This is a genomic window from Hydrogenovibrio sp. 3SP14C1 (assembly GCF_029625905.1).
Taxonomy (GTDB): domain Bacteria; phylum Pseudomonadota; class Gammaproteobacteria; order Thiomicrospirales; family Thiomicrospiraceae; genus Hydrogenovibrio.
The window spans coordinates 55,080-170,422 of the sequence record NZ_JARTLM010000002.1; the positions used below are offsets into that span (position 1 = coordinate 55,080).

Consider the following 115,343-nt stretch of genomic DNA (forward strand, 5'->3'; position numbering starts at 1 on the left):
TTGATCAGACTGTGCTGGCGAATGAGCAAGTAATTGATGGCAAAGGCTGGCGTTCAGGTGTGCCGGTTGAACGTAAAGAAATCGCACAGTGGTTCTTGCGTATTACCGATTATGCTGAAGAGTTATTGAAAGATTTAGATCAGCTTCAGGGCTGGCCGGAACAAGTTAAAACCATGCAGAAAAACTGGATTGGTAAATCAACCGGTTTGGAAATTGAATTCCCAATCGCTTCAGGGTTGGACGAATCAAATGGCAATCTAAAAGTCTACACCACCCGTCCGGATACCTTGATGGGAGTGACTTATGTGGCAGTGGCGGCTGATCATCCTTGGGCGCGGAAAGCATCGCTCAATAATGAACCTTTGGAACGTTTCATTGAAGAGTGTTCTCATATTTCCACCGCTGAAGCGGATATGGAAACCATGGAGAAAAAAGGGGTCGATACCGGTATTCGAGTCAAACATCCCATTACCGGTGACGAAGTGCCAGTATGGGCGGCTAACTTTGTCTTGATGGGTTATGGAACCGGTGCGGTGATGTCAGTTCCCGCGCATGACCAGCGCGATTATGAGTTTGCCAAGGCGTATGATTTGCCGATTAAAGCAGTGATTGCACCGAAAGCAGATGAAGAAGCGGATATTTCCAAAGCAGCCTTTACTGAAAAAGGCGTGTTGGTCAACTCTGGACAATTCGATGGCCTGAAGTCAAAGCAAGCCTTGCATGAAATGGCCAAAGTTTTAGGGGAATTAGGCTTAGGAGAAAAGCAGACTAATTACAGATTGCGTGATTGGGGGATTTCTCGTCAGCGTTATTGGGGATGCCCAATTCCGGTGATTTATTGCCCAGCCTGTGGTGCGCTTCCGGTGCCGGAAAAAGATTTACCGGTGCGTTTGCCGGAAGATGTCGTGCCGGATGGGGCTGGTTCTCCTTTAGCGAAGCTGGACAGTTTCAAAAAATGTGAGTGTCCTCAATGTGGTGGTCCCGCTAACCGTGAAACGGATACGTTTGATACCTTCTTTGAATCGTCTTGGTACCATGCGCGTTATACCTCGCGCCATGAAAACAATGCGATGTTGGATAAGAAAGCGGCAGATCACTGGTTGCCAGTGGATCAATATATCGGCGGAATTGAGCACGCCATTCTTCATCTATTGTACGCACGTTTTTTCCATAAACTGATGCGTGATGAAGGGTTGGTATCCTCAGATGAACCGTTTAAAAACTTACTTACGCAAGGTATGGTGCTGGCAGGAAGCTGGTTTACACAAGATGAAAAAGGTAAGCAAACTTGGTACTCGCCTTTGGATGTGGAACCGATCACGGATGATAAAGGGACCATTGTTAAAGGTCAGCTGAAATCAGACGGCACGGAAGTACAGTATGGTGGCATTATTAAAATGTCTAAATCAAAAAATAACGGGATTGATCCGCAGACGTTGATTGACCAGTACGGCGCAGATACTCTGCGTTTGTATATTATGTTTGCCTCACCGCCGGAGCAAACCTTGGAATGGTCAGATTCGGCGGTAGAAGGGTCGCACCGCTTCTTAAACCGTGTTTGGCGCCAAGTGCAAGGACACGTCGCAGCTGGCGTAGTCTCAGCCTGTACGTCGAATGAGGGTTTGACCAAAGAACAAAAAGCACTTCGTTTGAAATTACACACCACGTTACAGAAAGTGACCGATGATATGGGACGTCGAATGCATTTCAATACTGCCATTGCGGCGACCATGGAATTGTTGAATGACATTTCGCGCTTTAAGGATGAGTCAGAGGCGGGTCGTGCGGTGATGCAGGAAGCATTGGAAATGCTGGTTTTGATGTTGTCACCCATGACTCCACATGCATCGCAGGCACTTTGGGAAGCGTTAGGAAACGATGGTTTGGTGTTGAATGTCGCTTGGCCGAAAGTGGACGAAGCTGCGCTTGTTAAAGATGAAATTGAAATCATGGTGCAGGTTAATGGTAAATTACGTGGCAAAATTGAAGTGGCGGCTGAAGCGGATAAAGAGACCATTTTAGCGGCGGCAAAAGCTAACGAGCAGGCCGCTAAGTTTATCGATGGTAAAGAAATTGTTAAAGAGATTGTGGTCCCTGGGCGTTTGGTTAATATCGTCGTGAAAGGGTAATCAATTCGGTTTAAGAGAGGAATAGGATGATTCAGCGTTTAATCATGACTCAATTTAGCCAGGCCTGGCTTGTCAGAATTCGGGTGTTTGCGATTTTGGGCTTGGTTTTAACGTTGACCGCATGTGGATTTCACTTAAAAGGGGTTGGTAAAAATGCTGTGGCCACATTTAAGTCGATTGAACTGGTCAATACCGATGGGGTTCGCGCGGATGTTTTACGTTCGTTAGAGCAACAGCTTAAAGCGTCTAATGTCAAAATTGTTAACAATATGGCGGAGGCGGAAATTGTGCTGTCATTTCAACCGACGGGGTATACCGTGTCTCGAACCAGTATCAGTGGCCAAGGGGATGCGTCATCTGAATTAATTAAAATGATGCAGCCGATTCGGGTTGAAGAAGTCGCCACAGAAAAAGAGCTCTTGAAAACGGTTGTACAAGTTTATCGAGATCGGCGTATTGATAATGCGGCGGCGTTAGCGTCTAACCGTGAACTGCGTTCAATTCAGCAACAAATGGCCAATGATATTGCCGTGCAAATTATTGACCGAATCAATCGTTCTCAACTTAATTAGGGTGGCTAGGTAACTTTTTATGATTATGGCGCCGGCTTTTTTAAAGCAGTTACAAAACCCTAATTTTGAAATTAAACCTATCACTTTGATTTATGGTGAAGAACCATTGTATGTGCGTCGTGCCTTAGATGGACTGCGTGAGTTGCTTAAGTCACAAGAGTATTTTCAGCGTGACCGGTATGAAGTGGATGCAAGCTTCAAGTGGGCTGACCTGAAAATGGAAACCCAGGCGGGGACCTTGTTTGCGGATCGTCGTATTATTGAATTGGATATGCCGAAAGGCACGCCGGGTAAGGAAGGAGGGGCCTTTATTCAAGAATGGGCCAATGCCCTGCATGATTTACCTCCTGAAATTTGCTTGGTGGTAACTTGTGAAAAGCTTGATGGACGACAACTGAAATCCAAATGGGTACAGGCGATTGAAGCGCACGGCTGGGTGGTACAATCCAAACCGATTGAAGGCGTTGGACTGCTTAAGTGGTGCCAGAACCGTGCACAAGAAGCCGGACTCAGCTTGGATGAAGAAGCAGCGGGTTTGTTATCTGAAAGGGTGGAAGGGAATTTATTGGCGGCGGACCAAGAAATGGAAAAGCTGGCGTTGCTTTTTCCAGCAGGCACGGCGTTAACCGCACAGAATATTATTGATAATGTCGCGGACCAAGCGCATTACCAGTTGTTTGCGTTAAGTACGGCGATGTTGTTGGGTCGAACGCAATATGCGTTACAGATTTTACACCGATTGCAACAGGAAGGACTTGAAGCGCCGATTGTGCTTTGGCTGCTTTCCAAAGAATTACGACAATTGATTTCAATCGCCCAAAAACAACAGACATTGTCTTTGCCCCAAGTTTATAAACAATTACGTATTTGGTCTTCCAAGCAAGGTGAGTTTAGCGCAGCTTTGCAACGTCATGACTTGGCTTATTGGCAAAGTTTATTGAATGTCGCGCTACAGGTTGATTTAACGATTAAAGGGCTTCGGAAAGGCGATGAATGGTTAAGTCTTTCAGAACTGGTTTTCAAAATTTCGCAATAATTTTTAAAGAACAAGCACCTTAATAAAGGTAAATGATAGAGAGTGGAGTGGATATGACGGAACAACAATTGGATGTTAAAGCCTATATGCAGAAACTGGGACAGCAAGCCAGAGAAGCTTCCCGTCAATTGATGGTGGCGACCACTCAGCAGAAGAATACCGCTTTGTTGAATATTGCAACCGCATTGGAAGATCAGTCTGAGATTTTAAAAGCTGAAAATGCTAAAGATTTAGAGCAAGGTAAAGCGAATGGATTGGATGCGGCGATGCTGGATCGTTTGGCCTTGACTGATAAAGTGATTCACGGAATGGCGACAGGGTTGCGACAAATTGCTGCTTTGAATGATCCTATTGGTGAAATTTCTGACATGAATTATCTGCCTTCTGGTATCCAAGTCGGCAAAATGCGTGTGCCTTTAGGGGTGGTAGGGATTATTTATGAATCACGCCCGAATGTGACGATTGATGCAGCGGCATTATGTTTGAAATCTGGAAATGCGGCCTTGTTGCGTGGTGGGTCTGAAGCGGCTTATTCAAATCGTGCCTTAGCCAAGTGTATCCAATCAGCTTTGAAAGAATCCGGGCTTTTGCCTACAGCGGTGCAAGTAGTGGAAACGACAGATAGAGCGGCAGTGGGTGAAATGATTGCCATGCCGAAATATGTCGATGTCATTATTCCTCGGGGGGGGAAAGGCCTGATCGAACGAATCAGTGAAGGCGCAAAGGTGCCGGTGATTAAACATTTGGACGGTATTTGTCATGTCTATATTGATGATGATGCCGATGCGGATAAAGCGACGCGCGTTGCCTTTAATGCCAAAACCCATCGCTATGGCGTGTGTAATGCGATGGAAACGTTGCTGATTGCAGATTCGCGTGCCTGTGAAATTCTACCAGGCCTGGTAGAAATGTATGAAGCCAAAGGGGTGGAGTTACGCGGCTGTGAACGAACACGCGCCATCAGTGATATGAAGTCGGCCACGGAAGAAGATTGGGCGACGGAATATTTAGCGCCGATTCTGTCCATCAAAGTAGTGGAGGATGTGGATGAAGCGATTGAGCATATTACACAGTATAGCTCAGGGCATACCGAATCGATTATTACTGAGAACTTAACAACTTCTCGTCAGTTTTTGGCTCGTGTAGACTCCAGTTCAGTGATGGTGAATGCTTCAACCCGTTTTGCTGATGGGTTTGAGTATGGTTTGGGCGCTGAAATTGGTATCAGTACGGATAAGTTTCACGCCAGAGGGCCAGTTGGTTTGGAAGGGCTGACGTCTCAAAAATATATTGTGCTCGGGGATGGCTCCATTAGAGAGTAACTCTGTTGGTGAGAAAGCTGATGTTAAGCTTTTACTGCCGTCAGTAACACTTCCTTTGCCTGGCAGATTGCGTGGAAAATTTCGGCTTTTCCACCCTTGTCTGGGTGATGAATTTGAGAGAGTTTTCGATATTGTGTCTGAACTTTTTTGGGGGTGATGTCGGCTTCAATCTCTAGTGTCTGCTTGGCCTTTTCAACCTCTTGTTCACTATAAAATAAAGTGTCTTTGTGACCAAGACTTTCCCAAAACCCATCAATTAAATCAATCACGTCTTGTTCTTGTGTGTGAATAAACGTTTCATAATCAAGGTAGTATGTTTTAACCCCGTCAATTTCAGATATTTTTTGCGCCGTGTCTTCTTTAAGAGTTGAGTCTAAATAGATATCCAGCGTATGAATGTTTAAGGCACCTTTCTTCTCTGTGTGCCATTTGTCTTGCAGTCGATATAGCAGGTGAAACAGTAAAAAGTGCGCCCGGAAAAGCTCTAAAGGTTCCAGAGACGGGGTGAATTGATCAAAGCCTAAGGAAACTAATCGTTTCATTAGATCATATTCTTTAATCGGTTCGCCGTTTGAAAGCAGCTGGTAAACAGCTTCTTCAAATAAGGGCGGGATTTGAGGAATTGTCATATGAATATTTGACATAGTTGCTATAATAACAAAAAAACCTAAAGAGAGTCTTTTTTGCAAATCAAACGTTTAATCGGCATCAATGGCGGTACTTTTGACCCCATTCATTTTGGGCACTTACGCCCTGCCTTGGAAGTGGTTCATGCGCTTCACTTGGATGAAATGCGTTTTATTCCAGCCTATCAACCGGTTCACCGAGCTTCTCCGACTGTTTCGGCACAGCAACGATGTGAAATGGTTCAATTGGCCATTCAAAATCAACCGCATTTTAAACTGGATACCATTGAATTGGATTTAGGGGGCGCGTCTTATACCGTCAATACCTTGGAAGCCCTTAAGCAATCTGAACCGGATGCAACCCTAGTGTTGATGATGGGAACAGATGCGTTTGCTAAATTTAACCAATGGCATGACTGGCAAGGTATTTTGAATCTTGCGAATATTGTGGTGATACATCGCCCGGGTGAGCCTGTTCCAAGAGAAGGTGAAGTCGGTAAAATTTTTGTGGATCACTGGGTGCCGACTTTAACGGAAGAGTTTGGTCAGATTGTCGATTTGCCAGTGACGCAATTAGATTTAAGTGCCACGGCGTTACGATCTTATTTAAAAAATGGCGATCCGGTTGATTATTTAATGCCGGAAAGTGTCGCCCGCTATATATATGAACATCAGCTTTACCAATAGAAGAGAGTGATTGAATACATGATGGATAATCAACAAGTAGAAGCGTTAATCGTCAGTACGTTAGAAGATAGTAAAGCACGAGATATTCAAGTTTTGGATGTATCAAAGCTGTCTTCTTTTACCGATAAGATGGTGGTTGCAACCGGTACCTCAACTACGCATGTGCGTTCTACCGGTAATGCGGTGGCGCAGGCGTTTAAAGAAGCAGGTGAACCGCCAATGGGAGTGGAAGCAGGGCCCGAACCTGACTGGGTTTTGGTTGATCTTGGAAATGCCATTGTTCATGTGATGACAGAGTCAGCTCGCGCGCACTATCAGCTGGAAAAATTATGGAACATTAAGCCAGGTGAAGGCGAGGATATCAGTTCAGCGAATGGCTGATATTCGCCGACATTTATTAGGCCTTTAAACTTGTGAATATACACTTTATTGTCGTTGGGCAAAAGATGCCTGTCTGGGTTCAAACGGGCTATGCCGAATATGTGAAACGCTTGCCCAAAGCGTGTACCTTAAAGCTGGTAGAGCTCCCTATGGCAACGCGGGGTAAGTCTGGATCCGTTGCACAATATAAAACAGAAGAAGCGAAACGTATCCTAGCTGCAGTGCCGAAAGGTGCCAAACTGATCGTATTAGATGAAAAAGGTCAGGAGCCGAGTACGGTTCAATTTTCTCAAAAACTGGATGACTGGTTGGCTTCCGGGCAGGATGTCGCGTTGGTAGTCGGTGGGCCAGACGGATTAGATGCCAGTTTGATTCAACAAGCAGAATGGAAATGGGGGCTTTCTAAACTTACCTTGCCTCATCCGTTGGTCAGGGTTCTAGTGGCTGAACAAATCTACCGCGCCTGGTCTGTATTGCAAAACCATCCTTATCATCGAGAATAAATCTACGATTCTTTTTTCGAATCTTTTTTCCTAAACTAGTTTTTTTACGTATTCATGGGTACAATGGATTTGCCTTTAAAGTCAAAGTGTTATCAAGATATGCTTTGATGGAAGCGCTTTTAAATCATGAAAAGAGGTGACTTATGGATTTAGCAGGTTTAATCACATTTTTAATTATTGGTGCTTTAGCCGGTTGGCTTGCAGGTTTATTAATGAAAGGCCGAGGATTTGGGTTACTCGGTAATATTGTCGTTGGGGTTGTTGGTGCATTTATCGGTGGGTTTGTGTTTGGGTTGATCGGTATTGTCACGACGAGTATTTTAGGTACGATTGTCAGTGCGACAGTCGGCGCAGCAATTCTCTTGTTCTTAGTCGGAGTGCTTAAAAGAGCTTAAAAAGTATGGATTGCATCTTTTAATACGCTTTAATGAAAAACCACTAGGCCTGGTGGTTTTTTTATGTTGATATTCGTGACCGGAGCCCATTTTTAGGATAGGATGATTTTGAAAATACTCCCGGTTAACAGGTGAATTAAATGGCAGAGTCAAAAGAAAATAAAAAAACGGTCTCTTTAGTGTTGGGCAGTGGTGGTGCAAGAGGCTGGGCTCATATAGGCGTGATTCGCTGGCTGGAAGAAAATAATTATGAGATTCGTTCCGTGACAGGATGCTCTATCGGTGCTTTGGTCGGTGGTGTTTATGCCGCTGGAAAATTAGATGAGTTTGAAGAGTGGGTCTGCTCTATCCGAAAGGTCGACATTGTGACCTTATTAGATTTATCCTGGGAGCGCAGTGGCCTTGTTAAAGGCGATAAGATTATAAAATCTCTAGTCGACTTGGTGGGCAACCAAATGATAGAAGATTTACCGATCACTTATACTGCCGTTGCTTCTGACATTGTGCGCCAACGAGAAATTTGGCTGCAGTCCGGTCGACTGTTTGATGCTATTCGAGCATCGATTTCATTGCCTTTGTTTTTTACGCCTTTTAATTATCATGGTGTTGATTTGATTGATGGTGGTGTTTTGAACCCTGTGCCGATTGCCCCCGCTTTTAGTGATAAAACCGATATGATTTTGGCGGTTAGTTTAAGTGGTGAGCCAGAAGGAATGAATAAAATCGAAAAAATCGAATCTCATTCAGATGATGAAAAACTAGAGGCAGAGTCTCAGAAAACATCAGAAGTTACGGAAGTTGCAACAACCTTTTATGAAAAACTGAGTGGCTTTTTCAGCAAGTTTCGGGAACATGGTGATTCAGAACCTGTTCGTCATTGGAGTGTTTATGAAATTGCAGACTTGGCATTTGATTCAATGCAAAGCACGATTGCACGCCAAAAATTGGCGGCTTACCCACCTGATAAAGTGATTGAAATTGCCAATGATGCTTGTGGTTCACTTGAGTTTGATCGGGCGACAGAAATGATTGAACTCGGTTATCAATTTGCGGAAAAAACAATGAAGAAGCAAGAGTCCTCTTGATTCTATCGAATGGTGGGTTTATATAAAAATGGAACAGCTGTGAATAATTTTGAACTGTATGTCAGACGTTTTTTAGGTGTCTTTTTGCTCTTTTTAGGCGTGATGATTTTTCCAAAGTTAGTTTTTTCCGCACAAAAATATGATTCGGACTGTGTTCAAAAAGCACTGGAAGTGCAGCCACCTGAAACAACATTGGAACAAATTAGAGAACAGTGTCTTGAATCTTCTGTTCAAGAAGACGATTCAGAAGGTGCAGAAGATAAAGCCGCTCTTTCTTCACGGCTTGAAGCTGAAAAGCGCAATAAGTATCGTCCGTTTTCCATTCAACCATACCGACCAAATTATGTTTTGTTTGGGTCTTATAACTTTTCTGAAACCAATGAGAAGCCTTTTAGAGGCGTCGGCTTAATAGGCGACGAATCTTTTGAACCTTATGAAGTGAAGTTTCAGATTAGCCTAAAAGTACCTATCGCCGACGAGTTGTTGGGATGGGGAGATCATTTGTTTGTTGGCTATACCAATCGTTCATTTTGGCAAGCTTATAATTCTAAAATTTCAAAGCCTTTTCGTGAAACCAACCATGAACCTGAAGTGTGGATGAGCTTTGACAACAAATGGACCATTGCAGGATGGCGTAACCGGCTGATTGATTTGGGGCTTGTACATCAATCGAATGGGCGTTCGGGAACCCTATCTCGCTCTTGGGATAGAGCTTATTTGCGGATGGTTTTTGAAAAAGAGAATTCGGCTATTATGATAAAGCCTTGGTGGCGTTTTCCTGAACCGTCAGGTCAAGATGATAACCCTCATATAACGCATTATATGGGGAATGCTGAGTTTCGCTTTGTTACTAAACAAAATCGGCATCAATTCAGTGTGATGGCGCGGAATAATTTTGATGAGAATGATAATAAGGGGGCTTTAGAATTAGGATATAGCTTCCCCATTCATCGTAACTTGAATGCCTATGTACAATGGTTTTATGGTTATGGTGAGAGTCTCATTGATTATGACTATAAAAATAATACGGTAAGTATCGGTGTCAAACTAGGTAATTGGTTGTAGAATAAAGTAAAAAAACAACATAATGGGTTTTGTCAGGCGATAAAAGCTTTGTCAAAGTTGCACTCTCTAGTTAATGTTTAAAAAGGAATTTGTGTGCCCTTTTGGTTTGAAAAACATGAAATGCGGCGTTTTCGACGCGTCGACATCCCTGTAAAAATTTATATTAAGCCTCATGAAGCGATTAAAGATCAGCAGATCTTTGCGTATGGGATTGATTATTTTCCGCCCACCAAAAGAAAAAAGATTAAAGAAGCCCAGCAAGAAATGCACCACTGGGTGGGCTTGATTCAGGAACAAAAAGACATTCTGCAGCCTTTTTTTGAAGAATTTGAAACCTACATAGAATTCTTTAAAGACTGGGTTCAAGCTCTTTCAGAAGGGCGCTCTCCCAGAGCCAGTAAGCAAGACTGGCTAACTTTTCATGCTTATGGAAAAGGGGTGCAAAAAATTCAGACATTAAAAGTTTCTGCACCCAAAACCTTTCAATATTTTGACCATTTAAATCAGAAGCTGATGGCGCATTTTCAACATGTGGCAAAGTGTGCCGAACAATCGTCACCCTCTCAATTTGTACAGCCTGAACCGGTTGCAAAACATTTTGCAGTTGATGATATGAAAAAACGTTTTGAATCTTCCACGGTTTCTAAAGCCCCATTAATTCAAGCGCTGTGTAGTCTCTATTTATATATGTCTTACACATTTGATGCCTATGAAGAATTGATAGAAGATTTATGTTTGGAGCATTCGTCCTCTTCTTTCAGGGAGGACGCCGAGGTGAATTTAAGCGCAGGTGGATTGTCTATAAAGTTAGATAAGCGCTATAAGCCCAATATGCGTTGCAATATAGGCCTTTATTTTGCAGGCAGTAAACGGCTGCTCAAATTTAGGTCTACTCTTGTCAGAGCCTTTTCGGTTCCTGAGTTTCAAGCGGAGTGTAATGCATTTAATTTTGATTTTCCTAACGGTCATGATCAGCACCTTATTCAAATGGAAATTGAGCGATATGAAATTGAAAGCAGTATGAAGGTTTCTTTGTGAAGTGGCGATGGAAGAAGGAAAATAAATGGTAGTTAATAGTGTAGAACCAACATTTATGAATAGCTTGCCTTTCTCCTTGAGGCCTGTAGCAATTGATCTTTATAATATGCATTTGCTAAGAGAGGTATTGGAGATTCGACAAGGGAAAGTGCCTTCAGTGTTGGCTCAAAAATACAATATGCATCATGAGCAATGGTTTGAAGTAAGCAATATCGTCGTATTGACCAAGTTGTCTCAATTTACGATTTCAAAAGAATTGAAGTTGGATTATATTGAGCATTTACAAGATGTCTTGCGTGCAGTGCTGGATATGAAGGGTGCTACATATAAAGAAGTTCACCAAGCGATTCAGTTTTATGAGGCCAGTGTCTTGGCTGATTGGTATGAAAGATTGCAAAAGCTTCATGAGCGTCAAGGGGCTTAAAAAGGGTTTTAGCTGTTGATAAAGGTTGATAAAAAACGATTTTTATCAACCTTATAAATAATTTGTTCGCTTATTAAGCATAAAGCAATATAAATGTTTGACAACGCGGTAGCTTTTGTAGATAATTCCGCAATCCTTTCAAACATTTAGATACTTTAGAAAGATTTAGCCCTTTCTTAATGAGTATCGATTGTCGATGCGTATCGATGTAAACGATTGAAAAAAATAAATTTTTTGGAGTTATAAAGAATGGCAAATTCAGTACAAGCAACGAAAAGAGCTCGTCAGGCCGAGAAGCATCGTCAACATAATGCAGGTATGCGCGCTGCAATGCGTACAACAGTTAAGAAAGTTCTTTCAGCTGTTGAAGCAGGTGATAAAGAAGCGGCAACAGCTGCATTTCGTGTTGCGCAATCAAGTTTAGACAATATGGCTCGTAAAGGTCTTATTGCTAAAAATAAAGCGGCTCGTAATAAAAGCCGTATAAACGCACGTATTAAAGCAATGGCTTAATACCAAGCGCTTATTATAAAAAAGCCGGGTTTATCCCGGTTTTTTTGTGTCTAAAAACAGGTGAAATACGATTGGCGAATTGAATATTAAAAAAATTCGAGTTGAGCCTGCTTCATCGTTACAATAGTGATACTTCATAACATTAAAGACTCTAACGTTGAAACGTATTATTAAAGCGACTGCCACGGTAGGTAGCATGACCATGATTTCAAGGCTACTTGGCTTTGTTCGAGATATGGTGATTGCACGCTATTTTGGTGCCTCTACCGGAGCAGATGCTTTTTTCGTCGCGTTTAAAATCCCCAATTTTTTCCGCCGACTCTTTGCAGAAGGCGCTTTTTCACAAGCCTTTGTTCCCGTTTTATCTGATGTTAAAGAGAAACGTGGGCAGGCTGCTGTTAAGCATTTAATCAATGCAATTTTGTTCCGATTGGGGGGTATTCTATTAGCCCTGACCGCTTTTGGTGTCTTTGGTTCCAGTCTTTGGATGCTGGTTTTTGCGCCCGGTTTTGTGGATGACCCAGAGAAGTTTCAATTGGCCTCTGATATGTTGTCCATTACCTTTCCCTATCTATTACTCATCTCTTTAGTTGCCTTTTCTTCGGCGATTATGAATACCTATAATCAATTTGCAGTGCCTGCATTTACGCCTGTATTTTTGAATCTGGTATTGATTACGTTTGCGATTTGGGTGTCACCTTTATTAGATGTTCCGGTTATGGCGCTGGCTTGGGGGGTTTTAGTGGCAGGGGTTGTTCAGCTCTTGTTTCATTTACCTTTTTTAAAGCGTCTTGGGCTGTTACCCGTACCTTCGCCAAAAACAGATGAAGGGGTCTCGGAAGTTAAACGTTTAATGTTACCCGCATTGTTTGGGGTGTCCGTGGCGCAAATCAATTTGTTGATTGATACGATTTTGGCGTCTTTTCTGATTACCGGGTCGGTATCTTGGTTATATTATTCAGACCGCTTAATGGAATTTCCATTGGGTGTCTTTGGCGTGGCGCTGGCAACCGTTGTTCTGCCTGGGCTTTCTAAAAAAGCAGCGACTGAAAACTGGGAAGGGTTCCGACAAGATATTGATACGGCATTGCGTTTGGTGTTGGTTATTGGTGTCCCCGCAACCATCGGTTTATTGTTGTTAGCCCAGCCGTTGATTATTACATTATTTCACTATGGTGCTTTTACCGAAAATGACGTGAAAATGTCTGGTATGAGTTTGATGGCCTATTCTTTTGGGTTGTTGGGCTTTATTCTGGTAAAAATTCTTGCCCCAGCATTTTACGCGCGTAAAAATATGAAAACCCCAGTTAAAATTGCGGTGGTTGCGCTGGTGACAAATACGGTTATGAATTTAGCCTTGATTGGGCCCTTTGCCCATGTTGGGCTTGCTGCAGCAACCAGTATTTCAGCGTTTGTGAATGCGGGCTTACTCTACTGGTTTTTAAGAAAACAGGGTGCCTTTATGCCTTTACCTGGGTGGGGAAAGCTTTGGGTGCAAGTATTGTTTGCCAATACCATATTGGTTGCTTTGATTTTAGCGATTTCCCCCGATGTATCTGATTGGCTGGCGTTTGATGCCAGACATCGTTTGGGGTGGTTGTTTGCAATTGTATTCGGTACTATCTTGGTTTATGGTTTTGTGTTGATCGCCACCGGATTACGACCTAAGCGTTTATTGAAAAAAGATATTTAAAAAATGGCCAGGCCTGGTCATTTTTTGTTTGATTTTTAGTCATTTGTTAAAGATTAACAAGGTCTTATCTGTCGCAATACGCTATAATTTAGGGCTTACTAAAAAAATAATTCTGAACTAATGCACTTAATTCGTGGCTTACAAAATCTGGACACTGTCAAGACAGAACTGCAAGCCGGTTGTGTGTTGACGATCGGTAATTTCGATGGGATTCATTTGGGGCACCGAGCCATTTTGGATCAAGTGACTGCTTTGGCAAAGGTGAAGAAGTTACCCTCTGTGGTGATGATTTTTGAACCCTTGCCGATTGAGTACTTTGCCCCGCATTCTGCGCCGGTGCGTTTGATGAATTTAAGAGAAAAGCTCAGTGCTTTTAAAGCGACGGATATTGATTATGTATTGGTCTGTCGTTTTAATGAAACATTTGCAAACCTCTCACCAGTACAATTTGTGGAGTCCATTCTAAAAGATGGTCTGAATGTGAAGCATTTGGTGGTGGGCGATGATTTTCGCTTTGGTAAACAACGTCAAGGCGATTTTGATTTTTTAGCTGAACAAGGTCGCTGTCAGGGGTTTGAAGTAACTGATGTTGCAACCTTCGAAGTGACCGAGGGGCGTGTCAGTAGTACGAGAGTCCGTCAAGCGTTATCCCGACATGATTTGGAGATGGCCGAGCAATTACTGGGTGAGCCTTTTCATTTTCATGGGCGCGTAATCCATGGTCAAAAGTTAGGGCGCAAGATTGGTTTTCGAACTTTGAATTTAAATCCCAAACGAATTCAAATGCCTTTGGAAGGTGTTTATGCTGTTAAGGTTTCTGGTTTGCATGAACAGGACTGGCCAGGTGTTGCCAATATTGGTGTTCGTCCCACCGTAGCGGGGACGCGCCCTTCTATCGAAGTGCATTTATTTGACTGGGATAAAGATGTTTATGGCGCTCATATTAGCGTTAGAATAGAGAACTATATTCGTGCCGAAAAGAAATTTGAAAATTTAGCGGCATTAACCGAACAAATTAAGCAAGATGTTAAACAAGCAAGACAGTTTCATGGACTGACTCAAGTCGAATCAGTTCGCAAAATTTAAAATCCCCTTAACCTTTTAAACGAAAAGTTATAGACATGACAAAAGATTATAAGCCGACATTAAACCTTCCTGAAACAGACTTTCCTATGAGAGGAAACTTGCCGAATCGTGAACCGAAACAGGTTCAAGATTGGACGAGCGCTTCTTTATATGAAGCGGTCAGAAATGCAAAGGCTGGACGTCCTAAATTTATTTTACATGACGGTCCTCCATATGCGAACGGTAATATTCATATCGGTCATGCGGTGAATAAAGTGTTGAAGGATATGATTGTCAAATCAAAAGGTCTGAATGGTTTTGATGCACCGTTTGTTCCTGGTTGGGATTGTCATGGATTACCCATTGAACTGAATGTTGAAAAGAAAAAAGGGAAAGTGGGACAAAAAATTGGTGCGACCGAATTCCGTCAAGCTTGCCGTGACTATGCACAAAAACAAGTGGATGGACAGATGGCTGACTTCCAACGCTTAGGGGTGATGGCGGATTGGGATAATCCTTATTTGACCAAAGACTTTAAATTTGAAGCGAATGAAATTCGTGCGCTGGCAAAAATTGTTGAAAACGGTCATTTAGTGAAAGGGACCAAGCCGGTTTACTGGAGTATCGGCGGGCATTCGGCGTTGGCGGAAGCAGAAGTGGAATATGAAGATAAGCGCTCTCACGCGATTGATGTGCGTTTTAACGTGTTGGATGAAGAAGCCTTTTTTAAGCGGTGCCATCATGTAGAAGACCACACCGGAGAGGGGCCTTTATCCGTTGTCATCTGGACGACAACGCCTTGGACGTTGCCGGCTAACCAAGCGGTATCGATTAACCCGGAACTGGAATATGCCGTGGTGCAGGTCACAGGTGAAAAGGGACCGGAACGTTTGTTTATTGCGGAAGCTTTACTCAAAGATGCAATGGACAAGTGGGGATTCGAGCAGTATCGCGTGATTGCTTATGGTCGTGGAGATCAGTTTGATCTGATTCGCTTGCAACATCCATTTTATGATCGAATTGTGCCATTGATTCTAGGCGATCATGTGACGACTGATGCCGGAACGGGGTGTGTTCATACCGCACCTGGCCACGGTCAAGAAGACTATGCAGTGGGTCTGAAATATGATTTAGAGGTGGATTGCCCTGTTGATGGTCGAGGCTATTATGTCGCCGGCACGCCATTGTTTGAAGGTGAAAACGTTCTGAAAGCGGATGACCATGTGATTGAAGTATTACAACAGCATAATGCTTTGGTGCATCATGAAGCGATTGTGCACAGCTATCCACATTGCTGGCGCACTAAAACGCCATTGATTTTTCGTGCCACGCCGCAATGGTTTATCAGTATGACAGAAGGTCACTTGCGTGACGATGCCTTAAAAGCCATTAAGAAAGTAGATTGGGTGCCAGAATGGGGGCAAGCTCGAATTGAAGGCATGGTTGATGGTCGTCCTGACTGGTGTATTTCTCGCCAACGTTTCTGGGGGGTGCCGATTCCAATCTTTGTGCACAAGGCGACTGGCACGATGCATCCGAATACCATCGAATTGATGGAAAAGGTGGCTCAATTGGTTGAAAAGCATTCCATTGATGCCTGGTATGATTTGGATCCGACAACCTTGTTGGGGAATGACGCTGACGATTATGAACAAGTTACCGATATCCTGGATGTTTGGTTTGATTCCGGGATTTCTCACTTTACCGTGTTGGATGAACGTGAAGAGCTCTCAACGCCAGCTGATTTATATTTAGAAGGGTCTGACCAGCACCGTGGTTGGTTCCAATCCTCTTTATTAACCGCTCTGGCAACCAATGGTGAAGCGCCTTATAAGCAGGTACTTACGCATGGCTTTACGGTCGATAAAGACGGCAAGAAGATGTCCAAATCCAAAGGAAATGTGGTTGCACCGCAAGATATCGCTAATAAGTATGGTGCAGACATTTTACGTTTGTGGATTGCGGCGGCGGATTATCGTTATGAAATGACGGTTTCGGATGAGATTATTAGTCGTACTGCAGATGCCTATCGTCGTATTCGAAACACGTCTCGTTTCTTATTGGCGAATATGAATGGCTTTGATCCGCTGAAAGACCAAGTACCGTATGACAAGATGCTGCCTTTAGATCAATGGGTGGTCGGGCAGGCCTCAAGCATTCAAAAAGAAATTATTGCAGCGTATGAAAGTTATAACTTCCATGCCATTTATCAAGCGGTCACCCATTTCTGTTCGATTGAGTTGGGATCTTTCTATCTAGATGTCATCAAAGATCGTCAATATACGGCAAAAGCGGATGGCTTGCCGCGTCGTTCAGCGCAAACGGCTCTGTATCATATTGCAGAAGCGTTGACACGTTGGATCGCGCCTATCTTAAGTTTTTCGGCGGAAGAACTGTGGAAAGCCTTGCCTGGTGAGCATTCTGCAACCGTGTTTACAGAAGAATGGTATCAAGGTTTAACAGAGCTGGATGAAACACAACCCATGAACTCGACCTATTGGGCGAGAATGATGGATGTGCGTTCTGCTGTAGCCAAGCAGCTTGAAAAACTACGAAACGAAGGGGCTGTTAAAGGGTCTTTAACAGCTAAAGTGTCACTGTATGCAGAGGAAGATTTGTACCAACAAATCGACTTGCTAGCAGACGAACTTCGTTTTGTGTTGATTACTTCTTATGCCACTGTGAAGCCGTTGTCTGAAAAATCAGAGACGGCAGTTGAGTCTGATGTGGAAGGTTTGTGGATTGATGCAGGAGCGGCAGATCAACCTAAGTGCGGTCGTTGTTGGCATCACCGTGAAGATGTTGGATCGCATTCGGAAGATGATGCGCTTTGTCAGCGTTGTATTGACAATATTTACGGTGAAGGGGAGTCGCGCCAGTTTGCATAAATAGCCAGGCCTGGCTATTTTTAAACAGGGTTTGATTATGAATAAGTTTTCTTCTTCCGCACTAGCAACCAGCTGGTTGGCGATGGTGCTCATTGTCTTGGACCAGTTAAGCAAGTATTGGGCGAATACTGCTCTTTCACTGGGAGAACCAGTCGCTATTTTGCCGCACTTGAATTTTACTTTGGTCTATAACTATGGCGCAGCTTTCAGCTTTTTGTCTGATGTTGGCGGGTGGCAACGCTGGTTTTTTACGGCGTTAGCACTGAGTGTGAGCGCCGCTCTGATCATTTGGTTGGCTAAGCTCCCTAAGCGCTGGACGTTGGAAGTCATCGCGATTAACTTGGTGTTGAGTGGCGCGATCGGTAATGTGATTGATCGTGTCATAGAAGGTAAAGTCACCGATTTTGTCGATTTTTATATTGGAAGCTGGCATTATGCCACTTTCAATGTGGCCGACATGGGGATCTCCGTTGGCGCTGTGTTGCTCATTATCTCAGAATTTTGGTTGAAGCCAAAACGTCAAAACAAGGCTGAAACAACCGAGGAATCGGTTTGAGTTCCATTGCTAAGTCGCAAGTTGTCATTGCTGAAGATTGGATAGGGCTTTTAACGGCTTATTGTTTAAACCAATCTGGACAGTCCTGTACCCTGTTTTGGGTTCCCAATCTTAAAAAAAGGCCTGAAACACTTTTGCTGGAAGGGCTGAAGCCTTGGCAAGACTTAGCCACACCAGAAGCGAAGCAGGTTCAGGGGCTTGAGTTTTTACTTTCACAATTGGATGTGGTCACTGAAAAAAAAGGGTTATTGAGTTTGGATATTGCCAGTGCTGCTGAATTGGAAGCAGCAGAGCAATGGGTACTGTCTGACAGAACGCAAGAATCTGACCTACAAGTCATGGATGAGAAAGTCTGGGTTAATATTGAGCCCCGTTTAATGTCCGGGGCAAAGTCAGCTATTTGGCGACCCGATGCCGCAGAAGTTTCATGCGAGGCTTTCGAGCAAAGTATGCTGGATTTGTTATCGCAGCAAGGCGTTGATATATGTCTTTTAGAAAATCCTCCAACAGCGATTCAAGAAAATCAGCGCATCAGTTTGTTAAGGTCTTCTTGCGGTAAAGAATGGCTTGTCGAATCAATGGTGTTAACTTCGGTTCAACTCGTTCAATGTGTACTGCCAGAATCCCACCCTATACAAACAACAGAAACTTTAGTGAGCTTTTTTAGAGTGCACCCTGGTTTTTTAAGACATCTTGTTCAGGTGAACGGACTTTTATTGATGCCTCAAAAAAATGGTTCTTTATCTGTCAGAAGAAAACAATCATCAGAATTAGAGGTTGAGGTGATAGAAGAAGAAAACCAGCTATGGGATGCTCTGCAAGATGTCTATCCAGAAATGGCGATGTTTGAACCATTAGAGAGTGTGCGTTTACCTGAAAACAATGTTATCGAACACTCCTCATTATTTAGCAATCTCTCATTTGTATCGGCAGGCTATGAGGTTGGGATGTTGCAAGCCTTTCATCAAATCATGCGGTTTGCGCAGCAATTCGAAAAGCAGGATTAATCTTTACAGGCGGCAACCTTCTCTGGCTCTGGTTTGAGAGGGAGAGCCAAGGTGGTTGGTTTATGAATTTTTTCTAAATGATTCGCAAGCTTCGTCAGCCGGCTTTGCAATTTCCAAAATAGATAAGCCGGGTATTCACAAACGTAATCTTTTGGTAACTTCATCATCTAACGTTCCTCTGGTAGAGGTAAAGTGAAACATTAATTCAATCATATCAACTATTTGATAGGATTGATCATACGCTGACGGTAGTCACTTGTAAAGCTTGTTTATGCGTTGTCACTTTTGATTCTGACGCAGAATTTTAAGCATTCTAAACGATGGGTAACCATCCGCTGGTAACCCTTTTTTTACTTGGTATTCTCGAATAGCGGCGCGCGTTTTATTGCCTGCAATTCCATCTAATTTTCCAACCTTGATACCGGCCATGGATAAACGCTCTTGCATTTCGATCATTTGTTGGCGGGTCAGGGATTTGTCATCGTTAGGGGCTTTTTTGCTCAAAGGTGCGCGTCCAATAATGCGGTCAGCTAAATGACCAACGGCAAGAGCGTAACTATCAGAACGATTCCATCGTTTAATGACTTCAAAGTTATGAAACACTAAAAATACCGGTCCTCGGTAGTCGTAAGGTAAGATCAGTTTGGCTTGCATATCTTCTACCGGCAGTTCACGTCCATCCGCCAATTGAAGTCCCATGTCTTTCCACTCTTGTAACGAGCGTTCAGTTTTTCCATCCGCCAAAGCTAAATCAAACCCTTTAGGTAAGGTGACTTCTCGTCCCCAATTTTCTTCTTTTTGCCATCCCAGCGTGTTTAAGAAATTACCCATGGAGTAAAAAACATCATCTAAGCTGTTCCATAAATCACGTTTGCCAGAATTATCGGCATCGACTGCATATTTGAGATAGTTGCTCGGCATAAATTGGCATTGTCCCATTGCACCCGCCCAGGATCCTTTCATTTGGTTAGGGTCGATATGTCCTTGTTGGATGATCTTTAAAGCTGCGATCAACTCATTTTGAAAAAAGTCAGAACGGCGCGGGTCATAGCTCAGAGTTGCCAAGGATTCAATAATAGGGGTGTTGCCTGTGTAGCCCCCAAAGTTGGTTTCCATTCCCCAGAACGCGATTAAAAACCGCCCTGGAACGCCGTATTTTTGGGTCACCTCTCTAAGTTGTGGCCGATATTTTTCATAAAGCTCTTGGCCAGTTTGGATTCGCCAGTCGGTCACGGCTCGATCGAAATACTGCCAAAAAGTTCGGGTAAACTCGGGTTGGCGACGGTCAAGCTCGAGAACACGTTGGTTTAAGTGAACATCTTTGAATGCTTTTTTTAGTGTGGTTTTTGAAATCCCTTTTTCGTGAGCCGTTTTTTTAAATTGTACAAGCCAGGCTTGAAAGTCTGCTTCTGATTGAGCTGGCGGCGTATAGGCATAAGCTTGTGGCCCCTGCAGTATGATAAAAACGGCCACAAAAAGGCTGTAAAAAAGTCGATAAAATTTTGGCGTCATAATAGTGATGTTCAAATGTGCTTATATTTATTTTTACTTAGGTCAATGCAGTCTGAGTTGTTTTACTTATAAGCGCAAGCTGAAACTTTGACTAAACCCTGACATTAAATCAAGCAATTACCTAAGCGTTTGATTTAGGTGAGCCATTTTACTAAAGTGTTGAGTCAGAATGCAGTAAAATAACGTTTTTAAAGATAGGTAATTTCAATGTGTCGTTTTTTTGCAACTGCGCCTAAAGGGTTAAATGAATTGCTTCGTGAGGAGCTCATGTCTTTTGGTGCTGAGAATATCAAAACCCAGCCGACAGGCGCCACTTTTGATGGTTCGTTAGAAGTCGGTTATCGCAGTTGCTTGTGGTCTCGATTGGCTAATCGGGTTTATTTGGTGGTACTGGAAACAGAACTCCCAAATCAAGAATCATTAAGTTCGGTTGTACAGTCGATAGATTGGTCCCAGCATTTGGATAAAGATGGAACGTTTGCGGTGTCTTTTTCGGGACAAGGGCTGGGCATTACGCACAGTCATTATGGTGCTTTGAAAATTAAAGATGGCATTGTAGATTATTATCGAGATCACTACCAAGTACGACCGTCTGTTGATACTGAGGTACCGGATATTCGAGTGCATGGCCATTTGAATCGTAATCAGTTGACGTTAAGTTTGGATTTGTCTGGTTATAGTTTGCATCAACGAGGGTATCGTGAAGGGATTCAGGTCGAAGCGCCGTTGAAAGAAAATGTCGCGGCAGCCATTCTGATGCGTGCTAACTGGCCAGAAATTGCCAAGCAAGGTGGGGCTTTTTATGACCCGATGTGTGGGTCGGGAACTTTTTTGGTGGAAGCGGCACTCATGGCATCGGATACGGCACCTGGGTTGGCAAAGTCCGGTGAAATGTTATTGAATTATTGGTTGGGTCACAATGATGCGTTGTGGCAAAAACTGGTTGAAGAAGCTGAACAACGAGAGCAAGCGGGTTTAAAAGACTTACCGAATATTTATGGGTCCGACATCTCTCATAAGTCATTGGATGTGGCGCGAAACAGTATCCAAGCGGCTGGTTATGATGATGTCATTGAAATCAAACAAATGGCGGTGGAGCAAGGTCGAAAATGGGGCGATTGGCAACCAGGCCTAATTGTTTGTAACCCACCTTATGGCGAACGTCTCGGTGAAGAAGAGACCGTTAAACAAATTTATTTAAAACTCGGTGAATATTTAAAAGCGGAGTTTGTTCACTGGAAAGCGGCTGTATTGACTTGTCATACCGAATTGGGCATGTTTTTAGGAATTAAAGCCAAACGTTCGCATGACTTTTTTAATGGCGCGATGTCATGTCGTTTGTTTCGCTTTGAGATTGAAGAAGAGTGGTTTAGACAGCCTGCTTTACAGCCGAAACAAGATTTAGCAGAACAAGTGTTGCAGCTGCAACCAGATTTGGCTGAAACCGATAATGCGAAGATGGTTTCAAATCGTATTCGAAAGAATATGAAAGGCTTGAAATCCTGGGTGAAGCAAAATGAGATTTCAGCTTATCGTGTCTATGATGCGGATATTCCGGAGTATGCTTTAGCCATTGATCTCTACGATACCTTGGAATCCGGGTTATGGGTCGTGGTGGCCGAATATGCACCGCCGAAAACAGTCAATCCAACCAAAGCCAAGCGCCGTTTGTATGAAGCCATGTCAGTGTTGCCTTCTGTGTTTAATGTCTCGCCTGAAAGAATCATCTTTAAAGTGCGCAGCCAGCAAAAAGGTCAGGATCAATACGAGCGTTTAGACGAGCAAAAAGCTTTCTTTACCATTGTGGAAAATCAAACCCGTTTACGGGTGAACTTTACGGATTACTTGGATACCGGTATCTTTTTAGATCATCGCCAAGTGAGGCAAGAAGTGGCTAAATTAGCAGCTGGTAAACGACTGTTGAATTTGTTCTGTTATACCGCAACGGCCACGGCGGAAGCAGTGAAAGCCGGTTGTAAAAGCAGTTTAAGTCTGGATATGTCAAAAACCTATTTGTACTGGGCGAAACACAATTTTATGTGTAATGACATTAATGAAAAACAGCATGTTTTACAGCAAGAAAATGTCCTGGAGTGGTTAGAGACGGCTACCCAAAACCCGAAAGACTTGTTTGATGTGATTTTTCTGGACCCACCTTCCTTTTCGACATCAAAGCGAATGGATGGCACCTTAGATATCCAGCGTGATCATGTTGATTTAATTCAAAAAACAATGAAGCTTTTGTCAAAAAATGGCAAACTAATCTTCTCAACAAACTTAAGAAAATTTAAATTAGATACGGCAATCTTTGAATCAGAGTATCAAATAGAGAATATCACTCAAAGAACCATGCCAAAAGATTATGCTCGAAATATGAAAATTCACCAGGCCTGGCTGTTTTCTCGTCAGTAGCCATAAAAAGAATTGCCCCTCGGTTGCACTAGGGCTCTGAACAAAAATGATAGGCGGCGAAATATGATTCATATCAGTACGATAAAAGAAATGGTCAGAATCAGCCCTCTCGATAAGTTGGAGGTCGAGAAGCATTATTCTTACTTGTTGGAACAACAACCTCAGTTTGAAAAAAGTATCGCTCAATGGATTGAGGCGTATCAGCTGAAAACCTTGACACCAGAATTACTTTTGGCGAATGATTATTATCAAAGCCTGATCCACGGGGTTTACCAGAACAGTTTTTATAATATCCAATATCACCAAGCTTTGTTCTGGTTAAAGAGCGGACTGACACAAAATCAAATTCTCTTGTTGTTGGCGCATATGCGAATGCAGTTTATTGTCTATGCCGAAGGGCTGGAAAGTGATGCTTTGGCCAGCAGTCTGTGTCATGTTTTGGATGTCGGGCAATCCATTGTCGCGACCATTTTTGCCGTGGCTGAATCCATTGAGCGCATGAAAGCAAGATCCAGCCAGGAAATTCGACGACTCAAAAACTCTTATCGATTAGTAGCATTTGATTTACCGAAAGATGTCTTGCAAGCTTATATTGACCATCAAACCTGGAAGATCTCAGCGTTCGAACTTTCATTAGGGTATGAAACCAATGTTGAAGGGTTTGAAAAGAGCCACTTAAAGTGTTGTTTAGCCCAATGGTTGGACAAGGGTGGATTGGAACTGATTCCAAAATCAAAACATCGTAATTTTTTAAATGCCCATGAACAGGTTCATCGCTTAGGCACAATGGCCATTGAAGAATCTAAACATAACCGACCAGAAAATATTGTTGAGTTATTGTTTGAAATGGAAATGGCCTCTGAAGATGTGATGGAAGTGTTGCTTAACTTGATCGAACAAGAATTTGTCGCAGCCGCGAATGCCGATTCGCTCACCGGTTTCCCAAACCGCCGTGCGTTTGATCTGGAGTTTGATAAGGCTCTGGCATTTGCGAAGCGACATGATTTTTGGCTGGACTTGGTAATCGTTGATGTCGATTTTTTCAAGGCAGTTAATGATGAGCATGGCCATGTGGTTGGGGATGCGGTCTTAAAGCGAGTCGCCGAAATTTTAGATGATGTCGCACGAACTGAAGACATGCTTTTTCGCTGGGGCGGTGAAGAGTTCGTGATTATTACGCTGGATAAGGATTCTGAAGGTTCGGAGATGTTGGCGGAAAGAATTCGTAAAGCGGTTGAAGAGGAAAAGTTTTTTGCCGGAACCGATCAAGAAATGCGTTTGACGGTGAGTTGTGGAGCCTTGAGTTATTGGGCGGGCTTAAGCTTATCGGAAGAAGAGGTTTTTGAACTGGCGGATAAGCAACTGTATTCGGCGAAACAAAATGGTCGTAATCAAGTCTCTCACCAAGTTTATGACGTGGTTCCGATTCAACAAACCTAATTTAGACATTAAATGACTGTGAAAGATTGATTTATATTAAGTCTGCTTGCAGTCATTCTCTGGTTTCGTTTTTTTTTTGATAGAATTCTTTGGCTTTGAAAATGAAGGCAGGCTTTGTCATAAATGAAGGTGCCTGTCGATTAAATGATAAAAGAGATGCTCTATGGAACAATCTATTCGATTTGATGAAGACTTGATTAAACGCTATAACCAATCAGGCCCTAGATATACGTCTTATCCCACAGCAGTGCAGTTTGATGAAGCATTTGGACTGACAGCTTATCAAGCGGCTGCAGAGCGTAGTAATGCATCAGATCGAAATCTCTCGTTGTATTTCCACATTCCTTTTTGCGATACGGTGTGTTTTTTCTGTGCTTGTAACAAAGTATGGACGCGTGATCGAAGCAAAACCACGCCTTATTTAGCCCGTCTGTATCAAGAGATTGAAATGCAAGCTAAGCTGTTTGACCCGAGCCGGAAAGTGGATCAGTTGCATTGGGGAGGAGGTACACCGACATTTATCAATATGGATGAAATGCGCGAATTAATGGCTGTGACACGCAAGCACTTTAATTTACATGATGACGACTCGGGTGAATACTCAATTGAAATCGATCCACGAGAAGCGAACAAAGAGTCTGTTAAATTGCTGCGAGAACTTGGTTTTAATCGTATGAGCTTAGGGGTGCAAGATTTCGACCCTAAAGTACAAAAAGCCGTGAATCGAATTCAAACGGAAGCGCAAACGTTTGAAGTCTTGGAAGGGGCTCGTGAAGCTGGATTTATGTCTGTAAATGTCGACTTGATTTATGGGTTGCCGCATCAAACTGAATCAGGCTTTATGGCGACCTTGGACAAAGTGTTGGAAGTGGCGCCAGATCGTTTTTCGATCTTTAACTATGCACATATGCCGAGCATGTTTCCGACACAGAAGAAAATGAAAGAAGCGGATATGCCTTCACCAGACGAGAAACTGGCCATTTTGCATGCGACCACCAATCGATTGTTGGAAGCCGGCTATGTTTATATTGGCATGGATCATTTTGCCAAACCGGATGATGAGCTTGCCATTGCACAACGTAATGAAACGCTTTACCGTAACTTTCAAGGCTACTCGACTCACGCTGAATGTGACTTGATTGGCATGGGCGCAACATCCATTTCATTGATTAACAATACTTATGCGCAGAATTATAAGAGTTTGAATGACTATTATCAGGCGATTGATGCCGGACACTTAGCCGTGTTCAGAGGGGTAGAGTTGACTGAGGATGATGAGTTGCGTCGTGATGTCATTACCCGTTTAATCAGTCATTTTCATTTAAATTTTGCTAAGGTAGAAGCCCAATGGGGCATTGTGTTTAACGAATATTTTGAACAGGAAATGAAAAGTTTAACGCCGATGGTTGAAGACGGGTTGATTGAATTGTCTGATTCGGATTTATATGTCACGGCTGCAGGACGGTTACTGATTCGAAACATTTGTATGGCATTTGATGCCTACTTAAAGCAAGGCACGCAAAATCGCTTTTCAAAAGTGATTTAAGTCGACTGGTATTTTAAGGCAAGGATTAAAATTGGCCAGGCCTGGTCAATTCTAGACGTTACTCTGTCGGAGGCAGTAGCTGCCCAATTTCATGCATTAATTTAGGTAATGCACCTGCTTGTTTTTTAAAGCAAGCATAAGCGTCTTCTGCCTTTTGCATTCGCCACTCTGGCGACTCGGCGAGTTGAATAAGTTGTTGTGCCAGTTCGTTTTCATCTTTGGAAATTAAAATCGCATCATCCTGCTTGAATGAATCATATAAGGCTTGTAAGTTTTTATGATATTGCCCAGACAAGACAGGCTTTTTGAGTGCGGCGGGTTCTAAAATATTATGTCCGCCAAAAGGCACTAAACTTCCTCCGATAAAAGCCGCATCACTGGCAGCAAACCATTTCATCAGTTCCCCAATCGTGTCAGCCAAGTAGACTTGCGTGTCTGCTTGAATAAGGTCGTCCTTTGATCGGCTGACAAATGGAATGTTTTTTTCCGACAGCAATTGAGCGACTTCGATAAAACGATCAGTATGACGGGGGACGAGAATTAATAAAGCATTAGGTTGATGCTGCAGCAATTGTTGATGTGCTTGTAGCATTAGAGCTTCTTCTTTTTCATGCGTACTCGCCGCTACCCAGATGAATTTGTTTTCCAGCCCATATGTTTGACGCCATTGTTGCATTTCAGTCGTTAAGTTTGTCGGGACATCAATGTCGAACTTTAAGTTGCCAAGTTGTTTGACTCGAGCCGGGTGCGCGCCCAATGCCTGCATATGTTCAGTATCTAATGCAAACTGACTGGCAATTAAACGGGTTTGATTTAATGCATTGGCAATCAACTTTCCGCCCCATTTTTGGTAGGCGTAAAAGGATTTTTCTTTGATGCGAGCATTGGCGAGGATTAAAGGAATTTGTTGATCCCAGCAGGCCTGGTATAGATTTGGCCAGATTTCAGTTTCGACCATAATCACCAGGCGTGGTTGTAGTTTTTTCAAAAAACGTTGGACGGCGCTGGGGTAATCATAAGGAATCATCTGGTGTTGAATGGGAACGGGGGCAAATCGTAATGCTTGTTGAGCACCTTGTGTGGACCCATTGGTGACAGTGATGGGTAAATCGGGATACGCCTTTTTCAGTTCCGTTAGCAGAGGGAAGATAGAGCGTGTCTCCCCCACTGAAACCGCATGCACCCAAATCCCACCTTGTTGGAACGGTTGGCGGCTCCATCCGAATCGTGCTGCAAAACAATGTGGAATGGGAGCGTAATCGGAATCCTTTTTAGCTTGTTTTTTAGCTCGATGGCACCGCTTCCAGCCGGAATAGGCAATTGCTGGAAAGGCTAAGATAAGCAAGAAGCGGTAGAGCCACAAAGACATGAATACGCTCCAGGAGTGATTAACTGTTTAAGTCGTAAATTTGAATGACACCAACCACTTGGTTTTCATCGGATACCAGTAAAGAGGTAATTTTTTGCTGAGTCATCATCTCTTCTGCATCCGATAAGCGTGCTTCGGCATTAATCATTTTAGGATGGGTTCCCATAATGTCACCAGCCGTTTTTTGCATGAAGCTAGCGGGATCCTCTTCCATCTGGCGGCGCAGATCTCCATCGGTGATAATGCCTTCCCCCTGGTTGACAATGCAGAGTCCCAAACGACCATCCGTCATCGTGTGTATGACATCTTTCATGGACGCGGTTTTCTCTACGAAAGGCAGGCTTTCTGATTTCATTTCATGTTTAACGCGTGTCAAAAGCTTACGACCTAGGCTTCCGCCAGGATGGAATCGAGCAAAATCCTGTGGTTGAAAGTCGCGCTTTTCCATCAGAGCCACAGCCAGAGCATCGCCCATGACAAGTGTGGCGGTAGTAGAAGACGTCGGAGCCAGTTGATGTGGACAGGCTTCACGAGGGACAGCAATATTTAGGTGGAAGTCTGAGTTTTTAGCCAGGGTGGACTCAGTGCGTCCTGTCATAGAGATGATCGTATTGCCATTGTCTTTTAAAAAAGGAATCAGTTTAATGACTTCTTCCGTTTCGCCAGAGTTGGATAACGCAATAAAGACATCTTTTGGTGAGACCATGCCCAGATCCCCGTGGAACGCTTCACCAGGGTGCATAAAGAAACAAGGTGTGCCTGTGCTGGCGAGCGTAGCCATGATTTTTTTACCAATGAGTCCAGACTTACCCATGCCGCATATAACGACACGACCTTCAGTCGCTAAAATGGCATCAACACTTTGTGAAAAATTGTCATCAAGCAATGTTTTAAGGTGGTTAACGGCTTCTGCTTCAATGTCGAAAACGCGTTTGGCAATAGCTAAAGTATCCATAATATGTCTGTAAACTTCTCGTTGTTGTCAGTGGAATGAAAGCCTTTAAAATTTGAGGCCTAAATGTAAATTGTGGAAATCAGTACCCGGGTTCGGTAATTCAATATTGGCATTTGAAATATGCAGATAACGATAGCCGATTTCAAAACGGTCTGTCTGGATGCCAAGCCCTAGGATGCTCCCAAATTGAAATTGGGTTGATTTAAATTCATTTTCGATGGTTACATCGGATAAATATTGTGGGCCACCACCGAGTTCTAAAAAGGGTTTTATATGACCGGTTTTCCAAGTGTAATTGAATACGGGCGTCAGGCCAACTATGTAGCCATTTTTATTTTGAGGGTGATCTTTTGAAGAATACCACCGGTTAATGTTGACTTCCCAGCGTCCCGAAATTTTAAAACGATTATTTTCAAACAAAGCTTCATGCCAGTCAGCACCCAGTGCAATACGTTGATTGTGTGTGGTGTTATCCGCTCCAATATCAAGACTTAAGGTTAATCGCTCTGTATTCAAGGGGTCAAGTGAACAGGGACCTTTCCCTTCAATGCAGGCATACCCTAAAGAACCGATTGCACCCAAAATTGTTAGGTTCATCATCATGTCGTTTGAGGTGTCGGCTGCGCGCAGGTTTGAGGTCGATAAAACGAAGAGTGTAAAGATGAAAAGAAATGGCTGGTTGAGCCTTTTTAAAATGAACATTAAATGAGAATCCTGTTAGACTTATAACTTAGTTTTTATCATAATAAAATTTATCAATATTTTAATCTAATCAACCCATGAATATGCACGATTTTTCCAAAACCAAAATTTTAGTCGTCGGTGACGTCATGCTGGATCAGTATTGGTCCGGTCGAGCAGGACGGATTTCACCAGAGGCGCCAGTACCAGTTGTTAAAGTGGCAGATGAAAATGTCCGCGCAGGGGGCGCTGCCAACGTGGCGCTTAATATAGCCGATTTAGGGGCAGACGTGAGCTTGCTGGGCGTGATTGGTCAAGATAGTTTTGGTCAGCAGCTCAATCAAGTGCTGGAACAAGCCGGGGTTTCCTCTGACTGGGTTTATTCTGACTCAGGTACGATTTGTAAGTTACGAGTATTGAGTCATCACCAGCAACTCATTCGTATGGATTTTGAAAATGCCGTCCCTAAGCTTTCTGCGAAAAGTTTGGCGAAATTGGTTGCTGAAAAAGTAGCAGAATACGATGTGCTGGTTATTTCCGATTATGCCAAAGGCGCTCTACAGTATGTTGAGGAAATGATTAAAGCGGCGAAGTCACAAAATGTTCCCGTTTTAATCGACCCAAAAGGTAATGACTTTTCTCGTTATGCTGGGGCGACGCTGATTAAACCGAATCAAGGCGAGTTTGAACTGATTGTTGGGGCTTGCGAGGATCAAGATGATTTGATTGAGAAGGCAAAGCAATTAATTCAGGATATTGATATCGATGCGCTTTTGGTTACCCGAAGTGAGCATGGTATGGCATTGATCGAAAAAGATTCGGGGCCGACCATTTTAAAATCACGTGCGCAGGAAGTGTTTGATGTTACTGGTGCCGGTGATACAGTCATTGCTACGTTGGCGACAGCTTATGGTAGTGGATTGACTTTGCCTAAATCGGTTAAATTAGCGAATGAAGCTGCCAGTATCGTGGTGCGAAAAGTAGGCACTTCAACGGTTTCGAAAGTTGAATTGGAGGAGCAGGTCAATGCTTCTATGCGCCATCAAGGCTATGCCTCTATGAGCGAGGATGAAGTGCATTCTCTGATTCAAATTGCCCAGTCTAAAGGGGAGAAAGTGGTTTTCACCAACGGGTGTTTTGATTTGCTTCATAGCGGTCATGTTCGCTATTTGAATGAAGCCTCACGTCAGGGAGATCGTTTAGTCGTTGCCGTTAATTCGGATGAATCTGTTAAAGCTTTAAAAGGGGATAGTCGTCCGATTGTTGGATTAGAAGGGCGTATGGAATTATTGTCTGCTTTAAGTTGTGTTGATTGGGTTGTGCCGTTTAGTGAAGAGACTCCCGAGCGTTTGATTTGCCATTTAGAGCCAGATGTTTTGGTTAAAGGGGGCGATTATAAACCGGATGAAATTGCAGGCGCACAATGTGTCTGGGATAAAGGAGGAGAAGTTGCTGTGCTTTCTTTTTGGGAAGGTTACTCAACAACCCGTATGGTTGACAAGATTCAAGAAGCTGAGATGAGAGAGGGTGTGGTACAGTGAATTTAGACCATGCCTTACAAGAACATAATCGTGCAATTCAGTCTGTCATGGAATCTTCACAAAAGCTGTCAGAGCTCGTTGCTAGAATGGTTGAAAGTCTTAATGCCGGAGGAAAAGTTCTTTGGATGGGGAACGGCGGTAGTGCGGCAGATGCGCAACATATGGCCGCTGAGTTGATGGTACGTTATGTCAAGAATCGTAAGCCATTGGCGTCAATCGCTTTGACAACCGATAGCTCTATTCTAACTGCTCATAGTAATGACTATGAGTTTGAAACGGTTTTCGCTCGACAAGTAGAAGGGTTAGCTCAAACAGGCGATATTGTCATAGGTCTATCGACTTCCGGTTCAAGCGCTAATGTGATTAAAGCGATGAAGCAAGCTAATCAACAAGGTTGTATTACGGTGTCGATGACAGGAAAGTCCGATTCGATACTGTCAGAAATCAGTGATTTTTGTTTTCAAGTTGACTCGTTAGAGACCGCTCGGATTCAAGAAGCGCATAGTTTTATTAGTCATCTTCTCTGTGAAGGGTTAGACGACTTTTTTGGGTAGGAAGCTCTGATCGTGCAATAAAGAGTTTCCTTTAGTAAGCAATGCTTAAGGGTGCTCAATGTCATTTATCTTAGCTGGCGATGTCGGTGCTACCAAAGTACTTTTACAGGCCTTTCATCAAGGTGAATCCCGGCTGTTTGCAGAAAAACGTTATCTAAGTGCAGATTTTTTTTCACTGACGCTTCTTGTTCAACATTTTCAAAATGAATTTAACCTACCTTCTTTTGCCACCGCTTGTTTTGGTGTGCCTGGTCCAGTTGTTGGACGGCAAGTTCAATTAACTAATCTTCCCTGGATGATACGAGCCGATGAGTTGGAGCAAACATGCCAAATTGGGCGTGTTGAAATTATTAATGACTTTTATGCAGCAGCACTCGGCGTCGATGAACTGACAGACTCTGATTTAATTTGTTTACAAACCGGTGAGTATGACCACTCAGGAAACCGGCTTGTGGTGGGTGCGGGATCAGGGTTAGGCGTGGCGCCAGTCAAAAACTGTCAAAACGAGTTCATTCCACAACCTTCCGAAGGTGGGCATATGGATTTTGCTCCGTTGAATGAACATCAGGTCAAGATTTTATCGTGGCTACATCAGAAATGGTCGCATGTTTCTTACGAAAGACTTTTATCGGGGGAAGGCTTAGAAACACTGTATTTCTTCTATAACATTCAATCGCATGGACATGGTAAAAAAACGATTACTGCGGTACAAATTTATCAAGAGGCCATGAATGGTGAAAAAATCGCCTGTCAAACACTTGATACCTTTGTGCAGGTTTATGGTGCTTTTATCGGAAATGCCGCCCTTATCTGGGAAGCGAAAGCCGGTATTTTTATTGCTGGCGGCATTGCACCTAAAATAAAAGATTGGATATTAAAACCTTTGTTTATGGAGGCCTTTTTGAGTAAAGGACGCATGCGCAAAGTGGTTGAAAAGTTACCTATTTATTTAGTTATGAATGAACGCGTTGGGTTACTCGGCGCGATGCAGTACGCTCATAAGATCAAAGTGGATCAATAATCAATAAAGTCACATCGAAAATAAAGTGCGCTTAGGTGCCTGCTTGAATCTTTAAGTTACCCTTTTTAGGGTAGGGAGGATTGATGAAGTATTATTGCGAGACCAAGTCTGCGACAGACTTGACCCGAAAAACATTGGCATTAGTGTTAGCAGGGGGGGAGGGTAGCCGTCTAAAAGACTTAACCAAATGGCGTGCTAAACCGGCAGTTCCTTTTGGTGGGAAATATCGTATTATTGATTTTGTCCTGTCTAATTGTGTGAATTCTGGGATTCGAAAAATAGGTGTGTTGACGCAGTATAAGTCGCATTCTTTGATTCGTCATGTTCAGCGAGCTTGGTCTTTTATGCGTTACGAAGTTGGTGAGTTTGTTGAATTGCTCCCGGCGCAACAACGCGTCGATAAAGGGTGGTACAAAGGGACCGCTGATGCGCTTTATCAAAACCTTGACATCATGCGGCGCCATACCCCCGATTACGTTCTCGTTTTAGGCGGGGATCATATCTATTCGATGGATTACAGCAAAATGCTATACGAACATGCTGAGTCGGGTGCGGATGTCACCATTGGGTGTATTGAAGTGCCTCGGATGGAAGCCACTGGGTTTGGTGTCATGTCAGTAGATGAGTGTTTGAAAATAACTAAGTTCACTGAAAAACCTGCCAACCCTGATGCGATGCCCCTGAAGCCAGAAAAAGCACTCGCTTCCATGGGCATTTATGTTTTTTCAACAGAGTTTCTATTTCAAAAGCTAATTGAGGATGCCGATAATCCTGACTCCTCTCGTGATTTTGGCAAAGACATTATTCCTTCTATTATTGAAGATTGGCAAGTACGAGCTTTTCCTTTTGAAGATGAATCAGGCCTACCTGTTTATTGGCGTGATGTGGGGACGATTGAATCTTATTGGAAAGCCAGTTTAGATTTGTGTTCCATCACGCCGGATTTAAATTTGTATGATGAAGACTGGCCTATGTGGACTTATCAAGCGCAAATGCCGCCCGCCAAATTTATTTTTGATGATGAAGGCCGACGTGGAGAAGCGATTGATTCTTTAGTCGCAGGCGGCTGTATTATTTCTGGGGCTCGAATAAAGCGTTCAGTGATTTCCAGTGGCAGTCATGTCCATAGTTTTTGTTTGATTAAAGACTCTGTTCTCTTACCAAGAGTAAAGGTTGAACGCCACTGTCGAATTCAAAATGCGGTCATTGATAAAGGCTGCGTGATTCCTGAAGGAACGGTTATTGGGGAAGACTTAGAAACAGATAAGAAACGGTTTTATGTTGAAGAAGCTTCCGGTATCGTTTTAGTAACCCCTGATATGCTCGGTCAACGACTACATGTCACTCGCTAATTGGTTTTTAGAATGTAGTTTGTTTCACATTAAATGGTTAAAAGTGGTTTATGGAACAGAAAAAAATTAAATTAGTCTTATGCTGGCATATGCACCAGCCGCATTATCGTGATGGATTAAATGGCGAATATCGGCTGCCTTGGGTGTATTTACATGCGATTAAAGATTATACCGATATGGCAGCGCATCTAGAAAATCATCCTAGTGCGAAAGTTGTGGTTAACTTTGCGCCAATATTACTAGAACAGCTAGACGATTACGCTCGACAAATTCGGTCCTGGTTACAGTCGGGCACGCATATTCAAGATGCCTTGTTGAATTTATTATCGGGTGAAACACCTATTACGTCTGATTTGGAAGCACGCCTTGAAATTGTTCAAGCTTGTCAAAAGGCATTTGCTCCGACCATGATTGATACTTTGCCGCCGTTTAAAAAGTTGTTGAGTATGGCTCAATGTAACGAGTTGACAAAGTTAGAAGATGCGACTTGTTTAGCGTACTTTAATGAACAGTTTTTTATTGATCTATTGATGTGGTATCACCTCGCCTGGATGGGAGAGAGTCTGAGAAAGGAAGATGCCCGAGTTCGAAAATTATTGGAAGTGGGGTATCATTCAGGTCATTTTACCAAAGACAACCGTCAGTTGATGCTGGAGGTGATTGCCGATACGATTGAAAACACTATTCCGCGTTATCGACTCTTGATGGAAAAAGGGCAGATTGAAGTTTCTATGACGCCTTATGGTCATCCCATTGTGCCGTTACTGATAGATTTTAACAGTATGAAAGACGCACAGCCGCATTCTCCAATGCCAGCATCTGAGTGTTATCCTGAGGGCTATGAACGAGCAAAATGGCATATCGAGCATGGAATGGACGTTTTTGAAAGTTACTTTGGCACAAAGCCGAAAGGCATCTGGTTGTCTGAAGGCGCCATTAGCAGTGCCGCAATTGGTTTACTCGATCATTATGAGATTCAATGGACGGCTTCGGGAGAAGGCGTTTGGCGTCATTCATGTGAGGCATCTCAATTAGATCACCATGATATTGCGTCGAAACGAGCCTTATATCAACCCTTACAACATGCCTCTCAGGAGTGTGCGATATTTTTTAGAGATGATGGCTTGTCAGATTTAATTGGTTTTCAGTACAAAGATTGGAACCCTCAAGACGCGGCGAATAATTTTACGCATCATCTAGAAAATATTGCCAACTCTTTGGGAGATCAAGTTGAAGATTATGTGGTTTCAGTCATTTTGGACGGGGAGAATGCTTGGGAATATTATCCTGAGAATGGGTATGACTTTTTATCTGAGCTCTACCATACTTTGATTCAGCATCCACGAGTTGAAATGACTACTTTTTCTGAGACACTGGAGAATGGAATTAAACCTAGACACTTACCTGTCTTAAAAGCGGGAAGCTGGGTTTATGGGTCTTTTTCAACTTGGATAGGCGAGCCGGATAAAAATGCTGGGTGGGATTTATTGGTCGATGCCAAACTCACTTATGACAAAGTGATCGCGTCCGGTAAATTGTCTCAAGAGCAGGTGGTATTGGTGACCGAACAGCTTGCTATTTGTGAAGGGTCTGATTGGTTCTGGTGGTTTGGAGATTACAACCCCTCTGGCAGTGTAAAAGACTTTGATCATCTGTACCGACGACACCTTGAAAAGCTCTTTTTATTATTAGGTGAGAAACCACCTGAACAACTTTCTATCCCACTATCTTATGGTGGAGGAGAAATGGAAAATGCAGGCACAATGAGACGCAATTAAGTCAAAATTTTTAGTCAGAACGGCTTAAAAAGGAATGATTATGTCAGACAAAAAAGCGGGTGTTTTACTGCATCCTTCTTCATTGCCTTCGGGGAAGTTAGATGAGCAGGCCTGGCGGTTTTTGGATTGGATGGTACAAGCCAATTTATCCATTTGGCAGATGTTGCCTTTGACTCATCCTGTTCAAGGGCTATCGCCTTACCAAAGTGTTTCTGCGTTTGCTATGAACCCGGCTTTGTTGCCTGGCAATTGGTTAGAAATGATGAATGAAGCTGATTTTCATGCATTTGAACAGGACCCGCCACACTGGTTAAACGACTATGTTCTTTTTATGTCTTTGCGTCAGCACTTTAAGATGACCTCATGGGAAACTTGGCCAGAGGCATATCGTTACCGAGATTTTGACGCTTTGAGCGTATTTTCAGAAACCCATGCGGACGAAATTCAATTTTTAAAAAAACAACAGTTTGTACTCAATCAAATTTGGCAGTCTTTGAAAGATTCAGCACATGAAAAGGGCATTAGTCTGTTTGGAGATATGCCGATTTTTGTCGCTTATGACAGCGTTGATGTGTGGGCAAATCCGCATTTATTTAAACTCGATGAAAATTTAAACCCGACGGTTGTAACGGGGGTTCCTCCCGATTATTTCTCTGAAACGGGGCAACGATGGGGCAACCCACATTATGATTGGCAAGAAATGCAAAAAGATGGGTTTCAGTGGTGGCATCATCGAATTCAATCTGACTTATCGCTTTTTGATTTGATTAGAATTGACCATTTTAGAGGCTTGGAATCGAGCTGGGAAATAGCGGTAGAGGAGCCAACAGCTGTGAATGGCCAATGGGTTAAGGTGCCTGGAGAATTATTCCTAGATTCCTTGCAACAAGCCTTTCCGAAGCTTCCTTTAGTTGCTGAAGACTTAGGTATTATCACCCCTGAGGTGACGGCTTTAAAAGATCGTTACCATTTACCCGGGATGTCGGTGCTTCAATTTGGGTTTAATGGCTTGCCCGATAACCCACATGCTCTGTCGGAGCAAGTTGAAAACTCGGTGGTGTATACCGGAACGCATGACAACGATACTAGTTTGGGCTGGTGGGAGTCATTAGAAGATAATGAGTATAAAGATTGGGTTTTATCACAATTACCTCATCCTGAAGAGCCGATGCCATGGCCATTGATTGAAGCGGCTTTCCAGTCGGTCGCTAACTTGGCAATGGTGCCAATGCAAGATTTTTTGAGTTTAGGAAATCTCGATAGAATGAATACCCCCGGGACAGTTGAAAATAATTGGACCTGGCAGTTCAAGTGGGATCAGGTTACGCCGGAAATCACTGAAAAAATAGCAGGCCTGGTCAAAAATTCTGGGCGAGAGATTACGCAAGAGAGTGCCGTTTTATGACAAATCAGACCATGACAGATGAAGCCGTTCGAAGACTTGCAGAAGGAACCCATCACGATCCTTTTCAAATTTTAGGATGCCATGCCGTTGGAAAAAAATGGGAGATTCGTGTCTGGTTTCCGACTGCCGAATCAGTAACCGTCGAAGACTTATATTCATTGGAACGTGTAAAAAACACGGCTTTATTTATCGTTTGCCTGACTGAGAAGCAGAAAAAAGCACTTCCCTTGCATTATAAAGTGAACTGGGTTGAAGCAAATGGATCTGAACATACAGTGGTGTCACCTTATACCTTTTTGCCTCAACTAGGGGAGTTGGATTTACATCTTTACGCTGAAGGGCGGCATTGGCATCTCTATGATATTTTGGGTGCTAAAACAACAAAAATTGATAGCATTTCGGGGGTTCAGTTTTCGGTTTGGGCGCCGGCGGCCAGCCGAGTTTCCGTGGTGGGTGATTTTAACGGATGGAATGGTCTGCGCCATCCAATGCGAACCAATGGACAGTCCGGCGTTTGGGAACTTTTTATTCCAGGATTGATGGTGGGAGATATTTATAAGTTTGAAGTTCGGAATCACCAAACCGGTCACGTGTTCGTCAAAACCGATCCTTATGCAAAAGCAATGGAAGTCAGACCGCAAACAGGTTCGATTGTGTATGAATCGACGTTTAAGTGGCAAGATCGTGATTGGCTAACCTCTCTGGCACATTTTGACTGGCAGAAATCGCCAATTAATATTTACGAAGTCCATTTAGGATCTTGGCAACGAGATCATGAAGGTTCTTTTTTGAATTATAAAGAAATTGCTCATCGTCTTGTTGAGTATGTGAAGTGGATGGGATATACCCATATCGAGCTGCTGCCGATTTCAGAACATCCTTTAGATGAATCCTGGGGATATCAAACGACAGGGTACTTTGCCCCCACCAGTCGGTTTGGGTCCCCCGATGAGTTTCGATATTTTGTGAACTATTGTCATGAAAATGATATCGGTGTTTTCCTGGACTGGGTTCCTGCTCACTTTCCAAAAGATGAGTTTGCTTTGGCGCGGTTTGATGGTACGGCACTTTATGAGCATGAAGACCCTCGTAGAGGAGAGCATCAAGATTGGGGCACGTACATTTTTAATTATGGCCGCAATGAAGTGCGAAATTTTTTAATCGCCAATGCGTTATTTTGGTTAAAAGAATTCCATATTGATGGGCTTCGCGTGGATGCAGTGGCTTCAATGTTGTATCTTGATTATTCGCGTAAGAATGGTGATTGGCTGCCGAATCAATATGGCGGGCGAGAAAATCTTGAAGCGATTGAGTTTTTAAAAACTCTTAATGCCGAAGTGCATACACAATGTCCAGGCGTATTGATGATGGCTGAAGAGTCAACTTCTTGGCCCATGGTTTCTCAACCCACCTGGAAGGGGGGGTTAGGGTTTTCTATGAAATGGAATATGGGCTGGATGAATGACACGCTCGACTTTTTTCAGCAAGATCCCATTTATCGACCATACCATCATAATCAACTGACTTTTAGTCAAATGTACGCGTATTCAGAAAATTTTATTTTGCCTTTATCGCATGATGAAGTGGTGCACATGAAGCATGCATTGGTCAGTAAGATGCCTGGAGATACCTGGCAAAAAATGGCAAACATGCGTTTGTTGATAGGGTATCAAACCTTAAACCCCGGTAAGAAATTACTCTTTATGGGGGGCGAGTTTGCACAGTGGCAAGAGTGGAGTGATGGCCGAGGGTTGGACTGGTATCTTTGTGAGCAACCGGCTAATCGCGGGGTACAGATATTAGTGCGGGATCTGAATGTGCTATACCAAACCTCGCCCGCCTTATATGCCCATGATTTTGATGAAGAAGGGTTTGAATGGATTGACTGTCATGATTATGAGCAATCGGTGCTGAGTTTTATCAGAGTCTCAGAAAAAGAGTCTTTGATCTGCGTCTTTAACTTTACACCGGTACCTCGTTATGATTATCGAATAGGGTTGCCAGAAAAAGGGATTTATGAAGAAGTGATTAATTCAGATTCGGAGCTTTATGGTGGCAGTAACCTGGGAAATGCGGGGCAATTAATCACAGACGATCAGGCGTGGATGAATCGACCTTGCTCAACCAGGTTAGTTTTACCGCCGCTTGCCGTGGTTGTTTTAAGAAAAAAATCATAAGAATAGAGAGTCATAATGAAAATATTGTTTGCCACTTCTGAAGCACACCCTTTAATCAAAACCGGTGGTTTGGCGGATGTCTCTGGTAGCTTGCCTGATGCATATTATCATTTGAAACACAAGGTCAGAATGGTTTTGCCAGCTTATGGTGATGTATGGGAAAAAGTCTCTGATGTAAAGCAATTGTCTGAACTCAGTATTGGCGCTTGTGGAAGAAAGTTGCACGTCCGGATTCATGCCGCTTCGGCGGAAGGTATCGATATTCCTATTTGGCTTGTTGATATTCCAGAGCTTTTCCATCGTCCGGGCAATCCTTATTTGGCTTTAGATGGTAAGGACTGGTGGGATAATGGAGAACGTTTTGCTGTTTTTTCCAAAGTGGTGGCAGAAATAGCAATGAACCGAGCCGGTTTAAAATGGCAACCGGATTTGGTTCAATCGAATGACTGGCAAACCGGGCTGGTGCCTGCGTTGTTAACATTAGAGTCTGTTCGTCCAAAAACGGTTTTTACCATTCATAATATGGCTTATGCCGGGCTGTTTCCTAAATCGTTATTTGAAGGCCTAGAGCTTCCCTGGAAATGGTGGGAGCCGGATAGAGGTATTGAGTTTTATAACAATATGTCAATGTTAAAAGCCGGTATTCAAATGGCGGATCGAGTGACAACGGTCAGTCCATCTTATGCGAAAGAGATCACTTTTCCAGAATATGCATACGGTTTAGAAGGGGTATTAATTCGACGGTTAGATGAAGGGCATTTGATTGGTATCTTAAATGGCATTGATCAGGATCTTTGGAACCCGAAAACAGATCCGTTTATCGATCACCATTATTCTGCCGATAAAGGGCGTGTGGTGGCTAAAAAACGAAATAAAAAGGAAATGCTCGATTTTTGGGATTTACCTAAATCAGTTATTGATTCTGATGATCCTGTGGTAGGACTGGTCGGCCGTTTAGTACCGCAAAAAGGCATTGATTTGGTGTTGGACGTCCTGCCAGAGTTGATTGAGCAAACCAATGCCCGGTTTATTATGGTCGGAACGGGTGATAGTTTATTCGAGTACCATTTAACGGAATTAGCGCATCAGTATCCGCAAAGGGTAATGATTTATATCGGGTATTCTGAATCATTAGCCCATAAAGTCGAGGCAGGCGCAGATTTATTTTTGATGCCTTCCCGGTTTGAACCTTGCGGGTTGAATCAATTGTACAGCTTGGCTTATGGCACACCGCCCATTGTGCATTCCACTGGTGGGCTTTCGGATACAGTGGTGAACGCGACAAAAGAGAATTTGGTAGCAGGGAAAGCAACGGGCTTTGTGTTTTATGATCCGAGTCGACATGCTTTAAAGTCAACCATCTTGCATGCATTGCACCTTTTTAGTAAAAAAAGGACATGGCAGAAGTTACAAAAAAACGGAATGCAGCAGGATTTTAGTTGGACTCGAAGTGCAAAACAGTATTTGGCTTTATTTAAAGCCATCGTTTAAGTTAGAAGTAGGTTTTTATTTTGGCAATGACGCCTGAATCTTTTTATTCAAATATTTGAAGTGTGAGGTCATTATGGCGCAAAACGAACAGACTATATCAAATGCAGAACAAGAAAAACATATCGCTGAGTTGCTGAAAAAAATGGGTATGAATGCAGTCGATATCGAGCAGGATTTTGTGAACTATCTTTACAATATGCTCGGGCGGGATATGCAATCAGATGCTTATTACCAATTTAAAGCTATGTCTTACACCATTCGTGACCGACTGATGACGCATTGGAAGGAAACTTGGAATGCCTACAACGAAGATAAAACAAGAAAAGCCTATTATCTGTCGATGGAGTTCTTAATTGGACGTTCGTTATCGAATAATCTTCTCAATCTTGGTGTTGAAACAGAAACTGAAAAGGCGATGTATCGCCTCGGCGCTTCTTTGGAAGCCATTGAAGAGGCCGAGCATGATGCCGGGCTTGGTAATGGCGGGCTTGGACGTTTAGCCGCTTGCTTTATGGATTCTTGTGCCACTTTGCAGCTTCCCGTGATTGGGTATGGCTTGCGTTATGAATATGGCATGTTTAAGCAATTGATTCAGAATGGGTTCCAAATTGAAGAACCGGATCATTGGCTGGGATTTGGATATTATCCTTGGGAAATTCAGCGCTCGGAATATACGCGTACGGTTCGTTTCGGCGGCTATAGTCGTCATTATAAAGATCCGCATACGAAAGAATTAACCGTGTATTGGGAAGAGGCTGAGGAAGTACAGGCCGTCCCGTTTGATGTGCCGATTCCTGGCTTTGAGAATAAAACCGTGAATACTTTAAGACTGTGGTCTGCAGAGGCAACGGAAGGGTTTAATTTATCAGAGTTTAATCAAGGCTCTTACTTTGAAGCCGTGGCGAGTAAAAGTGAAGCCGAAAACATTACCATGGTTTTATACCCGAATGACAGCAGCGAAAACGGGAAAGAACTGAGGTTACGCCAACAATATTTTCTGGTTTCAGCTTCCTTGCAGGATGTGGTGATCCAATGGTCTGAAAAATATGGTAATGACTTTTCCAATTTTTCAGAATATAACGTGTTTCAATTAAATGACACCCACCCCAGTTTAGCCGTTGCCGAACTAATGCGAATCTTAATGGATGATAAAAAACTGTCCTGGGATGATGCTTGGACGATTGTCAGTCAATCCATGGCTTATACCAATCATACTTTATTGCCTGAAGCATTGGAGCGATGGCCAGTTTCGTTATTTAAAAAACTCTTACCACGGTTGTTGGACATTATTTATGAAATCAATGCGCGATTCCTAAAGACGGTTGCTATGAAGTGGCCAGGAGACCAGGCTAGACAAGCACGTATGTCAATTATTGACCCGGATGATAACGTTTGTATGGCATATCTAGCGATTGTAGGAAGTTTTTCAATCAACGGGGTTGCAGCTCTACATTCGCAACTTTTAAAAGAAGGGCTGTTTCATGATTTTTATGAACTTTGGCCGGAGCGCTTTAATAATAAAACTAACGGGGTAACACAGCGACGCTGGATGGCAAGCAGTAACCCAGGTTTGAAAGCTCTGCTAAATGATAAGATTGGGCGTGAATGGATTACCGATTTAAGTCAATTAAGCAAAATCGAATCTTTTGTGAATGACAAACCTTTCCGTCAAGAATGGATGCGGGTCAAACAAGAAAATAAACAACGTTTAGCGGATATGGTCGAAAAAGATACGGGGGTGAAATTCAATGTCACCTCTTTGTTTGATGTTCAGGTGAAACGTATCCATGAATATAAGCGGCAGCTATTGAATGTGCTGCATGTTATTCATTTGTATGCCCGAATAAAGCGAGGGGATACGGATAACTGGACCAATCGGTGTGTCATTATTGGTGGGAAAGCTGCGCCGGGTTATGTCATGGCAAAAAAAATCATTAAGTTGATTAATAATGTCGCCGACGTCATCAATTCCGATCCTGAAGTGGGGGATAAGCTTAAGTTGGCTTTTGTGCCGAATTATCGGGTATCAGCAATGGAAATCATTGCCCCAGGGGCGGATTTATCTGAACAGATTTCAACTGCCGGAAAAGAGGCGTCAGGTACCGGTAATATGAAGTTCATGATGAATGGCGCCATTACTATCGGAACCTTGGATGGCGCAAATGTGGAAATTTTAGAGGCCGTCGGAGAGGAAAACTTTTTCCTATTTGGGTTGAAGACTCCCGAAGTTGCTAATTTAAGAAATCATTATTATCCGCAAAACTATATTGATGAAGATGGCGATTTACAAGCAGTCTTCAGTTTGCTGGAGTCCGGACATTTCAATCAATTTGAACCGGGGTTGTTTGATGATATTATCAACTCCGTGAAAAGCCCTAAAGACCCTTGGATGACGCTGGCGGACTTTAGAAGTTTTGTGAACGCCCAGCATGAAGTGGCGCTGGCATTTCAAAACCATAGTCGCTGGAATACGATGAGTATTATTAACTCAGCACGAAGTGGTATTTTCTCGACAGACCGCACCATGCAAGAGTACAACGACGATATTTGGAAGCTGACTCCGATCACCAAATGAGCATACGCTTAAACGATAAAAACAGCCAGGCCTGGCTGTTTTTACGGGTTAATTTTATAAAAGCACTCGCAATGAGTGGTTTTATCGGTGGCCTTTTATTTAATTTACATTAAAATGTCTTAAAGATTTAGTCAGTAATCTTACGATTACTTTCGATAAGATAGAACATGAATTGTATGAAAGGGTGAAAGAATGGAGTATTTGATTGACGCGGTGTCGACAGTATCGGGTTGGATGAGACCTTACTTGTCTGAAATTGGATTATCGATGGCTGCAACGTTACTCGTTATTTTCGGAGAGGATATCGCCAATTTTCTTAAAAAGCAGATTGGAGCTCTAAAATTTTTCTTAAAGTTAACCTTGTTTGTTTTGTTCTGTGCGTTTGGTTTCGCCTTTTTAACGTCTTTTATAACCCCTTTGATTGTCCAGCAACTTGCCAAAGTACCTAACCTTTGGTTGGCTCCAATGGTTGTTTTAATTTTTTATGGCATCGGTTTTCTTGCACAAAAGAAGAAGATGTTATAACTAAAGAGTTTTGCATGAATTACATTACACAAGACGGGTTTTACCGCTTAACCGAAGAGTTGAGCTTTCTATGGAAAACCAAACGTCCTGAGATTGTTAGAGCGATTTCAACGGCTGCGGCAGAAGGGGATCGGTCTGAAAATGCTGAATATATCTACCGTAAAAAAGAGTTGCGTGAAACGGATCGAAAAATTCGTTACCTAGAACGACATATGAAAGACATAAACGTGGTGCGAGATAAACCACGTCAGCAGGATAAGGTGTTTTTTGGTGCTTATGTGTTGTTGGAAGATGAAGACGGTGAACAAAAGCAATATCGTATTGTCGGTGGTATTGAGGTTCGAGGGGAAGAAAATGAGATTTCTGTTAAATCCCCTGTCGCGCAAGCCCTCATCGGTAAGATGTTGGATGATGAAGTCGAAGTCATGCTTCCGGATGGGCGAAAAATAAGCTATACAATTTTAGGCATTAAATATTAAAATAAAAAACGCTCTAAGTTGAAAGAGCAATCGAATAATATAAAGGAATCTTATCTTATGAAGGCCCCTTCCCTCATCGCCTTGTTTGCCTTAGCCGGCGTTTTAAGCGCATGTAGCTCAACCGATGTTAAAGATAAAAAAACACCTAAGTACTCAGGGGTGGAATGTGTTTTTCCAAACTCAAAAGAGGCTGCGCCAAGCTGGGTGTGCGATGAACCGGTTCCTGGGTTGGTTATCAGTGCCGTCGGGATTGCTGAACCTTCTCGGGCGGGCATCAGTTATATGAAAGATATTGCCGCAGCAGATGGTCGAGGGCGTTTAGCAGAACAAATACAAGTGCAAGTCCAAAAAATGGTGAAGCAGTATCTCGGCACGACTGGAAAGGGCGATAAGGAAACGGTTGATGCTGCAGCGAGCACGACCCTTAAAACCGTGACGAATGAAAGTCTGGTCGGATCCAAAGTTCATGGTATGCGCTTTGGGCCAAACGGTAAGCTGTATGCTCTCGTTGGGATTGATGAAGCGGCGAAGAATAATATTGTTAAAACCGCGGTATCAACGTCAATGCGCAATAATGAAGCGCTATGGCAGCAGTTCAAGTCTAAACAGAGTTTTGATGAAATGTCAGAAGCCATTGCCAATCAATCTGTCCAGTAAGGTTAAAAGAGGACGGTTTGGCGAATAAATTGCTTTGAATGGCAACATCAATAAAACTGACTAAGGAGTAAGAAATGGGCTGGGTAATTAAAGATCATTATGAAGATGAGTACGATTTTGAAATGGATCGTATGAATTTAGAGTCGATGGATATTACCGCCTTTTCTTGCCCGAAATTACGAATTATCGAAGTTCCGGTGGATGAAAATGATTTAGAGAAGATGGAGCAGATTTACGAGCTTCTTTTTCCTGGGTTGTTTGAAGATGTGGAAGAAATGATGGCTTCAGAAGACAGCGATCCTTATAAAGTGCGTTATTATTATAAGATGCGTAAGTCAGATTCTGAGTCGTTGTAAAAATGCCTCTTTAAAAATTTATGTTTCAATTCAACAGGTTGTGTTGGTTTTGCGATGGGTTTTTCTAAGTAAAATTTGCCAACCTTATCGGGTTTTGTTACAATGATGTCAATTTCATAACCCGATAGGTTAAGTTATCTCTATTTCAGCTGTATTTAATACACTGTCATTTGCGTTTAGACGCTTTTCAAATTTAGACCCACTTGGGTCGAGTCTAATCCAAAGGATCAGTCCTGAGGAATCAATCGTCTGGCATTTTTTTGCGCTAGTATTACCCTTTCATGGGATTCGTGCATCCAAAAACGCTGCTAGCTGTTCTCCGGCTTCGGTGAGCAACCCCCCTACCTTTTTACGATTGGTTGAATTGTTAACATTTCAATACAATAAGAAAAAATCATGAAAACACAAAATGAACAAAATTTAACTTTCAGAAAACCCACGTTAGATGATGGGCATGCAATCTATCATTTGATTAAAAGTTCACCGCCATTAGACGTGAACTCAAGCTACCTTTATTTTTTACAGGCCTCCCATTTTGCTGATACCTGCATTGTGGTTGAGAGCGACGAAAAGATAGTTGGGTTTGTTTCAGCTTATTATCGCCCAGACCAGCCAGATTCTTTGTTTGTTTGGCAGGTTGCGGTCGCTGAGACGATGCGAGGGGTTGGGCTAGCGAAGAGAATGTTGCTGGCATTGGTTGAAAACCAAAAGGGTAACGCTGACTTAAAAGTGTTGTGTTGCACTATCAGCCCGTCTAATAAAGCTTCTCAAGGGTTGTTTAAATCCTTTGCGAAAAATTATGGTTTAACGTTAACGGTTGAGCCGTTTATTACGGAAGCGCACTTTGGTGATGAAGGGCATGAAGCAGAAGAGCTTTACGAACTAAAATCAGACAAACAAGAAAATTTAACTAATTTAATCTTTTAAGGAAATAAAAATGGCATTAGAAACATTTAATAAATATGAATCAGAAGTACGTGGTTATATTCGATCTTTCCCGGTAATTTTTGAAAAAGCTAAGATGGCTGAAGTCTGGGACGATACAGGTAAGCGTTACGTTGACTTTTTCGCAGGTGCCGGTGCATTGAATTATGGTCACAATAACCCAGACATTAATGCCGCATTGATTGATTATCTGCAACATGATGGAATCGGTCATGCCTTAGATATGGGGACGGTTGCGAAAAAAGACTTTATTGAAAGTTTTGTTCATAACATTCTTGAGCCAAGAGATCTGGAATACAAACTACAGTTTGTAGGGCCGACAGGAACCAACGCCATTGAAACTGCGTTGAAAATTGCGCGTAAGGTAAAAGGGCGTAAACAAGTAATGTCCTTTACCAATGGTTTCCATGGGATGTCAATGGGGTCTTTGAGTATCACAGGGAACAGTTATTATCATGATGAAAGTTATGGTGTTCCAGGGTATACCACTCAAGTGCCTTTCCATAAATATCTAGGGGATAAGGTTGATACCATCGCTTATCTTCGTAAGATTTTGGAAGATGCGTCAAGTGGTACAGAGCTACCAGCGGCAATCGTATTGGAAACAATTCAGGCTGAAGGTGGGATTAACGTATCCGGTGAGCAATGGTTGAGAGATCTTCGTCAAATCTGTGATGATTTTGATATCTTGATGGTCGCGGACGAAATTCAAGTCGGTAACGGGCGTTCTTCTGACTTCTTCAGTTTTGAAAGAGCAGGCATCCAGCCAGACATCGTCACCTTGTCAAAATCAATCGGTGCGGGACAACCAATGGCAATGGTTCTATTGAAACCTGAGTTAGATCAATGGAGCCCAGGTGAGCACTCAGGGACTTTCCGAGGGAATAGTTTAGCTTTTGTCTCTTCAAGTGTTGCGTTGAAAAAATATTGGTCAGATGACAGCTTCTCAAAAGAAGTGAAGAAAAAGTCTAAGCAGGTCCAAGACAGAATGGAGAAAATGGCGTTGCGCTTCCCTGAATATATTCGTGAAATTCGCGGTCACGGTATGATTTGGGGGGCGGAATTTAAAAACCCTGAAATGACTAACGACGTTTGTGCTCAAGCCTTTGAAGATGGTTTGATCATCGAAACAGCGGGTGCTGGCGACGAAGTCATTAAATTCTTAGGGCCATTAGTCATCACAGAAGAGCTGATTAATGAAGGGTTCGATATCCTGGAAGGCGCTATTGAAAAAGTCGGTAAAAAACAATAAAGATTAGGGGACGATAAATGATTGTTAAAAATTTATATGATGATGTCATTGGGACAGAAGCGGATGTCGATTCTAAGCAATGGACGAGTCGTCGTCTTCTATTAGCAAAAGACGGAATGGGCTTTTCTTTGCATGATACCTTGATTAAAGAAGGTGAAGAACTTCACCTTTGGTATAAAAACCATTTAGAAGCGGTTTATTGTATTGAAGGTGAAGGGGAAATCGAAGAAAAGAAAAATGGCAAAGTCCATGCTATCCGTGAAGGTACGGTTTATGCGTTGAACGAGCATGATCAGCATATCTTGAAAGCCAATAAAGGCTCTCAAATGCGTATGGTCTGTGTGTTTAACCCACCGGTTACCGGACGCGAAACACACGATAAAGACGGTTCATATGTGTTGGTAGAAGAATAAACCATATAGTTGTCTTTAAATGATGAAAAATGACCAGACCTGGTCATTTTTCGTCTCAATATCAATTAAAAAATGAGGGTGTTTTTTACAACAGAGTAACCATGTCAAATACTCAAAAAACAACATTAAGTGTCGAAAAAATCGGTGGCACTTCAATGAGTGATTACCAAGCCGTTCGGGATAACATTATTCTTTATCCTGAAAATTTCTATAACCGAATTTTTGTTGTCTCCGCTTATGGTGGGATTACGGATGACTTGTTGGAACACAAGAAAACGGACCAGCCAGGTGTGTATGGTTTGTTTGCGAATGACGATGTAGATGATGATTGGCGTATTGCGTTAGATCAGTTGAGTTTGAAGCTGAATAAGATTAATGCAAACTTATTCTCTGATGATGAATTACGTTTGAAAGCCAATGACTTCATTGATGAACGGATTGCCGAAACCAAGCAACTGTTAAATCATTTGCAGGACTTGTGTCGCCATGGTCATTTCTCTTTAGAAAGCCATTTATTAACGGTAAGAGAGTTACTGGCGAGTTTAGGGGAAGCGCACAGTGCGTGGAACTTAGCGCACCTGTTACAAACGGAAGGCGTCAACGCCCGTTTTGTGGACTTGACCGGTTGGCAGGCAGATGAAGCGTTGCCTTTGGATGCGATGATCGAAACGCATTTAGGGGAAATTGATTTTACGAAAGAGTTGCCGATTGTGACTGGGTATACGCATTGTCGTGAAAACCTAATGTATACGTTTGACCGTGGTTATAGTGAAATGACCTTCAGTCGTATCGCGGTACTCTGTCAAGCGACCGAAGCGGTGATTCATAAAGAATATCACTTAAGTAGTGCGGATCCTCGTTTGGTTGGGGAAGAGAATGTCGTGCCGATTGGGAAAACCAATTACGACATTGCCGACCAGTTAGCGAACTTAGGGATGGAAGCTGTCCACCCAAGAGCCGCGCAAGGGTTAAGACAAGCGCAAATTCCATTGAGAATTAAGAACACGTTTGATCCGGGGCATCACGGGACAATCTTTACAGAAGATTATGTCAGTGAATATCCTCAGGTTGAGATTATTGCCGGGATGCAACATTTGATTGCTTTGGAAGTGTTTGACCAAGAGATGATGGGGCAACAAGGTGTCTATGAGAAAGCAATCATTGATGCGACCAGCCGATTAAAATGTCAGGTGATTACCAAAGATTTCAATGCGAATACCATCACCATCTATTTGAAAGCTTCATTGAAAAAGGTGAAACGTTTGGCTGAGCAGCTTAAACAAGGCTTGCCTACCGCAACGATTAATACCAGTAAAGTGGCATTAGCCTCTGCGATGGGAAGTGATATGCGTATTAAAGGGTTATTGGCAAAAGCCGTTCAAACATTGTTTGATCAGGGCATCAATGTGGAAGCGATTCATCAGAATACGCGTCAGGTTGAAATGCAATTCTTTGTCAATGAAACAGACTACGAAAAAGCCGTTAAAGCGCTTCATACTAATTTGATTGAAGTTCATAACCATGGAAAAGCAATATGCGAACACTGATTGTTGTTGCCTTATTGAGTGTTTTTGTGGCACCCGTTTCGGCTGCTGAAAGACATTCAAAGGAAACACAGGATGTGAATCAGCTGAAAGAGCCGATGTACAATCCTTTTGTTGAGCGTTATGTCATGGATGAGTTAAGGCAGTTACGTGTCGATATGAATCATCTGGAAGTCACCTTGACGAAAGAAGTGGTTAACCGAGAATTGTCGGCGACTTCTCGAGCGGTAGGGTATGCCACTGATACTGTGACTTACTTCTTTTACTTAATCGCGGGGATTTCTTCTATTCTTTTATTGGTCGGGTGGAACTCCATTCGAGACATTCGAGACAAAGTACTGAATGTGGCCGATACCAAGGTTAGTAAAGTGATAAAAGAATACGAAGGTCGTCTTGAAAAGCTAGAAGATGAGTTAAATCGAAAATCACGTGGGATCACCAGTGCACAAAAACGTTTGTCGCAACATCAAGATATCCACAGCTTGTGGTTGAAAGCCGGCCAAGAGCAGATTCTGAGTAATCGCATGGCGATTTATGATCAGATTCTAGAGTTAGATCCTGATAATACGGAAGCAATGACCTATAAGGCCGATATTGCGCTCGAAATGGATGAACCTCAATGGGCGGTTAACTTGTGTAATCAAGCCTTGAGAATTGATTCTGAAAATAAACATGCCTTTTATCAGTTGGCTGGTGCTTATGCCATGATGGATAAGCATGCTGAAGCCATCGAATATTTACGCAAGGCACTAGAAGACTCAGAAGGCTATAAAGAACAAGTTCAAAATGATCCGGTCTTTAAAACGATGCAAGACGATCCAGTCTTTAAACAACTGATTGAAGAAGGGGATATGACCACTCCCTCAACTTAATCATCTTGCTTTTGAGTCATTCAATATATTGTAGGCAGCAGCGCTGCCGCAATACCCTCCTTTTATAAAATCTTTAAAATTTTCAAACTTCCATTTTTAATACACATTATTTCCTTTCTTTTCGTGTATAAATATTCGTTATTAGACAAGTTCAATTAAGCCATGCTATGCTTGCAAAAATTTTGTTCTAGGCACTCTTAAATAGTGGCTATGGCAGGCTTGATTTATTTAAAAACGAATAGAAAGATACTCTCTTATGAAAAAATGGGCACTGATTTTAGGGTTGTTGGGAACATTGTTTTTTAGTGTTAACGCAATAGCCGCAGATTTTTTTGACGAAACCTTTGGCAACCTTCAAGAAGAATTAGATACAGCGAAAGAAGAAGGCAAACAAGGTATTTTTATCTTCTTTCATATGGAAGAATGTCCTTTTTGTGATCGTATGAAGAAAACGATTTTGAATCAGCCAGAGGTCATCTCGTTTTACAAAAAACATTTTTTAACGTATCAAATCGATATTGAAGGGGCTAATCAAATGGTGGATTTTGATGGCACCGAAGCGACGGCTCAAACGCTTTCAGAAAAAAAATATCGGGTACGTGCTACCCCCGTAATGATGATTTTTGATTTAAACGGTAAGCCGATTGTCCGTTATACTGGCCCGACCCGTTCGCAAAAAGAATTTATGTTATTAGGGCAATTTGTGTTAGATGGTAGTTATAAAACCACCTCCTTTACGCGCTATAAAAGAGCTCATAAATAGGCCCCATTCATGTCGCAACCCTCTGTCTATAAAGTAAACTTGCTAAGTTTGGCGGTGATGGCCATTATTTCAACGAGTACTCTAGCCTCACAGCCAAATTCAACGGTTGAAAATAAACCACAGGTACAAGGTGCCAACTTGCCAGCGCCCTCCCTCGAAAAACCATCAGCTGCGTTTGATTTACCTGAACCGCTCACTTTAAAAAGTCTTTTAGCACTTCCAGAAACAGTCAGCCCCCAACTTATAGCATCACAATCGAGGCAGGCACAAGCACAAGCAAATTATGCGCTACAAGATTCAGCAGACGCGGTTGAGCTAAACGTATTGGGCCGGATTGGGTGGCGAGAATATGCCGATCACACCGAAGACAATCATTTACTGGCATTGCATGTTGGTAAGAAGTTATATGATTTTGGTCAAACTCAGGCCTTAATCGATGCACAAGAGAAAATATCAGAAGCGCAAACGCAACTTTATGAAGACCAAGTGATTCAATTTCAAATTCAATTGATGCAAACGTTTTTTAATGTGATTTTGGCAGATTTTCAATACCGTATTGAAAATGAATCCATGGCCGTTGCTTATGTTGCTTTAGATAAAGCCAAAGACCGTTATGAGCTTAATCGTATTTCAGATGTCGACTATCTTAAACTGCAAGCTGATTACCAAAAAATTCTGGTAAAGCGTTCTCGTGCAGAATATGAACAGCGTCGAACGCGTAATGCGTTAGCAAATTTGGTAGGGCAGCCGAGCCAGCTGCCCGATAAACTTATATTTCCGCGTTTGAAGTCTATTGAGTCGCGAGAGTTAAATGAACTTGAAAAGTATCAAGATCAAGCGCTTGCCAATAACTTACAGTTGAAAAGCATGCAATTGAAACTTCAGGCGGCACAGCATCGCTTAGAAGGTGAGTCTGCAACAGATAAGCCAACTTTCAGGGTAGATGCATGGGGTGGAAAGTTATCGACGTATGAGTACCAGAGAGAAGGGCGTTGGCGTTTTGATTTATCAATGGACTACCCTTTATATGATGGCGGCGCTCGATCTGCAAAAGTAAGCCTTGCCAGAGCTGATATTCAAGAGCTCGAAGCACAAGTTAATGCGTTAGAGCAGCATTTACGAGATCAAGTGGCGGATTTATATTTCAAACTCAAACTGTCTGATGCAGAAAAGAAACAAAATAAAGCCTTTGGTGATTACGCGGATTTATACTTGGATTACAGTCGTGCACTTTATGAAAATGAGTCAACGACCGATTTAGGCGATTCCATGGTGCGGTTATCAGAAGCCAATTTCCAAGTGATTTCACAACAATTTAAACAAGCGCTTTATTGGGCGCAACTTGATTATTTAACGGGAACCCCCGTTCAGCTATCAGCCACCCCTTAACGAGGTTGAAGGAGTAGAAAGAATGAAAAAAATAATATGGTCATTAGGTGGAGGCTTTGTTTTGATGGCGCTGATGGCACCTGTTTTTGCTAAAACCGTACAAATAGGCGCCTTAGTGGCTGGTCAGGTTGAAAATGTATATGTTAAAACCGGTCAGCAGGTCAAAGCGGGTCAGTTATTAATGAAAATTGACGATACCCGTTACCAAGCTAAGTTAAAAGCTTTGCAAGCTACGGTTGAAATGACACGTTTAAAAAAGGCAGATGCGAAGATTGAATTGGATCAAGCATTAGATTTATATGACAGAACGGTTTCCGCTAAACGGGAATTGGATGCGGCACAGTTGGCTTTCGATGTTGCGCACCAATCCTACTTAAAAGCACAGGCAGAACTGAAAATGAGCCAGGCCTGGTCAAAATATTATGTAATCAAAGCGCCTGTGGCAGGCAAGATCAAAGCGATTAATGCCCCAAAGGGAGCAACGGTTTACAAAGAAAATACGCCCATGATTCAGATTGAAGCCCCTTAGTTTTTGTATTTCTAGGGGCTATTTCTCAGGGGGTTCGTTTCCAAAACCAAAAAAAGATCCCACAATGGGTGTTTGTCTTTCTAAAGCGCTTAACCCTTTGATTGAGCGAACAATTAACCAAACAATCCACCATAAGATAATAAACCCGCCAATGAAAACAGGGGTCAGCAACAAGCCGACCACAAAGTAAATCAGTCCATACCAAAACGTTTGAATCTGAAATTGATAATGCGCTGTTAGCCAAGCAGGCGTATCTTTTTCGGATCGTTTGATATAAGCAATCACGACACCGACAATAGCCGTAACGCCAGCCAGTAAACTACATAAATAAAGTATGTAGGTTACCTTTGCCAATGTTGTGTCAGCAGTGGCTGGTTGTGACATGAATCAATCTCCTCTCAAACAACTCTTGATTCAAAGTCTTTACTTAGACTGAGATGACGTCATAAATGGATAGTCCGTATATCCTTCTGCACCACCACCATAAAAGGTGTCAGGATTAGGCGTGTTAAGCTCAGCCCCTTGTTCAAATCGTGCAGCCAAGTCTGGGTTGGCAATATATGACCGTCCAAAGGCAATGGCATCTGCAATCCCTTTAGCCACGGTCTGTTCCGCTTTTTCAGCATCATAGTTGCCGCAAAAGATAAGTGCGCCTTTAAACTGGTCACGTAAAGCCTTACGGAACTCATCCGTTAAAGGTGCACCTCCGGCCCAATCCGGTTCTGCAATATGCAGATAAGCAATACCGCGATCGGTAAACGCTTTTGCTAAATATAAAGTCATCTCCTCAGATGCTTCATCATTCATATCGTGTGCAACGAAATTAGGTGATAAACGAACCCCAACCTTTTCTTTGCCAACGGCCTCAATAACCGCATCCAATACTTCTAAAACTAATCGCGCTCGGTTTTGAATGCTGCCACCATATTCATCCGTTCGGTGATTGGTATTGGTGGCTAAAAACTCATGTAGCAAATACCCATTGGCCGAGTGTACCTCAAAGAAGTCAAATCCAGCGTTAAGACCACGAATGGCTGCCTTGCGGTATTGCTCAACAATGTCCGGCAATTCGTCGGTTTGCAAAGCTCTTGGCATCGCGCACGGCATCATTTTTAAAGAACCGCCTTCAACAGGTGCACTGCATTGACTATTTTCAGCCTGTATCGCGGAAGGGGCGACTGGCGCCGCGCCTTTTTCTTGAATTTCTGTATTTGAGATGCGTCCAACATGCCAAAGCTGTAACGACATATGACCGCCTTTAGCATGAACACTGTCCACGACTTTTTTCCAACCGGTTTCTTGAGCATCGGTGTAGATACCAGGGGTATAAGCATAGCCCTGTCCCTGTTGAGAAACAGGTGTCGCTTCGGTCACAATTAATCCAGCGGTAGCGCGTTGCGTATAATATTCCACGTTCAATTCACCCGGTACATTGCCGGGTTGCTGGGCGCGGCTTCTGGTTAAGGGTGCCATGAAAATGCGATTCGGTAAATCGGTGTTTCCAATCTTAAGAGGGGATAACAAATGTTTCATGGTGCACTCCTGGAGTTTGATAAATGATAATCCACATTATGGAGAACAACTTAACCTAATACAACCTAAACAAAATGAATGCATTATGAATTAACAATAAGCCAATATGTTAGCCAGCTTCTCACTATATTTTTGTTTTTTCTCAAAATATTATGAAGCCTTAGGGCGGGTGATAGAGTTATCTTGGAACCAAGAAGTCTTACCTTTTAAATAGAGCCGTCAATAAAGGGGATAAAGTTACAATTTTTTTGAAAAAAGGGTTGTCAGCGCGAAAAAATTCTCTATAATACGCCTCATCAAGTTAACGCTTGATCGACAATTCCCGATTAGTTCAGTTGGTAGAACACCGGACTGTTAATCCGTATGTCGCTGGTTCGAGTCCAGCATCGGGAGCCACATTATAAAGCCAGATATTTCAACCGCTTAGGTGCGTTTGAAGTCTGGCTTTTTTATTTTCTAACGTTGCGTAAAGTGTTTGTACTGTCGAATTTGTGATTGCCTCGTTGGGGACAGTCTACAGCGCAAATTGTAATTGAATGGTCAGTCTGTCGTCTTTGATTTGCCCGTCGGGGGCATGCGTATCCTGACTGTATTCCAGCATTCCTTTTGCGTTCGGCATCGGGTAATAACTCAACCCTGCAATAATTGTATCTGTATGGTCGTGTCCGTCATTTTGTTGTGATGATTGATAGCGCAGTAAAGGCACCCAGTGATGCGGCATAAACATGACTGCCTGAACATAACCATCAGCATTTTGCTCTTTTTTTGAACCGGTTGCATACTGATCATGTGCTTGCATATACACCGCGGTCAGTCGCATAGTGTTATGCATTAGATCCGCTTGGGTGTCAATGCCATAACGGTCGAAGTTTCTTGCCTGAGTAGTGCAATTGACAGAAGTTGACTTACATTCTCCTGAAACGCCGAAAGTTCCGACCATCCAGTCTTTATTGACCTCCCAGGCCAATCGGCCTAGATAGACGGTTGAATCTTCACCGACCATATCATCGGTTAAACCGCCGACACTGACATCGTAAAAAAGGCGGTCGGCGATATGCCCGAATAATGATACCTGTTGACGAGGGTGGCGTAATTGACCATCGACCCCGCTGAAACTGTCGTTGGTAATATTGTAGTGGCTCACTGTCATGCGACGCATGTCGGACAAAGTATCATAGGGGTCGGAAAAAAAACTTGGTGCATAAGATACTTGAAGGTGCAGGCCTGGTGAGAATCCATATCCCATCGCAGTCGTGCCATTGACCAAGCCGAACCCGTCTTCTCCTTCGGCTTCGATATCGACATAAGTTGCGATATTGCGGTAGTTGCCGCCGGCAATTAACTCAACTTCATGAATTGCGCGCATTTCTTTTTTACCAGATTTCTTTTTATCGTATGGGCGAGAGGTGATCACTGCGGCAATCGGGAACTGATTCATCATCTTTTTAAAGTTGTTTTTCGAGGCGAGATGGCGAGAAGTGTCGAAGGTATAACCGTTCATTTTGTACAAACGTCCGGTTGAATTTAAAGCCGGGTAAGCAGTGTGACACTCGATACATTTTTCTTGTTCCTGTCGGGCAAATGCGGGTGTTGCGTTTGCAGAAGTTGGCATTAACAATATCGTTAAGGTCGTCATTTCCAAAAGAATCCAATAGAGCGGGGTGCGTAGTCTAAACATCGTACTTCTCCTTGTTCTCAGTGCATTAAGTCATGACTGGTATTTTGGATATCCGTGACCGATGTGTTTAGCCAGCAAAAGAGAAAAGTCGGCGAGGACTTTTTCGATGGTTACAACTGAGTGCGGGTGAGAATAATTTTTCTATAACACGTCTCTATCAAACAGTCGCTCTTGGTCATTATTTCTGGTTGGTTCAGTTGGCTGAGCATCGGTAATCTAGTCTAAAACCAGGGCTTGCAATCAAGCGCCTGGCAAAGCTTAGGTGAAAATATATTGGATCAGTTGCCCATCATATTTTGACGGTATTCATGCATTTGTTCTTTTTGCTCTTTTGTGAGGACATTCTGCATTTTGTGTTGCATTTCGATACGTTCCATCAGAACTTTTTTACGAGCCTGAGACAGTTTGTCATAGGCGTTGCTGATGGCTTTCTTATCTGGGGTTTCGGCAGCGAGTAATTTGCCGAGTTCTTGTCGCTCTTTCCATATAGCACGCATATCGCGACTTTGGGTTTTCATGGCATTGGAACTGATTTTGTTAAATTGCTTTATTTGTGAGTCGCTGAAGCGCATGTTCATGTGATAACCCATACCTGAGCCAATACCGGGTCCCATGCCATAGCTTTGCATCATGCCGTAGCCCATACCATGTCCTTGAGACATAGCATTTGGGTTGTAGCTGTTCATCATGCCGGGTCCCATGCCATAGCCCATCATTCCTTGAGGGTAGGGCATGACATTGCCTGAAGTATCGTCAGCCATAACAGGTGAAAGTGTAGAAAATCCGATTATGGACGAGATAAAGAGTGCTTTAACTGAAGTGTTCATTTTGATCTCCTTCTTTTTATTTAAAAAAGATAATCTATCAAAATCGCAGGTTGAACCACATGTATGAATTCATTGATTCACCGAAGTAACGACATTTATAACAGTATGAGAGTATTACAAATTTAAACACTGAATCAAACTGTTACATCTATTGCGATTAATTTCAATTGTGCACCTTAAAATTCGAAGTGTCAAATATACGTATCACTTGTGGTTGTGTGGTATTTCAAGGAGTTAGGGCATAAAAAAACCTGCCGAAGCAGGTTAAAAAGGGAACTATCATTTGATTAGCACGCTTGTTGCATCAAGCGTGCTAACTTGGCTAGGTTAGTAGCCTAGGGTTTATTCCATTGGTGAATTCACGATTTCGTTGAATTCTTCTTCTGAAATATATTGTGGTTCATATTCCAATCCTGTTTCTTGGAATAGCTTCCAAAAAGAACGCAGGTGGTTTCTTGAACCTTTCATTAAGTTTTCATACACCTCGACGATGTCAGGATTATCTTCTACTTTGCTGATTTTTTCAGCAATGTCACGAATATCTAGTTCTTCAATTTGAATCCCAACGCGAAGCGCATCTTCATAGCTTGTTGATCCTGCTTCAGTCAAAGCAACATAAAGCTCAGTAAAGTGATAATCGGTAAAGATACCAACCGAATCGTCCAATACCGGGTCAGCTAGTGCATATGTTTCCAATAATGATTTAATGGTTTCTGTGTGCTTTGTTTCTGAGTCAGCAATGTTTTGGAAAATGTTTACTTCCCAACGTTCATAAAGGGTTAAATAAACATCACGAGCCAGTTTTTCTTCCTCTCTCATATAAAGTAAGCCACTTTCTTCATCAGCCGAAATTTGTCCAATGATTGATGTATCCGTAGCACTTGCTTGTGATGCAAAGGTTGTTAAAAAACCTGATAATAATAAAGTCAAAAGTACATTTTTCATAACTTGTTACCTCGTTTTTTTGAACTTTCGATTGTCATCATATCAATGTTTTTCAATAAATGTAAACTTTTTACATATTATTTTTCTATGATTAACAATAAGTTTTGTTTATAGGTAGATAAAATATTGAGATAACCGGGGTGTAAGAGGTAACTCGTTGTTATTAAAAGTAAGTCGAGGAGTGATTGGCATGGCGTGAGGTTCATAAGCTTTTTTTGTTTAAATTTTTTCCTTAGAATTGCTTTAAATTTTGATGAATTCGTGTATCATTCATCGCGGTAACTTGTTCGTCCCCTCGCGACGATAGGTTGGGAACTCCGCCAGGTCCGGAAGGAAGCAACGGTACCTTCTGATTCGTGCGCCGAGATAAGGCGGGCAGGTTGCCTCTATTTTCCTTTCTAGTTCTAATTTTTTCCTGAAATCTGAATTTTTTGACTGCGTTTTAAATGCGGTTATAGCCTGTTTCATTGTCTGGGTTTAATTTCTCATTATTTCGTGTATGATTTATATGGGTGGCTCTGTTCGTCCTCTCGCGACGATAGGTTGGGAACTCCGCCAGGTCCGGAAGGAAGCAACGGTACCTTCTGATTCGTGCGCCGAGATCAGGCGGGCAGGGTCGCCTCTTCTATTTACCCGTGCAAAACGGTTCAAAATTCTTTATCTAATTAAACTCGCATTCCTTGTATTTCACGTTAAAATAGTCTTATTTCAATTCTTAAGAATCTTAACTTGTGACTGATACTGTTTTAGCCCGTAAGTGGCGCCCGAAAAACTTCTCTGAATTAGTCGGACAAACCCATGTGATGCAAGCGCTTTCTAATGCGCTGGATCAACAGCGTTTGCATCATGCTTACCTGTTCACTGGAACACGTGGGGTTGGAAAAACCACCATTGCGCGTATTTTTTCTAAAGCCTTGAATTGTGAGCAGGGCATTACGTCTAAGCCTTGTGGTGTTTGTTCAACTTGTCGTTCCATTGATGAAGGACGGTTTGTTGATTTGATTGAGGTGGATGCGGCTTCTAAAACCAAGGTTGAAGATACGCGAGAGTTATTGGAAAACGTTCAATATGCACCGGTTCAAGGGCGTTACAAAGTTTATTTGATTGATGAAGTGCATATGCTGTCTAAAAGCAGTTTCAATGCCTTGTTGAAAACATTGGAAGAGCCGCCTGAGCATGTCAAGTTCCTATTGGCAACCACTGACCCACATAAATTACCGATTACAGTGTTATCGCGTTGTTTGCAGTTTAATTTAATGCGCTTGACGTTGCCGCAGATTCAGCAACACCTTGCTTATATCTTGCAGCAAGAGCAAGTGCCTTTTGAAGAAGCGGCATTGGCAATGATCGCAAAGAGTGCCGATGGTTCTGCTAGAGATTCTTTGAGTATTTTGGATCAAGCCATTGCCTACGGTGGCGGGCAAGTTCAGTATGATGCTGTTCAAGCCATGTTGGGATTGGTCGACCAGCAATTTACGTTGAACATTCTATCCGCACTGGCAAATGAATCGGCAGATGAATTAAAAGAAGTGATTCAGCAGCTGGCATTGATGGGGGTGGATTATACGGCCTTGAATGCTCAGTTGATTGAAGCCTTGCATCAGGTGAGTATGTTACAAGTGTTGGGGGGGCTAACAGAAAGCAGCCTAATTGAAGTTGATTTACTGCAGAATTTAAGCCAGCGATTATCTGCAGAACGAATTCAAGTGTTATATCAAATTGCATTACTGGCAAAACAAGATATGGCGCTGGCCCCTGATATTCGGATCGGTTTTGAAATGTCTCTTTTAAGAATGTTGGCTTTTCAGCCTGTTTTTTCCGAGGCGAGTGCGCCAACAGATAAAGCAAGTGTAGAGACGGGACTGAGTCGCTCGGAAAATGAAAAAATGGCCAGGCCTGGTCAGAATTCATCAGTGGCGGAGCCTGCGCAGCAAGTTGCTTCTGAAGAGGTTTCTGCTGCAAGTTTGGGTATGTCTGAGCCTTCACCGTCTATGGTCGCTCCAATGCAACAACAAGAAGCTGTGCCGCAACCACAAATGGCATCATCATCGGCCTCTCAGGTATCTGCGCAGCCCTCGGGTGACGTTGATCCTTTAGCAGATTTAAAGGCGAGGTTAGATTCGACGCTGGGAAAGTCTGAAGCACCGCTTGAGCATCGTGAAAGTCACGGTGCGGAGGTGCCTCAGTCTACTATGCCCGACAATCAACCACAGATTGAGCCAGCGCCTCCTGTAAGTGAAAGCTATCAGCAAAAAAGCCAGCCATCAGAACAGGCAGTGTCTGGTGATGTTTCTCAAGCGGCTGTGGCTGCTCCCGCGCAAATGACTGAAGTACCAAAAGCAGCAGCATCAGCCCCTGCTTTTGAAATGCCAGATGAGCCTTTACAGGCACTGAATGAATTTACGCCAAATCAAAATCCTGAGACAGTTATCTCAGAAAGTACTTCGGCAGCAAACGAGATGAATGTTGGTGATACTTCAGTCACTGCTTGGATAGAGTTGATGTCTCAATTGCAACTTGAGGGAATGGCTGCTGAGTTGGCAAGACAGTCTATTTTAGTTAAGCAGGATGCACAGAGTTTAACGTTAAGCGTTGATCCTGAACAAGCGCTTGCCAAAACGGAATTAGCCTTGCAGCGACTTGAAGAGCAAGTGAAAGCTCAATTGGGCAGCCGATTGATTTTCGTAGAGTTTCCTGAAGATCATTGGACGCCTGCGAAACATTTTGCAGCTGAAGCGCAAGCTAGACAGGGAAATGCGGCGGAAAGTATTCGCACTGACTCTGTCGTACAGAATTTAATGCAGACATTGAACTTGAAAATTATCGAATCTTCGATTCGACCTGTTAATAAATAAGAAAGGAGAAGCCATGTTTGGTGGAAAAGGTGGTTTGGGTAACTTGATGAAACAAGCCCAGGATATGCAAAAAAATATGCAAGCTGCGCAAGATGAAATTGCCAAAATGGAAATTGCTGGTGAAGCGGGCGGTGGCATGGTAAAAGTCGTTATGACTGGAAAGTATGAGCTGGTCAAAGTTGAAATTGATGACAGCTTGATGGACGACAAAGAAATGCTGGAAGATTTATTTGCAGCAGCAGTTAATAGCGCGTCACACCGTGTAGAAGAAACAAGGCAAGAAAAAATGGGCGGTTTAACAGGGGGAATGGATCTTCCTCCTGGAATGAAGATGCCGTTTTAACTCCGAATGGTAAGACTCTAGCATGCAAAGTCCTGTTATTAATGAATTGATAGATGCTTTTAAGCTATTGCCAACGGTTGGGCCGAAATCGGCGCAGCGATTGGCTTATTTTTTATTGCAAAATCATCAGCAGGAAGGGCATCGTCTTGCGACAGCAATTGAATCTGCGCTCGAGAAGGTGGGGTATTGCCAGCAATGCCGCAACTTGTCCGAAACCGAAATATGCGGAATTTGTGCATCAACGTCGAGACAAGCAGATCAATTGTGCATTGTTGAGACACCAACCGATGTGATTGTTATTGAACAATCGGGCATCTACAAAGGTCAGTATTTTGTTTTGATGGGGCATTTATCACCCATCGACGGTATTGGTCCAGATGAACTTGGGTTGCCTATCTTACGAGATCGATTGGCTCAGGGTGATATACAGGAGTTGATTTTAGCCACGAATCCTACGGTAGAGGGCGAGGCGACAGCGCATTATATCCAGCAAATGGCTGCCGAATTTAATGTATCAGTAACGCGATTGGCCCAAGGTATTCCGTTAGGTGGAGAGCTGGAATATATTGATAGCGGAACTTTAGGTCAGGCATTTGCGGGTCGAAAGTAGAAAGAAGGGGCTGTTTAAGCTTATGAGCTCGATTAAACCAACTCGAATGAGCGCATAAGATTAAACAATTAAACGTTTTTTAGAATTAAGCGTCTGCCATCAAATATTCAAGTAGTGCCTTTTGTGCGTGCAGTCGGTTTTCTGCCTCATCCCAAACCACACTGTCTTTTGCATCCATTACTTCAGCCGATACTTCCTCGCCTCGGTGCGCTGGTAAGCAGTGCATAAATAATGCATCGGGGTTTGCTTGCTGCATCAACGCCGTATTGACTTGATAGTCTTTGAATGCTCTTTCACGTTTTTTCTGCTCTTCTTCTTGTCCCATGCTCGCCCAAACATCCGTTACCACGAGATCAACGTTTTCTGCTGCATCCATTGGGTTGCGGATTATTTCTACGTGTTCCCGGTTTGCTTCTACCATTTTAGGGTTTGGATCATAGTCTTCCGGCGACGCAATGCGCAATTTAAAACCGTACTGCTTTGCAGCATTGATATAGGAGTGGCACATGTTGTTGCCGTCACCAACCCATAAAACGGTTTTGCCTTCAATTGAGCCGCGGTGTTCATGATACGTTTGCATGTCGGCCAGGAGTTGGCAAGGGTGGTAGTCATCCGTTAAGGCATTGATAACCGGAACTTGTGAATGCTCAGCCATTTTTTCGACAATGTCATGACCAAATGTACGGATCATAATGCCGTCCGCCATGCTGGAAATAACTTTTGCAGTGTCCTCAATGGGTTCGCCTCGTCCTAATTGCGTGTCGCGAGGCGATAAGAATAAAGCGTGTCCACCGAGTTGGCTCATCCCTATTTCAAACGAGATACGCGTACGCGTTGATGATTTTTCAAAAATCATCGCAAGCGTTTTATTTTTTAGGGGCTCAAAGATCTCGCCTGATTTCTGAACCTTTTTAAGTTCTGTAGCACGCAACATAAGCTGGTTTAGCTCTGCTGTTGAGAAGTCTTGTAAGGTTAAAAAGTGTTTAATGCTCATTGGCGTTCTTCTTTTTAGGTTAGTTAAACAAGTATTAACTTGTTTGAGTAAATTCTTCAATCAATTCCACAAGGGTGTTGACCAGTTGGTCAGTTTGATCATTTGACATGACAAATGTCGGTAATAATCGAACCGTGTTACCTTGTGTGACATTAATCAATAAATGTTTTTTTAAGGCCTTTTGAACCAATTCAGCACAAGGTCGATCGAGTTCAATGCCGATCATATAGCCTAAGCCTCGAACGGTGACAACGGCAGTATTTGTCTCTAACGCTTCTTGCAAACGAGCTGCGAGCAATGCCCCTTTGGCTTCCACATGTTCAATGAAATTGTGGATGGTAAGTGTCTTAATGACTGCAAGCCCAGTTGCGCAAGCAAGTGGGTTACCCCCAAATGTCGTGCCGTGGTTGCCTGGAACCAGTAGGTTGGCGGCTTTTTGTCCTGCTAAGCATGCCCCGATCGGGATGCCGTTACCTAAGGCTTTTGCCAGTGTCATGACATCCGGCAGAATATCTTCATGCTGGTGAGCAAACCATTTACCAGTTCGTCCAATGCCTGTCTGAATTTCATCAAGCATGAGCAACCAGTTGTTTTGATCGCAGAGTTCACGTAACTCTTTTAAATAGCCACGGTCGGGTATGTTGACACCGCCTTCCCCTTGAATCGGTTCAACGAGAATGGCGACGATATCCGTATCAGAAGACAGTTTTTTAACTGCTTCCACGTCATTATAAGGAACGCGAACGAACCCCTCGACAAGTGGCTCGAATCCTTCTTGAATTTTAGGGTTTCCGGTAGCAGAAAGCGTTGCTAAAGTTCGACCGTGGAAGCTGTTTTGCATCACGATGATTTTAGGGGTTTTAATTTGTTGCTGGTGGGCAAACTTTCTTGCCATTTTAATTGCGGTTTCATTGGCTTCAGCGCCAGAATTGCAGAAGAAAACTTTTTCAAGGTTTGAGATTTCAATCAATTCATCTGCTAGTTGTGTTTGTTTGTCAATCCCGTACAGATTGGAGGTATGAATAAGTTGTTGGCTTTGTTCACAAATGGTTCTGGAAATTTCAGGGTGCGCATGACCCAGGCTGCAAACAGCGATGCCGCTGATGGCATCCAGATAACCTTGTCCATCTGCATCGTATAACAAGGCGCCCTGACCGGATTCAAATGAGACCGGAAGTCTTGCGTAAGTGTTCATTAAATGATCTTGTGAGTTCATGCGATTTTTATTTACCGTTTATTAAAATAAAAAAGCAATCGCAAGACGAGCTTGGGATTGCTTTTTTGAATTGAATTAATTTATTTTGATATTCAAAAGAATGATTTTAATCATATGGTGGGTAATTTCAAGAAAAAGATAGCAGTATTGAATTAAACATTCTATTTTTGGGTGTTTAAATGTTGTGCCTAAGCAGCTGTTTTAGGATAAAATAACGCGATTAAACCCTGTGGAAATTTAAGAAGGACTTTTGCAATGCAAACAATGAGCGACCGTGACGGATTAATCTGGCTAGATGGAGAGATGGTTGACTGGCGTGATGCTAAAATTCACGTTTTAACCCATACCCTACATTATGGAATGGGGGTCTTTGAAGGTGTTAGAGCTTATGAAGCTAAGCAAGGGACGTCTATTTTCCGTTTAGAAGCCCATACGGATCGCTTGTTTAATTCGGCTAAGATTATGAATATGTCGATGCCGTTTTCAAAAGAACAGTTGAATGAAGCACAGCGTGCGGCGGTTCGAGATAATGATCTGAAATCTGCTTATATCCGCCCGATGGTTTTTTATGGCTCAGAAGGAATGGGGTTAAGAGCGGATAATCTTAAAACGCATGTTATGGTTGCTGCCTGGGAATGGGGCGCCTATATGGGTGAAGAGAATCTCCAGAAGGGGATTAAAATTGCAACCTCTTCTTTTACACGCCATCATGTTAACGTCACGATGACGAAAGCCAAATCGAATGGTGCTTATATGAACTCGATGCTGGCGTTGCAAGAAGCCGTCAGTCATGGGTGTGATGAAGCATTATTACTGGATACCGAAGGGTATGTGTCTGAAGGGTCGGGTGAGAACTTCTTTATGGTAAAAGATGGCATTATCTTTACGCCTGAATTAACCTCTGCTTTAGATGGTATTACGCGTAAAACCATTATGCAGTTGGCTAAAGAAGCTGGGTATGAAGTGCGTGAAAAACGCATTACGCGTGATGAAGTTTATATTGCAGACGAAGCTTTCTTTACAGGAACTGCTGCTGAGGTAACGCCTATTCGTGAATTGGATAATCGTCCGATTGGTGAAGGATCGCGCGGTCCGGTGACGGAGTTACTTCAAGCTAAATACTTTGATGTGGTGCATGGTCGTTCACCGCAACACCTGGATTGGTTAAACACTGTTGCTTAATCGGTTGATCAAAAATATTCTGAACTTGAAGGATAGAGCGAAATGAATAAACAAAAATTAATTGAAGTGACTTATGGGGATTTACCTTTGTCATGCCCAAGACCAGAAGACACGCAATGGAATTCACACCCAAAAGTGATGTTGCCAATTGAAGAGACAGGAGTGGCTAAGTGTCCATACTGTGGTACGGATTATGTTTTAAAAGACTGGGATCCAAGTCATAACAGCCATCATTAAGGCATTAAAAAACAGCCAGGCCTGGCTGTTTTGATATATCAAAAGCCTCTTGATTGAGGTTTTTTTGTGTCTATGAAAAATGGATGAAAAAATATGAGGCAATAAAAAACCCGCTCTAGGCGGGTTCTTTAATCTAACCTTCTTGCTAATATTAAGAAGAGTAGTACATATCAAATTCAATAGGATGGGTCGTTGCACGCATGCGAGTGACTTCTTCCATTTTAAGGTTGATGTATGAGTCAATCGATTCATCAGTGAATACACCACCCGCTTTCAAGAAGTCTCTATCATTGTCCAGTGCATCTAAAGCTTCTTCTAAAGAAGCACAAACAGTTTTGTATGTTGCTTCTTCTTCAGGAGGTAGGTCATATAAATCTTTTTCAGCTGGCTCACCTGGATCGATTTTGTTCATAATACCGTCAAGACCGGCCATTAATGAAGCAGAAAATGCCAAATATGGGTTTGCTGTTGGATCAGGGAAACGCAACTCTACACGACGTGCACGCTCTGAAGGTGCATAAGGAATACGAATCGATGCAGAGCGGTTTGAACCTGAATAAGCTAATAGGATAGGCGCTTCAAAACCTGGTACCAGACGCTTATAAGAGTTAGTTCCTGGGTTGGTGAAGGCGTTCAATGCACGTGCATGCTTCATTAGACCACCGATGTACCATAACGCTTCTTGAGAAAGGCCGGCATAGACATCACCCGCAAAAATGTTTTTACCATTTTTAGATAAAGATTGGTTGATGTGCATCCCTGAACCGTTATCACCCACGATTGGCTTAGGCATGAATGTCGCTGTTTTTCCTAACGCTTGGCAAGTGTTGTGCACGGCATACTTTAGAATTTGTACTTCATCTGCTTTAGCCGTTAAAGTGTTCCCTGCAACCGCAAGCTCACACTGTCCACCTGATGCAACTTCATGGTGATGCGCTTCAAGTTTTAAGCCCATTGCTTCAGCCATAGCGCAAATGTCTGCTCGCACTTCGTGTAACTGATCGACTGGTGGAACTGGGAAGTACCCACCTTTTACTTTAGGACGGTGCCCAATGTTTCCACCTTCAAATACTTTTTCAGAGTTCCATGCTGCTTCGTTACCATCTAGTTTCACAAAACAACCAGACATATCAGCGCCCCAACGAACATCATCAAAGATAAAGAATTCTGGTTCTGGACCGAAGAAAGCTGAATCAGCAATACCTGTTGACGCTAGGTAAGCTTCTGCATTTTTTGCGATGCCGCGAGGATCTTTTTCGTAAGCTTCCATAGTTGAAGGTTCAACAATCATGCAGCGAATGATCAATGTTGGATCATTGGTGAAAGGGTCTAGGTAGAAACCATCTGTTTGAGGCATTAATAACATATCTGAGTTATGAATCCCTTTCCAGCCCTGGATTGAAGAACCGTCAAAAGTTTCACCGTCAGCGAAGAAGTCTTCATCTACGCTGTCAGCAGGAATGGTCACATGTTGCTCTTTACCGTGAGTGTCAGTAAAGCGAAGATCTACCCATTTAACGTCATTGTCTTTGATTAAATCAAAAATTTCTTGCGACATAAGTGTGTCCTTTTCGATAGTTTACGAATTCTGTTGTTTGCATGGAACAAGTTGTTTAGTGTTGCGTAATACATTTGTAGCCAAAATAGGTTTGATGCGTTCATGTGCATAAAAATCACATTTTGACAGCATGTGTATTATTTTGAATTTTGTTGAGGCAACTTTTAAAAGCGAGGGGGTTATTCGGTTTATGAGTCGAATTTCCTTACTTTTTTATCCTGCTGATGATAGCTTGAACCGTGCCAAAATTCCAATTTTTTTTAAAACTATTTTAAGTTATTGATGTATCAATAAAAATGAGATTGTTGCTTATCTTTGTGCTGACGAGATACTTCGTTTGAAAGAAAGCTCATGGTGCATTTTTAAATTTTATGGTGCAAAACAAGTAAGGATAAATATAAAAGGGCGGGTACAATACATGTATTTTTATAGGGATAAAAAACAAGTTTTTTAATCAAATTTTAAGATTTAACTTGTTTGTCATATTTGACCTGTAATATCTTCTAACCTCTATTTGATTTGCTAGGAATGTCGATGAATCAGGAAGCGCAAGAAGCACTGGATAAAGCTCTGAAAGGGCCTAAGTTTGAAAAACGTATCAAGCGAAGAAACCTGGTTGATAAAGGGTGGGCATCGAGTATTTCGGTTGGTGGCGTGGGCGTCATCTTATCTGTTTTATTGATTATGGTTTTCTTGGTGTATGTGGTTGCGCCATTGTTTATGACGGCGACCGTTGATAAGCATTCTGAATATGATTTGCCCGGTGGTTCAGCAGAAAAAACGCTTTTCTATGGCATGGATGAATATAAAGAGACTGCTATGCGGATTACTCAATCGGGCAAGATGATTGGGTTTGATGCACGTGATGGACACATTCTAACGGAATCCGACTTGCCTTTGAGCGGTCAGCAAGTGACCAGTTTTACTACGGTCAACAATCCTAATAAAATTATTGCATTTGGTTTGTCTGATGGAACGGTGTTGTTTGCAAAATATGATTATAAAGTTTCTTATCCCAATAATGAGCGGACGATTACGCCTTCTTTAACTTTTCCTTATGGCGAAGATCCTATTGAATTAGGGGATGCTGCGATTAAAAAAGTCGCAGCCCGAGTCAATGACTCTCAACTGGTATTGGCGTATCAGGTCGAAGGGGATAACAGCATCCAATTGAAGCAGTTTGATAAGATTGAATCCATGCTGACGGAGGGGGTAACGCTTGAAGAATATGCTTCAGGAACTGTTTCTAATAATTTAAACACCGATTGGCTAATGCTGGGCGGTAATATGCGAAACCTTTATTTGGTGTCAGATAATGGTGCGGCACTCTATTTTAATATTGGGGATGTTTCAAACCCTGAGTTATTGCAAAAAGTAAATTTAGTGACTGGAGAGGAGATTATTTCCGCCCTACATTTTTTGTTGGGGGATTATTCTTTGATGGTCGGAACCAATAAAGGTCGTGTTTTACAATGGTTTCCCGTTCGGGATAAAAACAACAATTTTCAGTTAGAGTCGATTCGCAGTTTCGATGTTTCTAAAAAACCGGTTTCTTATATCGCCATAGAGCATAACCGGAAAGGGTTTGTTACCCTGGATCAGGCGAATCAAATTAACTTATATAATGCGACTTCAGAGCGTCACTTGGCTTCTGAGCAGTTAACCTCTGGCTTGAACTATCTCTTGATGGCTCAACGGGGCAATGGGGCTTTAGTTGAGACAGCAGATGGTAAAGTGATTACCTACGATATTAAAAATGAACATCCTGATGTTTCTTTTTCTAGCTTGTGGGGCAAGGTTTGGTATGAAGGGTATGAAGAGCCTTCTTATACTTGGCAATCCTCTTCGGCCAGTGCTGACTTTGAACCCAAGTTTTCAATGGTACCTTTAACCTTTGGTACGATTAAAGCAGCGCTCTATTCTATGCTATTTGCCGTGCCGCTTGCCGTTCTAGCAGCGATCTTTACCGCTTTCTTTATGGACAATAAAACCCGTCAAATCGTTAAGCCAGCGATTGAGTTGATTGAAGCGCTTCCAACGGTTATTTTAGGGTTTCTTGCCGGGCTTTGGTTAGCCCCTTATATGGAAGCGAATCTAGCAGGTTTCTTTGCCGTTATGATTGTTGTGCCATTGGGCGTGATGCTCTTTGGGTTCAGTTGGTCAAAACTGCCAGAACCGTTACGTTTATTGGTGCCGACAGGAAAACGTGCCATCTTAATGATCCCTGTCGTGATTTTCTTAGGTTGGTTTGCATTGTCTCTCAGCTCTCCAATTGAAAATGTCTTCTTTAATGGCGATATGCGGCACTGGTTAACCTACAGTGCAGGCATCGATTTTGACCAGCGAAATGCGCTGGTCATCGGGTTTGCCATGGGGTTTGCGTTGATTCCAACCATCTTCTCGGTGGCCGAAGATGCCATTTACAATGTACCGAGTTACTTGGTAAACGGGTCTTTAGCGTTAGGGGCAAGTGGTTGGCAAACGTTAGTCGGTGTGGTTTTGCCCACCGCGAGCCCAGGGATTTTCTCCGCGATTATGCTTGGGTTCGGACGAGGCATTGGTGAAACGATGATTGTGTTAATGGCTTCCGGTAACACACCATTAATGGATGTGAATATTTTCCAAGGAATGAGAACCCTGTCAGCCAACCTGGCGGTTGAAATGCCTGAAGCAGAAGTGTACAGCTCACATTATCGTGTGCTCTTCTTGTCGGGGCTGATTCTGTTTATCTTCACATTTGTCTTCAATACGCTGGCCGAAGTGGTGCGTGAGCGTATGCGTCGTAAGTATGGATCTTTATAAAGGATATTGACATGAAAGAGTGGTTCAAAAAAGGCGAGCATTGGGTTTGGTTTAGTGCCTCAACTGTCAGTATCAGTGTTGTATTGGTGATTGGGTTGTTGTTAATGATTTCATTTCGTGGCTTGGTGCATTTTTGGCCGCATGAGGTGTATGAATATGAAGTCAAAACAGACAATGGCAAAATTGAGCAGGTTGTCGGAGAGTTGCACGACACCAAGCTAAAAGAATTTCAAGATAAATCCTATAAGGATGGAATCAAAAAGATTCCTCAGTTTTTGATTAAGGTTGGAAATCGAGATGTCTATGGGATTGACTTCCGCTGGATCAATACGGCACAAATTGTCGGGCGTCAAGATGTCTTAGCCGATGATGTGACTGTTATTGAGCGATATGAATGGGGGAATGTGTATGGCTATCTAGCGTTGATCAAACAAGATGGTAAAACGCTTGCAACAGGTAAGGCTGTTCTTCCTAAGATGCAGAAGTTGGTGGATGAGGGACAAGCACTTAACGCTGAAATTAATCATATCGAAAAAGTGGTTTTAGGGGGCATTAATTATGACCTTGAGCAGTTGCGTTTAGAGCAAAAACGGTTAGAAGCGAAAGGCACTTATACAGCAGAAATTGCCCGCGAATTAGCAGAAAAGCGAAAAGCACTGAATGTGAAGTTTGAATCGCATCAAGACGCTCTAAAGAGTCTTTATAAAGAATCAAAAAGCTTAGGCGAAGTCACCCTCGATATCGCTGGTGGAAAAGTGATTCATGTACCGATTAAATCGATTGTACGTTTCTGGCAACCGAATAACATGGTTATGAGTGAGAAGGTCGGCTTTTTCTTTGATTCAATCGGTCACTTTTTGCTGGATGAACCACGAGAAGCAAACACGGAAGGTGGTGTTTTTCCAGCCATTGTCGGTACCATCACTATGGTGATTTTGATGGCAATCTTTGTTACCCCAATGGGTGTGATTGCCGCAATCTATATGAGTGAATATGCCAAAGATGGGTTGGTGTTAAGAATGGTTAGAATTTCCATTAATAACCTTGCTGGGGTTCCTTCAATCGTTTTCGGTATCTTTGGGCTAGGGTTTTTTGTTTACATTATAGGGGGGTCGATTGATGAACTCTTCTATAGTTATGCTTTGCCAAGTCCAACGTTTGGTACACCTGCATTATTATGGGCTTCTTTGACCATGGCATTATTAACGTTACCGGTTGTGATTGTTTCAACTCAAGAAGGTCTTTCTCGTATTCCAAGAGCATTGAGAGAAGGTGGCTTGGCGTTAGGAGCGACCAAGTCAGAGACCATTATGAAAATTGTGTTGCCAATGTCCATGCCTGCGATAATGACAGGGTTGATTCTAGCAGTCGCTCGTGCAGCAGGGGAAGTAGCGCCTTTGATGTTGGTCGGGGTGGTTAAATTAGCCCCTGAATTACCGATTGATCTAAATGCACCATTTGTCCACTTAGATAGAAAGTTTATGCACCTTGGTTTCCATATCTATGATGTCGGCTTTCAAAGCCCGAATGTAGAAGCATCACAACCATTGGTTTATGCGACGTCATTATTGTTGGTGTTAATCATTGTTGGCTTGAATTTAGGTGCGATTACGATCCGTAACAAGCTAAGAGAAAAATACAAAGCATTGGATAATTAAGCTTTGAGCCGTTAAAAATTTATTTGAAAATAGAATTTAAGAAATAGGAATTTTGTTATGAGCGAACAAAATATGAGTATTGCGATTGACCGTCACCACCGTGGGATGACCTTGGACACTGAAGAAACGGCTATCGTAGTAAAAAACTGGAATTTGTACTACGGGTCAAAGCAAGCTTTACAGAATATCACAATGAAGTTGCCACAGAACCGTGTCACCGCTTTTATCGGTCCGTCAGGGTGTGGTAAATCAACTTTATTACGTTGTTTTAACCGAATGAACGATCTGATTGATATTGTGAGTGTTGAAGGCGAAATGCTACTGCATGGTGAAGATATGTATGCCAAAGAAATGGATGTGGCGGCCTTAAGACGCCGTGTCGGTATGGTGTTTCAGAAGCCCAACCCTTTTCCTAAATCAATTTATGAAAATGTCAGTTACGGCTTACGCTTACAGGGCATTAATGATAAGAACGTTTTAGATGAAACCGTTGAATGGGCGTTGAAAGGCGCAGGCCTTTGGGAAGAAGTTAAAGATCGTTTAGATGAAAATGCATTAGGGCTTTCTGGTGGGCAACAGCAACGTCTATGTATTGCGCGTGCCATCGCCATTAAGCCTGAAGTATTATTGTTGGACGAGCCGACATCAGCGTTAGACCCGATTTCGACCTTAGCGATTGAAGAACTTATTTTTGAACTGAAGAAAGATTTTACAATCCTGATTGTTACGCATAATATGCAACAAGCGGCAAGGGTTTCGGATTATACGGCATTTATGTATATGGGAGACTTAATAGAGTATACCGACACGGATTCGCTCTTTACGAACCCTCAAGTTAAACGTACAGAAGATTATATTTCTGGCCGTTACGGCTAAGCCTTTCAGTGGGTTGAAAATAATAGAATAAGTAGGGAGTTTACGCATGGATAAGCAAGAATTTAGTACACATATTTCTGAAATGCTGAATCGAAATCTAGAAGATTTGTTTAATCATATTCTAGAAATGGGTGGAATGGTAGAGCGCCAACTTGAAAATGCACTGCAGGCATTGGGCAGCTCAGATGTCGACAAAGCGCAAGAAGTTATTTCTTTCGATAAAGCCATCAATCACGCTGAAATGGAAATTGATCGCTTGTGCGCTAAGGTTCTGGCACGCCAGCAGCCAACGGCATCTGACTTACGCTTGATTCTAGCAGCGATTCGTATTGCGATTGATTTAGAGCGAATGGGTGATGAAGTCGTGAAGCTTGCAAAAATGGTGATTATTTTTGGTAAGCATGACGGGTTGAAGTGTTCAGATATTCAAGGCTATGCAGAGTTAGTCGATATTTCAAATCGTTCAAGTGTGATGCTTAAAATGACACTAGATTCTTTTGCAAGAGTTTCAACCGATAGCGTTGGTAAGGTGATTCGAGAAGAAGAAGTAATTGATGATATCTTCAAAAAAATAGAAAAAGATCTTAAAGAGTCGTTGAAGACGTCTCCAGATCAGATTGAATGTTTAATGGAAATGATTATTGCATTGAGAGCCGCTGAGCGAGTTTCGGATCATGCAAGAAATATAGTTGAAAGCATCCTATATCTGGTTCAAGGAGATGATGTCAGAAACTTAGACGAAAGCCGGTTGAATGATTTATTAAACTCTCTAGAGTCATCTAAAGGATAAATGGGTATGGCTGAGCAATGCATTTTAGTCGTGGAAGATGAAGCCGCAATTCGCGATATGTTGAATTTTACGTTGACGGCTGTGAATTATAAAGTCATTGAAGCGCCAAATGCAGAGCAAGGTTGGAAGCTTGTGTTGGAGCATCAGCCTGATTGTGTTTTATTGGATTGGATGTTGCCAGGTGTTTCTGGCATCTCACTGGCACAGCGCATTCGTCAAAATGACCAAACAGCAGCCACCCCCATTATCATGCTAACAGCACGAGGTGAAGAAAATGACCAAGTACAGGGCTTTGAGTCTGGTGCGGATGATTATGTAGTCAAACCTTTTTCTCCTCGCGCTTTAGTGGCACGCGTTAAAGCTTTATTGAGACGACAGTCACCAGAAAAAAGTGCATTGGACCTGATTAAAATTGGTTCTCTTAAATTGGATCTATCCAGCTACCGTTTTACGGTTAACGATGAAGAAGTTAAGCTGGGGCCAACCGAATTTAAATTAATGCAGTTTTTTATGACGCATTCAAACCGTGTATATACCCGAGTCCAATTGCTTGATCAAGTCTGGGGAGAAAATGTGGTTGTTGAAGAAAGAACGGTTGATGTCCATATCCGTCGTTTGAGAAAACTGTTAGATCCAGTTGGGGCAGCTGATTATATTCAAACTGTCAGAGGCGCTGGCTACCGTTTCTCTGTCGATTAGGAAGATTATCGTTCGTGTCGAAAGGAATCTCTAGAGAGTTAACATGGATCGTTACCGGTCTTTGGATCGCACTTTTTTTCGGCTGGGCAACGGGTTTATGGACGATTACGTTGCTCGGCTACTTTCTTTTTTATATCGCACGCCAGCTCTACAGTATCAATCGTTTCGAGCAATGGATTAAAGGGTCGACTAACGTTCCTTATCCTCCCAGTTCTGGATTGTGGGCAGAGTTAAGTTACTTGGTCTCTCGTAAACAGCGTTCTTTAGAAAAACATGCTGCTCTTCAGTTCTATAAATCTGAACAATTCTTAGCAGCATCCATGACTATCCCAGATGCAATCATTTCTTTAAATGAATATAACCAAATCGAATGGTTTAATAAGTCTGCCAAAAAAATCTTCAAGCTTAAACACAGTGATACCGGACGAAAAATTGAAACTTTGTTTCGTCATCCGGATTTTATCCAGTATTTAAAGTCAAAACACTATGGTAAAGGGATGATTTTGCAATCTCTAAATGGGATGCCACGGGTGTTTAACCTTAAGTTGTTTCCGTATTTTAAAGAGCATAAGCTATTGATTGTGAAGGATATACATGAGTTGTATAACCTGGCACAGATTCGGCGCGATTTTGTGGCAAATGCATCGCATGAGTTGCGAACACCTCTCACTGTATTGAATGGTTATCTAGAAGTGATGATTGACAGTATAGAGCCTGAATCCACTTGGCAGAAGCCTTTGGAGCAGATGCATCAACAGTCCTATAGAATGCAATCAATTATTGATGACTTGTTAACGTTATCTTCTATGGAATCAGAAACGATTACCGGTCAACAAAAAGAAGTTAATGTGCCTTACATTTTACAAGAAATGCAGGTTGATGCGGAACAAATGAGCCATGGGAAGCATCTAATTGAGTTTGATGTAGATATTAATTTGGCTTTAAAGGGCTTCGAAGAACCTTTAAAAAGTGTTTTCATGAACTTAATTTCGAACGCCATACGTTACACACCGGAAAATCAATCTATTAAAGTTCGCTGGTTTCATGATAGAAAAGGGGCTCATTTCGAAGTAAAAGACAGCGGCATCGGGATTGCACAAGAACATTTGAGTCGATTAACCGAACGGTTTTATAGAGTCGATACTGCTAGATCAAGAGATACAGGTGGCACAGGGCTTGGTTTGGCGATTGTGAAGCATATCTTGGAAAGACATCAAGCTAAATTAGTCGTCACTAGCCAACTGGGAAAAGGGTCGGTCTTTCGATGCGACTTTCCAAATAAAGCAGTTGTTTTGCTTAAGAATATAGAAAACGATTAATGTATAAAAAAACACCTAGGCAACGCTAGGTGTTTGGATCGAATAAGGCACCATTCTGTACTATGGAAGCATCATTCCCCTGATGGTGAAGTAGATGATTGCTGCAAGCATAGCTGAAGCAGGAACTGTGATGATCCATGCGGCAACGATTTTTAGAAAGGCAGAACGTTTGACCAATTCCTTTTGGTAAACTTTATTCAGCGATTTACGTTCTTTTTTGCTCAGTTCAACTTCGGCCTTATGTTGTTTTAATTCAGCTAACATAACTTTCTTTTGTGGGATGCTGGCTTGGCTGAAGCGTTCAATATACTGTTCAATCTCATCCTGGTGTGCGCCTTCATGATGGTCTCGAATTTCTTGTAAGGTTTTTGCATAGTTACGTTTCAGGTACTCTCGTAGAAAACCAACCCCAAAAATCCCACCAACTGCAATATGCGTTGAACTGACTGGTAGCCCGAGTTGTGAAGCAATAATGACCGTAATCGCTGCTGCCATGGCAATTGAAAAGGCACGCATCTGATCTAGCTCGGTGATTTCAGACCCGACGGTTTTAATCAGTTTCGGGCCGAACAGTAATAACCCTAAACTGATACCAATGGCACCGATTAACATAACCCATAACGGAATTTCTGCCTTGGAAGAAACCCCGTGGCTGTGAATAGCATCGTTGATTGCCGCTAAGGGCCCAACCGCATTGGCGACATCGTTTGCACCGTGTGCAAAGCTTAATAATGCCGCGGCGAAGATTAGAGGGATCGTAAATAACGTATTGACCCCGGATTTATTGCTTTTTAAGCTTTCGGCTTGTCGAGCTATCATCGGTCGAACCGCTAAGTAAATAAAACTCGCAATCGCTAAACCAATGACGGTAGCGGTTAAAAAGTCTATTGTCCAGATTTTTTTAAGCCCTTTTAAAATCAAATAGGTTGAAAAGGCCCATGCCATTATGGCCACCAGTATGGGGACCATTTTTTTTGCAGCAGTCAGCATATCTTTTTGATAAGTAATGCTTCGCTTGATCCAGAATAAAAATAATGCCGCTATGAGACCACCTATCACTGGAGAGATGACCCAGCTGGCGGCAATGGCGCCCATTTTATCCCAGTTAGCAATGTCCCACCCGGCAGCCGCAATACCAGCACCTAAAACGCCACCGACAATAGAATGAGTGGTTGAGACTGGCGCTCCCATTGCCGTAGCAAGGTTTAACCACATAGCACCTGACAAAAGGGCGGCAATCATCAGCCAGATAAAAGTTTGGCTATCGGTGATGAGGGCTGGGTCGATAATGCCTTTCTTAATGGTACTGATGACTTCGCCACCGGCAATCAATGCACCGGAGGATTCAAAGATGGCGGCCAGGATAATCGCGCCTGTTAAGGTTAGGGCTTTAGAGCCAACTGCTGGACCGACGTTGTTGGCAACGTCGTTAGCACCGATATTCATCGCCATGTAACCGCCGATCATGGCTGCAATGACGAGTTCGACACTTACGGTGCCGCTGCCCATCTGTAGATTGGCGGAAAACAGCATGATTAATATAATAAAAAGGAGTGCCGAGCCAAAGCGAAACATTTCTTTTCGACTTTTGGAGGTTGCGTCTTCTATATCGTTGATATCACGGAATTCCATAAGTGTTTTCTCTTTTTATTTGAGCTTCAGGAAAGCGTGAATTGTATAAAAAAATATAATAAGATTGTGATTATGTGACGGTTTTATTTCAAAAAAAGCCACTTTCTTTTTTTAAATCAAAAAAATGCTTTGGGAAAGGGGTGTCATATAACTGTCATTTTTGTTTAATTTGGATGTTACGACCGTGCTTCATAATCCTCTCTGTCAACAAAAAATAACTTATTTCTAATTTTTAGGAGAACGAAGTAATGAAACGCAATCTTTTAATTGCAATGGGACTAGCAGCAGCTGTTGTCTCTAACCCTGTTTTTGCCGCTGGTGTTGATTCTGATATCCCTGATTACAAAAAAGTTTCAGGTGTTTCTGGAAACCTATCTTCAGTTGGTTCTGATACGTTAGCTAACTTGATGACACTTTGGGCTGAAGAGTTCAAGCGTACTTACCCTAACGTGAACATTCAAATTCAAGCAGCAGGTTCTTCTACTGCGCCTCCAGCATTAACTGAGTCTACTTCAAACATCGGACCAATGAGCCGTAAAATGAAGTCTAAAGAAACAGCAATGTTTGAGAAGAAGCATGGTTATAAGCCAACAGCAATCGGTGTTGCAATTGATGCGTTAGCAGTTTATGTCAACAAAGATAACCCAATTAAAGGATTGACGATTCCACAGGTTGATGCGATTTTCTCTTCAACGCGTAAGTGTGGTTCGAAAGAAACCATCACGACTTGGGGTCAAGCTGGTTTAACAGGTGATTGGAAAAACAAATCTGTTCAGCTTTATGGACGTAACTCCGTTTCTGGAACTTACGGTTACTTCAAGAAGAAAGCTCTTTGTAAAGGGGACTACAAGTCTTCTGTAAACGAGCAACCTGGTTCAGCGTCTGTTGTTCAATCTGTTTCTTCTTCTCTAAACGGAATTGGTTATTCTGGTATCGGTTATAAAACAGCCGGTGTTAAAGCAGTTCCTTTAACGAAGAAAGAAGGTAAGCCTTTTGTTGAAGCAACACCTAATAATGCTTTGAAAGGAACGTATCCTTTGGCACGTGTACTTTATGTGTATGTCAATAAAGCACCTAATAAGCCTTTAGAGCCAGTTGTTAAAGAATTCTTGAACTTGGTTCTTTCTCAAAAAGGTCAGCAAGACGTAGTGAAAGATGGTTATATTCCACTACCAGCTAAAATGGCTGCAAAATACCGTTCGATCGTGAATAAGTAATCTTTACTTATCATGATAGGAAAAAGCCCGCTTGATGCGGGCTTTTTTTATGGTCAAAAATACCCAGGCCTGGGCATTTTTAAGAAAGTGGGTTAAATCAATTCAATCTCAATATCAGTTAAGGGAATCACACTACACGTTAGAATATCATTTCCGTCTGTTTCATAAACGGTATCCTGGATGTGTTCAATATCTCCAGATAAAAGTCTGACTTCACAAGCCCCGCAATTACCTCCACGACAGCTATACGGCATATCAAAACCGGCTTCATCTAAAGCATCCAGCAATGAAAACTGACCGTCAAATTCACATTCTCCTTGTCCTAATACTGTAATTTTTGGCATCGTATAAACCCTTTTTCCTAGCAATAAAAAAACTTTATTTTAACAATTAAAAAAATTTTCTTTGAAGTAAAATACGACAAAATTTATGACGACGTATGTCATTATTTAATGGTTAACGATATTTTTTCAAAAGGGCATCAACATGACGTGGAGTGAATTCCAGTTCAAGTTCCAACATATCCGTGATAACAAGTTATTTGAATTGTTTGTCATCAGTGTCATTATCCTTTCTTCGTTGATGATCGGTCTTAAAACTTATGATTTGCCATCAGGTGTCATGACGTTTTTATGGGTGATGGACTATGCGGTTACTGTTTTCTTTTTAATTGAAATCATAATTAGGATGGCGGCTGAAGACCGACTGGTCGACTTTTTTAAAAAGGGTTGGAATGTTTTTGACTTTACCATCGTGGTGGTGAGTTTGGTTCCATTAAATGATTCGGAATATGCCCTGATTGCACGTATGTTGCGTTTATTCCGCGTGATGCGTCTGATTTCCTTTATTCCTGAGTTACGAGTACTGGTGAGTGCGTTGATAAGCGCTTTGCCTCGCATGGGCTATGTGGCTCTGTTAATGTTTATTATTTTCTATTTATATGCGGTTGTCGGGAATCTGTTGTTTTCTCAAATCAATCCGACACTGTGGGGCGATCTTGGCGTTTCCTTGCTGACACTGTTCCGAGTTTCCACCTTTGAAGACTGGACCGATGTGATGTATGAAACCATGACGGTCTATAGTCTAAGCTGGATTTATTATCTGACGTTTATTTTTTTCTCAGCATTTGTGTTCCTGAATATGATGATTGGGATTGTGGTTGAAGTGTTGGATGAAGAGCACAAGAAGATGGTTGCATTGGAAGAAGAGGTGGTTAGCAGCGAAGCGTTAGCACACCACGAAAAGCTGGAGCGTGAAGTGGCAGACTTGCACCGAAAAATAGATGTTTTGATTCAGCAATCGTCGACACGCTCTTAATCAAGTTTCAGACAAGAGGACAGTCAAAAACGGCCAGGCCTGGCCGTTTTAAACGATGTATTGGGCTAGATTACCAAACCAGTAGCTTGTAGCCATTTTCTTGTAGTGCCACCAATGCAGCGGCGCCCACTTCGGAATATTCGGCAAACTGACGCATGTCAGTGTCAGTCCAATTTAACGTTCTCATGGTGTTACCACAGGCAATCCAGCGCACGCCATAGTTTTTCGCAAAGCTGGCCACACGGTCATAAGTCAGTTTTTCAACTTTACGTTGTGGTTTTTTAGCCAATGCATGAATGCCCGGGCCGATTGCGACCACCGCAATTTCAACATTGCTGCCATACAATCGAATCATTGCCTGAATCGAATTTAAAATATGGTGCTGGTAGTCCGGATCCGATTTATTCCACATATATACGGCTTTATGTTCCGCCGGATCTCCCGGGAAATGATCAGAAGATATGTTTGCCAACTCCGGCATCGGTTTCAGTTGGTGTGCAGGCTGACCATCGGCACTCGCCTGAGCGTTGAATGCCAAAATACTTAACATTAAGATGGCAAAGGATTTGATAAAAGACATGACTTCTCTCCTAATTCAGTTTAGAAAGCGGTTTGAAAATATTATACTCTGCCTGAACGCTAATAGATTAAAGAGATTTTAATAAGGAATTATAAAGTGTCATTACAGCAACAAATCGAAAATAAAATCAGCAATGCATTTGATGTGACATTGATGCAAATGGAGAATGAAAGTCATATGCATTCTGGGCCGGCAGAAGAATCGCATTTTAAACTGACCTTGGTTTCCCCCGATTTTGACGGGGTAAATAAAGTGAAGCGACACCAAGCTGTTTACAAAGCACTGGCAGACGAAATGCCGTTATTTCATGCGTTGGCACTGCATACCTATTCTCCATCGGAATGGGAAGAGAATCCAACGGTGGCTGCTTCACCTCAATGCCAAGGTGGCAGCAAGGCCTAAGGTTGTATTATGCCGCTTGCTTTGCTGAAGAGGTGATGAGTTCCTGTATGAGCGGCCAAAGATGGTCTAATATTTTCGGTTGAGCGCTCGCATTGGGGTGCAACCCATCTTCTTGCATTAAATCAGGCTCTAATGCGACGGTTTCTAAAAAGAAAGGGGCGAATAAAAGCTGGTTTTTGCTGGCCACTCTCTTAAAGGTTTGTTGTAGCATTTGGTCGTAAGCAGGGCCATAATTGGTAGGGAGCCGAATGCCGAGTAATAAAGTTTTCGCGCCTGTCTCCTGACTCAAATCAATGATGGTTTGTAAATTACGTTGCGTGGTTTGAAGCGCTTGACCGCGTAGCGCATCGTTAGCGCCTAGCTCGACAATAATCCAATTTGGTTGATAATCTTTCAATAATTTTGGTAATCGGTTTTTTCCGCCAGAAGTGGTTTCCCCGCTGATACTGGCATTGACGACGTTGATGTTTTTTTTCTGGAGTTTGTTTGCCAGCAACGTTACCCAGCCTTGTTCTACACTCATTCCATAAGCGGCACTCAAACTGTCGCCCAGCACCAATAACGTTTGCGATGAATTGGTTGCAGCTATATTGGGTTTTTCAACTGCTTGCGTTACACTTGAGTAACCGAGTATTGCCAAGAACAGAATGAGTATGACTTGGTTAACCCCAACTTGAATTTTTAAGAGCACCTGACCATGACTGAATCGTTGCAAAAAAAATTTTCGAATAACGCTGTTGATCAACCGTTGGAAAATGAACCGGTATTGGCTTTGGAAAAGGTGCATTATCATGTCTCGTCTGATGAGGAAGTGTTGTCTATCATAAAGGGCTGCGATTTATCTGTCCAGCCAGGAGAGAAGCTTGCCATTGTCGGACGTTCTGGTTCGGGTAAATCAACCTTATTAGCGCTGATGGCGGGCTTAGAGTTACCCTCAGAAGGGGAAATTCGGTTACTTGGCCAAGCACTTAGTTCATTAAATGAAGACGAACGCGCTAAAATTCGAGCGATGGCCGTTGGTTTTGTGTTTCAAAACTTTCAATTGATGCCCAGTATGACGGCGTTAGAAAATGTCTTGATGCCATTGGAGCTTTTTCAAATGCCAAATGCCGAACAAGAGGCTAGAAGTGCGTTAGAGCGGGTTGGGTTGTCAAACCGTTTAACGCATCGTCCTTCAGAGTTGTCAGGTGGGGAGCAGCAACGTGTTGCGATTGCTCGAGCATTTGTGACGCGTCCCAAAATCTTGTTTGCCGATGAACCGACCGGAAACTTAGATGAAACCACTGCGACGCAAATACAGAATTTGTTGTTTCAACTCAACGATGAATTAAAAACCACCTTGGTTCTGGTGACGCATGATAATCGTTTAGCGCAGCAATGTGATCGTGCCTTATCCTTGCAAAATGGGCAATTACAGGCATGAAAAAAACGTATTTTCTTGAACTACTGACCGCGTCGAAGTGGTTTTTGCGTGGCATAAAACGGGGCGACTGGGTTTGGTTACTGTTGGCAGTGATGATTGCCAGTGCCACCGTCACCTTTGTTGAAAAACTGGGACAGACGGTTAAACAAAGTATGGTGCGTCAAGCAGCGAATAACCTCGGTGCAGATTATGTCATTCGCAGCTCACGCCCCATTGATGCCAAATGGCAGCAAAAAGCCCAGCAGCTTGGGTTGGAAACTGCTCAGGCACAAAGCTTGATCACCATGGCATTAAGTAATGATCAATTTCAATTGGTGCAGTTAAGAGCGGTTTCACCGAATACACCTTTACGGTCACAAACGCAAAACTACCCTAAAGTGTCCGGTGGCAAGCAAGTGTGGGCTGAACAGAATTTGGTTTCCATGATGGGGTTGTCAAAAGACAGTCAAATTACGTTAGGCAAGCAAACCTTTTCTTTGGCTGGCTCATTTCAACCAGTTAGCAGTGGCATTGGCATGGGTGCTTTTGCCTATCAAATGGTGATTCCGCTTTCGCAGTTAGAGACGACTGATTTGAAAGGGCCTGGGAGTCGTGTTGGGTATGAACTTTCGGTTGCCGGAAACCCTGCCGCCATTAAGAATTTTGCCCGACAAGTGGAACAGGCAGAGAATCCACATTTACAGACGCTTTCAGCACAAGCCCCTTCTCAGGACTTGGCGAAATCGCTTGATACCGCTTGGCTGTTTTTAGAATTAGCCGCATTATCTGCGGTGATGGTGGCCGGTTTATCCATCTTGATTGCCAGTCGATTTTATTTACAGCGCTGGCAAAGTTCCATTGCATTGATGCGGGCGTTTGGTGCGCAGCGGGCGCAGATGAGTCGTTTGTTTGCATTTCAGTTAAGCTGGTTAGCCGTTTTAGGCAGTGGCGTGGGAGTTTTACTCGGTGCCGGACTGTTTCAATTGGTCATTCCCGTGTTGCAAACTTATTTTCAATCGCTTGTGGTGGCCGATTCAGGGTGGATTTATCTGCATGGCTTTTTAATGGGCTTTTTGGTGTTATGGGGGTTTGCTTGGCAAGCGTTTCGAAGTGCAGTACAAACTTCGCCATTGCAGTTACTTAAATCGGTCGACTCGACGCCTAAAATGAAACAGTGGTTAATCAGCTTAGGCTTGGTGTTGATTGTGGTGATTTCGATGACCGGTTATGTTTTTTGGGTCTTACTTGGGTTGTTAATGACCGGAACGGTGCTTTATCTTGCCGCGATTGGGTTGCTGAAACTGGTGCAGGCTTTGCAAAGCCAAAGCAAAGGGTGGTTCAAGCTCTCGTTGGCCGCTTTATCAAAAGAGCCAGGCCTGGTTAAAATTCAGTTGGTCTCTATCGGGCTGGTGTTGTTTGTGTTGATGTTAATGACCTTTGTGCGTCAAGACTTGATGTATAACTGGCAAACCTCGCTACCAAAGAATACACCGGATACATTTTTAGTGAATGTGCAGCCGGATCAAAAACAAACAGTGATAGAATTGTTAAACAGTCATCAAATCAACGCGCCTTTAGTCCCTATGGCAAGAGGACGTTTAGTGGCTGTGAATGACACGCCAGTCAAGGCGAAGGATCAGACAAGTGATCGTGCTCGTCGATTACTTGAACGGGAATCCAATATTGCCGTGTTATCGACCTTACCTTCTTATAATGAGCTTGTGCAACAGAGTCAAGCAGAGTCGCTGACTTCCGAACAAAAAGCTCTGTTAACCGTTTCGGTGGAAGAGGGCATGGCCGAGTTGTTCGGAATACAGTTGAATGATGTATTGACCTTTAGTTTTACCGGGCAGGAAAAGCAGTATCGTGTCGATTCGATTCGTCGAGTGCAGTGGCAAAGTTTTCGTTTAAACTTCTTTTTTATTGTGCAGCCAGGCGAACAACCGTCATTACCGATCTCCTATATCAGCAACTTTACGTTAAGCAATAAAACGATTTCGGCAAGCCAGTTGACGCAACAGCTCGCGCAGCAGGCGCCGGGAGTGTTGTTGATTGATGCCAAACGTATTCTGTCCCAAGTGCAAACCATTATGTCGCAGGCCAGTTGGGCGGTAACGGCACTGTATGGCTTCACCTTGTTAGCAAGCTTGATTGTTTTGTTTACCGCTACGATGGCCAGTCAGCAAACACGAGTACAAAGTTGGTTGTTGTTACGAACCATTGGCGCAACCCAAAAAGAGATTATTAAAATTGGGTTAATGGAATTTGTATTATTGGGGGCATTGGCAGGATTGCTGGCGGCGATTTTTGCACAGCTGGCCAGTTGGGGAATTGGGTATTTTGTGTTGGAAATTCCTTTTTCTTTCAACCCGGTTTTATGGGTCACCAGTATGTTAACGGGAATCTTTATCTTATTAATGATAGGGTGGCTTACCCAGAAACGTTACCTTCGACAGTCTCCCCGACGGATGGCACAAAAATGGTCGTAGGGCGGCTTTATTGCTTGTGAAATGCTTGATTAAAATCCCAATCACTTTATAATGTGCGTTCTGGTTTCGGGGCATGGCTCAGCTTGGTAGAGCACCGTCATGGGGTGGCGGGGGTCGTAGGTTCAAATCCTACTGTCCCGACCAATTTATTTTTGATTTTATTTTGAAATCAATGTCTTATTTGTTTCTTCCTGTGTCTACACTTAGACGCTTCTTAATAATGTATTTTTTCTGATTCTATTAGCCCGTCACTAAGAACTGACCTTTAGTGAACTGTTTCGGTTGATTTGAATTTAGCGATCATTATTTATGAAGTCTCTTAATACTCTCCTGATTACTCTCTTACCTAGATATTTTCTGCCAGGCCTGGCTATTTTTTATCATAATTTTTGAAAGACCTTGTTTTAACCTCGTTTTCGTTCTTCGAACAGCTGGTGTCTGACTTAAAAGATTATTCACAGATTTTTATGGATATCTGTGGCAATAATTTTTTTATAATGGGATACGTTGGCTTTTGCGCAGAGTGCGGCTTAATTTTTAATGGATAAATTGATTGTAATATATGAAAGAATTGCCGATTCAGGCGCTGTTGCCGGAACTAAAACAAGATTTAAAATCGCATCATAATGTTATTTTACAAGCGGAACCTGGTGCCGGGAAATCAACCGCCGTGCCTTTGGCGCTGTTAGAGTCCGACTGGTTAGCGGGGCGTAAAATCATTATGCTGGAGCCACGTCGTTTGGCGGTTAAGTCAATCGCTTATTATCTAGCAAGTCAATTAGGCGAACAGGTCGGGCAGCGAATTGGCTATCAAATCCGTAATGATCGAAAAAGTTCATCAGAGACGGTTCTGGAAATCGTGACGGAAGGGATTTTGACTCGTCGGCTTCAGGCAGACCCTGAGTTGAGTGATGTTGGCTTAATTATTTTTGATGAGTTTCATGAACGCTCTATTCATGCTGATCTGTCGTTAGCGCTCTGCTTAGAAGTTCAATCTGCTTTAAGGGGTGATTTAAAACTGTTGATCATGTCAGCAACGATGAATTTAACACACCTACAGGCGTTATTTGAACAAGCTTCTAAATCGGTATCTTTATTGCAGTCGGCAGGGCGAACATTCCCTGTTTCTGTGTCGTATTTGACCTCGGCGTTAAAATCCTCTCATCCAGCTGATTGGATACCCGCATTACAAAGCCTGATTCGTAAAGCCATTGTGGAAACCGAGCAAGATATCCTAGTGTTTTTGTCAGGGCAAGGCGATATTCAAAGAGTACAACATCAACTGGAATCATCGTTACCTCAAGAGATAGTGGTACTTCCTTTGTATGGAGGGTTGAAGCAAGAGAACCAGGAGGTGGCATTGTTACCAGATGCAGAGGGACGTCGAAAAATCGTTCTGTCGACGAATTTGGCTGAAACCAGTTTGACGATAGAGGGGGTGGGTGCCGTAGTGGATTCTGGGTTTGCGCGCAAGGCGTTATATGATATTTCAAGTGGCATGACAACGCTGACGACGCAGCGAATTTCGCAAGCGTCTGCAGAGCAACGTAAAGGGCGCGCAGGGCGTTTGTTCTCCGGAAAATGTTATCGCTTATGGACAGAGTCACAGCAAGCACAGTTATTGCCTTTTGATGAGCCAGAAATCAAACAAAGTGATTTATCGGATTTGTGCTTGGAATTAGCACAATGGGGTGTGTTTGTACCTGATGAATTACAGTGGTTAACCGTTCCGCCTAAACCGCATTATGAAGCAGCAAAAACGCTATTGGTCTCTTTGGGGTTGTTATCAGAAACGGGAGCTTTGACTGATCTGGGGCAGAAAAGCATGGCCTTTGGCTTGCCCGCACGTTTAGCGAAAATGTTATTGGTTTCCGACCAGGTCACTCACTTGAATCAGGAGGCCGCACAAGTTTTGGCGTGTGATGTGGCAGCTATTTTAGCGGAAAGAGACGTTTTGTCTTTTTCAGAGGGCACGGATTTAGTGAAGCGTGTTTTAGCCTTGCAAGCTTACCGGTTGAACCGAAAGCAAGCTGAGCAACAGTATCATATCCAGCGTTCCGCAATGGAGCAAGCTGCCAGAAGTTCTAAAAACTGGCAACAAAAGATAGCAAGAAATGCCGACGTCTCTTCATTATCTTTGGCGGACTTACAACTTAATGTTGGGGTACTGGTTGCAATGGCTTATCCCGATCGTTTGGCTCAAAAACGAAGAGGCGGGGGAGCTCGTTATGTCATGCGAAATGGAAAAGGGGTCTGTTTGAGGGAAGAGGATTCTTTGCAGTCATCCCCTTGGTTGGCAGTGGCTGCTGTCGATGGCAAGCGTCAAGATGGACAGGTTTATTTAGCGGCTCCGGTTACGTTAGAGGATATCAAACGCCTATTTTTTGAACATATTAAGCATGAAAAGTATTATCGCTTTGACGAGGGGAAGAAAGAGATTACAGGATCGGAACAGGTACGATTAGGAAAACTGTTGTTGGAAGAAAAAACACTTTTAGCACCCAATGAAGATGCTATTCATAACTGTTTGTTGGCTGCAATCGAAAAAGATTTAAGTTTGTTGCCGTGGCATAAGAAGGTTCAGGCCTGGCTTAATCGTGTTCGTTGGCTTTCACAATATAATGACGACTTTCCTAATTTTAGCCAGGCCTGGCTAAAATCAAATCTAACAACTTGGCTACTGCCTTATTTGAATGGCATTACCAGTGTGAAAGCATTGCAAAACTTAGATTTGTTGATGTTGTTGCAGGCACAGCTTCCTTATGAATTACAACAAAGTTTAGAGCAACAGGCGCCACGAAATTATGAAACACCTTCACACAAAATGGTTCCGATTGAGTATGAAGGACACCCTAAAGTTTCGGTGGTTTTACAAGAAGTATTCGGTGAGTTGGATTCTCCTAAACTGGCCTGGGGAAAAGTACCGCTTATGTTTGAATTGTTATCGCCTGCGCGTAGACCCATTCAGGTGACGAGTGATTTAGCGAATTTTTGGCAAACCTCTTATTTTGAAGTGAAAAAAGAAATGAAAGGTCGTTACCCTAAACATCGTTGGCCAGATAAGCCGTTGGAAGAAAAGGCGGGTAGATCGATTAAAACTTGTTCATGAGTTAACGAAGGGTTAGCAATGAGTGAAGATTAAATTCGAGTAATTTTGGCCGCTTTATGCCCAGTGGTAATCACCATGGTATAAGCAGACTTGACATCAGCTTGATTGATGGTGAGGTGCGACAAAGCATAATCACGTGAACGTTTTAACTCATCACTGACGTAAGTTTGTCCCATTGCCGAGCATGCAACGAAATCACTTAGCATCATTAACAGCGCCATGTCACAGATTTTGCTATGCGTTTCTTTAATTTCCGGCGTGATGTGTCGAGAATGGTGTAATAAAATGCCTTTGTAGATTTCCGGGATCATCCCCCAGTTTTTGGCAATTACTACGCCGGCTTCACTGTGTGACGTGTCAAATAATTCGAGCTCTTGTTTACGCGCTGCGTAAGGCTTTGATAAAGCTCTTAAGAAGATAGGTTTGTAGCCGACCGGGTCGATTTTCGAGAGGAATACTGCCCCGATATTTTGTAGTAATCCGCCTAGATAAGCTTCCGAGCGGGAAATTCCTGCTACACTTTCTGATAATTCTGCGGCGGCTAAGGCGGCATTCATGCCATGCATCATAATGGCGTTTTCTAATGGACTGTTATTGTGCTGACGAACCAGAATCGCCGCACAAAATAAATCAAATACATTATCAAGACCAATCAAGTTCAGGATGGTCCGCACTTTCATTAACTGATCAATTGATTTTTTAGGATAAGCTTCTCGTGCAATTTTGATAAATTCTGCCAATGTTTCAGGGCTTTTTTTAATTAAATCTTCCACTTTGGATAAATTTGGATTAGCCGAATAAAGCTCTTCTTTAATCATTAACAGTTCTGGCGGGAGGTGGTAAACATAGACTTTTTTGAGTAGTTCAATTGCAGTGTTGATACGATTTTCAAGGTGCACGGAAATAGGGGCTTTTTCTGCACCACAGGTATCACTTAATAGGTTTTCAATGTCTTGTTTGCCTAAGGTTAAGTCTTCATGCATGGCGAGAGAATGCTCTGGCATATTGACAATGCGCGCGCCATAAAAATGATGACCGTTCTTTTTGCGGTAAGAACTGATGACAATCGCATCTATTTTATAGGGCTCTGCCTGGGGGCCGGAGATTTGTACATTTGAAAAGATCTTGCCACTACTGATGTTAGCGGTAGGCTCATCTGTGGTAAAGGAAATGCCTCCCAGAGAAATATCATAGCCGGTAAACGGCGTATTATTCAGAAGGACCTTAAAGTTACGCCGATAACGTGGGTGTTTACGTTTTTCTTCAGTTTCATCATCTAATGAACTGGGATTGCTTTTATTTATCGGAGCTGATGACATTTCAATAAGGTTTCTTTTTTATAGACACTTGGTATTTTAACGTTCAACTAGAAAAAACTGTGCCTATATTGTTGTTTTTTATACTAAAAAAATTAATTATTCAATTTGGAAAACTTATGTCTTTGGTTAACTGTTTGTTTTTAAAGAGAAATATGTTTTGTAACAATGCATGTTTTTTATTTTAATTTGAATGAGTTAATCGTTTTTGAAGGCATTTACCATTCATATTGATCGGCAATATAACCAAAAGCGGTCATAAATGCCGGTTCTTGAAACTTTTTAAGACCGGTTTCCGAAAAAGGAATAGGAAGAGGATATTTTTTTAAAGCGGCTTTTTGAGTTGTTGCATTTAGGAGTATTACATTCAGGTTTGGCATTAACTGTAATGCCGCTTCTAGTTTAAAGCCATTTGCTCCGCCAGCAAATTTGCCTTTTTTTTGTCGAGCTCGAATGACAATATGGTCAATTTGGTAATCTTCCACCAATTTTGAAAAAGTTTTTTGGAAATATTTCAAATCACTTGCGCTATCAGGGTTTGGACATTGAATTCGGCGTGCTCTACATTCAGGTAGATTAAAGATTTCTGATTCAAACTTAATTAAGCTGATAATCGCATCATTTCCACTTAGTTCTACTCCGCACACCATCATAATCAGCTCCTAATTAAATTTCATATTGTCGAGACCGAATTATCGCAGTTCATTAAGTGGTCGTGTGAATTGTTTTCAAATTTTCTTGTAGGTTTGGGTGGCTTCTGTAGAATAAAATTGGATTATATTTCATCTATTAAGGAGTAATGGCTATGTCTAAAAACTTATTAAGTGTGATTTTGATGGTCTTAGGTGTTGTGTTATTGATTTGGGGTATTCAAGCCTCGGATTCATTTAATTCACAGGTTTCTGAAATCTTTACGGGTACCAGTACTGATAGAGCGATGTCTTTAATGATTGCTGGGATTGTGAGTTTAGTCGTTGGCGCTTATTTGAAGTTTCGAGGCTAAGTTTTCAATTGATATTGGCTGGGGTTGGTACGAATTTTTATTAATCCGCAGAGTTAAACAAGTCTCTAAGAGAGCTAAGATGAAAATGTGCGATGACGACATAAAAAACACTGCCAATCATAAGGCCTAAAGTGATATTGCCTAAGAAAAAGGGTTGCCAGATGAGTGGAAAAACCTGATCAAACCAGTCTAGTGATGCAATAGGGATTTCAGTGTCTAAAGAGGTTAACTTTGGTGTGTTGAGTAACCAGGTTCCAAATTGATATCCGCCATACCAGATAAACCCCATGGTCAGAGGGTTGGTTATCCAAGCTAAAGCGGTAGCTAGAGGAATGTTTGCTCGAGCATAATATGCAAATATGGACCCTAGTACCATTTGGAAAGGAACAGGCAGCATCATACAAAAAGCACCGATAAATCCTGCTCTGGCAAATGATTTTCGGTCACCCATCCAATAAACTTTATCTTTAAATCTGGGAAAGTATTTATTTAAGAAGGGAGAGGTTTTTGTTTTGCGACCGATTTTATGTATTTGGAGTTTGGCATAACGCAACATGCTTTTATTTTATCAGGGTTGGATTATTTTTGGGTTAATAAAAATAATCACTCAAGCATGAAAGAAGAGGCTAAGTACTTACAGGTTAAATAAAATAAAAGTTGCCGTCAGCGTTAATGTAAACAGGAATACTGACGGTTTATAAGTGGACAATCTTGGCTTTTTACCTTCCTGGTGATTTTTAGTCATCAAGTCCATTGATTGAGTCGCTCTTTTTATTTTGAATGAGAAAGCATCCTATCAGAGAGCTTATTTGTTTAATAATTAGAGGTTTTTATGCCGCTATAGGTTCTTTGCTAAGCGGGTCATCAGCATGATCTTCTGGTTTGAAAGCAGTGGAGTGTTTTCAACTGTTTTAATAAGTGGACATTTTAACCACTCTAGAGTAAAGTTGCTTCCGCAAGAAGGTTGGACAATCGCGAGATTTTATCTCGAGGAAAGTCCGGGCACTATAGAGCAGAATGCCAGCTAACGGCTGGGCGGTGGAAGCCGACGGAAAGTGCAGCAGAGAGTAGACCGCCAATTTATTGGTAAGGGTGAAAGGGTGCGGTAAGAGCGCACCGCACAGCGGGTAACCGTTTGTGGCAAGGTAAACCCCATTCAGTGCAAGACCAAATAGGAAAACACGTTTGAGCTTAGCTTAAACAAGGTGCGGCTCGTACCTGGTTTTCGGGTAGGTTGCTTGAGGGAAGTAGTGATGCTTCTCCTAGATGAATGATTGTTACCAGCAATGGTACAGAACCCGGCTTATAGACCTTCTTGCTTTTTTATTCCTTTCTTTAAGATAAAACAGCCTTGTTTTTCATAAAAATTCGTATTTTTCCCACAAAAAACCACTTTTTTATTTTTTTTCAAAAAAATCCCCACTTTTCATCCCTTGAATGATTTTTATAGCTATAAGTAGCTTATTTAGTGTCTTAGTTGAAATTTACTATCTATATATTGGGTTTTTCCTGTCAGAAAGAAACCGCCTTTTTCTTATTACCTTTTTGGGTTATCTTATTTTTCATACTTAATTTTAATTATTATTTTTGCTTATAACTTATTGAAAAATAAAGCTTAAATAATGCCGATACTCGAAGGGCGTTAAAGCAGGTATGCTCGCTAAGTTGTTGGTCTGTAAAAAGAAATTCATAATTCAAACGATGAATACGCTTGACAGGGGTGTCAAAGTTCAATATAGTGGCGACAAGTGGTGCAAAGTGGCGAAAAGTGGAAAATAATGTTGTTCTTCCGTGGAATAAATTCAATCAATATGGACACAAAGGGGCGTTTGGCAATTCCTAAACGTTACCGTGAGTCTATTGCCGAAGCAAGTGAGAATCAGCTTGTCGCCACCATTGATTTGCACAGCCCTTGCCTATTGATTTACACCATGGATGAATGGGAAGTGATTGAGCGTAAGTTAATGTCGCTTCCTAATATGGATCCGCAAGCAAGACTTGTCCAAAGGTTGTTGTTAGGACATGCCTCTGAAATGGAAATGGATGGACAAGGTCGAGTTTTGCTCCCTAGTTTATTGCGAGAACATGCCAAGCTCGAAAAAGAAGCCATTTTATTAGGTCAAGGGAATAAGTTTGAACTTTGGTCTCAAGAAGCATGGGGTGAAAATCGCCCTGAAATGCTTGATTCAGCATCGGTTGGAGATGTTTCTGAATCTCTTGCGAGTCTGAGTTTGTAGTATGACTGAGATAACGCAAACAGGGCAGTCAAGTCATTACCCTGTGATGTTGTCTGAATCTGTTGCAGGGTTGGCAATCGATCCAGACGGTATTTATATCGATTGTACCTTTGGGCGCGGTGGACATAGCCAAGCCATTTTAAACCAACTGGGTGAGCAGGGACGTTTATTGGCAATTGATCAAGACCCAGAAGCTATTCGCTATGCAAAAGAGAGTTTTAACGATTCCAGGTTTGAGATTCAGCATGGGAGTTTTGAGGCATTAGAGCAGTACTGCGAAGCAAGAGGTTGGGTTGGCAAGGTTAACGGAATTTTGATTGATTTGGGGGTTTCATCCCCCCAGTTAGATGAAGCTGAGCGAGGGTTCAGTTTTATGCGTTCTGGTCCTTTGGATATGAGAATGAATCCTGAAACAGGTTTGAGCGCACAAGAGTGGTTGATGCAAGTGGACGAAAAAACGCTGGCACAAGTGCTCAGACAATATGGAGAAGAACGTTTTTCTGGACGTATTGCTAGGCATATAAAAGAAGCGGTACAAGAACAAAAATTACAAACCACGCTAGATTTGGCAAAAGTGGTGGCCAAAGCTTCGCCTAAGACAGAAAAACACAAGCATCCGGCAACACGCACTTTTCAAGCGATTCGAATTGCTGTTAATCGTGAGTTGGATGTGTTGAAAAGTGTTTTGGAAGCATCGGTTGCGGTACTGAAAAGCGGTGGCCGGCTATCGGTAATTAGTTTTCATTCTTTGGAAGATCGGATAGTGAAACAATTTATTCGCGATCAATCACGAATTAAAGATTTGTTTCCCGATTCACCTATTCAGCTTGAAGTGGTGGAACCGGTGATTAAAAAGGTGGGAAAGCCTATTTTTCCTTCCAAAGAGGAATGTGAAGAAAATCAGCGGTCTCGCAGTGCTGTACTGAGAATCGCAGAAAGAATTTAAGAAGAGTTGCTTTGAAGCAATATCTAAAAACAGAATTTGTTTGTTCGTAATCACGAATAGATGAATGTTGGGTAACATTGTGTTGATTAAGGGGAGTATCACATGAAGTTTAATTTACAAGAAACCATCTCTGCAGACGCGGGCATGCCAAAGATCAAGGTTATTGGTCTCGGTGGCGGCGGCGGAAATGCTGTTGATTACATGGTGCGCTCAGAAGTTGAAGGCGTTGATTTTATTTGTGCGAATACGGATGTACAAGCACTGAAAAATTCTACGGTTGAAACGTGTATTCAGTTGGGTGCAAACGGTTTAGGCGCAGGTGCTAATCCTGAAAAAGGAATGGAAGCGGCTAAAGAAAATATTGAGCAGGTTAAAGAAGCGTTGAAAGGCGCAGATATGGTCTTTATTACTGCTGGCATGGGTGGTGGAACCGGAACAGGTTCGGCCCCTGTCGTTGCACAAGCGGCACGTGAAATGGGGATTCTGACAGTTGGTGTTGTGAGTCGTCCTTTCGGCTTTGAACGTCGAGCGAAAATTGCAGATGCAGGTATTCAGCAATTGGCTGAAAGTGTTGATTCTTTAATCACTGTTCCCAACGATAAATTATTAAAAGTATTAGGACGTGATTTTGTTCTAGCAAAAGCCTTTGATTATGCCAATGAAGTACTTCACGGCGCAGTTCAAGGGATTTCTGAGTTGGTGACTCGACCAGGAATGATTAACGTCGACTTTGAAGATTTGCGTACTGTTATGTCTGAACGTGGTGTTGCCATGATGGGTGTAGGGCATGCAACGGGTGAAGATCGTGCGATTAAAGCAGCAGAAAAAGCAATTGCTAATCCATTATTGGAAGATATCTCTGTATCTGGTGCAAAAGGTCTATTGGTTAACATTACTTCAGGACTTGATTTTACGTTGGGTGAGTTCAATGAAGTTGGTGACGTCATTGATCAAGTTGCTTCAGAAGACGCTAAGGTCATTATCGGGACTTCTATTGATGAATCAATGACTGACGAAATTCGCGTAACAGTGGTGGCAACGGGTTTGTCGGAAATCGGTGATGCGAAACGTCCTGAAGTGGTTAAACCAAACTTGCAAGCGGTTGAAGCCAGTAAGGCAGATGAAAAAGTCGAAGCTGAGAAAGTGACGTCTAATTCAGAATCTGTAGCAGGAAAGCCAGCACCAGAAGTAGTTCGTCCAAAAATGGTCGTAAATGGTGGTGTCACTGGTAGTGTCGACTCTAGTTCTAACTATCTAGACATTCCCGCTTTCCTTCGTCGACAAGTCGATTGATTTTTTGACGGTACGGTGATGACTGAATTCTCTATTTGGTCATTCTGGACTAGCAGATGGTAGTGCAAAAACTCCCCAAACTTAGCCAGTTTAATCAGATTAACTGGCAAGGTTTCTTTGCACTCTTTTTGCTGGTCCTTGTCTTTATTTCTCTGATCTCAATTATTCAAATTCAACACCAGGTTCGTCATTTAGAGACGCAATATGCGAATGCATTGAAACAAGAAGTGCTTTTGAATGAAGAGCACGGTAAGTTAACGTTGGAAAAACATCACTTAACCGCTTTAGCCCGGGTAGAGCATATTGCTAGAACACAGTTAAATATGACATTAGATAAAACCCCCGAAAACTTGAATTCTCAAACTATTATTTTGGAAAAACTTAATGCATCCTCAGCAGAATCCGAAAATTAATAGAGATTCGTTGATTTTCACGTTGATCGTGATGCTATTCGTTGCCATTCTTTTTAAAGCATTTCACGTCCAAATCTTAGAGTCAGATTTTCTTCAAAATGAAGGTAATAAACGCCAAATAAGAAGTCTGGAAATTCCAGCACCACGTGGCGAAATTTTTGACCGTAATAATAATGTTCTGGCATTAAGCACGCCCATTGATTCTATTTGGGTTGATCCTAAGGTTTTATCTTTCTATTTAGACTCGCAACAACAAAATCTAAAAACAAATCTTGATAATCTTTCTGTTAAAGAATATGCAAAAAGACAGGCCTTTATTAAAGAAAAAAAGCAGGCCTATCGTGCGATGCTAGGGTTGCTTGGAGTTTCTTTTAGTAGCTTTACTCAAGAGGTTTTAGCGAAAAAAAGTCGTCGTTTTTTATATGTTAAACGTGGCGTTCTGCCAGAGTTGACCGCCAAGATTGAAGCTTTAGATGTTCCTGGACTTTACGTTCAAAACCAATATAAGCGTTATTATCCAGCAGGAGAAGTGGTTGGGCATTTAATCGGTTATACCAATATTGACGATGTCGGTATCGCGGGAATTGAAAAAACGTATGAAGACTGGTTATCTGGAGTCGATGGAAAAAAACAAGTTATTAAAGATCGTGCCGGTCGAGTGGTTGAGTTTGTTAAAGATATTCACCCTGCGGAGCCGGGTAAACCAATGGTACTGAGTATTGATAAAGATATGCAGTTTTTTCTTTATCACGCTTTGAAGAAAAGTTTTATTAAACACCAAGCCAGTTCGATTATGTCGGTGATTTTAGATGCCAAGACAGGTGAAGTATTGGCAATGGTCTCTTTACCTGCATTTAACCCGAATGATCGTAGTCAATTAACAGGCGCTCGGTTGCGCAACAGTGTCATTGCTGATCGGATTGAGCCCGGCTCAACGGTAAAACCTTTTATTATGGCCAAAGCGTTAGACTTAAAAGTGATTCATTTAACCGATGAAATTCAAACGTCACCTGGTTCGATTCGTATTCAAGGTCAGCGCATTACAGATACCCGAAACCACGGCACCATTACCCCGGCGGAAGTTATTAAGCTTTCAAGTAATGTTGGCGCTACCAAAATTGCTCTGAAGATGACACCGAATGATGAATGGCAAATGTACCATGATGTCGGGTTCGGACAAGATTTAGGGTTGTTTCTACCCGGCGAAACTTTAGGTTTTTTACGCCCTGCAAATGAATGGCAGAAGATTGATCAAGCATCGGCTTCCTTTGGATACGGCTTTAACATTAATTTAATGCAACTGGCACATGCATATATGATCTTTGCCAATCAAGGGCGTATCAAGCCTTTAAGTTTATTAAAGTTAAATGAGGTTCCTATAGGACATCAGGTCGTCTCAAAAGAATCGGCAGCAGCAGTATTGCAGATGATGGAGAACGTTGTTGGTCGTAATGGAACGGCGCCAGAAGCTAAGATTGAAGGGTATCGTATTGCAGGAAAAACAGGAACAGTACATCGAACTAAAATAGGCGGGTATGAAGAAAATAAATACATTTCCTTGTTTGCCGGCATTGTTCCAGTCTCGAATCCAAAATATATTATGGTGACGGCTGTCAATGAACCGAGTCGAGGCATTTATTACGGTGGAAAGGTCGCTGCCCCCATATTTAAAGAAGTTATGGAAGAGGTGCTTCGTTTAAAGAATGTCCCACCAGACGAAATTATTGAGGATGAGCAAAAATGAAGCGGCTTGCCGAGATTTTGACATTCTTTGAGTTACCTAACTCACCATCGATTAAAGGCATTGAAAAAGATATAGTCGCCTTAACGATTGATTCACGTCAGATTACAGAAGGGGCGGCATTTATCGCTTTATCAGGCGTTCAATCTCACGGAATCCTTTACGCTGAACAGGCCATTAAAAATGGTGCCCGCTGCATATTGACCGATACAGCAGGCCTGGCAGAATTTAATAAACAGAACGATGATCACAAAATGACGACCTGTCCTGTTATTGAGGTGCCATTACTGGATAAGCGGTTAGCCGATTTTGCGAAATGGTTTTATGATGCACCTAGCGAACGAGTCAAAGTGATTGGTGTGACGGGCACCAATGGGAAAACCTCCAGCAGTCATTATATGGCTCAAATGCTGAATGCTTTAAATTATAAAGTTGCATTGATGGGCACGCTTGGAAATGGTTGGTTTGGTGCCTTAAAAACCAGCCAAAACACCACCGTTGATGTGGTAACGCTAAATCATTTGTTAAATGATTTTGCTGCACAGCAAGCTGATTATGTTGTGATGGAAGTTTCTTCTCATGCGATTGAGCTAGGTCGGATTGCCGGGATTGGTTTTGAAGTTTTAGCCATGACACAGGTGACACGGGATCATTTAGATTTCCATCACACAGAAGCTGCATACCAAGCTGTTAAGAAAAAATTATTTTTAAATTACCCAAGCCAATATCAGGTTCTGAATGTCGATGACTTGGTTGGTCAAGCCTTACTGCGAGAGTTACCCACGATAGATAGGGTAATAAGTTATTCTCAAAAAGATGCTCAAGCAGACATCGTTTGTTTAGACAGTATATTGAATTTGACCGGCATGCAGGGCACCTTAATCGTTCAAGGCGTTTCCTTAGCATTTGAACTACCGTTAATGGGTCAGTTTAACTTAGAGAATGTGCTTTGTGCTGTTTCTGTACTGTCTGCTTGCGGTCTGGAAGCATCTAAAATACAAAAATCATTGGCATCGGTTAAAGCGGTTAGTGGTCGCATGGAGTTATTAATTCAGCCAAATCACCCCACGGTATTGGTTGATTATGCACATACCCCCGATGCCCTTGAAGCTGTTTTGAAAGCGACAACTCATCATGCATCAGCTAAGGAAACAAAATTATGGGTGGTGTTTGGCTGTGGTGGCGATCGAGACACTGGAAAGCGTCCATTAATGGGGAAAGTAGCAGAAACTTACGCTGATGAAGTGGTATTGACGGATGATAACCCTCGAGGTGAATTGCCTGAAGCGATTATTGCTGATATTAAAAAAGGCATGCATCGCCCAGCCAAAGTGATTCATGATCGCCCGGAAGCGATTGCTTATGCCGTTAAACAAGCATCAAGCTGTGATATGGTGGTGATTGCCGGCAAGGGGCATGAAGATTACCAAGAAATTAAAGGAAAACGCTGGCCAATGAGTGACCAGAAAATGGTTAAAGAATTGTTTAGTACCTCTGGTGCTGGTTCGGTTTGACAAGGAACTATATATGACATGGGATTTAACAGATTTGGTTGAAGCCGTAAATGGTGTGTTGGCTGGCGAATTATTGGGAGATGATCCCGTGATTTTTACGTCAGTCAGCACTGATACACGGACGTTGAAATCTGGTGCGCTTTATATTGCGATTAAAGGTGAAAACTTTGACGGCCATTCCTTTGTCGGCGATGCAGTTCGCCAGGGTGCTGTTGCGGTGTTGATCTCTGAACCGATGGAAACGGTTGTGCCAGCCGTTTTGGTAGATGACACGCGAATTGCTTTTGGGCAGTTCGCAGCTTGGCATAGACAACAAATGGGGTTGAAAGGTTTAATCGGGGTGACCGGCTCTAATGGTAAAACCACCACAAAAGCACTGCTAGCACATATCTTATCAAATCATGCCACGGTGCTGGCGACTCAAGGAAATTTAAACAATGATTTTGGACTGCCACGTACCTTATTAGAGCTTTCAGAATCAGATGATTATGCCGTGATTGAGATGGGTGCCAATCACCGAAAAGAGATTGCCTACCTGACTCAAATAGCCAAACCTGATGTTGCAGTCATTACGTTGGCGGCTGGCGCACACTTGGAAGGTTTTGGTTCTTTGCAAGGCGTGATTGAAACCAAGGGAGAGATTCTGGAAGGGGTTTGTGAAGGCGGCGTAGCGGTTTTAAATACCGATTCTCCGGGGTTTGAATATTGGGTGGAGAAAAGTCAGCGGTTACAAGTTTCGGTAATAACCTTTGGGCAGGCGCGTTTTGCCAATGTACAGGTCACTGACTTTAAACAGTCAGAGAACCAGATCGCCTTTACGCTGGATTTGAACTGGCATGAAATACGTCAATCAGAAGTTGTGACGATGCCGGTTCTTGGATTTCATAATGCCATGAATGCGGCGGCGGCAGTCGCTGCGTGTTTGGCCGCTGGGTTATCCTGGCCTGACATTCAGCCAGGCCTGGTTGATTTTGGTGGTGTCTCTGGACGACTACAACAATCATTATTACCCAAAGGGATTTTAGTTGATGACAGTTATAATGCGAACCCGTCGTCGGTTAAAGCCGCTATTGAAACCTTGATTCAGTTACCCGGTAAATCAGCTGTTTGTTTAGGAGGAATGGCAGAGCTTGGCGAAGACTCAGAAACCCTACATCAAGATGTTGCTGCGTTTGCCAAGGAAAAAGGCGTCAAAAGCTTATTGCTTTTTGGGGCAGCAACACAAAGTATGCAAACCGTTTTTGGAGAAGGTGCTCTGTGGTTTGAATCACAGGATGCTTTGGCGCAAGAAGCCGTACGTTTAATTCAACAAGATGAAATACAAAACCTACTGGTAAAAGGATCCCGTTCGGCCAAAATGGAACGGGTCAGTGAAACTGTTTTAGCCTCATTGGAAGCGTACCAATCTTCCATACACGATGAACACAACCAAGGATAAATAGCATGCTAATTTATTTAACAGACTATCTAACGCAATATATTTCTGGTTTTAGCGTCTTTAATTATATTACGATGCGAACCATTATGAGTGTGCTGACGGCATTGCTTATTTCCTTTATGATCGGCCCAAGAGTCATTCGTTGGCTTATCCGCTTAAAAGTCGGTCAAAGCGTTCGTTTGGATGGCCCTGAAACGCATTTGGTTAAAACCGGAACGCCGACGATGGGTGGCGTTATGATTCTGTTTTCAGTCTCCATCGCTGTTTTATTGTGGGGGAATTTGAGCAATCATTACTTGTTGATTGCCACGCTTACGATGTTAGGGTTTGGTGTCATCGGTTTTGTAGACGATTATAAAAAAGTTGTTTATAAAGATCCGAACGGTATGCGCTCTCGTACCAAGTTTTTCTGGCAATCGATTGTGGGGCTGGTGGCGGCTTTTGCTTTGTATTATTTAGCAAAAGTGCCAGCCGAAGCACAGTTGTTGATTCCTTATATGAAAGACACCTTTATCTATTTGGGGGCTTGGACAGTTGTGTTGGCTTACTTTGTTATTGTGGGGACGTCGAATGCCGTTAATTTAACCGATGGCTTGGATGGCCTGGCGATTATGCCAACAGTGATGGTCGCTGGTGCTTTAGGTGTGTTTGCTTATGTAACAGGGCATTTATATTTTTCAGATTACCTACAGATTCCTTATATTCCCGGTGTGGGAGAACTGGCCATTTTTTGTGCCGCGCTGGTGGGTGCTGGGTTAGGGTTTTTATGGTTTAACGCGCACCCTGCGCAAGTTTTTATGGGCGATGTTGGCTCTCTATCAATCGGGGCGGCATTAGGGATTGTTGCGGTTGCTGTGCGTCAAGAATTGGTTTTGTTTATTATGGGCGGAATTTTTGTCGCAGAAACGCTGTCGGTCATTTTACAGGTGGGCTCTTATAAATTACGAAATGGAAAGCGTATCTTTTTAATGGCACCATTGCACCATCATTTTGAACAAAAAGGGTGGCATGAGTCGCAAGTCATTGTTCGTTTTTGGATCATCACTATTTTATTGGTATTAATTGGGTTGGCCAGCTTAAAAATTCGATAATAACAACTGTATTAAACAGTGTCAGGAAGTTGCATAGAACGACGAAGTTCAATAAAGAAAAGGATAGGCTAAAGTGTATCTCGTAGCAGGATTAGGATTAACCGGTCAGAGTGTATTAAATTATTTTGCCAGCCAGGGCGAACCCTGCTTTGCTTTGGATACTCGTCCCGAGTTTGATACATCAGAATTGGAAAAGAGTTACCCGGATGTTGAGTTTGCGACGGGAACCTTGCCATCGCACTGGTGTGGAAAAATCACATCAATCGTACTCAGCCCCGGTATTGCTAAATCCGAGCCTTGGGTAAAATATTGCATTAATCAGGGGACAGAAGTGATTGGCGATATAGAGTTGTTTGCCAGAGCCGCCGGTCAACCGATTGTGGCAATAACAGGGTCAAACGGTAAAAGTACGGTTACGACGCTGGTCGCGGAAGCCTTAAAAGAAGCTGGTTATGTTGTCGGGGTGGGTGGGAATATCGGTTGTCCAGCACTGGACTTATTAACCCATGAAACAGACTTTAATGTTTACGTTCTGGAATTATCGAGTTTTCAATTAGAAACCACCTATTCTTTACAAGCGGTTGCTGCCACTGTTCTGAATATTTCAGAAGATCACATGGATCGTTACCTTGCTATTGAAGACTATATTCAAGCCAAAATGACCATTTTAAACAACACAGAACTGGCTGTCATTCCGTTAGATTTTGAACGGGTTGGCATCGCTCGACCAGGAGATGAAGTTCGATTTGGATTAAATTATGCTGAAACGTTACCGCCTAAGGAATATGGCATTGTGATGAAAAATGGCCAGGCCTGGCTAGGGTGGGAAGATCATGCATCCGTTCCAGTTTCATGCATGGCGCAGCAAGGCTTACATCATCAATTAAATGCCTTGGCAATGATGGCGCTTTGTCGACCGTTTGAGTTGTCAGACGCCGTGTTTGAAAAAGTGCTTAAAGCCTTTAAGGGCTTACCGCATCGAACGCAAGTTGTGCTTGAGCAAGACGGCGTTAGCTGGATTAACGATTCGAAAGGCACCAATGTGGGGGCAACGGTCACCGCGATTGAATCGATTCAAGAAACACTGGATGGTCAAGTGATTTTGATTGCGGGGGGTGTGGGCAAAGAAGCAGACTTTAAAGAGCTTGGCAAAGCAGTTGCTGAGTTCTGCGGACACGCTATTTTGTTTGGTCAAGATAAAGCCGTTATCGCTCAACAACTTCCTGCAGAAAAAGTACAATTGGTCGAGACCTTGTCAGAAGCCGTTTTATTGGCAAAACCACTGGCAAAATCAGGAGATGCAGTGTTATTTTCTCCCGCATGTGCAAGCTTTGATCAGTTTAAAAACTATATTGAAAGAGGGAATGCTTTTGAAGCTTTTGTACAGCAATACATTGCCAACGAAGTAGGGAGCGAAAGCTAATATGCCGATACGTGATTGGCGCCAACAAAGCCAAAGATGGCCAATAGATTTTTGGCTCATAGGCGCTCTGGCAGTTCTGGTTACCATTGGGCTTACCATGGTTGCTTCCAGTTCCATTGCTATCAGTGAAAAGCGTTTTGGTGATCCGACACATTATCTGTTGAGACAACTGTTTTCCATGGGGCTGGGCATTATAACCGCTTATATTGTGTTGAAAATTCCACTGTCCTTTTGGCGAAAATATCGCGGGCAACTGTTTATTGTTGGGCTGGTTTTATTGGTCTTAGTGTTAGTGTTCGGGCGTGAAATTAATGGGAGTAAGCGCTGGCTTCCGTTAATTGTGATGAACTTTCAAGTATCGGAATTTATGAAAATAGCCGTGGTTGTCTTTATGGCCGGGTATTTAGATCGCCACGCCACTGCGGTTAGAGAGAGTTTCGAGGCGGTTATTCGTCTCGCCTTACCTTTTGGGGTTATGGCGATATTACTTTTATTGGAGCCGGATTTCGGAAGCACGTTTGTGATTGCCGTGATTATTACCGGGATGCTGTTGATTGCCGGCGCGCCTTGGCGCTTTTTTGTCATGACCGTTTTGCCGATTGCTACCTTGTTGGTCATGATGGTCATTACCTCTCCTTACAGAATGGCGAGGGTGACGAACTTTTTGGATCCATGGTCGGATCCTTTTGGGCATGGCTATCAGTTGACACAGGCCTTGATTGCGTCCGGGCGTGGAGAGTGGTTTGGTGTCGGGGTTGGTGAAAGTGTACAAAAGCTGTTGTATTTGCCTGATGCGCATACCGACTTTTTGTTTTCCATCTTTGCAGAAGAGTATGGCTTGATTGGTGTTATTTGTTTGGCATTGTTATATGTAACCATTCTTTATCGCTGTTTTAGAATTGGGCGAAAAGCCTTTAATCAAACTGAGTATTTTGGTGGGTTGATTGCCTACGGTGTTGGGATTTGGATTGTATTACAAGCCATGATTAATATGGGGGTAAACCTTGGACTATTTCCGACGAAGGGATTGACCTTACCCCTTATGAGTTATGGGGGGTCAAGTGCCTTGATGTTGTTTATCGGGTTAGCGATTGTGTTAAGAGTCGACTTGGAAACACGACAAGCAGTTTTAGAACAAGGCTTGGGTGACAGTCAGCGTGGTGCACGATGAAAAAAATTCTAATTATGGCAGGTGGTACAGGGGGGCATGTTTTCCCTGGCTTGGTTTTGGCAGAAGCTTTAGCCGATAAACAAGTGAAAACGGTTTGGCTTGGGACGCGCAATGGCATGGAAAAACAATGGGTCGATGCTGCCAATATTCCTTTTTATACTATTTCAATTAAAGGCCTGCGTGGTAATGGTCTCTTAGGCTGGTTAAAGGCACCATTAAATGTGTTTAAAGCTTGGCGACAAGCTCGGCGCATTATTCGCCAAGAAGCACCTGATTTGGTGTTAGGGATGGGAGGCTTTGTTTGTGGACCTGGGGGTTTGGCAGCGTTATCCTTAAGAAAGCCACTGGTATTGCATGAACAAAACGCCATACCGGGATTAACCAATAAGTTGTTGGCTCCTTTTGCCAAAAAAGTGATTTGTGCTTTTCCTCAAACAAAAATAAAAGGCAAACAGGTGGAGGTGATTGGAAACCCTGTTAGAACAGGGTTAGAAAGCTTGCCTCTCGTACAAGCACATTCTCCTCGCCGTCTGTTAGTATTGGGCGGCAGCCGAGGTGCGTTGGCTTTAAATGAAATGGTGCCAAAAGCATTGGCGCTGCTGTCTGAATCCCAACGGCCTCAAGTAATCCATCAGACAGGGCAAAAAACATTAGACCAAGCGCAGTCCTTCTATCAGGCTGCAAATGTTGCCGCCGAAGTTGTGCCGTTTATTGATGATATGGTTTCCGCGTACCAGCAGGCAGATCTGGTTATCTGTCGCTCGGGTGCATTGACGGTTTCGGAATTAATGGCAGCCGCGCGTCCAGCGATATTAGTCCCGTTTCCTTTTGCAGTGGATGATCACCAGACCATGAATGCGCAAGCATTGGTTAACTTAAATGGCGGTGAAATTCTTCAGCAGGCAGATATGACGCCTGAGTTACTGGCAGCAAGAATCCAATTTTGGATGGCTGATGGTCACTGCGAAACCGCATCGCAATCCATCAAGGCTTCAGCTCAACAGTCGGCCAAAGAAAAAATTGTCGATGTACTGTTGAATCTGTCTAACTGATTCCCTTAAATCTTATAAAAAATTAATTCGTTAGAGGCGTTATGCAAAAGACACAAGCTCAATTTCCAGATTTGAAAGGAAAGCGTATTTTAATCACAGGCGCGTCCAGCGGAATTGGAGCGGGGATGGCATTGGCCTTAGCCCGAGCGGGTAGTCGACTGGTGTTGCATTACAATCGTAATGAAATAGGCATTGAAAAAACCTATCAAACAGTGACGGAATTGGGTGCGGAGGCTCAGTTGTTACAGTGTGATTTTAAAAACCTAACAACCATCCCAGCTTTTTTTGACCAGGCCTGGCAAGTTTTTGAGGGATTGGATGGGCTGGTTAATAATGCGGGTATTATCACTAAATCATTAAGTTTAAAAGATAAGACTGGACAGCAATTTAACAATACGATTGCAGTGAATCTACAAGCCCCGTATTTATTGAGTACACATTTTGCTGATGCGTGTAAAACCGCGCAACAGGAGGGTGTGATTGTGAATAATAGCAGTGTTCATGGGCAAGCGACTTGTGAGTGGTTTGCCGCTTATGCGGCATCCAAAGCAGGCTTGGATGCGATGATGAAAGTCCATGCGGTGGAATGGGGGCAATATGGCATTCGTGTCAATAGTTTGGCACCTGGTGTCGTGCCCGTCGAAAGAACGTTTGATGTGCTCTATGAACCGGCAATGGAGAAGAAATGGGTTGGTGCCATGCCAGCAGGTCGTTACGGTTCGGTCGAAGACATGGGCGCGACGACGGCGTTTTTATTGTCGGATGTCTCCGAATGGATGACTGGGTCTGTTCTAACGATGGACGGAGGATTGATTGCCCGAGGTCATTATCCTTATCGTGATTAAGCTGTGATTAAAAAAGTTAAAAAGCGGTATTTTTTACCGTTTTTTTGACAGGGGCAGAACGCTAAGTTTAATGTGTATCAAGTTGTCTCTTAAAAAAACCACTTTTAAGTGGTTTTTTTGTATCATCTAAAATCTCATTGTGGCAGGCCTGGTGGTTTTTTTAGTGTTACCCGGTTTGATTCGAAGTGGTAGGCAGAGTATTTATTTTTAATGAATTGTTGTTGATGGCATTGGGTTTGCTTGATGTTGCATAATCTAACTGTTTCAAAGATGGAATTTGCATGGAAAAGTTTCTACAAAAATTGACTATAAAACAAAAGATGCGTTTTGGTTTCGGCGTGATTTGGGTAGTGTTAGCGATCATTACCATACAGGCGGCAGTCAACCTGTTTATTGTGCGGGAAAATGTTAAGGAAGTGGTGGAAGTAAAACAACCCATCGCCTTGCAGGCCAATGAAATGACAAATGCCCTGGAAAAAAGTATGAATGCGTTAAGCATGTATATGCTGACCAATGATCCAGAAAACCTAAGATCTTATGCAAAAGGGATTGAGAACTCTGAAGAAATATTAGCTAAGCTCAATTCTAAAGTCAGTGCTAACCAATCAAAAGAAGATGAAGAAGTTTTAGATCGAATTCTGAATGATTTATCACAGTTACCCGCTTTTGTTGAACAGGTTCAGGAGTTGCAATCCGATCGAAATAAGAAGTTTCCAGCTTTTGCTTTTGTGAATCAAGAAATGATGCCGTCTGCTATTTTGATTCAACAGCAAATCGGTTTAATGATTGATTCAGAATTGGTGGATTTGAATTCAAATCGTAAACCGATTATTGATGCATTATTAAACCTGCAAAAAGATTGGTTAAATGTTTTGAGTGGTTTAAGAGGGTATGTGGCATTTCGAAATGAATCAATGGCTGCAGACACAGAAAATTATCTAAATTCCGTTGAAAAAGGATTGGAATATCTTGCAACACAATCTCGATTTGAATTGACTCTGGAAGAAGAGGATGGGATTGAAAGAACACGTGCAGAGTATGAAAAATATCGTGAAAACTTCATGACGCTTAAGCGTATTCACCAAGGACCTAAGTGGCGTATGGATACTTGGTTAATGGAAAATAAAATCAAGCCATTATTTAATTCTTTGGAAACTGATTTAGAGCATATTTCAGAAAGCTCAGTTACACAAATGCAAGATACCAGCCAGGAAGTGGTTGATAGTACCCTGCGTAATCTAATTTTATTGTTGAGTTTATCGGTATTTGGCCAGTTGATTGGGATGATTATCTCTCGTAAAGTGACTAACTCCGTCGTGAAACCCGTTATTCGTTCTGCAAATGCCATGAAAGACATTGCTTATGGAGAAGGGGATTTGACTCGTCGATTACATGCAGATGGTAAAGATGAGTTGGCGGATCTAGCTCGTTATTTTAATGAATTTATTAGTAAGATCCAGTCGACCCTGAAAGAGGTTACGGAAACAGTAAGCGAGCTAGAAGTGTCTTCAAGAGGCTTGTTGGAAGTGACGCATGAAACGAAAGAAGGTGTGGAGCAACAACTGGAAGCGTCACAGCGACTCAGTCGTTCCATGATTACCATGTCTGAAAAAGCGAAAAGCGTCGAAGATCATTCCCATAATACTTCTCGTGCAACCGATCAGGCTGCGGCGCGAGTTAAAGAAGGGGGTGAAGTTGTTCAAGGGGCTGCTCAGAATATTCGCAATATCTCAGAAGGGATGGAAAAAATCACGCAAGCGGTTATGCAATTGAATGATGATAGCCAAACCATCAGTACGGTGATTAATGTCATTCGTGAAATTGCCGAACAAACCAATTTGCTTGCGCTGAATGCTGCCATTGAGGCGGCGCGAGCGGGTGAACATGGACGAGGGTTTGCGGTGGTTGCTGATGAGGTTCGAGGATTGGCGCAGCGTACACAAGAATCCACGGTTCAGATTGAACGTGTTATCGAAAAAATTCGTAAGGCGACAAATGAAACCGTTAAAGTGGTTGAAGTAGGGCGTGATACCACGCAGGCAGGGTATGACTCAGTAATGAAGGTTGAGCGCGTATTGAGCCCAGTGGTGATCTTAATGGATGATATTAATAAGATGAGTTCAGAAATGCTGACATCCGCTCAATCTCAAACAGCGTTAGCGGGTGAAGTGAATGAACATATTAATCAAATTCATGGTGTTACTGAAAGAACGGTAGAAGGGGCTGCCAATACCGAATCTTCCAGTAACCGTTTACAGCAGTTGGCGGATAAACTGGATAGACTGGTTCACCAATTTAAGATTTAACCTCGATTTAAGGGCGCTTACTGAATAGCGTTTCAATAGAAAAAGGCTTAACCCAATCAAATTGATTGAAATGGGTTAGGCCTTTTTTGTTTTTAATATAAAGAAACTGATGAGTTTTTGTACGGATTATCAGGTTGCTAGCCTTTTCCCATAACAATCGGTATGATTGACCTCATTTTAAAAAGAGTTAATTTTTTATGTGGACCTATCCCGAAATTGATCCGGTTGCTTTAACACTTGGGCCTTTGCAAATTCATTGGTACGGCTTAATGTATTTGGCTGGCTTTGCATTTTTCTGGGGATATGGAAGCTATAAGGCAAAGTTCTCTGAACACTGGACAGCAGATCGTGTGGGAGATTTCCTGTTTTATGGCGCGTTGGGCGTGATTCTGGGTGGACGAATTGGTTATATTCTGTTTTATGACTTGGCTCATTACATTGACTATCCATTGGATGTTTTCCAGGTCTGGAAAGGAGGGATGTCTTTTCATGGTGGCTTGATTGGTGTCATGGCCGCGATGTGGTTGTTTGCTCGTAAGATGCAGGTCTCTCTTCTGGTCGTGGCTGATTTTGTCGCACCGATGGTGCCAGTTGGATTGTTTTTCGGCCGTATCGGCAATTTTATCAATGGAGAGTTATGGGGAAAGGTCACCGAATCTTCATTTGGAATGAAAGTGAATGATCCAACGTTGAATATGGTCGTGAGTAAATATCCTACACAGCTTTTAGAAGCATTTTTGGAAGGGCTTGTCTTATTTACGGTACTCATGCTTTATACAAAAACGCCACGCCCTTTGGGGGCTGTTTCAGGCTTGTTTATAGGTCTGTATGGTCTCTTCCGTTTCTTTGTTGAATTTTTTCGCCAGCCCGATCCTCAGCTTGGTTACTTATTTTGGGGATGGGTCACAATGGGACAACTCTTATCATTACCGATGATTTTAATTGGGATCGGCTTAGTGGTTTGGGCGTACCGCAAAAATCGAGTAATGAACCCTTAAACTTAAATGATTAACCGCTTGAATGACTTGAAGAATAATGAGGTCTGAATGAAACAATATCTTGAATTACTAAAACACATTACAGAAACAGGTGTCGCGAAAGGCGATCGAACTGGCACGGGAACACGTTCGGTTTTTGGGTATCAGATGCGTTTTAATTTAGAAGATGGCTTTCCTTTGGTAACGACTAAGAAGCTTCATCTAAAATCCATTGTGTATGAGTTGCTTTGGTTTTTGAAGGGGGACACCAATAATCAGTACTTAAAAGAACATGGCGTGCGCATCTGGGATGAGTGGGCGACTGAAACCGGTGATTTAGGGCCTATTTACGGTAAGCAATGGGTGGCCTGGGAAAAACCAAATGGCGAAACGATTAATCAGATTGAAGAAGTGATTCAGACTTTAAAAAATAACCCTAATAGTCGTCGCATGCTTGTTTCTGCTTGGAACCCTGCGGACTTACCCGATGAGTCGATGAGTCCACAAGAAAATGTTAAGCAAGGACGGATGGCGCTTGCAACGTGCCATGCCTTCTTCCAGTTTTATGTTGCCAATGGCAAATTATCTTGCCAGCTTTACCAGCGCAGTGCCGATACTTTCTTAGGCGTGCCATTCAATATTGCCAGTTATGCATTATTAACCCATATGGTTGCCCAACAGGCAGATTTAGAGGTTGGGGAGTTTGTCTGGACAGGCGGAGATGTTCATTTGTATAACAATACCTTAGAGCAAGCTGAGCTTCAGATGTCACGTGCGCCTTATGCACTACCACAGTTAAAAATTAAACGGAAACCATCCTCGATTTTTGAGTATGAGTTTGATGACTTTGAAATTGAAGGGTATGAATCTCATCCTCATATCAAAGCAGTGGTGTCGGTATGAGTATTGCTTTAAAAGAAATAACTAAAGACATGAATCTCTCGTTGATTGCAGCGATGGATAAAAACCGGGTTATTGGGGCAGATAATGACATGCCATGGCATTTGCCAGATGACTTGAAGTTTTTTAAAGCCAATACTTTAAATAAACCTGTCGTGATGGGGCGAAAAACATTTGAATCGATTGGCTCTCGACCCTTACCGAATAGACGTAATTTGGTTATTACGCGCAATGCCGACTATGAAGCGAAAGGAGTCGAGGTTTTTCATTCTGTTGAAGAGGCATTGAAAACATGTTCTTCAGACGAAGAAGTCATTATTATGGGGGGAGGGCAACTGTATGCGCAGATGATGCCTTTTGCCAATAAATTATATGTAACTTTAGTTGAGGCAGATGTGGAAGGAGATACGATTTTTCCGGAATGGTTAGCAGAAGAGTGGCAAGAAATTAGCAAAGAAAGGCATGACAAAGATGAACGCCATGCCTATGCATTTGAATTTATGACACTAATTCGAAAAACAGCTTAATTTTTCCAGTATAAGCAAATCGTTTTATAAACCACCCTCATTTTTATTATAAATATAATCAATCAAGTAAATGGCCGCTATTGAATAGAATGGGGCTAAGAAACCCCTGCCAGAGTGGGATATGTATTTTTTAGTATTATCGGATAAAGGTCAAAATGGGAATTAAAACTCGGATGTTCATTGGCATATTTGGTGCCATATTATTTTTGCTGGTATCCAATTTGGTCGCACAGTATATTTTTGGTCAGACTTCGAAAACGGTTAATGAAGTGGTGAATGAAAACCAAGTTAAAGTGACGCTGTTGAACGAGCTGAAAAATTTAACAGATGAACGTGCGATTCTGTCTAGAGATTTGGTTTTGACTGAGAAAGAAGACGTTATTAAGGCGACTAAAAAACGCCTTTCTGAAACGCGTAATGAGATTGGGGATGTTTTTTCGAGCTTAGAAAAGATGCATTTGGATGCGAAAGAACAAGCCTTTTTTGAAGCGATTCAGCAAAATGTAGTAGCGGCGAATGTTTCATTTGGTAGTTTCATGGTGATGGTCGATGAAGACTTCAAAATAGATGCGGCTGAGATTTTGATGGGCGAGTTTGGTGATAAATACCAAGCCTTTACCGATATTGTTGCCGATTTTAAGCAATATGAAGAGCAAAAGAACACGGTTGCCGTCCAAGAATTGGCTGAGCAAGAACACATAGGGGTGATTTCTTTATGGAGCGTGTTAGGTGTGAGTGTTCTCATTTTCTCAGTTGCAGGTTTTTTTGTAGCTCGAAGCTTCCTGAAGCCGATTATCGCTATGCGTGAAACCATGACCAGAATCACACAATCGGGTGAACTGAATCATCGCGTTGAGATCTTTTCGAAAGATGAACTGGGTGAAACCTCCGTTGCCATTAATAATTTATTAGAGACGATTCATGGCGCCATTAGTGACGTCAATGGTTTGATGGGAGAAGTCTCTCAAGGGATCTTTGAACGGACTATTGAGCATGAATATAAAGGCGATTTCTTAACGTTGAAGAATGGCGTTAACCAATCGGTGGTTCAAATTCATAATATGGTGTTAATGTTAAGAGATACTGCCAATAATCTTCGAAATGGCGTGCTTGAACCTGTTAAGTCTAATGATACCGTATTGAGTGGTGATTACGCTGATGTGATGAATGATATTGAAGTGTCTATGAATCGTATTGGTGAGACTGTTCAAGATATTTCAAGAACGTTAGAGTCTTTGTCTCGTGGTGATTTTTCTAAGCGCGTGACGGCTGAAGCCAGAGGCGAGTTTGTGACCTTGAAAGACGCCATTAATACCACTGTGGAAGGGCTAGAAGCCTTTGTGGAGGAAGTGGCATTGGTTCAAACGAGCATCAGTGAAGGGGATTTGACCAAGCTGGTGGCAGGAACTTACCACGGCAAGATGGCGGTTTTAAAGGACACGTTAAACAGTTCTACCCGAAATATTTCAGAAATGATTGGCAAGGTAGGATCTGTAACGCGTTTGGTAGCCGATGAGTCTAGAAGTATTGCTGATGGCAGTGAATCAATTTCGACCCGAATTCAACAACAAACGGTTTCATTGGAAAGAACCTCGACGCAAATGATGCAGATGACGAATACCGTTCGGAGTAATGCCGACAGTGCGAATAATGCCAATCATATGACGCAGGATGCTCAACAGAAGTTGACCGAAGGCGTTCAGATTATGCAAAAAGCGCTGGAATCAATGGATCAGATGAGTGAAGCCAGTCAAAAAATCAACGATATTATTACTTTGATTGACGGGATTGCCTTCCAGACCAACTTGCTGGCACTTAACGCGGCTGTGGAAGCAGCGAGAGCGGGGGATCATGGTCGAGGATTTGCTGTCGTGGCTGGTGAAGTACGAAACTTAGCTGGGAAGTCATCCGATGCCGCGTCAGAAATTAAGAAATTAATTGAAAATTCGGTCGCTATCAGCGACCAAAGTGGTCACTATGTTAAAGAAACCAGTGATGCTTTATCACAGTTGAACGCCTCAATGGGTGAGATATCAGCAATGATTTCTACCATTGCAAAAGCCAGTAATGAACAAGCAATTGGGATTGATGATGTCAGTCAGGCAATCAGTGAGATGGATTCTACAACGCAGCAAAATGCTGGCTTGGTTGAAGAAGCCGCAGCAGGCAGTCAGGACTTATTACAACAGTCGTCAGACTTGCTGAGTTTGGTTCGTGAATTTAAAGTGGATAACCAGCTGGTGCAACGCATTGAGCGTACCCAGCAATCTGAATCAGCCAAAGAACTTGAAAAAATGGTACAGGCGCATTTGGCATGGAAGTCTAAAATCAGAGCGTTTGTCGATGGAATGGATATCGGCGTGACTTATGAAACTGCAACGGATCCGACAGCCTGTGCCTTAGGTCAGTGGTACTATGGCGAAGGGCAGGTTTATGGTGACCTGCCGTTGATGCAAAAACTTGGCGAAGAACATAAAGAAATGCATCTCGGTATTAAGAAAGTGATGGATGCTAAAGAAATCGGTGATGAAGAGATGGTCGAAGCAGGGTTGGCTCAAGTCGACAAGCAATCTGAGGTGGTTGTTGATCTTCTGTCTCAGTTAATGGATGAAGTTGGTTAACCATTTTAATATTAATTCACCTTTGTTCTAAAGTTAAAAAGCCATTGAATCCTCAATGGCTTTTTTGTTTTTACGGTCTAAACATTTTCTTTTTTAAGTAAGCTGACGACGAAAATCAATGTCGCAACCGTGACAATGCTTGGACCGGTTGGTATGTCCCATAAAATGGATCCCAACAAGCCAAACAAAATGGAGAAAAGACCAAAAATGATACTGAATACCAACATCCGCTCAGGAGAACTGGCGAATTTTCTGGCGGCGGCTGCTGGAATAATTAATAAAGAGGTAATCAGTAAAACCCCCACAATCTTCATTGCCACTGCAATTAATAAAGCGAGTAACAGAACATAATAAAGCTGAACTTTCTGCGTCGGGACGCCTTCGATTTGCGCGAGCTCTGCATTCAGTGTGGCGTTCAGTAAATCATGCCAATGAAACCAGAAAAATAGACTGACCAGAGCGCCCAATAGCAGGATAAATATTAAATCGGTTGAATCTATACTTAGAATATCTCCGAATAAGTAAGAAAAGATATCTATTTGAACCTGAGACTGCAGGCTGAGCATGATTAACCCAATGGCCAGGGTGCTATGTGCCAAAATCCCTAGTAACGTATCCGATGAAAGCCGGGTTTTTTCTTTTAAAAAATGAATGCCAAGCGCGACAGCCAGTGAGATCAAAACTACTGCCACGGTAAGGTTGAGTTCAATAAACAACCCAAAGCTGACTCCGAGCAAGGCCGAATGTGCTAGCGCGGCGCCAAAGTAAGATTGTTTTTGCCAGACCATAAAAACGCCAAGTGGTGCAGCGATTAAAGCGATTAAAACACCCCCCAGTAGAGCAAGCAGTAAAAATAGAGGAGGGTTCAGTAGCCAATCTATCATGTGTCTGTGTGTCCGTGTGTATGCGAGCAAACGCGGTCATCATGATGGTGTTCATAAAGCGCGACTTCTTCAAAGCCCTGGCCAAATATTTCTTGAAAAGCGGGGTTTCCAGAGACGGCTTGTGGCAGGCCGGAGCAGCATACGTGTTGATTTAAGCACAAGACCTTATTCGTGCTTTTCATGACGATATGTAAATCGTGACTGACCATCAAGACGCCGCAGCCATATTTTTGACGAATCTCACTAATATAGTGATAAAGTTCGGTTTGTCCTTGTAAGTCAACCCCTTGAACCGGTTCATCTAAAATCAACAGTTCGGGTTGTCTGAGTAACGCTCTAGCGAGCAAAATGCGTTGCATTTCTCCACCGGAGACTTGTTGAATTGGATGGTTTAACAAATCGTTTAACTTCAGGTCATTAATGATTTCATAGAGCTCTGTGGTATCATTCGCTTTTTTGTTAAACAGGTTTTGTGAGCGGCGCGCTAACCCTAATTCTAAAAAACGTTGAACGCTTAAGGGCATTGATGCATCGACCTGTATTTTTTGGGGCATAAACCCAATACGCAATCCTGCTTTACGATGAACTTGCCCTGAAGAGGGTTGGATCAGGTTTAATAAAATTTTTAGCAGGGTCGATTTTCCTGCCCCATTGGGACCAATAAGAGTCACGATTTCATTAGGATGGAGTGTCAAAGAAATATCGTTGAGAACGGTTTTATCGCCGTAGGCATGGTTGATATTCTTTGCGGTAATTAAAGGTGTTGTTGTCATAGTCTTTATTCTAATGGATGGACAGAAAAATAGGAACTTCTACTCAATAATGTTTGGTATTACTTAGATTAAGTAAAGAGGTATTTGTGAAACACTTAGTTTTTCTGATGGGGTTGTTCATGAGTTTACAAGCTCAGGCAATACAAGTTACGGTAACGATTCCGCCTTTAGCCGCGTTAGTTCAGCCCTATCTCAGTAAAGGGGACCGATTAGTAGTGCTATTGCCCTATGGGTCGTCTCCGCACCATTTTCAGTTTCGTCCATCTCATCTCAAAGCGCTCTATGATGCCGATTTGATTTTGACCGTCGGTAACACGGTGGATCTTTGGGCGAAAAAACCGATTCAACAGGTTTTAAAACAAAATGTCCATACCCGTCATATCGCGATGCAAAAACAGCCAGGCCTGGCTGTTTTACCCAGCCGTGAACAGGTGCTTTTAGAAGAGCATTCTAAAGAGGCATTAACGCAACATCATCATGATCATATAGACCCTCATATCTGGTTGTCGATTAAAAATGCCACTTTGATGCTAAAAGCCATCGGGCAGGCCTGGCAAGATTTAAAGCCCTCTGAAGCGCAAGAAACAGCGGATAAAACAAAACAGATATTGTCAGAGCTGGACCAGCTAGACCACGAGATTAAAGGGTTATTGAAACCGGTCAAAAACGTGCCCTACCTAGTGTTGCATGATGCATTTTATTATTTTGAAAAGCCTTATGGGTTGAATAACCTAGGAACGATTCAGGTCTCTACAGAGGTCAAGCCAGGGATTAAGCGTGTTTTACAGTTAAGGCAACTGATTGAAAAAGCAAAAGTTCAATGCGTTTTTAAAGAGCCTCAGTTTTCCGACAATCAGTTGACTTATATTATCAGTGGATTGAACGTGAAAATTGGGTCGCTGGACCCGATGGGGCGATTCGAGTCGTCGAAAAATTATGTTGATTTTATGAAGGCTTTAGCCATGCAGTATGAGGAGTGTTTAGCACGATGACTCAAGCGATTTTATTGACAGGGTTACCGGGGGTAGGGAAGACTCGCTTTAAATTTGAATTTGAGAAGCAGTCATCATCAGTACCCGTTTTTGAATTGGATTTGACCAGCACGCTTTCGCCCGACTTAAGATCGTTTCAATCATGTAAAGTTTGGTGCTTGATTGATATCCGATCTAAGTTAGACAGTGCAGAGGCGGAGCAAGTTTTAAAGCAAATGCTGGTACAGAGTTCTGGTGTTATTTTAAGTTTTGTCGATCAGGCTGATCTGGTGACACAATCTTATTGGCAAAGCTGGTTAGCAAAGAATATTGGCGATCAAGAACTGCTTCCCCGTTTTCGTTGGTTTTCAACAGGGTTGCCTTCCGATTGGGATTGGCAGAATTTTGGAAGTGCTGTTTCAGTTGATGAAATATTTAAGTCACTGAAAACGCTCTCTCCTTTAGCGCATTATGAAAGCATGCACTTTGTTTATGATTATACGCAAGGTGCGCATTTAACCAATCTTGATCATCTGTTGTTAGGGTTGGATGCTTCAAAACAAAACCTGGGAATGAAGCTCTGGCGAGTGCAAGGCGTTGTAAAAACCACGGAATATGTTAATCCGGTGGCGCTTGAAGGAACGGTAAATCGCTGGGATACTTTTGCTGGTGAGCTTGAAAATGAATCGGGTTGGCTGAAAATCGAAGGATTGAATTTAGATAAGGAGTGGTTGCAACAAATTATGGATGCCAGTTTGTTGTGATGATGGTGTTTATTAAGCCAATTGAAATATTAAGGAAAAACCCGTATTTGCTTGGAAAACAAGGTGTTTCAACGTTTTCCTTTTGATAATAACAGTGGACAAAAAAGTAATTTCCGACTAGAATGGTCAGAAATTAAATTAGGTTAGTTGAAAACGAATATTAAGATGTCAGAAGCTACTCAATATCAAGAAATAAATGATTTGCTCAGCAAGAATAAAGGCTATAAAGAAGGCTTTTATACGCAAACGACGGTTGAGACCTTTGAAAAAGGGCTCAATGAAACCGTTGTTCGTGCGATTTCGGCTAAAAAAAATGAACCACAATGGATGTTGGATTTTCGTTTAAAGG

General features: G+C 42.5%; 103 protein-coding genes, 2 tRNA genes and 3 other RNA genes (2 of these 108 cut by a window edge). 85 read left to right on the forward strand and 23 right to left on the reverse strand.

All coding sequences use genetic code 11. The features are described from left to right. From leuS to P8629_RS01730, 4 genes are all read left to right on the forward strand, one after another. Positions 1-2,129 carry the 3' portion of a leucine--tRNA ligase gene (leuS, locus tag P8629_RS01715; RefSeq protein ID WP_278163873.1) on the forward strand. The gene continues 505 nt to the left of window position 1, outside the view, so 2,129 of the gene's 2,634 nt are visible here — the last part of the coding sequence; its start codon lies beyond the left edge, outside the window; its stop codon occupies positions 2,127-2,129. A gap of 26 nt (positions 2,130-2,155) precedes the next feature. Then, positions 2,156-2,701 carry an LPS-assembly lipoprotein LptE gene (locus P8629_RS01720; protein WP_278163875.1) on the forward strand — a complete coding sequence of 182 codons (546 nt, stop codon included), beginning with the start codon at positions 2,156-2,158 and terminating at the stop codon, positions 2,699-2,701. Positions 2,702-2,720: 19 nt separating this feature from the next. Beyond that, on the forward strand, positions 2,721-3,737 hold the full coding sequence (gene holA, locus P8629_RS01725; protein WP_278163877.1) for a DNA polymerase III subunit delta: 1,017 nt from the start codon (positions 2,721-2,723) through the stop codon (positions 3,735-3,737). Positions 3,738-3,805: 68 nt separating this feature from the next. After that, positions 3,806-5,059 (forward strand): glutamate-5-semialdehyde dehydrogenase, encoded by a 1,254-nt coding sequence (locus P8629_RS01730; RefSeq protein WP_278164259.1) that lies wholly within the window; start codon positions 3,806-3,808, stop codon positions 5,057-5,059. Positions 5,060-5,082: 23 nt separating this feature from the next. Here P8629_RS01730 and P8629_RS01735 read toward each other — a convergent pair whose 3' ends face one another. After that, complete coding sequence (locus tag P8629_RS01735; RefSeq protein ID WP_278163880.1) at positions 5,083-5,688, reverse strand: DNA-J related domain-containing protein; 606 nt, start codon at positions 5,686-5,688, stop codon at positions 5,083-5,085. Between the two features lie 54 nt (positions 5,689-5,742). Between P8629_RS01735 and nadD the strand changes: the two genes are divergently transcribed. The 14 genes from nadD (at position 5,743) to P8629_RS01805 (ending at position 18,985) form a co-directional block, all read left to right on the forward strand. Beyond that, positions 5,743-6,372, forward strand: coding sequence for a nicotinate-nucleotide adenylyltransferase (gene nadD, locus P8629_RS01740; protein WP_278163881.1), 630 nt, complete (start codon positions 5,743-5,745; stop codon positions 6,370-6,372). Positions 6,373-6,390: 18 nt separating this feature from the next. Next, a complete protein-coding gene (rsfS, locus tag P8629_RS01745) occupies positions 6,391-6,753 on the forward strand; it encodes a ribosome silencing factor (protein ID WP_278163883.1) in 363 nt (120 codons plus the stop codon). Positions 6,754-6,785: 32 nt separating this feature from the next. Next, entirely contained in the window at positions 6,786-7,256 is a 471-nt protein-coding gene (gene rlmH, locus P8629_RS01750) for a 23S rRNA (pseudouridine(1915)-N(3))-methyltransferase RlmH (protein ID WP_278163885.1), read from the forward strand. Between the two features lie 143 nt (positions 7,257-7,399). After that, positions 7,400-7,651: a GlsB/YeaQ/YmgE family stress response membrane protein gene (locus tag P8629_RS01755; RefSeq protein ID WP_278163887.1), complete on the forward strand. Its 252-nt coding sequence runs from the start codon at positions 7,400-7,402 to the stop codon at positions 7,649-7,651. A 140-nt stretch (positions 7,652-7,791) separates the two neighbouring features. Continuing rightward, on the forward strand, positions 7,792-8,736 hold the full coding sequence (locus tag P8629_RS01760; protein ID WP_278163889.1) for a patatin-like phospholipase family protein: 945 nt from the start codon (positions 7,792-7,794) through the stop codon (positions 8,734-8,736). 39 nt (positions 8,737-8,775) lie between these two features. Beyond that, entirely contained in the window at positions 8,776-9,801 is a 1,026-nt protein-coding gene (locus P8629_RS01765) for a phospholipase A (RefSeq protein WP_278163891.1), read from the forward strand. A gap of 93 nt (positions 9,802-9,894) precedes the next feature. Then, positions 9,895-10,839: a hypothetical protein gene (locus P8629_RS01770; protein ID WP_278163892.1), complete on the forward strand. Its 945-nt coding sequence runs from the start codon at positions 9,895-9,897 to the stop codon at positions 10,837-10,839. 25 nt (positions 10,840-10,864) lie between these two features. Next, on the forward strand, positions 10,865-11,263 hold the full coding sequence (locus P8629_RS01775; RefSeq protein WP_278163894.1) for a hypothetical protein: 399 nt from the start codon (positions 10,865-10,867) through the stop codon (positions 11,261-11,263). Between the two features lie 249 nt (positions 11,264-11,512). Continuing rightward, complete coding sequence (gene rpsT / locus P8629_RS01780; protein WP_011369913.1) at positions 11,513-11,776, forward strand: 30S ribosomal protein S20; 264 nt, start codon at positions 11,513-11,515, stop codon at positions 11,774-11,776. Positions 11,777-11,933: 157 nt separating this feature from the next. Further along, entirely contained in the window at positions 11,934-13,469 is a 1,536-nt protein-coding gene (gene murJ, locus P8629_RS01785) for a murein biosynthesis integral membrane protein MurJ (RefSeq protein ID WP_278163898.1), read from the forward strand. A gap of 120 nt (positions 13,470-13,589) precedes the next feature. Beyond that, a complete protein-coding gene (ribF, locus tag P8629_RS01790; protein ID WP_278163900.1) occupies positions 13,590-14,555 on the forward strand; it encodes a bifunctional riboflavin kinase/FAD synthetase in 966 nt (321 codons plus the stop codon). Positions 14,556-14,590: 35 nt separating this feature from the next. Then, positions 14,591-17,422 (forward strand): isoleucine--tRNA ligase, encoded by a 2,832-nt coding sequence (gene ileS / locus P8629_RS01795; RefSeq protein WP_278163902.1) that lies wholly within the window; start codon positions 14,591-14,593, stop codon positions 17,420-17,422. 37 nt (positions 17,423-17,459) lie between these two features. Further along, a complete protein-coding gene (gene lspA, locus P8629_RS01800; protein WP_278163904.1) occupies positions 17,460-17,978 on the forward strand; it encodes a signal peptidase II in 519 nt (172 codons plus the stop codon). Beyond that, a complete protein-coding gene (locus tag P8629_RS01805) occupies positions 17,975-18,985 on the forward strand; it encodes a hypothetical protein (protein ID WP_278163906.1) in 1,011 nt (336 codons plus the stop codon). Before lspA ends, P8629_RS01805 begins: the two co-directional genes overlap by 4 nt. Here P8629_RS01805 and P8629_RS01810 read toward each other — a convergent pair. Next, positions 18,982-19,152, reverse strand: a complete 171-nt coding sequence (locus P8629_RS01810; protein WP_278163908.1) for a hypothetical protein — start codon at positions 19,150-19,152, stop codon at positions 18,982-18,984. The two genes, P8629_RS01805 and P8629_RS01810, sit on opposite strands and share 4 nt — an antisense overlap. Before the next feature lie 112 nt (positions 19,153-19,264). Beyond that, a complete protein-coding gene (locus P8629_RS01815; protein WP_278163910.1) occupies positions 19,265-20,458 on the reverse strand; it encodes a lytic murein transglycosylase in 1,194 nt (397 codons plus the stop codon). 246 nt (positions 20,459-20,704) lie between these two features. Between P8629_RS01815 and rlmKL the strand changes: the two genes are divergently transcribed. The 3 genes from rlmKL (at position 20,705) to hemN (ending at position 25,895) form a co-directional block, all read left to right on the forward strand. Continuing rightward, positions 20,705-22,909 carry a bifunctional 23S rRNA (guanine(2069)-N(7))-methyltransferase RlmK/23S rRNA (guanine(2445)-N(2))-methyltransferase RlmL gene (rlmKL, locus tag P8629_RS01820; protein WP_278163912.1) on the forward strand — a complete coding sequence of 735 codons (2,205 nt, stop codon included), beginning with the start codon at positions 20,705-20,707 and terminating at the stop codon, positions 22,907-22,909. A gap of 63 nt (positions 22,910-22,972) precedes the next feature. After that, entirely contained in the window at positions 22,973-24,349 is a 1,377-nt protein-coding gene (locus P8629_RS01825) for a sensor domain-containing diguanylate cyclase (protein ID WP_278163914.1), read from the forward strand. A gap of 163 nt (positions 24,350-24,512) precedes the next feature. Further along, a complete protein-coding gene (hemN, locus tag P8629_RS01830; RefSeq protein ID WP_278163916.1) occupies positions 24,513-25,895 on the forward strand; it encodes an oxygen-independent coproporphyrinogen III oxidase in 1,383 nt (460 codons plus the stop codon). Between the two features lie 58 nt (positions 25,896-25,953). Here the strand turns inward: hemN and P8629_RS01835 are convergent, their stop codons facing one another. From P8629_RS01835 to P8629_RS01845, 3 genes are read right to left on the reverse strand one after another with little or no spacing between them, the layout of a single operon-like run. Then, entirely contained in the window at positions 25,954-27,264 is a 1,311-nt protein-coding gene (locus tag P8629_RS01835) for a 3-deoxy-D-manno-octulosonic acid transferase (RefSeq protein ID WP_278163919.1), read from the reverse strand. Positions 27,265-27,283: 19 nt separating this feature from the next. After that, positions 27,284-28,219, reverse strand: coding sequence for a KpsF/GutQ family sugar-phosphate isomerase (locus P8629_RS01840; protein WP_278163921.1), 936 nt, complete (start codon positions 28,217-28,219; stop codon positions 27,284-27,286). 45 nt (positions 28,220-28,264) lie between these two features. After that, complete coding sequence (locus P8629_RS01845; protein WP_278163923.1) at positions 28,265-28,921, reverse strand: acyloxyacyl hydrolase; 657 nt, start codon at positions 28,919-28,921, stop codon at positions 28,265-28,267. A gap of 77 nt (positions 28,922-28,998) precedes the next feature. Here P8629_RS01845 and hldE point away from each other — a divergent pair, with 77 nt between their 5' ends. The 21 genes from hldE (at position 28,999) to P8629_RS01950 (ending at position 52,518) form a co-directional block, all read left to right on the forward strand. Then, positions 28,999-30,441, forward strand: coding sequence for a bifunctional D-glycero-beta-D-manno-heptose-7-phosphate kinase/D-glycero-beta-D-manno-heptose 1-phosphate adenylyltransferase HldE (gene hldE / locus P8629_RS01850; protein WP_278163925.1), 1,443 nt, complete (start codon positions 28,999-29,001; stop codon positions 30,439-30,441). Further along, on the forward strand, positions 30,438-30,995 hold the full coding sequence (locus P8629_RS01855) for a D-sedoheptulose-7-phosphate isomerase (RefSeq protein ID WP_278163926.1): 558 nt from the start codon (positions 30,438-30,440) through the stop codon (positions 30,993-30,995). The genes hldE and P8629_RS01855 overlap by 4 nt, the downstream gene beginning before the upstream one ends. Before the next feature lie 58 nt (positions 30,996-31,053). Then, a complete protein-coding gene (gene glk, locus P8629_RS01860; protein ID WP_278163927.1) occupies positions 31,054-32,016 on the forward strand; it encodes a glucokinase in 963 nt (320 codons plus the stop codon). Positions 32,017-32,099: 83 nt separating this feature from the next. Next, entirely contained in the window at positions 32,100-33,368 is a 1,269-nt protein-coding gene (glgC, locus tag P8629_RS01865) for a glucose-1-phosphate adenylyltransferase (protein WP_278163929.1), read from the forward strand. Positions 33,369-33,418: 50 nt separating this feature from the next. Beyond that, entirely contained in the window at positions 33,419-35,146 is a 1,728-nt protein-coding gene (locus P8629_RS01870; protein WP_278163931.1) for a glycoside hydrolase family 57 protein, read from the forward strand. 40 nt (positions 35,147-35,186) lie between these two features. Then, the gene (gene malQ / locus P8629_RS01875) at positions 35,187-36,551 is read left to right on the forward strand and encodes a 4-alpha-glucanotransferase (protein WP_278163932.1); all 1,365 of its coding nucleotides are present in this window, start codon (positions 35,187-35,189) and stop codon (positions 36,549-36,551) included. After that, a complete protein-coding gene (glgB, locus tag P8629_RS01880; RefSeq protein WP_278163933.1) occupies positions 36,548-38,728 on the forward strand; it encodes a 1,4-alpha-glucan branching protein GlgB in 2,181 nt (726 codons plus the stop codon). The genes malQ and glgB overlap by 4 nt, the downstream gene beginning before the upstream one ends. Before the next feature lie 15 nt (positions 38,729-38,743). Then, complete coding sequence (glgA, locus tag P8629_RS01885; RefSeq protein ID WP_278163935.1) at positions 38,744-40,219, forward strand: glycogen synthase GlgA; 1,476 nt, start codon at positions 38,744-38,746, stop codon at positions 40,217-40,219. Positions 40,220-40,292: 73 nt separating this feature from the next. Further along, positions 40,293-42,794: a glycogen/starch/alpha-glucan phosphorylase gene (locus P8629_RS01890; RefSeq protein ID WP_278163937.1), complete on the forward strand. Its 2,502-nt coding sequence runs from the start codon at positions 40,293-40,295 to the stop codon at positions 42,792-42,794. Positions 42,795-42,986: 192 nt separating this feature from the next. After that, the gene (locus tag P8629_RS01895) at positions 42,987-43,319 is read left to right on the forward strand and encodes a DUF3392 domain-containing protein (RefSeq protein ID WP_278163939.1); all 333 of its coding nucleotides are present in this window, start codon (positions 42,987-42,989) and stop codon (positions 43,317-43,319) included. Between the two features lie 14 nt (positions 43,320-43,333). Further along, on the forward strand, positions 43,334-43,798 hold the full coding sequence (greB, locus tag P8629_RS01900) for a transcription elongation factor GreB (protein ID WP_278163940.1): 465 nt from the start codon (positions 43,334-43,336) through the stop codon (positions 43,796-43,798). Between the two features lie 57 nt (positions 43,799-43,855). Beyond that, on the forward strand, positions 43,856-44,455 hold the full coding sequence (locus P8629_RS01905; protein ID WP_278163942.1) for an LPP20 family lipoprotein: 600 nt from the start codon (positions 43,856-43,858) through the stop codon (positions 44,453-44,455). A gap of 74 nt (positions 44,456-44,529) precedes the next feature. Beyond that, on the forward strand, positions 44,530-44,811 hold the full coding sequence (locus P8629_RS01910) for a hypothetical protein (protein WP_278163944.1): 282 nt from the start codon (positions 44,530-44,532) through the stop codon (positions 44,809-44,811). A gap of 396 nt (positions 44,812-45,207) precedes the next feature. Continuing rightward, positions 45,208-45,738 (forward strand): diaminobutyrate acetyltransferase, encoded by a 531-nt coding sequence (gene ectA, locus P8629_RS01915; protein WP_278163945.1) that lies wholly within the window; start codon positions 45,208-45,210, stop codon positions 45,736-45,738. Positions 45,739-45,748: 10 nt separating this feature from the next. Beyond that, a complete protein-coding gene (ectB, locus tag P8629_RS01920) occupies positions 45,749-47,008 on the forward strand; it encodes a diaminobutyrate--2-oxoglutarate transaminase (protein WP_278163947.1) in 1,260 nt (419 codons plus the stop codon). Positions 47,009-47,025: 17 nt separating this feature from the next. Beyond that, positions 47,026-47,421: an ectoine synthase gene (locus P8629_RS01925; RefSeq protein WP_135795226.1), complete on the forward strand. Its 396-nt coding sequence runs from the start codon at positions 47,026-47,028 to the stop codon at positions 47,419-47,421. Between the two features lie 101 nt (positions 47,422-47,522). Beyond that, positions 47,523-48,968: an aspartate kinase gene (locus tag P8629_RS01930; protein WP_278163951.1), complete on the forward strand. Its 1,446-nt coding sequence runs from the start codon at positions 47,523-47,525 to the stop codon at positions 48,966-48,968. Then, the gene (locus P8629_RS01935; RefSeq protein ID WP_278163953.1) at positions 48,956-49,837 is read left to right on the forward strand and encodes a tetratricopeptide repeat protein; all 882 of its coding nucleotides are present in this window, start codon (positions 48,956-48,958) and stop codon (positions 49,835-49,837) included. Before P8629_RS01930 ends, P8629_RS01935 begins: the two co-directional genes overlap by 13 nt. A 256-nt stretch (positions 49,838-50,093) precedes the next feature. Beyond that, positions 50,094-50,600, forward strand: a complete 507-nt coding sequence (locus P8629_RS01940; protein WP_278163956.1) for a thioredoxin family protein — start codon at positions 50,094-50,096, stop codon at positions 50,598-50,600. A 9-nt stretch (positions 50,601-50,609) separates the two neighbouring features. Continuing rightward, positions 50,610-51,989, forward strand: a complete 1,380-nt coding sequence (locus tag P8629_RS01945; RefSeq protein WP_278163958.1) for a TolC family protein — start codon at positions 50,610-50,612, stop codon at positions 51,987-51,989. Positions 51,990-52,011: 22 nt separating this feature from the next. Further along, complete coding sequence (locus P8629_RS01950; RefSeq protein WP_278163960.1) at positions 52,012-52,518, forward strand: efflux RND transporter periplasmic adaptor subunit; 507 nt, start codon at positions 52,012-52,014, stop codon at positions 52,516-52,518. An 18-nt stretch (positions 52,519-52,536) separates the two neighbouring features. Here P8629_RS01950 and P8629_RS01955 read toward each other — a convergent pair whose 3' ends face one another. Next, a complete protein-coding gene (locus P8629_RS01955) occupies positions 52,537-52,902 on the reverse strand; it encodes a DUF4870 family protein (RefSeq protein ID WP_278163962.1) in 366 nt (121 codons plus the stop codon). Between the two features lie 39 nt (positions 52,903-52,941). Continuing rightward, positions 52,942-54,051: an alkene reductase gene (locus P8629_RS01960; protein ID WP_278163964.1), complete on the reverse strand. Its 1,110-nt coding sequence runs from the start codon at positions 54,049-54,051 to the stop codon at positions 52,942-52,944. A gap of 320 nt (positions 54,052-54,371) precedes the next feature. Between P8629_RS01960 and P8629_RS01965 the strand changes: the two genes are divergently transcribed. Beyond that, a tRNA-Asn gene (locus tag P8629_RS01965) sits at positions 54,372-54,447 on the forward strand. A gap of 118 nt (positions 54,448-54,565) precedes the next feature. On the opposite strand, the gene P8629_RS01970 is transcribed toward P8629_RS01965, so the two are convergent. From P8629_RS01970 to P8629_RS01980, 3 genes are all read right to left on the reverse strand, one after another. Continuing rightward, the gene (locus tag P8629_RS01970; protein WP_278163966.1) at positions 54,566-55,729 is read right to left on the reverse strand and encodes a hypothetical protein; all 1,164 of its coding nucleotides are present in this window, start codon (positions 55,727-55,729) and stop codon (positions 54,566-54,568) included. A 278-nt stretch (positions 55,730-56,007) separates the two neighbouring features. Further along, positions 56,008-56,556 (reverse strand): Spy/CpxP family protein refolding chaperone, encoded by a 549-nt coding sequence (locus P8629_RS01975; RefSeq protein ID WP_278163968.1) that lies wholly within the window; start codon positions 56,554-56,556, stop codon positions 56,008-56,010. A gap of 342 nt (positions 56,557-56,898) precedes the next feature. Continuing rightward, positions 56,899-57,501, reverse strand: a complete 603-nt coding sequence (locus P8629_RS01980) for a DUF2202 domain-containing protein (protein WP_278163970.1) — start codon at positions 57,499-57,501, stop codon at positions 56,899-56,901. A gap of 284 nt (positions 57,502-57,785) precedes the next feature. Here P8629_RS01980 and ffs (P8629_RS01985) point away from each other — a divergent pair. The 5 genes from ffs (P8629_RS01985) (at position 57,786) to recR (ending at position 61,309) form a co-directional block, all read left to right on the forward strand. Then, an RNA gene (gene ffs, locus P8629_RS01985) (signal recognition particle sRNA small type) lies at positions 57,786-57,882 on the forward strand. A 138-nt stretch (positions 57,883-58,020) separates the two neighbouring features. Continuing rightward, positions 58,021-58,117, forward strand: an RNA gene (gene ffs, locus P8629_RS01990) — signal recognition particle sRNA small type. A gap of 115 nt (positions 58,118-58,232) precedes the next feature. Further along, complete coding sequence (gene dnaX / locus P8629_RS01995; RefSeq protein WP_278163972.1) at positions 58,233-60,356, forward strand: DNA polymerase III subunit gamma/tau; 2,124 nt, start codon at positions 58,233-58,235, stop codon at positions 60,354-60,356. 13 nt (positions 60,357-60,369) lie between these two features. Next, positions 60,370-60,699 (forward strand): YbaB/EbfC family nucleoid-associated protein, encoded by a 330-nt coding sequence (locus P8629_RS02000; RefSeq protein ID WP_278163974.1) that lies wholly within the window; start codon positions 60,370-60,372, stop codon positions 60,697-60,699. Positions 60,700-60,721: 22 nt separating this feature from the next. Beyond that, positions 60,722-61,309, forward strand: coding sequence for a recombination mediator RecR (gene recR / locus P8629_RS02005; RefSeq protein ID WP_278163976.1), 588 nt, complete (start codon positions 60,722-60,724; stop codon positions 61,307-61,309). Between the two features lie 85 nt (positions 61,310-61,394). Here recR and argF read toward each other — a convergent pair whose 3' ends face one another. Beyond that, a complete protein-coding gene (gene argF / locus P8629_RS02010; RefSeq protein WP_278163977.1) occupies positions 61,395-62,303 on the reverse strand; it encodes an ornithine carbamoyltransferase in 909 nt (302 codons plus the stop codon). A 34-nt stretch (positions 62,304-62,337) separates the two neighbouring features. After that, positions 62,338-63,519: an aspartate aminotransferase family protein gene (locus P8629_RS02015; protein ID WP_278163978.1), complete on the reverse strand. Its 1,182-nt coding sequence runs from the start codon at positions 63,517-63,519 to the stop codon at positions 62,338-62,340. Positions 63,520-63,774: 255 nt separating this feature from the next. On the opposite strand from P8629_RS02015, the gene P8629_RS02020 reads away from it, so the two are divergent. After that, the gene (locus P8629_RS02020; RefSeq protein ID WP_278163980.1) at positions 63,775-64,701 is read left to right on the forward strand and encodes a branched-chain amino acid transaminase; all 927 of its coding nucleotides are present in this window, start codon (positions 63,775-63,777) and stop codon (positions 64,699-64,701) included. A gap of 42 nt (positions 64,702-64,743) precedes the next feature. Continuing rightward, on the forward strand, positions 64,744-64,938 hold the full coding sequence (locus P8629_RS02025) for a zinc-finger domain-containing protein (RefSeq protein WP_278163981.1): 195 nt from the start codon (positions 64,744-64,746) through the stop codon (positions 64,936-64,938). 151 nt (positions 64,939-65,089) lie between these two features. Here P8629_RS02025 and glnA read toward each other — a convergent pair whose 3' ends face one another. After that, a complete protein-coding gene (gene glnA, locus P8629_RS02030; protein ID WP_278163992.1) occupies positions 65,090-66,496 on the reverse strand; it encodes a type I glutamate--ammonia ligase in 1,407 nt (468 codons plus the stop codon). Positions 66,497-67,030: 534 nt separating this feature from the next. Here glnA and P8629_RS02035 point away from each other — a divergent pair. From P8629_RS02035 to phoR, 6 genes are read left to right on the forward strand one after another with little or no spacing between them, the layout of a single operon-like run. Then, the gene (locus tag P8629_RS02035) at positions 67,031-69,298 is read left to right on the forward strand and encodes an ABC transporter permease subunit (RefSeq protein ID WP_278163994.1); all 2,268 of its coding nucleotides are present in this window, start codon (positions 67,031-67,033) and stop codon (positions 69,296-69,298) included. An 11-nt stretch (positions 69,299-69,309) separates the two neighbouring features. Next, positions 69,310-70,956 (forward strand): phosphate ABC transporter permease PstA, encoded by a 1,647-nt coding sequence (gene pstA / locus P8629_RS02040; protein WP_278163996.1) that lies wholly within the window; start codon positions 69,310-69,312, stop codon positions 70,954-70,956. A gap of 57 nt (positions 70,957-71,013) precedes the next feature. Then, positions 71,014-71,832, forward strand: coding sequence for a phosphate ABC transporter ATP-binding protein PstB (pstB, locus tag P8629_RS02045; RefSeq protein ID WP_336618915.1), 819 nt, complete (start codon positions 71,014-71,016; stop codon positions 71,830-71,832). Between the two features lie 46 nt (positions 71,833-71,878). Further along, positions 71,879-72,622 (forward strand): phosphate signaling complex protein PhoU, encoded by a 744-nt coding sequence (gene phoU, locus P8629_RS02050; RefSeq protein WP_278163998.1) that lies wholly within the window; start codon positions 71,879-71,881, stop codon positions 72,620-72,622. Positions 72,623-72,628: 6 nt separating this feature from the next. Beyond that, the gene (gene phoB / locus P8629_RS02055) at positions 72,629-73,321 is read left to right on the forward strand and encodes a phosphate regulon transcriptional regulator PhoB (RefSeq protein ID WP_278164000.1); all 693 of its coding nucleotides are present in this window, start codon (positions 72,629-72,631) and stop codon (positions 73,319-73,321) included. 14 nt (positions 73,322-73,335) lie between these two features. Beyond that, positions 73,336-74,640: a phosphate regulon sensor histidine kinase PhoR gene (phoR, locus tag P8629_RS02060; RefSeq protein ID WP_278164002.1), complete on the forward strand. Its 1,305-nt coding sequence runs from the start codon at positions 73,336-73,338 to the stop codon at positions 74,638-74,640. A 60-nt stretch (positions 74,641-74,700) separates the two neighbouring features. On the opposite strand, the gene P8629_RS02065 is transcribed toward phoR, so the two are convergent. Then, a complete protein-coding gene (locus P8629_RS02065; protein ID WP_278164004.1) occupies positions 74,701-76,272 on the reverse strand; it encodes an inorganic phosphate transporter in 1,572 nt (523 codons plus the stop codon). 248 nt (positions 76,273-76,520) lie between these two features. On the opposite strand from P8629_RS02065, the gene P8629_RS02070 reads away from it, so the two are divergent. Further along, positions 76,521-77,489, forward strand: a complete 969-nt coding sequence (locus tag P8629_RS02070) for a phosphate ABC transporter substrate-binding protein PstS family protein (protein ID WP_278164006.1) — start codon at positions 76,521-76,523, stop codon at positions 77,487-77,489. 92 nt (positions 77,490-77,581) lie between these two features. Here the strand turns inward: P8629_RS02070 and P8629_RS02075 are convergent, their stop codons facing one another. Continuing rightward, positions 77,582-77,833: a 2Fe-2S iron-sulfur cluster-binding protein gene (locus P8629_RS02075; protein WP_278164008.1), complete on the reverse strand. Its 252-nt coding sequence runs from the start codon at positions 77,831-77,833 to the stop codon at positions 77,582-77,584. A 142-nt stretch (positions 77,834-77,975) separates the two neighbouring features. Here P8629_RS02075 and P8629_RS02080 point away from each other — a divergent pair, with 142 nt between their 5' ends. Then, on the forward strand, positions 77,976-78,806 hold the full coding sequence (locus tag P8629_RS02080) for an ion transporter (RefSeq protein WP_278164010.1): 831 nt from the start codon (positions 77,976-77,978) through the stop codon (positions 78,804-78,806). A gap of 70 nt (positions 78,807-78,876) precedes the next feature. Here the strand turns inward: P8629_RS02080 and P8629_RS02085 are convergent, their stop codons facing one another. Further along, positions 78,877-79,386: a DsrE family protein gene (locus P8629_RS02085; RefSeq protein ID WP_278164012.1), complete on the reverse strand. Its 510-nt coding sequence runs from the start codon at positions 79,384-79,386 to the stop codon at positions 78,877-78,879. Positions 79,387-79,482: 96 nt separating this feature from the next. Here P8629_RS02085 and P8629_RS02090 point away from each other — a divergent pair, with 96 nt between their 5' ends. Then, positions 79,483-79,788 carry a BolA family protein gene (locus tag P8629_RS02090; RefSeq protein ID WP_278164014.1) on the forward strand — a complete coding sequence of 102 codons (306 nt, stop codon included), beginning with the start codon at positions 79,483-79,485 and terminating at the stop codon, positions 79,786-79,788. 7 nt (positions 79,789-79,795) lie between these two features. On the opposite strand, the gene P8629_RS02095 is transcribed toward P8629_RS02090, so the two are convergent. Continuing rightward, the gene (locus P8629_RS02095; RefSeq protein WP_278164016.1) at positions 79,796-80,479 is read right to left on the reverse strand and encodes an arylesterase; all 684 of its coding nucleotides are present in this window, start codon (positions 80,477-80,479) and stop codon (positions 79,796-79,798) included. A 6-nt stretch (positions 80,480-80,485) separates the two neighbouring features. Between P8629_RS02095 and P8629_RS02100 the strand changes: the two genes are divergently transcribed. From P8629_RS02100 to hrpB, 4 genes are all read left to right on the forward strand, one after another. After that, positions 80,486-81,211, forward strand: coding sequence for an ABC transporter ATP-binding protein (locus P8629_RS02100; RefSeq protein ID WP_278164018.1), 726 nt, complete (start codon positions 80,486-80,488; stop codon positions 81,209-81,211). Continuing rightward, positions 81,208-83,679, forward strand: a complete 2,472-nt coding sequence (locus tag P8629_RS02105) for an ABC transporter permease (RefSeq protein ID WP_278164020.1) — start codon at positions 81,208-81,210, stop codon at positions 83,677-83,679. Before P8629_RS02100 ends, P8629_RS02105 begins: the two co-directional genes overlap by 4 nt. Positions 83,680-83,746: 67 nt before the next feature. Next, positions 83,747-83,823 (forward strand) — tRNA-Pro (locus P8629_RS02110). 418 nt (positions 83,824-84,241) lie between these two features. Then, positions 84,242-86,788, forward strand: coding sequence for an ATP-dependent helicase HrpB (gene hrpB / locus P8629_RS02115; RefSeq protein ID WP_278164021.1), 2,547 nt, complete (start codon positions 84,242-84,244; stop codon positions 86,786-86,788). A 29-nt stretch (positions 86,789-86,817) separates the two neighbouring features. Here the strand turns inward: hrpB and P8629_RS02120 are convergent, their stop codons facing one another. Then, complete coding sequence (locus tag P8629_RS02120) at positions 86,818-88,107, reverse strand: HDOD domain-containing protein (protein ID WP_278164024.1); 1,290 nt, start codon at positions 88,105-88,107, stop codon at positions 86,818-86,820. 215 nt (positions 88,108-88,322) lie between these two features. Beyond that, a complete protein-coding gene (locus tag P8629_RS02125; protein WP_278164026.1) occupies positions 88,323-88,757 on the reverse strand; it encodes a DUF3010 family protein in 435 nt (144 codons plus the stop codon). 152 nt (positions 88,758-88,909) lie between these two features. On the opposite strand from P8629_RS02125, the gene P8629_RS02130 reads away from it, so the two are divergent. Beyond that, on the forward strand, positions 88,910-89,107 hold the full coding sequence (locus P8629_RS02130) for a DUF3185 family protein (protein ID WP_278164028.1): 198 nt from the start codon (positions 88,910-88,912) through the stop codon (positions 89,105-89,107). 40 nt (positions 89,108-89,147) lie between these two features. On the opposite strand, the gene P8629_RS02135 is transcribed toward P8629_RS02130, so the two are convergent. After that, positions 89,148-89,663, reverse strand: coding sequence for a DUF2062 domain-containing protein (locus P8629_RS02135; RefSeq protein WP_278164030.1), 516 nt, complete (start codon positions 89,661-89,663; stop codon positions 89,148-89,150). Between the two features lie 400 nt (positions 89,664-90,063). Between P8629_RS02135 and rnpB the strand changes: the two genes are divergently transcribed. The 18 genes from rnpB (at position 90,064) to P8629_RS02225 (ending at position 111,602) form a co-directional block, all read left to right on the forward strand. After that, an RNA gene (gene rnpB / locus P8629_RS02140) (RNase P RNA component class A) lies at positions 90,064-90,429 on the forward strand. Between the two features lie 489 nt (positions 90,430-90,918). Next, complete coding sequence (gene mraZ, locus P8629_RS02145) at positions 90,919-91,344, forward strand: division/cell wall cluster transcriptional repressor MraZ (RefSeq protein ID WP_278164032.1); 426 nt, start codon at positions 90,919-90,921, stop codon at positions 91,342-91,344. Between the two features lies 1 nt (position 91,345). Continuing rightward, positions 91,346-92,290 carry a 16S rRNA (cytosine(1402)-N(4))-methyltransferase RsmH gene (gene rsmH, locus P8629_RS02150; RefSeq protein ID WP_278164033.1) on the forward strand — a complete coding sequence of 315 codons (945 nt, stop codon included), beginning with the start codon at positions 91,346-91,348 and terminating at the stop codon, positions 92,288-92,290. Between the two features lie 102 nt (positions 92,291-92,392). Next, positions 92,393-93,583: a cell division protein FtsZ gene (ftsZ, locus tag P8629_RS02155; protein ID WP_278164035.1), complete on the forward strand. Its 1,191-nt coding sequence runs from the start codon at positions 92,393-92,395 to the stop codon at positions 93,581-93,583. Between the two features lie 56 nt (positions 93,584-93,639). Beyond that, positions 93,640-93,996, forward strand: coding sequence for a cell division protein FtsL (gene ftsL / locus P8629_RS02160; RefSeq protein ID WP_278164036.1), 357 nt, complete (start codon positions 93,640-93,642; stop codon positions 93,994-93,996). Beyond that, positions 93,968-95,740 carry a peptidoglycan D,D-transpeptidase FtsI family protein gene (locus P8629_RS02165; RefSeq protein ID WP_278164037.1) on the forward strand — a complete coding sequence of 591 codons (1,773 nt, stop codon included), beginning with the start codon at positions 93,968-93,970 and terminating at the stop codon, positions 95,738-95,740. The genes ftsL and P8629_RS02165 overlap by 29 nt, the downstream gene beginning before the upstream one ends. Further along, entirely contained in the window at positions 95,737-97,251 is a 1,515-nt protein-coding gene (locus P8629_RS02170; protein ID WP_278164039.1) for a UDP-N-acetylmuramoyl-L-alanyl-D-glutamate--2,6-diaminopimelate ligase, read from the forward strand. Before P8629_RS02165 ends, P8629_RS02170 begins: the two co-directional genes overlap by 4 nt. Before the next feature lie 13 nt (positions 97,252-97,264). Continuing rightward, positions 97,265-98,689 carry a UDP-N-acetylmuramoyl-tripeptide--D-alanyl-D-alanine ligase gene (locus tag P8629_RS02175; protein WP_278164040.1) on the forward strand — a complete coding sequence of 475 codons (1,425 nt, stop codon included), beginning with the start codon at positions 97,265-97,267 and terminating at the stop codon, positions 98,687-98,689. Positions 98,690-98,694: 5 nt separating this feature from the next. Next, positions 98,695-99,780, forward strand: a complete 1,086-nt coding sequence (gene mraY, locus P8629_RS02180) for a phospho-N-acetylmuramoyl-pentapeptide-transferase (protein WP_278164042.1) — start codon at positions 98,695-98,697, stop codon at positions 99,778-99,780. A gap of 73 nt (positions 99,781-99,853) precedes the next feature. Next, positions 99,854-101,203 carry a UDP-N-acetylmuramoyl-L-alanine--D-glutamate ligase gene (gene murD, locus P8629_RS02185; protein ID WP_278164044.1) on the forward strand — a complete coding sequence of 450 codons (1,350 nt, stop codon included), beginning with the start codon at positions 99,854-99,856 and terminating at the stop codon, positions 101,201-101,203. A 1-nt stretch (position 101,204) separates the two neighbouring features. Then, positions 101,205-102,374: a putative lipid II flippase FtsW gene (gene ftsW / locus P8629_RS02190; protein ID WP_278164045.1), complete on the forward strand. Its 1,170-nt coding sequence runs from the start codon at positions 101,205-101,207 to the stop codon at positions 102,372-102,374. Beyond that, positions 102,371-103,426, forward strand: coding sequence for an undecaprenyldiphospho-muramoylpentapeptide beta-N-acetylglucosaminyltransferase (gene murG, locus P8629_RS02195; RefSeq protein WP_278164047.1), 1,056 nt, complete (start codon positions 102,371-102,373; stop codon positions 103,424-103,426). The genes ftsW and murG overlap by 4 nt, the downstream gene beginning before the upstream one ends. Before the next feature lie 41 nt (positions 103,427-103,467). Continuing rightward, on the forward strand, positions 103,468-104,271 hold the full coding sequence (locus P8629_RS02200) for an SDR family NAD(P)-dependent oxidoreductase (RefSeq protein ID WP_278164048.1): 804 nt from the start codon (positions 103,468-103,470) through the stop codon (positions 104,269-104,271). 281 nt (positions 104,272-104,552) lie between these two features. Next, positions 104,553-106,577 (forward strand): HAMP domain-containing methyl-accepting chemotaxis protein, encoded by a 2,025-nt coding sequence (locus P8629_RS02205; RefSeq protein ID WP_278164050.1) that lies wholly within the window; start codon positions 104,553-104,555, stop codon positions 106,575-106,577. A gap of 197 nt (positions 106,578-106,774) precedes the next feature. Then, complete coding sequence (lgt, locus tag P8629_RS02210; RefSeq protein WP_278164051.1) at positions 106,775-107,575, forward strand: prolipoprotein diacylglyceryl transferase; 801 nt, start codon at positions 106,775-106,777, stop codon at positions 107,573-107,575. A 48-nt stretch (positions 107,576-107,623) separates the two neighbouring features. Continuing rightward, positions 107,624-108,457 carry a thymidylate synthase gene (locus P8629_RS02215; protein WP_278164053.1) on the forward strand — a complete coding sequence of 278 codons (834 nt, stop codon included), beginning with the start codon at positions 107,624-107,626 and terminating at the stop codon, positions 108,455-108,457. Beyond that, positions 108,454-108,981 carry a type 3 dihydrofolate reductase gene (gene folA, locus P8629_RS02220; protein ID WP_278164054.1) on the forward strand — a complete coding sequence of 176 codons (528 nt, stop codon included), beginning with the start codon at positions 108,454-108,456 and terminating at the stop codon, positions 108,979-108,981. Before P8629_RS02215 ends, folA begins: the two co-directional genes overlap by 4 nt. Before the next feature lie 155 nt (positions 108,982-109,136). Continuing rightward, a complete protein-coding gene (locus P8629_RS02225; protein WP_278164056.1) occupies positions 109,137-111,602 on the forward strand; it encodes a methyl-accepting chemotaxis protein in 2,466 nt (821 codons plus the stop codon). 77 nt (positions 111,603-111,679) lie between these two features. On the opposite strand, the gene P8629_RS02230 is transcribed toward P8629_RS02225, so the two are convergent. Further along, the gene (locus P8629_RS02230; protein WP_278164058.1) at positions 111,680-112,486 is read right to left on the reverse strand and encodes an iron chelate uptake ABC transporter family permease subunit; all 807 of its coding nucleotides are present in this window, start codon (positions 112,484-112,486) and stop codon (positions 111,680-111,682) included. Beyond that, a complete protein-coding gene (locus tag P8629_RS02235) occupies positions 112,483-113,259 on the reverse strand; it encodes an ATP-binding cassette domain-containing protein (protein ID WP_278164059.1) in 777 nt (258 codons plus the stop codon). The genes P8629_RS02230 and P8629_RS02235 overlap by 4 nt, the downstream gene beginning before the upstream one ends. Positions 113,260-113,345: 86 nt before the next feature. Here P8629_RS02235 and P8629_RS02240 point away from each other — a divergent pair, with 86 nt between their 5' ends. The 3 genes from P8629_RS02240 to sufB all read left to right on the forward strand — a co-directional run. After that, positions 113,346-114,251 (forward strand): zinc ABC transporter substrate-binding protein, encoded by a 906-nt coding sequence (locus P8629_RS02240; protein WP_278164062.1) that lies wholly within the window; start codon positions 113,346-113,348, stop codon positions 114,249-114,251. Beyond that, complete coding sequence (locus P8629_RS02245; RefSeq protein ID WP_278164063.1) at positions 114,248-114,994, forward strand: hypothetical protein; 747 nt, start codon at positions 114,248-114,250, stop codon at positions 114,992-114,994. The genes P8629_RS02240 and P8629_RS02245 overlap by 4 nt, the downstream gene beginning before the upstream one ends. Positions 114,995-115,159: 165 nt before the next feature. Then, positions 115,160-115,343, forward strand: partial view of a Fe-S cluster assembly protein SufB gene (sufB, locus tag P8629_RS02250; RefSeq protein WP_278164064.1) — the start only. It continues 1,307 nt past the right edge of the window; only the first 184 of its 1,491 coding nucleotides appear in the window; it begins with the start codon at positions 115,160-115,162; its stop codon lies off the right edge, out of view.

What these genes read in the sequence shown, in the direction of transcription:
- P8629_RS01720 (WP_278163875.1), top strand. Translation starts at nt 2,156, where the DNA reads ATGATTCAGCGTTTAATCATGACTCAATTTAGCCAGGCCTGGCTTGTC.
- holA (WP_278163877.1), top strand. Translation starts at nt 2,721, where the DNA reads ATGATTATGGCGCCGGCTTTTTTAAAGCAGTTACAAAACCCTAATTTT.
- P8629_RS01735 (WP_278163880.1), bottom strand. Translation starts at nt 5,688, where the DNA reads ATGACAATTCCTCAAATCCCGCCCTTATTTGAAGAAGCTGTTTACCAG.
- rsfS (WP_278163883.1), top strand. Translation starts at nt 6,391, where the DNA reads ATGATGGATAATCAACAAGTAGAAGCGTTAATCGTCAGTACGTTAGAA.
- P8629_RS01755 (WP_278163887.1), top strand. Translation starts at nt 7,400, where the DNA reads ATGGATTTAGCAGGTTTAATCACATTTTTAATTATTGGTGCTTTAGCC.
- P8629_RS01760 (WP_278163889.1), top strand. Translation starts at nt 7,792, where the DNA reads ATGGCAGAGTCAAAAGAAAATAAAAAAACGGTCTCTTTAGTGTTGGGC.
- P8629_RS01775 (WP_278163894.1), top strand. Translation starts at nt 10,865, where the DNA reads ATGGTAGTTAATAGTGTAGAACCAACATTTATGAATAGCTTGCCTTTC.
- rpsT (WP_011369913.1), top strand. Translation starts at nt 11,513, where the DNA reads ATGGCAAATTCAGTACAAGCAACGAAAAGAGCTCGTCAGGCCGAGAAG.
- ribF (WP_278163900.1), top strand. Translation starts at nt 13,590, where the DNA reads ATGCACTTAATTCGTGGCTTACAAAATCTGGACACTGTCAAGACAGAA.
- ileS (WP_278163902.1), top strand. Translation starts at nt 14,591, where the DNA reads ATGACAAAAGATTATAAGCCGACATTAAACCTTCCTGAAACAGACTTT.
- lspA (WP_278163904.1), top strand. Translation starts at nt 17,460, where the DNA reads ATGAATAAGTTTTCTTCTTCCGCACTAGCAACCAGCTGGTTGGCGATG.
- P8629_RS01810 (WP_278163908.1), bottom strand. Translation starts at nt 19,152, where the DNA reads ATGATGAAGTTACCAAAAGATTACGTTTGTGAATACCCGGCTTATCTA.
- rlmKL (WP_278163912.1), top strand. Translation starts at nt 20,705, where the DNA reads ATGTGTCGTTTTTTTGCAACTGCGCCTAAAGGGTTAAATGAATTGCTT.
- P8629_RS01825 (WP_278163914.1), top strand. Translation starts at nt 22,973, where the DNA reads ATGATTCATATCAGTACGATAAAAGAAATGGTCAGAATCAGCCCTCTC.
- hemN (WP_278163916.1), top strand. Translation starts at nt 24,513, where the DNA reads ATGGAACAATCTATTCGATTTGATGAAGACTTGATTAAACGCTATAAC.
- P8629_RS01835 (WP_278163919.1), bottom strand. Translation starts at nt 27,264, where the DNA reads ATGTCTTTGTGGCTCTACCGCTTCTTGCTTATCTTAGCCTTTCCAGCA.
- P8629_RS01840 (WP_278163921.1), bottom strand. Translation starts at nt 28,219, where the DNA reads ATGGATACTTTAGCTATTGCCAAACGCGTTTTCGACATTGAAGCAGAA.
- P8629_RS01845 (WP_278163923.1), bottom strand. Translation starts at nt 28,921, where the DNA reads ATGTTCATTTTAAAAAGGCTCAACCAGCCATTTCTTTTCATCTTTACA.
- hldE (WP_278163925.1), top strand. Translation starts at nt 28,999, where the DNA reads ATGAATATGCACGATTTTTCCAAAACCAAAATTTTAGTCGTCGGTGAC.
- glk (WP_278163927.1), top strand. Translation starts at nt 31,054, where the DNA reads ATGTCATTTATCTTAGCTGGCGATGTCGGTGCTACCAAAGTACTTTTA.
- glgC (WP_278163929.1), top strand. Translation starts at nt 32,100, where the DNA reads ATGAAGTATTATTGCGAGACCAAGTCTGCGACAGACTTGACCCGAAAA.
- P8629_RS01870 (WP_278163931.1), top strand. Translation starts at nt 33,419, where the DNA reads ATGGAACAGAAAAAAATTAAATTAGTCTTATGCTGGCATATGCACCAG.
- malQ (WP_278163932.1), top strand. Translation starts at nt 35,187, where the DNA reads ATGTCAGACAAAAAAGCGGGTGTTTTACTGCATCCTTCTTCATTGCCT.
- glgB (WP_278163933.1), top strand. Translation starts at nt 36,548, where the DNA reads ATGACAAATCAGACCATGACAGATGAAGCCGTTCGAAGACTTGCAGAA.
- glgA (WP_278163935.1), top strand. Translation starts at nt 38,744, where the DNA reads ATGAAAATATTGTTTGCCACTTCTGAAGCACACCCTTTAATCAAAACC.
- P8629_RS01890 (WP_278163937.1), top strand. Translation starts at nt 40,293, where the DNA reads ATGGCGCAAAACGAACAGACTATATCAAATGCAGAACAAGAAAAACAT.
- P8629_RS01895 (WP_278163939.1), top strand. Translation starts at nt 42,987, where the DNA reads ATGGAGTATTTGATTGACGCGGTGTCGACAGTATCGGGTTGGATGAGA.
- greB (WP_278163940.1), top strand. Translation starts at nt 43,334, where the DNA reads ATGAATTACATTACACAAGACGGGTTTTACCGCTTAACCGAAGAGTTG.
- P8629_RS01905 (WP_278163942.1), top strand. Translation starts at nt 43,856, where the DNA reads ATGAAGGCCCCTTCCCTCATCGCCTTGTTTGCCTTAGCCGGCGTTTTA.
- P8629_RS01910 (WP_278163944.1), top strand. Translation starts at nt 44,530, where the DNA reads ATGGGCTGGGTAATTAAAGATCATTATGAAGATGAGTACGATTTTGAA.
- ectA (WP_278163945.1), top strand. Translation starts at nt 45,208, where the DNA reads ATGAAAACACAAAATGAACAAAATTTAACTTTCAGAAAACCCACGTTA.
- ectB (WP_278163947.1), top strand. Translation starts at nt 45,749, where the DNA reads ATGGCATTAGAAACATTTAATAAATATGAATCAGAAGTACGTGGTTAT.
- P8629_RS01925 (WP_135795226.1), top strand. Translation starts at nt 47,026, where the DNA reads ATGATTGTTAAAAATTTATATGATGATGTCATTGGGACAGAAGCGGAT.
- P8629_RS01930 (WP_278163951.1), top strand. Translation starts at nt 47,523, where the DNA reads ATGTCAAATACTCAAAAAACAACATTAAGTGTCGAAAAAATCGGTGGC.
- P8629_RS01935 (WP_278163953.1), top strand. Translation starts at nt 48,956, where the DNA reads ATGCGAACACTGATTGTTGTTGCCTTATTGAGTGTTTTTGTGGCACCC.
- P8629_RS01940 (WP_278163956.1), top strand. Translation starts at nt 50,094, where the DNA reads ATGAAAAAATGGGCACTGATTTTAGGGTTGTTGGGAACATTGTTTTTT.
- P8629_RS01945 (WP_278163958.1), top strand. Translation starts at nt 50,610, where the DNA reads ATGTCGCAACCCTCTGTCTATAAAGTAAACTTGCTAAGTTTGGCGGTG.
- P8629_RS01950 (WP_278163960.1), top strand. Translation starts at nt 52,012, where the DNA reads ATGAAAAAAATAATATGGTCATTAGGTGGAGGCTTTGTTTTGATGGCG.
- P8629_RS01955 (WP_278163962.1), bottom strand. Translation starts at nt 52,902, where the DNA reads ATGTCACAACCAGCCACTGCTGACACAACATTGGCAAAGGTAACCTAC.
- P8629_RS01960 (WP_278163964.1), bottom strand. Translation starts at nt 54,051, where the DNA reads ATGAAACATTTGTTATCCCCTCTTAAGATTGGAAACACCGATTTACCG.
- P8629_RS01970 (WP_278163966.1), bottom strand. Translation starts at nt 55,729, where the DNA reads ATGTTTAGACTACGCACCCCGCTCTATTGGATTCTTTTGGAAATGACG.
- P8629_RS01975 (WP_278163968.1), bottom strand. Translation starts at nt 56,556, where the DNA reads ATGAACACTTCAGTTAAAGCACTCTTTATCTCGTCCATAATCGGATTT.
- P8629_RS01980 (WP_278163970.1), bottom strand. Translation starts at nt 57,501, where the DNA reads ATGAAAAATGTACTTTTGACTTTATTATTATCAGGTTTTTTAACAACC.
- P8629_RS02000 (WP_278163974.1), top strand. Translation starts at nt 60,370, where the DNA reads ATGTTTGGTGGAAAAGGTGGTTTGGGTAACTTGATGAAACAAGCCCAG.
- recR (WP_278163976.1), top strand. Translation starts at nt 60,722, where the DNA reads ATGCAAAGTCCTGTTATTAATGAATTGATAGATGCTTTTAAGCTATTG.
- argF (WP_278163977.1), bottom strand. Translation starts at nt 62,303, where the DNA reads ATGAGCATTAAACACTTTTTAACCTTACAAGACTTCTCAACAGCAGAG.
- P8629_RS02015 (WP_278163978.1), bottom strand. Translation starts at nt 63,519, where the DNA reads ATGAACTCACAAGATCATTTAATGAACACTTACGCAAGACTTCCGGTC.
- P8629_RS02020 (WP_278163980.1), top strand. Translation starts at nt 63,775, where the DNA reads ATGCAAACAATGAGCGACCGTGACGGATTAATCTGGCTAGATGGAGAG.
- P8629_RS02025 (WP_278163981.1), top strand. Translation starts at nt 64,744, where the DNA reads ATGAATAAACAAAAATTAATTGAAGTGACTTATGGGGATTTACCTTTG.
- glnA (WP_278163992.1), bottom strand. Translation starts at nt 66,496, where the DNA reads ATGTCGCAAGAAATTTTTGATTTAATCAAAGACAATGACGTTAAATGG.
- P8629_RS02035 (WP_278163994.1), top strand. Translation starts at nt 67,031, where the DNA reads ATGAATCAGGAAGCGCAAGAAGCACTGGATAAAGCTCTGAAAGGGCCT.
- pstA (WP_278163996.1), top strand. Translation starts at nt 69,310, where the DNA reads ATGAAAGAGTGGTTCAAAAAAGGCGAGCATTGGGTTTGGTTTAGTGCC.
- pstB (WP_336618915.1), top strand. Translation starts at nt 71,014, where the DNA reads ATGAGCGAACAAAATATGAGTATTGCGATTGACCGTCACCACCGTGGG.
- phoU (WP_278163998.1), top strand. Translation starts at nt 71,879, where the DNA reads ATGGATAAGCAAGAATTTAGTACACATATTTCTGAAATGCTGAATCGA.
- phoB (WP_278164000.1), top strand. Translation starts at nt 72,629, where the DNA reads ATGGCTGAGCAATGCATTTTAGTCGTGGAAGATGAAGCCGCAATTCGC.
- P8629_RS02065 (WP_278164004.1), bottom strand. Translation starts at nt 76,272, where the DNA reads ATGGAATTCCGTGATATCAACGATATAGAAGACGCAACCTCCAAAAGT.
- P8629_RS02070 (WP_278164006.1), top strand. Translation starts at nt 76,521, where the DNA reads ATGAAACGCAATCTTTTAATTGCAATGGGACTAGCAGCAGCTGTTGTC.
- P8629_RS02075 (WP_278164008.1), bottom strand. Translation starts at nt 77,833, where the DNA reads ATGCCAAAAATTACAGTATTAGGACAAGGAGAATGTGAATTTGACGGT.
- P8629_RS02080 (WP_278164010.1), top strand. Translation starts at nt 77,976, where the DNA reads ATGACGTGGAGTGAATTCCAGTTCAAGTTCCAACATATCCGTGATAAC.
- P8629_RS02085 (WP_278164012.1), bottom strand. Translation starts at nt 79,386, where the DNA reads ATGTCTTTTATCAAATCCTTTGCCATCTTAATGTTAAGTATTTTGGCA.
- P8629_RS02100 (WP_278164018.1), top strand. Translation starts at nt 80,486, where the DNA reads ATGACTGAATCGTTGCAAAAAAAATTTTCGAATAACGCTGTTGATCAA.
- P8629_RS02105 (WP_278164020.1), top strand. Translation starts at nt 81,208, where the DNA reads ATGAAAAAAACGTATTTTCTTGAACTACTGACCGCGTCGAAGTGGTTT.
- hrpB (WP_278164021.1), top strand. Translation starts at nt 84,242, where the DNA reads ATGAAAGAATTGCCGATTCAGGCGCTGTTGCCGGAACTAAAACAAGAT.
- P8629_RS02120 (WP_278164024.1), bottom strand. Translation starts at nt 88,107, where the DNA reads ATGTCATCAGCTCCGATAAATAAAAGCAATCCCAGTTCATTAGATGAT.
- P8629_RS02125 (WP_278164026.1), bottom strand. Translation starts at nt 88,757, where the DNA reads ATGATGGTGTGCGGAGTAGAACTAAGTGGAAATGATGCGATTATCAGC.
- P8629_RS02130 (WP_278164028.1), top strand. Translation starts at nt 88,910, where the DNA reads ATGTCTAAAAACTTATTAAGTGTGATTTTGATGGTCTTAGGTGTTGTG.
- P8629_RS02135 (WP_278164030.1), bottom strand. Translation starts at nt 89,663, where the DNA reads ATGTTGCGTTATGCCAAACTCCAAATACATAAAATCGGTCGCAAAACA.
- mraZ (WP_278164032.1), top strand. Translation starts at nt 90,919, where the DNA reads ATGGACACAAAGGGGCGTTTGGCAATTCCTAAACGTTACCGTGAGTCT.
- rsmH (WP_278164033.1), top strand. Translation starts at nt 91,346, where the DNA reads ATGACTGAGATAACGCAAACAGGGCAGTCAAGTCATTACCCTGTGATG.
- ftsZ (WP_278164035.1), top strand. Translation starts at nt 92,393, where the DNA reads ATGAAGTTTAATTTACAAGAAACCATCTCTGCAGACGCGGGCATGCCA.
- ftsL (WP_278164036.1), top strand. Translation starts at nt 93,640, where the DNA reads ATGGTAGTGCAAAAACTCCCCAAACTTAGCCAGTTTAATCAGATTAAC.
- P8629_RS02165 (WP_278164037.1), top strand. Translation starts at nt 93,968, where the DNA reads ATGCATCCTCAGCAGAATCCGAAAATTAATAGAGATTCGTTGATTTTC.
- P8629_RS02170 (WP_278164039.1), top strand. Translation starts at nt 95,737, where the DNA reads ATGAAGCGGCTTGCCGAGATTTTGACATTCTTTGAGTTACCTAACTCA.
- P8629_RS02175 (WP_278164040.1), top strand. Translation starts at nt 97,265, where the DNA reads ATGACATGGGATTTAACAGATTTGGTTGAAGCCGTAAATGGTGTGTTG.
- mraY (WP_278164042.1), top strand. Translation starts at nt 98,695, where the DNA reads ATGCTAATTTATTTAACAGACTATCTAACGCAATATATTTCTGGTTTT.
- ftsW (WP_278164045.1), top strand. Translation starts at nt 101,205, where the DNA reads ATGCCGATACGTGATTGGCGCCAACAAAGCCAAAGATGGCCAATAGAT.
- murG (WP_278164047.1), top strand. Translation starts at nt 102,371, where the DNA reads ATGAAAAAAATTCTAATTATGGCAGGTGGTACAGGGGGGCATGTTTTC.
- P8629_RS02200 (WP_278164048.1), top strand. Translation starts at nt 103,468, where the DNA reads ATGCAAAAGACACAAGCTCAATTTCCAGATTTGAAAGGAAAGCGTATT.
- P8629_RS02205 (WP_278164050.1), top strand. Translation starts at nt 104,553, where the DNA reads ATGGAAAAGTTTCTACAAAAATTGACTATAAAACAAAAGATGCGTTTT.
- lgt (WP_278164051.1), top strand. Translation starts at nt 106,775, where the DNA reads ATGTGGACCTATCCCGAAATTGATCCGGTTGCTTTAACACTTGGGCCT.
- P8629_RS02215 (WP_278164053.1), top strand. Translation starts at nt 107,624, where the DNA reads ATGAAACAATATCTTGAATTACTAAAACACATTACAGAAACAGGTGTC.
- folA (WP_278164054.1), top strand. Translation starts at nt 108,454, where the DNA reads ATGAGTATTGCTTTAAAAGAAATAACTAAAGACATGAATCTCTCGTTG.
- P8629_RS02225 (WP_278164056.1), top strand. Translation starts at nt 109,137, where the DNA reads ATGGGAATTAAAACTCGGATGTTCATTGGCATATTTGGTGCCATATTA.
- P8629_RS02230 (WP_278164058.1), bottom strand. Translation starts at nt 112,486, where the DNA reads ATGATAGATTGGCTACTGAACCCTCCTCTATTTTTACTGCTTGCTCTA.
- P8629_RS02235 (WP_278164059.1), bottom strand. Translation starts at nt 113,259, where the DNA reads ATGACAACAACACCTTTAATTACCGCAAAGAATATCAACCATGCCTAC.
- P8629_RS02245 (WP_278164063.1), top strand. Translation starts at nt 114,248, where the DNA reads ATGACTCAAGCGATTTTATTGACAGGGTTACCGGGGGTAGGGAAGACT.